General features: G+C 72.0%; 106 protein-coding genes (1 of these 106 cut by a window edge). 40 read left to right on the plus strand and 66 right to left on the minus strand.

The features are described 5' to 3' along the window. Both ACZ56V_RS01285 and ACZ56V_RS01290 read right to left on the minus strand, forming a co-directional pair. Nucleotides 1-155, minus strand: partial view of an FtsK/SpoIIIE domain-containing protein gene (locus tag ACZ56V_RS01285; protein WP_468938303.1) — the start only. The gene continues 1,201 nt to the left of window position 1, outside the view; the window shows 155 of its 1,356 coding nt (coding positions 1-155); the start codon lies at nt 153-155; its stop codon lies off the left edge, out of view. 3 nt (nt 156-158) lie between these two features. Beyond that, entirely contained in the window at nt 159-515 is a 357-nt protein-coding gene (locus tag ACZ56V_RS01290) for an SCO3933 family regulatory protein (protein ID WP_007387638.1), read from the minus strand. A 155-nt stretch (nt 516-670) separates the two neighbouring features. Between ACZ56V_RS01290 and ACZ56V_RS01295 the strand changes: the two genes are divergently transcribed. After that, nucleotides 671-1,402, plus strand: coding sequence for an XRE family transcriptional regulator (locus ACZ56V_RS01295; RefSeq protein WP_359341910.1), 732 nt, complete (start codon nt 671-673; stop codon nt 1,400-1,402). A gap of 46 nt (nt 1,403-1,448) precedes the next feature. Then, nucleotides 1,449-1,919 (plus strand): NUDIX hydrolase, encoded by a 471-nt coding sequence (locus tag ACZ56V_RS01300; protein ID WP_007387631.1) that lies wholly within the window; start codon nt 1,449-1,451, stop codon nt 1,917-1,919. On the opposite strand, the gene ACZ56V_RS01305 is transcribed toward ACZ56V_RS01300, so the two are convergent. The 8 genes from ACZ56V_RS01305 to ACZ56V_RS01340 all read right to left on the minus strand — a co-directional run bounded on the left by ACZ56V_RS01305 (nt 1,907) and on the right by ACZ56V_RS01340 (nt 13,087). Continuing rightward, on the minus strand, nt 1,907-2,467 hold the full coding sequence (locus ACZ56V_RS01305; RefSeq protein ID WP_468938308.1) for an HDIG domain-containing metalloprotein: 561 nt from the start codon (nt 2,465-2,467) through the stop codon (nt 1,907-1,909). The genes ACZ56V_RS01300 and ACZ56V_RS01305 overlap by 13 nt on opposite strands. 1,442 nt (nt 2,468-3,909) lie before the next feature. Next, complete coding sequence (gene moeZ / locus ACZ56V_RS01310; protein ID WP_104635329.1) at nt 3,910-5,088, minus strand: adenylyltransferase/sulfurtransferase MoeZ; 1,179 nt, start codon at nt 5,086-5,088, stop codon at nt 3,910-3,912. A 63-nt stretch (nt 5,089-5,151) separates the two neighbouring features. Then, the gene (locus tag ACZ56V_RS01315) at nt 5,152-5,901 is read right to left on the minus strand and encodes a spherulation-specific family 4 protein (protein WP_468938312.1); all 750 of its coding nucleotides are present in this window, start codon (nt 5,899-5,901) and stop codon (nt 5,152-5,154) included. Then, nucleotides 5,889-6,947, minus strand: coding sequence for an NAD-dependent epimerase/dehydratase family protein (locus ACZ56V_RS01320; RefSeq protein ID WP_398913157.1), 1,059 nt, complete (start codon nt 6,945-6,947; stop codon nt 5,889-5,891). Before ACZ56V_RS01320 ends, ACZ56V_RS01315 begins: the two co-directional genes overlap by 13 nt. Nucleotides 6,948-7,058: 111 nt before the next feature. After that, nucleotides 7,059-8,432: a hypothetical protein gene (locus ACZ56V_RS01325; RefSeq protein WP_468938315.1), complete on the minus strand. Its 1,374-nt coding sequence runs from the start codon at nt 8,430-8,432 to the stop codon at nt 7,059-7,061. Then, complete coding sequence (locus ACZ56V_RS01330; RefSeq protein ID WP_468938318.1) at nt 8,429-10,180, minus strand: DUF3492 domain-containing protein; 1,752 nt, start codon at nt 10,178-10,180, stop codon at nt 8,429-8,431. The genes ACZ56V_RS01325 and ACZ56V_RS01330 overlap by 4 nt, the downstream gene beginning before the upstream one ends. A gap of 205 nt (nt 10,181-10,385) precedes the next feature. Continuing rightward, nucleotides 10,386-12,020 (minus strand): DUF3152 domain-containing protein, encoded by a 1,635-nt coding sequence (locus tag ACZ56V_RS01335; protein ID WP_468938320.1) that lies wholly within the window; start codon nt 12,018-12,020, stop codon nt 10,386-10,388. A gap of 8 nt (nt 12,021-12,028) precedes the next feature. Next, complete coding sequence (locus ACZ56V_RS01340) at nt 12,029-13,087, minus strand: alpha/beta fold hydrolase (RefSeq protein ID WP_468938323.1); 1,059 nt, start codon at nt 13,085-13,087, stop codon at nt 12,029-12,031. Nucleotides 13,088-13,396: 309 nt separating this feature from the next. Here ACZ56V_RS01340 and ACZ56V_RS01345 point away from each other — a divergent pair, with 309 nt between their 5' ends. From ACZ56V_RS01345 to ACZ56V_RS01360, 4 genes are all read left to right on the plus strand, one after another. Continuing rightward, nucleotides 13,397-13,624, plus strand: a complete 228-nt coding sequence (locus ACZ56V_RS01345) for a hypothetical protein (RefSeq protein WP_398913165.1) — start codon at nt 13,397-13,399, stop codon at nt 13,622-13,624. A 218-nt stretch (nt 13,625-13,842) separates the two neighbouring features. Further along, nucleotides 13,843-14,484 (plus strand): TetR/AcrR family transcriptional regulator, encoded by a 642-nt coding sequence (locus ACZ56V_RS01350; RefSeq protein ID WP_030400709.1) that lies wholly within the window; start codon nt 13,843-13,845, stop codon nt 14,482-14,484. Between the two features lie 142 nt (nt 14,485-14,626). After that, nucleotides 14,627-14,854, plus strand: coding sequence for a DUF3107 domain-containing protein (locus ACZ56V_RS01355; protein WP_007444428.1), 228 nt, complete (start codon nt 14,627-14,629; stop codon nt 14,852-14,854). A 189-nt stretch (nt 14,855-15,043) separates the two neighbouring features. Continuing rightward, on the plus strand, nt 15,044-15,313 hold the full coding sequence (locus ACZ56V_RS01360) for a hypothetical protein (protein WP_398913168.1): 270 nt from the start codon (nt 15,044-15,046) through the stop codon (nt 15,311-15,313). A gap of 42 nt (nt 15,314-15,355) precedes the next feature. Here the strand turns inward: ACZ56V_RS01360 and ACZ56V_RS01365 are convergent, their stop codons facing one another. Further along, entirely contained in the window at nt 15,356-16,129 is a 774-nt protein-coding gene (locus ACZ56V_RS01365; protein WP_356371460.1) for a ferritin-like domain-containing protein, read from the minus strand. A gap of 492 nt (nt 16,130-16,621) precedes the next feature. On the opposite strand from ACZ56V_RS01365, the gene ACZ56V_RS01370 reads away from it, so the two are divergent. Next, complete coding sequence (locus ACZ56V_RS01370; protein WP_468938329.1) at nt 16,622-19,180, plus strand: DEAD/DEAH box helicase; 2,559 nt, start codon at nt 16,622-16,624, stop codon at nt 19,178-19,180. A 116-nt stretch (nt 19,181-19,296) separates the two neighbouring features. After that, nucleotides 19,297-20,193 (plus strand): alpha/beta fold hydrolase, encoded by an 897-nt coding sequence (locus ACZ56V_RS01375; protein WP_398913174.1) that lies wholly within the window; start codon nt 19,297-19,299, stop codon nt 20,191-20,193. A 13-nt stretch (nt 20,194-20,206) separates the two neighbouring features. On the opposite strand, the gene ACZ56V_RS01380 is transcribed toward ACZ56V_RS01375, so the two are convergent. Next, nucleotides 20,207-21,103 carry an NYN domain-containing protein gene (locus ACZ56V_RS01380; RefSeq protein ID WP_468938332.1) on the minus strand — a complete coding sequence of 299 codons (897 nt, stop codon included), beginning with the start codon at nt 21,101-21,103 and terminating at the stop codon, nt 20,207-20,209. A gap of 295 nt (nt 21,104-21,398) precedes the next feature. Between ACZ56V_RS01380 and ACZ56V_RS01385 the strand changes: the two genes are divergently transcribed. Next, entirely contained in the window at nt 21,399-21,551 is a 153-nt protein-coding gene (locus ACZ56V_RS01385; RefSeq protein WP_007444413.1) for a hypothetical protein, read from the plus strand. Nucleotides 21,552-21,617: 66 nt separating this feature from the next. On the opposite strand, the gene ACZ56V_RS01390 is transcribed toward ACZ56V_RS01385, so the two are convergent. From ACZ56V_RS01390 to ACZ56V_RS01400, 3 genes are all read right to left on the minus strand, one after another. Beyond that, entirely contained in the window at nt 21,618-22,223 is a 606-nt protein-coding gene (locus ACZ56V_RS01390; protein ID WP_003973815.1) for a MarC family protein, read from the minus strand. Between the two features lie 66 nt (nt 22,224-22,289). Continuing rightward, complete coding sequence (locus ACZ56V_RS01395; RefSeq protein WP_467381764.1) at nt 22,290-23,147, minus strand: PHP domain-containing protein; 858 nt, start codon at nt 23,145-23,147, stop codon at nt 22,290-22,292. 173 nt (nt 23,148-23,320) lie between these two features. After that, the gene (locus ACZ56V_RS01400; protein WP_356371465.1) at nt 23,321-23,971 is read right to left on the minus strand and encodes a DUF6758 family protein; all 651 of its coding nucleotides are present in this window, start codon (nt 23,969-23,971) and stop codon (nt 23,321-23,323) included. 171 nt (nt 23,972-24,142) lie between these two features. Here ACZ56V_RS01400 and ACZ56V_RS01405 point away from each other — a divergent pair, with 171 nt between their 5' ends. Beyond that, nucleotides 24,143-25,366: an MFS transporter gene (locus tag ACZ56V_RS01405; RefSeq protein WP_467381766.1), complete on the plus strand. Its 1,224-nt coding sequence runs from the start codon at nt 24,143-24,145 to the stop codon at nt 25,364-25,366. Between the two features lie 35 nt (nt 25,367-25,401). Here ACZ56V_RS01405 and ACZ56V_RS01410 read toward each other — a convergent pair whose 3' ends face one another. Then, nucleotides 25,402-25,998, minus strand: a complete 597-nt coding sequence (locus ACZ56V_RS01410; protein WP_356371467.1) for a suppressor of fused domain protein — start codon at nt 25,996-25,998, stop codon at nt 25,402-25,404. A 521-nt stretch (nt 25,999-26,519) separates the two neighbouring features. Between ACZ56V_RS01410 and ACZ56V_RS01415 the strand changes: the two genes are divergently transcribed. Further along, nucleotides 26,520-27,635, plus strand: a complete 1,116-nt coding sequence (locus ACZ56V_RS01415) for a magnesium and cobalt transport protein CorA (RefSeq protein WP_467381767.1) — start codon at nt 26,520-26,522, stop codon at nt 27,633-27,635. A 33-nt stretch (nt 27,636-27,668) separates the two neighbouring features. Continuing rightward, nucleotides 27,669-28,181 carry a hypothetical protein gene (locus ACZ56V_RS01420; RefSeq protein ID WP_398913183.1) on the plus strand — a complete coding sequence of 171 codons (513 nt, stop codon included), beginning with the start codon at nt 27,669-27,671 and terminating at the stop codon, nt 28,179-28,181. Nucleotides 28,182-28,196: 15 nt separating this feature from the next. On the opposite strand, the gene ACZ56V_RS01425 is transcribed toward ACZ56V_RS01420, so the two are convergent. Beyond that, nucleotides 28,197-28,934 carry a hypothetical protein gene (locus tag ACZ56V_RS01425; RefSeq protein WP_467381769.1) on the minus strand — a complete coding sequence of 246 codons (738 nt, stop codon included), beginning with the start codon at nt 28,932-28,934 and terminating at the stop codon, nt 28,197-28,199. Nucleotides 28,935-29,217: 283 nt separating this feature from the next. On the opposite strand from ACZ56V_RS01425, the gene ACZ56V_RS01430 reads away from it, so the two are divergent. Genes ACZ56V_RS01430 through ACZ56V_RS01440 form a run of 3 tightly spaced genes read left to right on the plus strand, consistent with a single transcriptional unit; the run spans nt 29,218 to nt 32,280 of the window. Then, entirely contained in the window at nt 29,218-30,513 is a 1,296-nt protein-coding gene (locus tag ACZ56V_RS01430) for a magnesium transporter MgtE N-terminal domain-containing protein (protein ID WP_398913186.1), read from the plus strand. After that, entirely contained in the window at nt 30,503-31,102 is a 600-nt protein-coding gene (locus tag ACZ56V_RS01435) for a DUF1003 domain-containing protein (RefSeq protein ID WP_398913188.1), read from the plus strand. Before ACZ56V_RS01430 ends, ACZ56V_RS01435 begins: the two co-directional genes overlap by 11 nt. Before the next feature lie 44 nt (nt 31,103-31,146). Further along, entirely contained in the window at nt 31,147-32,280 is a 1,134-nt protein-coding gene (locus ACZ56V_RS01440; RefSeq protein WP_467381771.1) for an Mrp/NBP35 family ATP-binding protein, read from the plus strand. A 79-nt stretch (nt 32,281-32,359) separates the two neighbouring features. Here ACZ56V_RS01440 and ACZ56V_RS01445 read toward each other — a convergent pair whose 3' ends face one another. From ACZ56V_RS01445 to sigE, 5 genes are all read right to left on the minus strand, one after another. Beyond that, entirely contained in the window at nt 32,360-33,031 is a 672-nt protein-coding gene (locus ACZ56V_RS01445) for a hypothetical protein (RefSeq protein WP_467381772.1), read from the minus strand. A 227-nt stretch (nt 33,032-33,258) separates the two neighbouring features. After that, entirely contained in the window at nt 33,259-33,705 is a 447-nt protein-coding gene (locus ACZ56V_RS01450) for a sec-independent translocase (protein ID WP_468938343.1), read from the minus strand. 146 nt (nt 33,706-33,851) lie between these two features. After that, nucleotides 33,852-35,963 carry a S1C family serine protease gene (locus ACZ56V_RS01455; RefSeq protein WP_468938345.1) on the minus strand — a complete coding sequence of 704 codons (2,112 nt, stop codon included), beginning with the start codon at nt 35,961-35,963 and terminating at the stop codon, nt 33,852-33,854. A gap of 94 nt (nt 35,964-36,057) precedes the next feature. Continuing rightward, complete coding sequence (locus ACZ56V_RS01460; RefSeq protein ID WP_467381774.1) at nt 36,058-37,047, minus strand: anti-sigma factor family protein; 990 nt, start codon at nt 37,045-37,047, stop codon at nt 36,058-36,060. Next, nucleotides 37,044-37,715, minus strand: coding sequence for an RNA polymerase sigma factor SigE (sigE, locus tag ACZ56V_RS01465; RefSeq protein WP_398913200.1), 672 nt, complete (start codon nt 37,713-37,715; stop codon nt 37,044-37,046). The genes ACZ56V_RS01460 and sigE overlap by 4 nt, the downstream gene beginning before the upstream one ends. Nucleotides 37,716-37,960: 245 nt before the next feature. On the opposite strand from sigE, the gene ACZ56V_RS01470 reads away from it, so the two are divergent. Further along, a complete protein-coding gene (locus ACZ56V_RS01470; RefSeq protein ID WP_398913358.1) occupies nt 37,961-38,659 on the plus strand; it encodes an O-methyltransferase in 699 nt (232 codons plus the stop codon). A gap of 134 nt (nt 38,660-38,793) precedes the next feature. Here the strand turns inward: ACZ56V_RS01470 and ACZ56V_RS01475 are convergent, their stop codons facing one another. Then, nucleotides 38,794-38,961, minus strand: a complete 168-nt coding sequence (locus ACZ56V_RS01475; protein ID WP_003966491.1) for a DUF3117 domain-containing protein — start codon at nt 38,959-38,961, stop codon at nt 38,794-38,796. A 381-nt stretch (nt 38,962-39,342) separates the two neighbouring features. Here ACZ56V_RS01475 and chcB point away from each other — a divergent pair, with 381 nt between their 5' ends. Next, entirely contained in the window at nt 39,343-40,146 is an 804-nt protein-coding gene (gene chcB / locus ACZ56V_RS01480; protein ID WP_356371478.1) for a 2-cyclohexenylcarbonyl CoA isomerase, read from the plus strand. Nucleotides 40,147-40,183: 37 nt separating this feature from the next. Here chcB and ACZ56V_RS01485 read toward each other — a convergent pair whose 3' ends face one another. Then, on the minus strand, nt 40,184-40,768 hold the full coding sequence (locus ACZ56V_RS01485) for a DNA-3-methyladenine glycosylase I (protein WP_468938349.1): 585 nt from the start codon (nt 40,766-40,768) through the stop codon (nt 40,184-40,186). Then, complete coding sequence (locus ACZ56V_RS01490; RefSeq protein WP_356371480.1) at nt 40,765-41,124, minus strand: DivIVA domain-containing protein; 360 nt, start codon at nt 41,122-41,124, stop codon at nt 40,765-40,767. The genes ACZ56V_RS01485 and ACZ56V_RS01490 overlap by 4 nt, the downstream gene beginning before the upstream one ends. A 187-nt stretch (nt 41,125-41,311) precedes the next feature. Between ACZ56V_RS01490 and folP the strand changes: the two genes are divergently transcribed. Next, nucleotides 41,312-42,172, plus strand: coding sequence for a dihydropteroate synthase (gene folP, locus ACZ56V_RS01495; RefSeq protein WP_468938353.1), 861 nt, complete (start codon nt 41,312-41,314; stop codon nt 42,170-42,172). A gap of 93 nt (nt 42,173-42,265) precedes the next feature. On the opposite strand, the gene ACZ56V_RS01500 is transcribed toward folP, so the two are convergent. Together ACZ56V_RS01500 and dapE are read right to left on the minus strand one after the other, a co-directional pair. Beyond that, nucleotides 42,266-43,024, minus strand: a complete 759-nt coding sequence (locus ACZ56V_RS01500) for an LOG family protein (protein ID WP_104636326.1) — start codon at nt 43,022-43,024, stop codon at nt 42,266-42,268. A gap of 108 nt (nt 43,025-43,132) precedes the next feature. Beyond that, nucleotides 43,133-44,212 (minus strand): succinyl-diaminopimelate desuccinylase, encoded by a 1,080-nt coding sequence (gene dapE / locus ACZ56V_RS01505; protein WP_468938356.1) that lies wholly within the window; start codon nt 44,210-44,212, stop codon nt 43,133-43,135. Nucleotides 44,213-44,295: 83 nt separating this feature from the next. Here dapE and ACZ56V_RS01510 point away from each other — a divergent pair, with 83 nt between their 5' ends. Next, entirely contained in the window at nt 44,296-45,261 is a 966-nt protein-coding gene (locus ACZ56V_RS01510; RefSeq protein WP_468938359.1) for a VldE C-terminal domain-containing protein, read from the plus strand. 326 nt (nt 45,262-45,587) lie between these two features. Beyond that, on the plus strand, nt 45,588-46,019 hold the full coding sequence (locus ACZ56V_RS01515) for an ATP-binding protein (RefSeq protein WP_104636323.1): 432 nt from the start codon (nt 45,588-45,590) through the stop codon (nt 46,017-46,019). Nucleotides 46,020-46,211: 192 nt separating this feature from the next. On the opposite strand, the gene ACZ56V_RS01520 is transcribed toward ACZ56V_RS01515, so the two are convergent. Further along, nucleotides 46,212-47,309 (minus strand): bifunctional succinyldiaminopimelate transaminase/glutamate-prephenate aminotransferase, encoded by a 1,098-nt coding sequence (locus ACZ56V_RS01520; RefSeq protein WP_468938363.1) that lies wholly within the window; start codon nt 47,307-47,309, stop codon nt 46,212-46,214. Between the two features lie 119 nt (nt 47,310-47,428). After that, nucleotides 47,429-47,749 (minus strand): ferredoxin, encoded by a 321-nt coding sequence (gene fdxA, locus ACZ56V_RS01525; protein ID WP_003973842.1) that lies wholly within the window; start codon nt 47,747-47,749, stop codon nt 47,429-47,431. A gap of 140 nt (nt 47,750-47,889) precedes the next feature. Here fdxA and ACZ56V_RS01530 point away from each other — a divergent pair, with 140 nt between their 5' ends. Then, entirely contained in the window at nt 47,890-48,906 is a 1,017-nt protein-coding gene (locus tag ACZ56V_RS01530) for a GNAT family N-acetyltransferase (RefSeq protein ID WP_468938366.1), read from the plus strand. Between the two features lie 41 nt (nt 48,907-48,947). Beyond that, complete coding sequence (locus ACZ56V_RS01535) at nt 48,948-49,832, plus strand: transglutaminase-like and tetratricopeptide repeat-containing protein (RefSeq protein WP_468938369.1); 885 nt, start codon at nt 48,948-48,950, stop codon at nt 49,830-49,832. A gap of 67 nt (nt 49,833-49,899) precedes the next feature. Here ACZ56V_RS01535 and ACZ56V_RS01540 read toward each other — a convergent pair whose 3' ends face one another. The 8 genes from ACZ56V_RS01540 to ACZ56V_RS01575 all read right to left on the minus strand — a co-directional run bounded on the left by ACZ56V_RS01540 (nt 49,900) and on the right by ACZ56V_RS01575 (nt 57,504). After that, complete coding sequence (locus ACZ56V_RS01540; RefSeq protein ID WP_356371487.1) at nt 49,900-50,514, minus strand: response regulator transcription factor; 615 nt, start codon at nt 50,512-50,514, stop codon at nt 49,900-49,902. Further along, a complete protein-coding gene (locus ACZ56V_RS01545) occupies nt 50,511-51,677 on the minus strand; it encodes a sensor histidine kinase (protein ID WP_467381783.1) in 1,167 nt (388 codons plus the stop codon). Before ACZ56V_RS01545 ends, ACZ56V_RS01540 begins: the two co-directional genes overlap by 4 nt. Beyond that, a complete protein-coding gene (locus tag ACZ56V_RS01550; protein WP_468938373.1) occupies nt 51,674-52,414 on the minus strand; it encodes an ABC transporter permease in 741 nt (246 codons plus the stop codon). The genes ACZ56V_RS01545 and ACZ56V_RS01550 overlap by 4 nt, the downstream gene beginning before the upstream one ends. Beyond that, a complete protein-coding gene (locus tag ACZ56V_RS01555; RefSeq protein WP_468938375.1) occupies nt 52,411-53,319 on the minus strand; it encodes an ABC transporter ATP-binding protein in 909 nt (302 codons plus the stop codon). Before ACZ56V_RS01555 ends, ACZ56V_RS01550 begins: the two co-directional genes overlap by 4 nt. A 144-nt stretch (nt 53,320-53,463) precedes the next feature. After that, the gene (locus tag ACZ56V_RS01560) at nt 53,464-55,782 is read right to left on the minus strand and encodes a hypothetical protein (RefSeq protein ID WP_468938378.1); all 2,319 of its coding nucleotides are present in this window, start codon (nt 55,780-55,782) and stop codon (nt 53,464-53,466) included. A gap of 155 nt (nt 55,783-55,937) precedes the next feature. After that, complete coding sequence (locus tag ACZ56V_RS01565; protein WP_398913224.1) at nt 55,938-56,360, minus strand: DUF6113 family protein; 423 nt, start codon at nt 56,358-56,360, stop codon at nt 55,938-55,940. Beyond that, nucleotides 56,357-57,268, minus strand: a complete 912-nt coding sequence (gene mshB, locus ACZ56V_RS01570; RefSeq protein WP_467381789.1) for an N-acetyl-1-D-myo-inositol-2-amino-2-deoxy-alpha-D-glucopyranoside deacetylase — start codon at nt 57,266-57,268, stop codon at nt 56,357-56,359. The genes ACZ56V_RS01565 and mshB overlap by 4 nt, the downstream gene beginning before the upstream one ends. A 41-nt stretch (nt 57,269-57,309) precedes the next feature. Beyond that, entirely contained in the window at nt 57,310-57,504 is a 195-nt protein-coding gene (locus ACZ56V_RS01575) for a hypothetical protein (protein WP_356360663.1), read from the minus strand. Between the two features lie 191 nt (nt 57,505-57,695). Here ACZ56V_RS01575 and ACZ56V_RS01580 point away from each other — a divergent pair, with 191 nt between their 5' ends. Beyond that, a complete protein-coding gene (locus tag ACZ56V_RS01580; RefSeq protein ID WP_468938383.1) occupies nt 57,696-59,819 on the plus strand; it encodes a S9 family peptidase in 2,124 nt (707 codons plus the stop codon). Between the two features lie 132 nt (nt 59,820-59,951). On the opposite strand, the gene ACZ56V_RS01585 is transcribed toward ACZ56V_RS01580, so the two are convergent. From ACZ56V_RS01585 to ACZ56V_RS01640, 12 genes are all read right to left on the minus strand, one after another. Then, nucleotides 59,952-61,022 (minus strand): ABC transporter ATP-binding protein, encoded by a 1,071-nt coding sequence (locus ACZ56V_RS01585; RefSeq protein WP_468938386.1) that lies wholly within the window; start codon nt 61,020-61,022, stop codon nt 59,952-59,954. Then, nucleotides 61,015-61,998 carry an ABC transporter ATP-binding protein gene (locus ACZ56V_RS01590; protein WP_398913232.1) on the minus strand — a complete coding sequence of 328 codons (984 nt, stop codon included), beginning with the start codon at nt 61,996-61,998 and terminating at the stop codon, nt 61,015-61,017. The genes ACZ56V_RS01585 and ACZ56V_RS01590 overlap by 8 nt, the downstream gene beginning before the upstream one ends. Nucleotides 61,999-62,006: 8 nt before the next feature. Then, a complete protein-coding gene (locus ACZ56V_RS01595) occupies nt 62,007-62,987 on the minus strand; it encodes an ABC transporter permease (protein ID WP_398913234.1) in 981 nt (326 codons plus the stop codon). Beyond that, entirely contained in the window at nt 62,980-63,903 is a 924-nt protein-coding gene (locus ACZ56V_RS01600; RefSeq protein ID WP_398913235.1) for an ABC transporter permease, read from the minus strand. Before ACZ56V_RS01600 ends, ACZ56V_RS01595 begins: the two co-directional genes overlap by 8 nt. Nucleotides 63,904-63,912: 9 nt before the next feature. Continuing rightward, a complete protein-coding gene (locus ACZ56V_RS01605; RefSeq protein ID WP_468938391.1) occupies nt 63,913-65,547 on the minus strand; it encodes a peptide ABC transporter substrate-binding protein in 1,635 nt (544 codons plus the stop codon). 204 nt (nt 65,548-65,751) lie between these two features. Next, nucleotides 65,752-66,906: an ABC transporter ATP-binding protein gene (locus tag ACZ56V_RS01610; protein ID WP_468938393.1), complete on the minus strand. Its 1,155-nt coding sequence runs from the start codon at nt 66,904-66,906 to the stop codon at nt 65,752-65,754. A 27-nt stretch (nt 66,907-66,933) separates the two neighbouring features. After that, nucleotides 66,934-67,995 carry an ABC transporter ATP-binding protein gene (locus ACZ56V_RS01615; RefSeq protein WP_398913240.1) on the minus strand — a complete coding sequence of 354 codons (1,062 nt, stop codon included), beginning with the start codon at nt 67,993-67,995 and terminating at the stop codon, nt 66,934-66,936. A 10-nt stretch (nt 67,996-68,005) separates the two neighbouring features. Continuing rightward, complete coding sequence (locus ACZ56V_RS01620) at nt 68,006-68,983, minus strand: ABC transporter permease (RefSeq protein WP_052840862.1); 978 nt, start codon at nt 68,981-68,983, stop codon at nt 68,006-68,008. A gap of 112 nt (nt 68,984-69,095) precedes the next feature. After that, nucleotides 69,096-70,898 carry an ABC transporter substrate-binding protein gene (locus tag ACZ56V_RS01625; protein ID WP_468938396.1) on the minus strand — a complete coding sequence of 601 codons (1,803 nt, stop codon included), beginning with the start codon at nt 70,896-70,898 and terminating at the stop codon, nt 69,096-69,098. A 109-nt stretch (nt 70,899-71,007) separates the two neighbouring features. Continuing rightward, nucleotides 71,008-72,039: an ABC transporter permease gene (locus ACZ56V_RS01630; RefSeq protein WP_356360685.1), complete on the minus strand. Its 1,032-nt coding sequence runs from the start codon at nt 72,037-72,039 to the stop codon at nt 71,008-71,010. 906 nt (nt 72,040-72,945) lie between these two features. Further along, nucleotides 72,946-74,862 (minus strand): translational GTPase TypA, encoded by a 1,917-nt coding sequence (gene typA, locus ACZ56V_RS01635; RefSeq protein WP_356360687.1) that lies wholly within the window; start codon nt 74,860-74,862, stop codon nt 72,946-72,948. Between the two features lie 132 nt (nt 74,863-74,994). Next, the gene (locus ACZ56V_RS01640) at nt 74,995-77,256 is read right to left on the minus strand and encodes an ABC transporter family substrate-binding protein (RefSeq protein WP_468938401.1); all 2,262 of its coding nucleotides are present in this window, start codon (nt 77,254-77,256) and stop codon (nt 74,995-74,997) included. Nucleotides 77,257-77,558: 302 nt separating this feature from the next. On the opposite strand from ACZ56V_RS01640, the gene ACZ56V_RS01645 reads away from it, so the two are divergent. From ACZ56V_RS01645 to ACZ56V_RS01660, 4 genes are read left to right on the plus strand one after another with little or no spacing between them, the layout of a single operon-like run. Next, nucleotides 77,559-77,849, plus strand: a complete 291-nt coding sequence (locus tag ACZ56V_RS01645) for a hypothetical protein (protein WP_467380743.1) — start codon at nt 77,559-77,561, stop codon at nt 77,847-77,849. 28 nt (nt 77,850-77,877) lie between these two features. Beyond that, nucleotides 77,878-78,714: a hypothetical protein gene (locus tag ACZ56V_RS01650; RefSeq protein ID WP_468938404.1), complete on the plus strand. Its 837-nt coding sequence runs from the start codon at nt 77,878-77,880 to the stop codon at nt 78,712-78,714. 26 nt (nt 78,715-78,740) lie between these two features. Further along, on the plus strand, nt 78,741-80,690 hold the full coding sequence (locus ACZ56V_RS01655) for a fumarate reductase/succinate dehydrogenase flavoprotein subunit (RefSeq protein ID WP_468938406.1): 1,950 nt from the start codon (nt 78,741-78,743) through the stop codon (nt 80,688-80,690). Then, the gene (locus ACZ56V_RS01660) at nt 80,687-81,466 is read left to right on the plus strand and encodes a succinate dehydrogenase/fumarate reductase iron-sulfur subunit (RefSeq protein ID WP_398913252.1); all 780 of its coding nucleotides are present in this window, start codon (nt 80,687-80,689) and stop codon (nt 81,464-81,466) included. The genes ACZ56V_RS01655 and ACZ56V_RS01660 overlap by 4 nt, the downstream gene beginning before the upstream one ends. On the opposite strand, the gene ACZ56V_RS01665 is transcribed toward ACZ56V_RS01660, so the two are convergent. The 9 genes from ACZ56V_RS01665 to ACZ56V_RS01705 form a co-directional block, all read right to left on the minus strand. Next, nucleotides 81,463-82,566: a glycoside hydrolase family 18 protein gene (locus ACZ56V_RS01665; RefSeq protein WP_468938409.1), complete on the minus strand. Its 1,104-nt coding sequence runs from the start codon at nt 82,564-82,566 to the stop codon at nt 81,463-81,465. The genes ACZ56V_RS01660 and ACZ56V_RS01665 overlap by 4 nt on opposite strands. A gap of 242 nt (nt 82,567-82,808) precedes the next feature. Further along, nucleotides 82,809-85,421: a SpoIIE family protein phosphatase gene (locus ACZ56V_RS01670; protein WP_468938411.1), complete on the minus strand. Its 2,613-nt coding sequence runs from the start codon at nt 85,419-85,421 to the stop codon at nt 82,809-82,811. A gap of 300 nt (nt 85,422-85,721) precedes the next feature. After that, on the minus strand, nt 85,722-86,168 hold the full coding sequence (locus tag ACZ56V_RS01675; protein WP_398913257.1) for an ATP-binding protein: 447 nt from the start codon (nt 86,166-86,168) through the stop codon (nt 85,722-85,724). A 22-nt stretch (nt 86,169-86,190) separates the two neighbouring features. After that, nucleotides 86,191-86,625: a (deoxy)nucleoside triphosphate pyrophosphohydrolase gene (locus ACZ56V_RS01680; protein WP_468938413.1), complete on the minus strand. Its 435-nt coding sequence runs from the start codon at nt 86,623-86,625 to the stop codon at nt 86,191-86,193. A gap of 17 nt (nt 86,626-86,642) precedes the next feature. Beyond that, entirely contained in the window at nt 86,643-86,834 is a 192-nt protein-coding gene (locus ACZ56V_RS01685) for an SPOR domain-containing protein (protein ID WP_104634237.1), read from the minus strand. A 425-nt stretch (nt 86,835-87,259) separates the two neighbouring features. Beyond that, nucleotides 87,260-88,012, minus strand: a complete 753-nt coding sequence (locus ACZ56V_RS01690) for a GntR family transcriptional regulator (RefSeq protein WP_104634236.1) — start codon at nt 88,010-88,012, stop codon at nt 87,260-87,262. 147 nt (nt 88,013-88,159) lie between these two features. After that, nucleotides 88,160-89,293, minus strand: coding sequence for a DUF4190 domain-containing protein (locus ACZ56V_RS01695; protein ID WP_468938415.1), 1,134 nt, complete (start codon nt 89,291-89,293; stop codon nt 88,160-88,162). A 107-nt stretch (nt 89,294-89,400) separates the two neighbouring features. Next, nucleotides 89,401-89,604, minus strand: a complete 204-nt coding sequence (locus ACZ56V_RS01700; RefSeq protein ID WP_468939339.1) for a DUF2568 domain-containing protein — start codon at nt 89,602-89,604, stop codon at nt 89,401-89,403. 68 nt (nt 89,605-89,672) lie between these two features. Continuing rightward, nucleotides 89,673-90,503 (minus strand): oxidoreductase, encoded by an 831-nt coding sequence (locus tag ACZ56V_RS01705; RefSeq protein ID WP_398913264.1) that lies wholly within the window; start codon nt 90,501-90,503, stop codon nt 89,673-89,675. 106 nt (nt 90,504-90,609) lie between these two features. On the opposite strand from ACZ56V_RS01705, the gene ACZ56V_RS01710 reads away from it, so the two are divergent. After that, the gene (locus tag ACZ56V_RS01710; RefSeq protein WP_467380729.1) at nt 90,610-91,533 is read left to right on the plus strand and encodes a LysR family transcriptional regulator; all 924 of its coding nucleotides are present in this window, start codon (nt 90,610-90,612) and stop codon (nt 91,531-91,533) included. A 46-nt stretch (nt 91,534-91,579) separates the two neighbouring features. Here the strand turns inward: ACZ56V_RS01710 and ACZ56V_RS01715 are convergent, their stop codons facing one another. Beyond that, the gene (locus ACZ56V_RS01715) at nt 91,580-92,176 is read right to left on the minus strand and encodes a helix-turn-helix domain-containing protein (RefSeq protein WP_467380728.1); all 597 of its coding nucleotides are present in this window, start codon (nt 92,174-92,176) and stop codon (nt 91,580-91,582) included. A gap of 128 nt (nt 92,177-92,304) precedes the next feature. On the opposite strand from ACZ56V_RS01715, the gene ACZ56V_RS01720 reads away from it, so the two are divergent. The 3 genes from ACZ56V_RS01720 (at nt 92,305) to ACZ56V_RS01730 (ending at nt 95,031) form a co-directional block, all read left to right on the plus strand. Beyond that, on the plus strand, nt 92,305-92,931 hold the full coding sequence (locus ACZ56V_RS01720; RefSeq protein WP_398913271.1) for a class I SAM-dependent methyltransferase: 627 nt from the start codon (nt 92,305-92,307) through the stop codon (nt 92,929-92,931). Between the two features lie 53 nt (nt 92,932-92,984). After that, nucleotides 92,985-93,482 (plus strand): DinB family protein, encoded by a 498-nt coding sequence (locus ACZ56V_RS01725; RefSeq protein ID WP_468938418.1) that lies wholly within the window; start codon nt 92,985-92,987, stop codon nt 93,480-93,482. A 244-nt stretch (nt 93,483-93,726) separates the two neighbouring features. Beyond that, nucleotides 93,727-95,031: a M14 family zinc carboxypeptidase gene (locus ACZ56V_RS01730; protein ID WP_467380725.1), complete on the plus strand. Its 1,305-nt coding sequence runs from the start codon at nt 93,727-93,729 to the stop codon at nt 95,029-95,031. Nucleotides 95,032-95,060: 29 nt separating this feature from the next. Here ACZ56V_RS01730 and ACZ56V_RS01735 read toward each other — a convergent pair whose 3' ends face one another. Then, nucleotides 95,061-96,557 carry a carboxylesterase/lipase family protein gene (locus tag ACZ56V_RS01735; RefSeq protein ID WP_468938421.1) on the minus strand — a complete coding sequence of 499 codons (1,497 nt, stop codon included), beginning with the start codon at nt 96,555-96,557 and terminating at the stop codon, nt 95,061-95,063. 22 nt (nt 96,558-96,579) lie between these two features. Then, nucleotides 96,580-97,494 carry an MBL fold metallo-hydrolase gene (locus ACZ56V_RS01740; RefSeq protein ID WP_468938424.1) on the minus strand — a complete coding sequence of 305 codons (915 nt, stop codon included), beginning with the start codon at nt 97,492-97,494 and terminating at the stop codon, nt 96,580-96,582. Between the two features lie 224 nt (nt 97,495-97,718). Between ACZ56V_RS01740 and ACZ56V_RS01745 the strand changes: the two genes are divergently transcribed. From ACZ56V_RS01745 to ACZ56V_RS01755, 3 genes are all read left to right on the plus strand, one after another. After that, complete coding sequence (locus ACZ56V_RS01745) at nt 97,719-100,559, plus strand: helix-turn-helix transcriptional regulator (RefSeq protein WP_468938427.1); 2,841 nt, start codon at nt 97,719-97,721, stop codon at nt 100,557-100,559. Nucleotides 100,560-100,640: 81 nt separating this feature from the next. Continuing rightward, the gene (locus ACZ56V_RS01750; RefSeq protein ID WP_468938430.1) at nt 100,641-101,828 is read left to right on the plus strand and encodes a phospholipase D-like domain-containing protein; all 1,188 of its coding nucleotides are present in this window, start codon (nt 100,641-100,643) and stop codon (nt 101,826-101,828) included. A 131-nt stretch (nt 101,829-101,959) separates the two neighbouring features. Next, nucleotides 101,960-102,202 (plus strand): DUF6411 family protein, encoded by a 243-nt coding sequence (locus ACZ56V_RS01755; RefSeq protein ID WP_356360729.1) that lies wholly within the window; start codon nt 101,960-101,962, stop codon nt 102,200-102,202. Between the two features lie 89 nt (nt 102,203-102,291). On the opposite strand, the gene ychF is transcribed toward ACZ56V_RS01755, so the two are convergent. Further along, nucleotides 102,292-103,380 carry a redox-regulated ATPase YchF gene (gene ychF, locus ACZ56V_RS01760; protein ID WP_398913284.1) on the minus strand — a complete coding sequence of 363 codons (1,089 nt, stop codon included), beginning with the start codon at nt 103,378-103,380 and terminating at the stop codon, nt 102,292-102,294. Nucleotides 103,381-103,565: 185 nt separating this feature from the next. On the opposite strand from ychF, the gene ACZ56V_RS01765 reads away from it, so the two are divergent. Continuing rightward, a complete protein-coding gene (locus ACZ56V_RS01765) occupies nt 103,566-104,171 on the plus strand; it encodes a DUF6542 domain-containing protein (RefSeq protein WP_468938434.1) in 606 nt (201 codons plus the stop codon). A gap of 54 nt (nt 104,172-104,225) precedes the next feature. On the opposite strand, the gene ppgK is transcribed toward ACZ56V_RS01765, so the two are convergent. Beyond that, a complete protein-coding gene (gene ppgK / locus ACZ56V_RS01770) occupies nt 104,226-104,966 on the minus strand; it encodes a polyphosphate--glucose phosphotransferase (protein WP_356360749.1) in 741 nt (246 codons plus the stop codon). Nucleotides 104,967-104,995: 29 nt separating this feature from the next. Next, entirely contained in the window at nt 104,996-106,030 is a 1,035-nt protein-coding gene (locus ACZ56V_RS01775) for a 4-hydroxy-3-methylbut-2-enyl diphosphate reductase (RefSeq protein WP_468938437.1), read from the minus strand. 127 nt (nt 106,031-106,157) lie between these two features. On the opposite strand from ACZ56V_RS01775, the gene ACZ56V_RS01780 reads away from it, so the two are divergent. The 4 genes from ACZ56V_RS01780 (at nt 106,158) to ACZ56V_RS01795 (ending at nt 109,919) form a co-directional block, all read left to right on the plus strand. Then, the gene (locus tag ACZ56V_RS01780; protein WP_468938440.1) at nt 106,158-107,540 is read left to right on the plus strand and encodes an APC family permease; all 1,383 of its coding nucleotides are present in this window, start codon (nt 106,158-106,160) and stop codon (nt 107,538-107,540) included. A gap of 54 nt (nt 107,541-107,594) precedes the next feature. Continuing rightward, complete coding sequence (gene xseA, locus ACZ56V_RS01785; RefSeq protein WP_398913292.1) at nt 107,595-108,803, plus strand: exodeoxyribonuclease VII large subunit; 1,209 nt, start codon at nt 107,595-107,597, stop codon at nt 108,801-108,803. 9 nt (nt 108,804-108,812) lie between these two features. Next, nucleotides 108,813-109,079: an exodeoxyribonuclease VII small subunit gene (locus ACZ56V_RS01790; RefSeq protein WP_398913294.1), complete on the plus strand. Its 267-nt coding sequence runs from the start codon at nt 108,813-108,815 to the stop codon at nt 109,077-109,079. Nucleotides 109,080-109,328: 249 nt separating this feature from the next. Further along, nucleotides 109,329-109,919, plus strand: a complete 591-nt coding sequence (locus ACZ56V_RS01795) for a malonic semialdehyde reductase (RefSeq protein ID WP_398913297.1) — start codon at nt 109,329-109,331, stop codon at nt 109,917-109,919. 103 nt (nt 109,920-110,022) lie between these two features. Here the strand turns inward: ACZ56V_RS01795 and ACZ56V_RS01800 are convergent, their stop codons facing one another. Further along, nucleotides 110,023-110,547: a DUF4245 domain-containing protein gene (locus tag ACZ56V_RS01800; protein WP_467380762.1), complete on the minus strand. Its 525-nt coding sequence runs from the start codon at nt 110,545-110,547 to the stop codon at nt 110,023-110,025. A 135-nt stretch (nt 110,548-110,682) separates the two neighbouring features. On the opposite strand from ACZ56V_RS01800, the gene glpX reads away from it, so the two are divergent. Continuing rightward, entirely contained in the window at nt 110,683-111,714 is a 1,032-nt protein-coding gene (gene glpX, locus ACZ56V_RS01805) for a class II fructose-bisphosphatase (RefSeq protein WP_104634213.1), read from the plus strand. Between the two features lie 260 nt (nt 111,715-111,974). On the opposite strand, the gene ACZ56V_RS01810 is transcribed toward glpX, so the two are convergent. Beyond that, nucleotides 111,975-112,352 (minus strand): WhiB family transcriptional regulator, encoded by a 378-nt coding sequence (locus ACZ56V_RS01810; RefSeq protein ID WP_052840899.1) that lies wholly within the window; start codon nt 112,350-112,352, stop codon nt 111,975-111,977. Between the last annotated feature and the right edge of the window lie 50 nt (nt 112,353-112,402).

Consider the following 112,402-nt stretch of genomic DNA (forward strand, 5'->3'; position numbering starts at 1 on the left):
AGCCCGCAGGCGTCCATGACCGAGCCGTAGCGGACCAGGACCCGCAGCGCGGCGAGGGTGACCCCGAAGGTCATCCAGTACCAGGCGGGGCGCCGCCACCGCAGGAGACCCGCAGCAGCAGCGACCAGCACCAGGACGACAGTCAGCCACGTCATGGCTCAGGCCGCCTTCGAGGACGAGGCACCCGCGGCGAGGGAGGTCACGGCGACCGCGCGGAAGGCGATGCCGTGGCGCTTCTGGCCGTTGAACTCGTTCTCCCACGGCCGGGCGATCAAGCCGGTGAGCGCGACCGGGGTGCCCATCATCAGGTCACCGGAAATGCCGGTCTCCGGGACGGTCACGGACAGGATCTCCACCTCACCGTTGGCCGCGAACATCACGTCCACGGTCGACAGCGCGGCGCCGGTCTCGGCGTCCATCGCCCGCTCGCCGGTACGGCGGTCCTTCACCTTCGGCTGCGGGGACTGGGCCACCATCACGGTGGCGGTGGACGTGTCGACGGGGATCTGACGCATCGTCTGTCTCCTGATCTAGCGGGAGTTGAGCCGCCATCCGGCGGTGAGATCAGGAGACCGCGAAAGGTAGTGGACGCATCACGGTCCGTATGGACGTTTGGGGACGTCTGAGCTATCGTCAAAACGTCCCTACGGCGTCCATGGAAGGACACGTCATGGCGAACGAGCGTCTGCGTGCGGCGATTTCAGCGAAGGGCGAGACGATCCAGTCCGTGGCACAGCACGTCGGGGTGGACCCCAAGAGCGTGGAACGGTGGATTACAACGGACCGCACGCCGCACCGGGGACACCGCTGGAAGGCCGCGAGCTTCCTGGGCGTCGATGAGGTCTACATCTGGCCCGCCGTACAGAAGCAAGCCGAGTCGGCGAGTACTTCCGAGCTGATCACGTACTACCCGCACCGTGGGGCAGTGCCGGCAACGCTGTGGTCATCCCTGATTGAGAAGGCGAGGGACCACGTAGACATCCTGGTGTACGCGGGGCTGTTCCTCTTCGACAGCCATCCGGATCTTCCGGACCAGTTGGCAGAGAAGGCCAAGGCCGGAGGACAAGTGCGCGTCCTGCTCGGCGACCCCGACTCGGAGATGGTCCGCCAGCGCGGCGAAGAGGAAGGCATCGGTGGCGATCTGGCCGCACGAGCCCGGATCACCCGGCGGTACCTGGCACCGGCCATGACGACGCCAGGTGTCGAAGTCCGGTTGCACGACACGATCCTGTACAACTCGATCTACCGGTTCGATGACGACGTGTTGGTGAACCCGCACGTACTCGGCGCACCCGCGGGGCAGAACCCCGTACTGCACTTCCGCTACATCCCCGGCGCCCGAACGTTCAGGCACTACATGCGGAGCTTCGACTATGCATGGGAGCACGGTCGGCCGGAGTAGCCAGCCGGGAGGTATCGCCACCGGCAGAGCGTGCAAGGCTTGAGGCATGGCCCGAGTCGACTACTTCAACGATCCGAACGCCCCGAAGGCGAACAGCATTGTTCCGTCCGTCACCGCCGTGGCGCTGAACGATGCTGGGGAAGTCCTGCTGATCCACAAGACGGACAACAACTTGTGGGCCCTGCCCGGCGGTGGGGTCGATGTCGGCGAGTCAGCCCCCGACGCCGCCGTGCGCGAGACCAAGGAAGAGACCGGGTTCGACGTCGAGGTGACGAGTCTGGTCGGCATCTACACCAACCCAGCGCACGTCATGGCGTACGACGACGGCGAAGTGCGCCAACAGTTCTCGATCTGCTTCCGGGCCCGCATCGTGGGCGGCGAGCTGCGTACGAGCAGCGAGAGCAAGGAGGTGGCGTTCGTCCACCCCAGCCGACTGGACGACCTGAACATCCACCCGTCGATGCGAATGCGGATCGACCGCGGGCTGAGTGATCGCCCCGATCCCTACGTCGGCTGATCAGCGAGGCGAGAGCGCGTCCGTTCGACGGCGGCCCCGAGGTAGGGACGTGCCTTGCTGATCGCGTTGTGCACCTCGCTGCCCGGCTCGTATCGCACCAGGATCTCGTCAATGCGGTGATCGAAGTCGAAGGACTGTCCGGCCGGGCCAGTCGTCATGTCCGCGTAGATCAGGGCGTCGAGGACGGGAGAGTCCTCCCGCTCGTACACGTCAAGCTCAGCAGAGAGCCCACGCTGTTCAGCCTCGTACACGGCCCCAGAGTGGTGAGCGACGAGGCGGACGAGCCGGGAGGGCGCCCCGAGGCTTTCCAGATGACGCGCGCCGTCGAGCGGGTGAAACCCGGTGTCCCGCAGTTCCGGGGCATAGCCGATGTCATGCAGCCAAGCAGCGGCTACGAGCAGGTCACGGTCCCCTTCGGTCACTGCCGCGGACGCTTCGCTCGCACGAGCCGCCACCGCCTGAGTGTGCAGCCAACGATTCCCGAGCGGAGGCAAGAGCGACTCGGCCAGCTCAGCCGCGCCGTGAGGCGTGTCCAATCCAGAGGGCATAGTCCGCACGGTAGCCGAGACGGACGCGTAGCCGACACCCCGGACCAGCGACCCAAGGCGTGGCGCGGTAAGAGTTTCCCTACATCATCAAGGCTCGCTTCGCTCGCGTCGCTCCCGGCCTCCTGGAACTGCAAGCAGTCCGATCGGGAGATCGGAGGTGCCGCGCACAGCGCGGCGGCGCCGGTCGGTCGCCGCCGCGCTGCCCCTCCTTGCCTTCGTCACCGGGGCCGCGCGGCGTCGCCCGCCCGCGCCCACAAGGGGGCGAAGACCAGGCCGGGGCAGGGGTTAGAGGACGATCCCGAGGCCAGAACCCCGTCGTGGCTGGGGCGGCCGGTTCCACGGCTTTAGGCAGCCACTTTGGGGCGAGCCTCTAAGATCATGGCCCCAACGTCGTGCTTTAACGGGCAGGTCCACAGACTGCCCGACTCGCCGGAAGCTTACGGGGCCATGATCACTCGCCCCAAAGCAGCTCCAGCCCAAAGCCGCTCCGCCGCCCGCTCGACGAAGCGCGCCACTCATTTGGTGCGCTCCAAAAGGTAGCCACCAAGCTTTCAAATCACGCTCAGCAATATGCGAAGCTTTTTCATAGACATATTCGCCAAGCTAATCCGATCCCGTAATGCGCAAACATAATCGACAATCGGTTCGCCAGCTAAGTTCGCAACTTAATTGACAACTAAGTCGCGAACTTGATTGACAACTGATTGACGAGACCCACACGACCCCTGACCTGGGGGTTTGTACTTCTCTCGCCTCATGCTATTGAATTCAGCCGTGCGGCGCCAGCCGCAGCCCAAGAAGGGGGGTGGGGTGATCATGCTCTCGAACGAGAAGGGCTCTCGCGCGGTCCGCAGCCAGCGACCAGGCGGGGCCGACAGTGAAGGCGTCAGACCGTTAACGAGAACCCGAAATGCACCTGCCCGGGCCCTCGAAGCGCCCACCCAGTCGCGCAGGCTTCCCGGCGAGGCGACCGGATGGGCATGAACCAAGGAGGTTCAAGAATGAGTCTGACCCTTCCCCCGTGGGGGCTGTCAAACCCAGGTCTGAAACCGTTGGTGATCACGGTGGTGGTAGTCGTTGTCGTCTCCTGGAGCACCGCGGCTGAGGTGGTGAGTGCGTACGCTGACGTTCTCGCGCTGGCCACCGTGCTCTTCGCGGGGTCAGTACAGCCACGGAGAACAGCAACCAGGCTGACAGTCCGCGAACGCCCCAGTTCCGCATCGGCGGACTGACCGGACACGCAAACCGCGGGGAGCACCGCCCGCGGAGTGCGCATGGCGGTTGCCGGCACTCCTGAAGCGATGCCCCGACGTGGCGTCCCGGGGCCGTCCCTGGGCCGTCCGGGGTCAGCCGACGTTGACCGGCAACGACAGAAGCCCACGGCATCTGAACTGGTCAGAGCCGTGGGCTTCTTCAGCCTCGCTGGTGAGCGGAGCCGGTGATCAGTAGACGGGCTTCTCCGGTTCGATCTGGTTGACCCAGCCGATCACACCGCCGCCGACGTGGACGGCGTCCGAGAAGCCGGCGGACTTGAGGACCGCGAGGACTTCCGCACTGCGGACACCCGTCTTGCAGTTCAAGACGATCTTCTTGTCCTGCGGGAGGCTCTCCAGGGCGGAGCCCATGAGGAACTCGTTCTTCGGGATCAGCCGGGCGCCCGGGATGGAGACGATCTCGAACTCGTTCGGCTCGCGGACGTCGATGAGCTCGATGTTCTCGCCGTCGTCGATCCACTCCTTGAGCTGCTTGGGAGTGATCGTGGAGTCGGCGGCGGCCGCCTGGGCCTCCTCGGACACGACGCCGCAGAAGGCCTCGTAGTCGATGAGCTCGGTGACGGTCGGGTTCTCGCCGCAGACCGCGCAGTCGGGGTCCTTGCGGACCTTGACCTGGCGGTAGGTCATCTCCAGGGCGTCGTAGATCATCAGGCGGCCGACCAGCGGTTCGCCAATGCCCTGGAGGAGCTTGATGGCCTCGTTGGTCTGGATGGAGCCGATGGACGCGCACAGCACGCCCAGCACACCGCCCTCGGCGCAGGAGGGGACCATGCCGGGCGGCGGGGGCTCCGGGTAGAGGCAGCGGTAGCAGGGGCCGTGCTCGGACCAGAAGACGGAGGCCTGGCCGTCGAAGCGGTAGATCGAACCCCAGACGTAGGGCTTGTTCAGCAGCACGCAGGCATCGTTGACCAGGTAACGGGTCGCGAAGTTGTCCGTGCCGTCGACGATCAGGTCGTACTGGCTGAAGATGTCCATCACGTTGTCGGCCTCGAGCCGCTCCTGGTGAAGGATCACGTCCACGTACGGGTTGATGCCCTTGATGGTGTCACGGGCGGACTCGGCCTTGGGCCGGCCGATGTCGGCCTGGCTGTGGATGACCTGCCGCTGCAGGTTCGACTCGTCGACCTCGTCGAACTCGATGATGCCGAGCGTGCCGACACCGGCTGCCGCCAGGTACATCAGGGTCGGCGAACCGAGGCCGCCCGCGCCCACGGCGAGCACCTTGGCGTTCTTCAGCCGCTTCTGCCCGTCCATCCCCACATCGGGGATGATCAGGTGGCGGGAGTACCTGCGGACCTCGTCTACGGTGAGCTCGGCGGCCGGCTCGACCAGGGGTGGCAGCGACACGGGGACTCCGTTGGTCGGTCAGTAATTACGGTTGTTCTCCCAGTAACACTGCCACGGCCTTTTTCATTCCGAGACACCTGTCCCGACCCGCGAGACGATTTCGTCCCAGTAGCCGGGCATCGTCTCCCAGGGGTCGGCCCGGCCGCCGCGGTCCGTGCGGTCGGTGAAGTAGATCGTCGCCGCTCCCTGCCAACGGGCGATGCGCAGCGCTTCCTCCAGGTGCCCGCGCGGCAGGCCGTGCACGAAGTGGCAGAAGCGCTCGGGCGGATAGTCGGCGCTCCATTCGGCCGCCTGGGACCAGCGGTAGTCGGCCCAGGTGCCCGAGAAGGTGACGAGCTGGTCGGCGTTCTCGGCGTAGCCGGGACAGGGGTGGGTGCCGTGACCGAGGACGATGTGGGCACCGTCACGGATCGTCCGGAGAGTGGTGACCGTACGGCGGACCTCGGGGAGGGCGGCCCGGTCGGACGGGCAGTGGGCGAGGAGGAATCCGTCGACCTGGTACCAGTCGAGGTACCGGTGGGCGTCGGAGATCTGTTCGCCGAGGCTGCGGGTTCCGTACGCGGCGTCGAGATGGCCGAGGACGCGGACGCCCGCGTTGCGCAGGCGACCGGCGGCCTCCAGGCACCGCGGGTCGGGGTGGGCCCCGGGCCCGTCGGCGATGTTGAGGACGACCCAGTGCAGCGGGGTGCCGGGGCTGGTGAGGCCGGCCCACTCGTCGGGGGCGACGAGGGGGTGGGCCAGCCCCGGGACACCGAGGCCGGTTCGGACACCGGTGCTCGCGGTGCCGGTTCGGGTACTGGTCAGATACGGCATGCCGCCTCCATCCAGATGTCGGCGAGGGACTCTTCGAGGGCGATCCGGGGCCGCCAGCCGAGCCGGTCGCGTGCGGTGCGCACATCGGCCTGCTGCCAGCTGCCGCAGCCGTCGGGGTACGGGTGGGGGGCCGGTGCCGCGTGCTCGGGGTCCGTGCGCTCGCCGCGGCTTCCGAGGGGGTCCGGGCGGTGATGGCCGAGGGCGTCGGTCCGGTGGTGCCCGAGTCCGTCGACGCGGTGACCGACGGACTCCGTGCGGGGGTGCCCGATGGCGGGCCGCAGCGCGCCCGGGGGGCCGTCGAGTTCGTGCAGGGCGCCGCCGTAGCCGGCGACCCGGGCGAGGGTGGCGGCGGCGTCGCGCAGGCGGACGGCGCGGCCGGAGCCGATGTTGATGACGCCCTGGGCGGCGGAGAGCGAGGCGGCGTGCACCGCGCGGGCGACGTCGCGGACGTCGATGAAGTCCCGCTGGGCGCCGAGGCCACCGAGCCGCAGCTCGCCGTCGCCGGACTGCATCGCGCGGCGCATCGCCTCGGCGAGCCGGCCCAGCGGGGAGCCGGCGGGCGTGCCGGGTCCGGCGGGCGAGAAGACCCGCAGGACGACGGCGTCCAGGCCGGAGCCGAGGACGAGTTCGGTCGCGGCGAGTTTGCTGACGCCGTAGGGGCCGCCGGGGCGGGGCACGGCGTCCTCCGCGGTCGAGGAGCCGGGCTGGCTGGGTCCGTACTCGGCGCTGCAGCCGACCTGTACCAGGCGGGCGCCGCAGCCGCTGCGGCGCAGTGCCTCGCAGACGGTGGCGACGGCGACGGTGTTGTGCCGGGTGAGTTCGCGGGCGCCGCCCCGGGTGGCGCCGGCGCAGTTGACGACCACACCGGGATGGACCGCGTCGAGGAAGCGGGTGAGGGCGCCTGGGCTTCCGGTGGCGAGGTCGAAGCGGACGTCGGCGTCGTCACCCCGGCCGAGCGCGGTGAGCTGGACGGCCGGGTCGGCGAGCAGACGGTCGGCGACGAAGCGGCCGATGTAGCCGTTGGCTCCGATCAGCAGGACTCTCATCGGGCGGCTCCCGGTGCCGAGGCGTCGGGTCGGGAGGTGGTCATCTGGGGGCTCCTTCAAGGGGTGATGCGAGGGTGTCGGGGGCGTGTGAAGGGCTGTTCGTGCGGGCGCTCACCCTGTTCGCTCCGTCGTCGCGTGGGCCGACGCCCGGGTCAGGCGACGGCCCGCGTGCACCAGGAGGGTCAGGGCGCCGAGGCCGCAGACGGCCGTCGGGACACCGGCCGGTCCGCAGGCGGTGACCAGGGTCTCCACGGGGACGGCCAGGAAGCCGCAGCCGGGGAGGCGGCCGGCGAAGAGCGTGGCCAGGGCGACTGCCTCCGCGGCGGCCGCGGCGGTGAGGACGAGCGTGGGGGCGTACGCGTGACCGTGCACGGTGAGCAGCCGGGCGAGCAGCAGCAGGGCCCCCAGGCTGAGGCCCTGGGGAAGACCGGCGGGCTCTCCGAGCACCGCGCCGGTCAGCGCGAGCAGGCCCGTGAGGGCGCCCGTGTACAGGGCGAACGTGCCGAACAGCAGGGGGCGTACGGAGGCGGAGAAGTCGGCCAGGCCCCGGCTGGACGTCAGCTTGCCGCGGGCGCCCGCGGTGAAGAGGCGGGCGCATCCGGCCGCGGGGGCGTAGGACAGCGCGAGCGCCAGGACGGGGGCTACGGTGACGGGCCACGGGCCGTCGGCGGTGCCGTCCGGGAGACCGTCGGGGCCGCCGCTGACCGCGGTCCGCAGGAGTCCGTCGCCGAGGACGGCGTAGCCGACGAGCCAGCAGGTCCAGATGCTGGTGGTGCGCGTGGCGGCGCTCAGCGGCCCGCGGCGCAGCGCGGCCCCCAGGGCCAGGGACACCGCGAGGATGCCGACGACGGCCACGATCATGCGCGGTCGGCCCTCGGCCAGGCGCAGTCCGGCGACGGTGGCGGCGCACAGCACACCGGGCAGCAGGGCGAGAACGACTCCGGCGGTGCGTGGCCCGCGTGGCCGGGGTGTCGGCGCGATCTCGGGACGCGCGGGGCCGTCGCGGTCGCGCGGGACACGGGCGTACATCTCTTCCGCGAGGGAGAACACGTCACGGTGACGGAAGCGGGCGGCGGTCCGGTCGGTGACGCCGTGCGCTTCCAGTCCCGCCGCGATCTCCAGTGGGTCCACGGCGCGTTCGCACAGCTCGCGGTGCCGGTGCAGCAGCCCCTTCACGGGGTCCGCGGCGGCACGGCGTGCGACGGACGCGGACGGCGACTTCCTGCCGCCGTCGCGACCGGCACCGTCACGACCGGCACCCTCACGGCCGGCACCGTCACGAAGCCGCACGCCCTCCTCCGGACTCCAGTCCTCCGCCGGAGCCGGGCCGTCCACCGGGCGCCCACCGTCCCCCGCACCCGTCTGCGCGCCGAGGGCCGGGTCGGCCCCGTCGGGCCCGTGGGCCAGGGAGGTCCGTGAACGTTCGTCCCAGGCGCCCGGGCTGCGCGGGGTCTCGGGCCGGTCCAGTTCGCCGAGGCCGCTCATCGGGCCGCTCCCTCGCTCGCCGAGACCGGCGTGGTCGCCCGGACCGGATCGGCCTCGGTCGCCCAGCCGGGACCGCTCCGGGCCGTACTGGAACCGCCCCTGGCCACGACACGGGCCGTCGGGTCACTCCAGCGACCGGGGACGTGGGCCTCGGCGGGTACGCCGAAGGGCAGGGGCTCGCCGGTGTCGTCGAGGAGGACGCGGCGTGCCGGTGTACGCGAGAGGATCTCCAGGTAAATGCCGTGAAATGCCGCGATGTTCTGCTCGACGGTGAACAGCTCCAGTGCGCGGGCGCGCGCGGCGGCGCCCAACCGGTCCCGGCGCTCGGGGTCGCGCAACAGCGCGACGCACGCCTCGGCGAGCGCCCGCGGATTGCGCGGGGGCACGACGAGCCCGGTGCCGCCGATGGCCTCCACCACCGCGCCGACGTCCGTGGACACCGTCGCGCGGCCGCAGAACATGGCCTCGACCAGCCCGGCCGGGAACCCCTCGACGACGCTGGAGAGCACCACCAGGGCGCCCGAGGCGTACGCGTCGGCTCGGAAGGGCAGTTCGGGCCCGCCGGTCTCCTCGAAGGAGACCGGGTTGCGGCCGACGGCGTGCGGGCCGTCGGCCTCGTCGGGAAACAGCTGCGCGGCCAGCGCCTTGCAGTGGACCAGGTACGCGGCGCCCTCCGGGCCCGAGGGGGCGCCGACGATCCTGAGCCGCGATCCGGGCTCCGCCCTGCGGATCTCCGCGAAGGCGTGCAGCAGCGAGACCAGGTCCTTGGCCGGCTCGACACGGCCGACCCAGACGAGGGTCTGCGGGTCGGCACACTCCGGGGACTCCCCCACCTCCGCGAACGGGGCCGCGTCCATGCCCGGGTGGACCGTGCGTAGCTTGGCGCGGTCGGCGCCGCAGCGCTCCTGCCAGCGCCGGGCGTGCGTGTTGCCGGGCGTGATCACGGCCGCGCGCCGGTAGGTCTCGGCGGCCAGCCGACCGTGGAAGGCGGCGAGCAGCGACCGTATCGCGGGTGAGGAGTCGGGTTCGGTCAGGTAGTGCGTCCGCAACCGCACGCCGTACTCGGTCACCAGCAGGGGCACGTCGCAGAAGTGCCGGACGAGCAGGCCCGGGAGGGCTGCCGTACCGCCGGAGGTCGCGTGGCACAGGTCCACCGAGCCGAGGTCGTCGTCCTCGTACCAGTCCAGGGACAGGGGGCGCAGAACGCGTTCGAGGCGCGCGGCGACGGTCAGCAGGTCGGGAACGCGTGCCTCGCGCGCCGAACGGTGGGCGCCGGGCGCGCGACAGGCGCGTTCCAGGGCGCGTACGGCGTTCTCCGAGCGGAGCGCGGTGGGCAGTCCACCCTCGTCGCGGGCGAGTTCGGCGAGGCCGTACAGCGCGCTGGCGAAACGGTCCGCCTCAAGGGCGGACTGCCCCTCCGGCTCTCCCTCCGGTCCCCCGGACGGGTTCCCGGGACCCGCGGTGCACAGGGCCGTGGCCAACTCGCCGTAGCACTCGGCGAAGCGCCGGCGCGCGCGCCGTCCGTGGACGATTCCGTCGTCCACGGTTTCCCACAGCGGGGCGGTGCGCACCCGGCCGACCTGCGGCGGCAGCGGGACCCAGCCCTCGGCCTCCTCGTGCTCGCTCCGGCTGAGCGCATAGACGTCGAACTCGTGCTGGTCCAGGCCGCGCACGAGCCGGTCGCACCAGAGTCCGGCCTCACCGTTCACATACGGATAGCCACCCTCCGTAAGCAGTCCGATGCGCACGCGCGCACCCCCGATCTCCCGTTTGGGGAACCGCCGTTGGCTCGGCGGCTCGCAGCGGGACGAACGTATGCGGACAAGGAGGTGGCGCGATGGACGGTTGTCCATCGCGCCACCAAAAGGGGTGAACGGTCGTAACTTTCCCGTGCGAGGCGCGTTCGGTCGCGCTAGGAGATCAAGCAGTCACCACACGTGATGCCGTGCCCGGTCAGCTGTTCGGGTACGCCCAGGGGTTGGGACGGCAGTCGATTCCGTCGTGGTCGATGAACTTCGTCTGCTGCTGCATGACCGGGGCGAGTTCGCCGTCCTTGTCGCAGGTGACGTGGTTGTAGCCGATGCGGTGACCGACTTCGTGGTTGATCAGCATCTGCCGGTACGGGTGGATCGCGTCACCGTACGGCGCGGCGCCCTGGGCCCAGCGGTAGGCGTTGATCATCACGCGCTGGGTGGCGGCCGAGTCGCAGGACACGTTGTCCTCGGTGGTGTCCAGGCCGGACTTGGCACACCACTCGGCGGTGGTGCCGGGGCTGGCCAGCGTGATGACGAAGTCGGGCCGGCCCGATTCGATGCGCTCGAAGCTGCGGGCGCCGTTGTGGGCCCAGCTCCGGTCGTCGTTGAGCGTCTTCTGCACGGCGTCGGCGAAGAGCGCGCCGTCGAGACCGAGCCCCTGCTCGATGTCCACGCGGTAGGTGTACTTCTGCCCCCGCCCGGGCCCCTTGGCGATGCCCGGGACCGCGTCGAACTTCCCCGAGGCCTTGAGGGTGGCGCTGAGCGGGTAGGTCTTGCCCATCTTCTGCTCGTACGTCAGCGGCTTCGCGGCCTCGGGCGCGGAGGGCGTCGGGCGCTGGTCGTCCCGTGACGCCGGGTCGTGGGCGCCCCGGGCCTGGTCGGTGGCGGACTGGGCGCGCATGTCGCCCCCGTCCGCCCCGTCGGCGACCTGACCGGCCACGACGACGGCCAGCACGGTGGTGACGGCGGCCGCCGCGATACCGGTGAAGGTCCGGCCCTTGGCACCCTTGACCGGTGCGGGTTCGCCCGTGGGCGGTTGGTCGTCGGCGTCCGCACCCGCGTCGGCGGAGGCGCCGCCACTCCCGGCACCGCCCGCGGCCTCACGCCCGTCGGCGGCGCTCCAGTCGGTGACGGAGGCGTACGGGTCGGCGGGCCGCGACGCACCGGGAGCACGCCGCTGGGGACGGCCCGAGAAGACGTCGTCGTCCTCCCCGAAGGCGTCCAGGTAGTCCTGCCGGGGCCCCTCCCCGGGCGCCTGCCGCTGCCTCGGGAAGGGCGGGCGCGGCGGCCCGGACGGCGACGGCACGAAGGCCCCGGGAACCCCGGCGCCCGGTCCCGCCGCCGATCCGTACCCGGCACCGGTCCGCCCGCCCAAGTCGCCCCAGCCGCCGCCGGGTTCCCGCTGCTCGGGGTGGCCGCCCCGGACCCGCGGCACACCGTGCGCAGGGGTGCCGTCGGGATGCCTGGGCACGCCGTGCGCCGGCGTGCCGTCGGGGAGCCTCGGGACGCCCCGCGCGGGCGTCCCGTCCGTCATCCGGGGGAAGCCGTGGGCCGGTGTTCCGTCCGGGAAACGAGCGCCCGGGCCTCGCCCCGGGCCGGGGCCCGCGTACCCCTGGCGGACGCCCGGGGCGTCGCCCGGCGCCGCCGCCCCACGGGGCGCCCCCTCGGCCCGCCGCGGTCGGTACGGCCCCTGTGGCGCCTGTGGTCCTTGCGGCTCCCGCGACGGTCCGTTCGCCGGACGCGGCTCGGGCCGCCCCGACGGGTTCTCGCGTGTTGCGGCGGTGTCCGCGGCGTCTGCCCTGGGGGCGGGCCCGCGGCGGCTGTGGCGTCCCACGTCGCGCCTCAGCCTCCTGTGGTCTGGTTGGCGGGCTCGCTGTCCGCGGCCCCGTCGGTCCTCTCGCCACCCGTCGGTTTCCCGGTGTCCACCGCGTCCGCGGCGGCAGCCGTGTCCGCGGTGTCCGCGAGGAGTTCGCGGAACGCCGTGGCCACGGCCTCCGGATACTCCATCATCGCCACGTGTCCCGCGTCCGGCAGCGTCAGCAGCCGGGAGTCGCGGAAGGCGCGGGCAGCCCGCTGGGCCATGCGGTAACCGACGAGTTGGTCCCGTCCACCGTAGACCAGGAGCGTGGGTGCGAGAACCCGCTCGGCCTGTCGCCACAGCGCGTGCTGGCCGCCGAGCGTGTACGCGTTGACGATACCCCGCGCGGAACGCGCCATCGCGTCCCAGAAGTACGGCAGTTGCAACCGCCGCTCCATCTCCTCGACGGCGTTGCGGAAGCCCTCCTCGCTCACTCTCCCGGGGTCGCCGTAACAGAGCCCCGTCACGCCACGGACCCGCTGCTCCGCCGTCCACTCCCGGGTGAGCCGGGTGAACAGCCGCACCACCCCCGGCAGCGCCAGCAGCCCCGTCGGTACGGCGGTGCGCTGCACGCGGATCTCCGGCAGCGCGGGCGACACGAGCGTCAGCGTGCGCACCAGGTCGGGCCGTGCCGCGGCCACGCGGGTGACGACGGCGCCGCCGAGCGAGTTCCCGAACAGGTGCACCGGACCGCGCCCGGACGCGTCGAGGTAACGGACGACCGCGCGCGCGTGGCCGGTGATCGAGTAGTCGCCGTCGTCCGGCGGCGGGGAGTCGCCGAAGCCGGGCAGGTCGACGGCCTCGCTGTGGACTACGCCGTCCAGCAGCGGCATGAGCGCCGACCAGTTCTGCGAGGAGCCGCCGAGGCCGTGGACGTAGAGGGCGGGCGGCAGGCCCTCGCGGGCGGGGCGTCTCGACCGCACCGTCAGGCTGATGCCGGGCAGGTGGACCGACCTGAGCCGCTCCCCGTCCGCGGCCTTGACGGCCGCGACCTTCGGCAGCACGTTGGCGGGCGGCACGGACGGCGGCTCGGTCGAAGGCATGCGGCAATATTACGAGATGATCACACAATGGTTCACGTGTTCGCCGTCACAAGCAGTGCTGCGGCGGCGCGTCGGCGGGGTACGGATGCCGTCGGCGCCTGCCGTCGACGCCAGGACCGAACAGACAGGACCGGACATGCAGGACCGGACACACAGAACCAAGCGCGCAGAACCGGACACGCAGGACCGGGCGCCCAAGACCGGCCCGGCGACGCATGGCGTCCGGATCGGGTGTCTCCTAGGCTCGTGAAGTGGGCACCCGCGTGTGACCCCTGCACCCGGGGGCCGTCCGTAGGAAGGGAGCCCAGCATGACCGTCGACCCGACCGACCCCGAGACCTTCGACGACGAGGTCCAGGCACCGGATCCGGAGGACCGCGACGTGGAAGCGCCCGACGCCGACGCCGCCGAGCAGCGGGCGGACCTCGGCCAGGAGCGCGACGAGCCGCTGACCGGCGTCGAGCCGGGCCTCGCCAACGAGGCCGACCTGGCCGAGCAGGCCCGGGTCGTCTCGCACGACGAGGACGACTACCGCTGAACGGCGGGGACGCGACGCGCCACGAGGCGGCGGAGCGGCTCCACCGCCCGGATGGGAGGCCGATCTTTGCCCGCTCTGGACACTTTTGAAACCTGTTGTGCGGCTATCGCCACCGTCCGGTCCGTGAAATTCTGCGCTCGCAGCACACACACCACGGTTACCGAAAAGTACGATGTCGACGCGGCGCACACCGCACGAGGACGACTATGGGAGGCGGCGTGACAGCCATCGAGCAGACAGAGGCGGTACGCCCGCGGGGCACACGCCTTCCCCGCCGAGCCCGACGCAACCAGCTGCTGGGCGCCGCACAGGAAGTGTTCGTCGCCCAGGGCTACCACGCGGCCGCGATGGACGACATCGCCGAGCGCGCCGGCGTCAGCAAGCCGGTGCTCTACCAGCACTTCCCCGGCAAGCTCGACCTCTACCTCGCCCTGCTGGACCAGCACTGCGAGGCGCTGATCCAGTCCGTGCGCAGCGCTCTCGCGTCGACCTCGGACAACAAGCAGCGCGTCCGGGCGACGATGGACGCCTACTTCGCCTACGTCGAGGACGACGGCGGTGCCTTCCGCCTGGTCTTCGAGTCGGACCTGACCAACGAGCCCGCCGTGCGCGAGCGCGTGGACAAGGTGACGAACGAGTGCGCCGAGGCGATCTGCGACGTGATCGCCGAGGACACCGGCCTCTCGCGCGCGGAGTCGATGCTGCTCGCCTCCGGCCTGGGCGGTCTCGCGCAGGTGGTGGCGCGCTCCTGGCTGCACAGCGACCGCAGCGTGCCCCGCGACCAGGCGGTCCAGCTGCTGACCTCGCTGGCCTGGCGGGGCATCGCGGGCTTCCCGCTGCACGGCACCGAGCAGCACTGACCACCGCGGCGCGGGTTCTGTTCCCGTCGGCTGTTCGCTCCTGGCGTTCTCCGACGCAGCGTGTACGTCCCCTCACCGGGCTAATGTGTGCTGGTACGGCGCGGAAGATCGCGCACTTACTGACCGTCGGAGGGACATAGCCGTGGAGGTCAAGATCGGCGTGCAGCACGCGCCTCGCGAGATCGTTCTGGAGAGCGGTCAGAGCGCCGAGGAGGTCGAGCGCGTGGTGGGCGAGGCACTGGCCGGCAAGTCGCAGCTGCTGAGCCTCGTGGACGAACACGGCCGCAAGGTCCTGGTGCCGGCCGACCGGCTCGCCTACGTCGAGATCGGTGAGCCGGCCCCGCGCAAGGTGGGCTTCGGCGCGCTGTAGCCGCCGGACGCGGGACGACGAACGAAGTACGGGTGGGGCCCGGCGGTGACACACCGCTGGGCCCCACCCGTCTTCCCGTTCACGGGCGGAGCACGGTTCACCCACAGGGGGAGGATTGCATTCCGCAGGTCAGGGGTAAGTCGGCTGTGACCGTTTGGGGCAGGCCGGCCATGTGGGAGGGACCCAGACATGATCTTGGAAGCGCTCAGCGCCGCACTCCTCGGCCTCGCCCTGGCATGGGCCGCCGCACACCGTCTGCCCCACCGCCTGCCCGCCCCGCTCCTGGTCCTGCCGACCGGCGTCGCCGGGGCCCTCTTCGGGGCGTTCGTCACGCACACGGCGCTGGGCGCCGGGGGGATCGTGCTGGTGCTGCTCGGCTCGGCGACGCTCTCCGCGGCCTCGCTGTCGCTGCTGCTGCGCCCCGCGGGACGTCTCCGTCGCAGCTCGTCGGCCGCCTGAGCGGCAGTCGCCGTACCGCGCCGGGGCCCGCTCCGGCGCAGGTCAGGCGGCCAGCCCCAGCGCGGCCATCCGCTTGGTGTGCGCCTCGGTGATCCGGGAGAACATCTTGCCGACCTCGGCCAGGTCGAAGCCGTCCGCGACGCCGCCCACGAGCATCGTCGACAGCGCGTCCCGGTCGGCCACCACCCGCTGGGACTGCGAGAGCGCCTCCCCCATCAGCCGCCGCGCCCACAGGGCGAGCCGCCCGCCCACGCGCGGGTCGGCGTCGATCGCCGCGCGCACCTTCTCCACGGCGAAGCCCGCGTGCCCGGTGTCGTCGAGCACGGCGAGGACCAGCTCGCGGGTGTCCGTGTCCAGGCGGGCGGCGACCTCGCGGTAGAAGTCGCTGGCGATGGAGTCGCCGACGTAGGCCTTGACGAGACCTTCCAGCCAGTCCGAAGGGTCCGTCTGCTTGTGGAAGCCGTCGTAGGCCGCCACGAACGGCTCCATGGCGCCCGTCGGCTCCTCGCCGATCTCTGCCAGCCGGTCGCGCAGCCGCTCGAAGTGGTGGAACTCCGCCGACGCCATCTTCGCCAGCTCCGCCTTGTCCGCCAGCGTGGGCGCCAGCTTGGCGTCCTCCGCGAGCCGCTCGAACGCCGCCAGCTCGCCGTACGCGAGCGCGCCGAGCAGGTCCACGACCGCGGCGCGGTACTGCGGGTCGGACGCGGCCGTCGCCCAGTCGCGGGCGGCGACCGGCGTGGCTCCGGCGGTACCCGGGGTCCCGGTGGTCTCGGCGGGGGCGTCTGCGGCGGTGCCAGGCTTGTCAGAGCTCGTCATACAGCGCACAATAGCCCGCTCTTCGGCGGTGGTAAGTCCCTGGTCAGTCAGTGTGACGACGACTACGTGAGCAAATCGGCCATCGCATGTGCGCGAATCCGGGGTATGGTGGTAATGCGCCTGCCGAGTATGTGACGTACGCGTACGTCACATCGTCGCCGGGCCGCACGCATGAGGATGCCCGGTCGGTGGCCCGATCGGCTCCGACCCGACAGCCCTCCCGCCGTACGCCACGCTGCGTACGGAATCCGGAGGGGGACCCTCAGTGGTACGAGCGCTGGAGCGTCGACAGAGGTCCCGTGTCCTACGGCTCACCCGTAAGGGCGGCCGACGTCCCCGACACGGTCCGGCACGACCCGCGCGCTCGCCTCGCACCACGCACACAGAAGAGGCAGCACCCTGACTACGACGTTCCGATCCCTCGGGATCCTCCCCGAGACCGCCGAAGCCCTCGAAGCCGTCGGCATCATCACTCCCTTCCCCATCCAGGAGATGACGCTCCCCGTAGCCCTGTCGGGCAAGGACGTCATCGGCCAGGCCAAGACCGGCACCGGCAAGACGCTGGGCTTCGGCCTCCCGCTCCTCGAGCGCGTCACCGTCCCCGCGGACGTCGAGGCGGGCCGCGCCGCCCCCGAGGCCCTGACCGACGCCCCGCAGGCCCTCGTCGTCGTCCCGACCCGCGAGCTGTGCCAGCAGGTCACCAACGACCTGCTGACCGCCGGGAAGGTCCGCAACGTACGAGTCCTCGCGATCTACGGCGGTCGTGCCTACGAGCCGCAGGTGGAGGCCCTGAAGAAGGGCGTCGACGTGGTCGTCGGCACCCCGGGCCGTCTGCTGGACCTCGCGGGCCAGAAGAAGCTGAGCCTGAAGCACATCAAGAGCCTGGTCCTCGACGAGGCCGACGAGATGCTCGACCTGGGCTTCCTGCCCGACGTCGAGAAGATCATCAACATGCTGCCGGCCAGGCGCCAGACCATGCTGTTCTCGGCGACGATGCCGGGCGCGGTCATCGGACTGGCCCGCCGTTACATGTCGCAGCCCACGCACATCTCCGCCACCTCGCCGGACGACGCGGGCGCGACGGTCGCGAACACCAAGCAGTTCGTCTACCGCGCGCACAACATGGACAAGCCCGAGATGGTGGCCCGCATACTGCAGGCCGACGGCCGCGGTCTCGCCATGGTCTTCTGCCGCACCAAGCGCACCGCGGCCGACCTGGCCGACCAGCTCAAGCAGCGCGGCTTCGCCTCCGGCGCGGTCCACGGCGACCTCGGCCAGGGCGCCCGCGAGCAGGCCCTGCGCGCCTTCCGCAACGGCAAGGTGGACGTGCTCGTCTGCACCGACGTCGCCGCCCGCGGCATCGACGTCGAGGGCGTGACGCACGTCATCAACTACCAGTCGCCGGAAGAGGAGAAGACGTACCTGCACCGCATCGGCCGCACCGGCCGCGCGGGCGCGAAGGGTACGGCGATCACGCTGGTCGACTGGGACGACATCCCGCGCTGGCAGCTGATCAACAAGGCGCTGGACCTGGGCTTCAGCGACCCGGCGGAGACCTACTCCACCTCCCCGCACTTCTACACCGACCTCGGTATCCCCGAGGGCACCAAGGGCGTCCTGCCGCGCTCGGAGCGCACCCGCGCCGGGCTCGACGCGGAGGAGCTCGAGGACCTGGGCGAGCCGGGCGGCCGCGGTGGCCGCGGACGCGGCGACCGTGGTGGTCGTGGTGGCCGCGACGACGCGCGTTCCGGTGACCGTGACCGCGACCGCGACCGTTCGTCCCGTACGACGCCGCGCCGCCGCCGTCGGATGCGCGGTGGTGCGCCGGTGGACGCGGAGAACACCGCCACCACCGGGTCGACCGCCGCCGAGGCCGTGACCGGCGGTGCCGACGGCGCCGACGGCGCCGCCGACGCGGGCACCGACGCCGCGCAGGGTCCCCGCACGCTGCGCCGCCGGCGCCGTACGCGCAATGGTGAGCCGTCGCGCCGCCCGGAGACCGCCGCGACGGTCGACGCCCCGGTGGCGCAGGCCGTCGAGGACAGCGCGCTCGCGCCTCCGCAGACCACGGTCGTCGAATCGGCGGAGGCCACGGAGGTCGTGGAGGCTCCGGCCAAGCCGCGCCGCCGCCGCACCCGCAAGTCCGCCGAGGCCCCTGCCGCCCCGCTGGAGACCGCTCCGACGGTCACCGAGGCGACGGTCGTGGAGACCCCGGCGGCCGTCGAGACCCCCGCTGCCGAGGCGCCCGCCGAGAAGCCGCGCCGCCGCACCCGCAAGGCCACGGCCACGGCCGCCGAGGCCACACTCGACACGGCCGAGGGAGTGACCGAGTCCGCGTCCGAACCGGCCGAGACCAAGCCGCGCCGCCGCACGCGCAAGGCGGCCGTCGCCGACACCGAGGCCGCGCAGGCTCCGGAGGAGGCTGCGGTCGAGGCCAAGCCCCGCCGCACCCGCAAGACGGCCGCCGCCAAGGCAGAGGCCGCCGCCGACACCGCCGAGGCCACGGAGGCGAAGCCCAAGGCCCGCCGCACCCGCAAGGCCGCCGAACCGGCCGTGCAGGCACCGGAGGAGACCGAGGCTGCGGCCGAGGCCAAACCCCGCCGCACCCGCAAGACGGCCGCCGCCAAGGCAGAGGCCGCCGCCGACACCGCCGAGGCCACGGAGGCGAAGCCCAAGGCCCGCCGCACCCGCAAGGCCGCCGAACCGGCCGTGCAGGCACCGGAGGAGACCGAGGCTGCGGCCGAGGCCAAACCCCGCCGCACCCGCAAGACGGCCGCCGCCAAGGCGGAATCCGCCGCCGACACCGCCGAGGCCACGGAGGCGAAGCCCAAGGCCCGCCGCACCCGCAAGACGGCCGCGGCCCCCGAGGCCGCCGCCGAGATCCCGGCCCAGGCCTCGCAGGAGCCGGAGGCCGCGCCGCGGCGCCGGACCCGTAAGGCCGCGGCCGCCGTCGAGGCGCCCGCTGCGGCCGCCGACACGGCGGAGGCGAAGCCCAAGGCCCGCCGCACCCGCAAGACGGCCGCGGCCACCGCGGAGGCCGGCGAGAGCTGATCCGCGCCGCTCCTCCCAGACCGTCGGCCCGGTCCCGCGATCCACGCGGGGCCGGGCCGACGGCGTGGGCACGCCCGTGTCCGCGCCCGGCGGTCCCCGCCCGATAACCTCTGCCCGTGAGCAGGAACGCCGCCTTCAGCCCGCCCCCGGACGCCCGCGCGTACCGGCTGCGTACCGCCCGCGGTGAGTTCGCCGTCGTCGACTCGCCCGTGGCCGACGGGGTCGCGCCGAGGGGCGTGGTGATGCTGCTGCCCGGGTTCACGGGGAGCAAGGAGGACTTCACGCTGCTGCACCGGCCGCTCGGGGCGCGCGGTTACCGCACGGTCGCCGTGGACGGGCGCGGGCAGTACGAGTCGGACGGGCCCGAGCACGACGAGGCCGCGTACGCGCGGTCCGAGCTGGCCCGGGACGTGCTCGCGCAGGCCGCCGCCCTCGGCACCCGCGTGCATCTGGTCGGGCACTCCCTGGGCGGCCAGATCGCCCGGGCCGCCGTCCTGCTCGACCCCGCCCCGTTCCTGTCCCTCACGCTGATGTCCTCGGGCCCGGCGCGGATCTCCGAGTCGCAGCGGCAGCGGGTGAAGCTGCTGCGGGACGCGCTGGACACGATGACGATGTCGGAGGTCTGGAAGGTGATGCAGGCCATGGGGCCGCCTGAGGAGGCCGGCGCCCCGGCCCCCGCCCACGGCCCGGAGGACCCGGAACGGCTGCGCGAGCGCTGGCTGGGCACCAGACCGGCGCAACTGCTCGCCACGGGACGCCAGTTGTGCACCGAGCCGGACCGGGTCGCCGAGCTGGCCGCCGTGCCACTGCCCTTCCACGTGCTGTCGGGCGCCTACGACGACACCTGGCCGGTACCCCTCCTGGACGAGATGGCTCTACGGCTGAACGCGCGCCGTACGGTCGTCGCGGGCGCCGAGCACTCCCCCAACACCGACCAGCCCCTGCCGACGGCCCGCGCCCTCGCCGACTTCTGGGACGACCACCCCGTACCGCCCCGACCGTACGTGCGCTGAGGCCGGCCGAGCCCTAGTACTGCGCCCGCAGGTGCTCCCAGAAGCCGTCCCGCAGCGCGCGTCGCAGGTCGGGCTGGCCGCGCAGCGAGTACTGGAGCAGTCCCTCGGCCTCCACCAGCAGGTCCTGGTCCACGGAGCCGGGGAGGTAGGGGTGGCCGGGGAGCAGCTCCACCAGTGACTCGCGTCCCCGGGACGCCAGCCACTTCGCCGCGATCTGCGCGCCCACGAAGCGGACGTCCTCGCGGCCGGGGCGTAGCGCGCCCGGGGCCTCTCCGGTGTGGGTCGTGCGCCGGGAGACGTACGGCTTGAAGAAGTCGAGGTCGAGGGTGCGCTGGCTGTCGACCTCCCAGAGCAGCGGCTCGGCCTGGTTGCGGCCGTCGGGGGCCTCGATGCCCCACAGGTGGACGCGGGCGCCGTACCCCTGGGCGGCCTCGACCGCGGACACGAGGTCCTCGTCGCCGCCGAGCAGGGCCGCGTCGCTGATGGCGCGGTGCCGGGCGAGGGACTCCAGGTCGGAGCGGATGAGGGAGTCGACGCCCTTCTGCTGGTTGTTGGCGTTGAGGTTGCCCAGGCGGACCTTGACGTCCGGGAGCTCGGCGATGGACTGCTGCTCGGCGGTGTGGATGCGGCGGCGGGCGCCGTCGTACCAGTAGACGCGCAGCAGGCGGCTGTCCGCGAAGACGGTGCGGGCCTTGTCGATGAGCGCCTCGATGAGGGCGTCGGCGTCCAGGTCGAAGGCCCTGCGGTCCTCGGTCCCGGCCACCAGCCGCCCCGCCGCCGCGTACAGATAACCGGCGTCGACGAAGATCGCGTGGGTCGAGGGGGTCTTCGCCACCTCGGCGAGCATGCGCTGGAGCAGCTCGTTCGTGCGATCGATACGAGCGTTCAGGGGCGCGAGGTCGTCGTTCATCGCGTCCATTGTCCCGGCGGTCACGCTACGAACACAACTGGTCCCGGTCAGTCTTGTACCGGACATCTGCCCTTCGCGCCGCGAACAGCGCCGCGAACCGGGCGACTCTCGCCGTCCCCGCCACCCCGTAACAAGCGGCTTACTTGTCAGTAATTAGTCGTGCGAAAATTTTCCTTAGCGTAGGGAATGTTTGCAGAGGGCATCCCGTTGACCACTACGGAAGCCCGGGCACCGACGACCCAGGAGCCACACCAGTAGTTCTCCGCAGGAGGATGACCAGATCAAGGGAGAGGCCATGCGCTTTGAAGTCATGCGACTCGACGACGTCGACGGGACCCCCGTGGACACGACTGTCGTGGACGCAGCCTCCGTGAACCGCATCGTTCAGCAGGCCGCCGCCATCGGGCAGCGCCTGTGGATCCGCCCAGCCGACACCTCGGCCTTGTAGCGCGGACCCTTCACACACGAGAACAGGGCCCCGCACGGAACTCCGTGCGGGGCCCTGTTCTCGTGCTCACGCGCCCTGGATCACCTGGGTGACCCCGTTGATGATCTGCTGCACGGCGATCGCGGAGAGCATCATGCCGGCGAGGCGGGTCACCAGGACCACACCGCCGTCCTTGATCACCCGGATGATCAGCAGCGAGTACCGCATCACCAGCCACAGCACCACGTGGATGGCGAGGATCGCCGCCCACACCGAGACCTGCGTGGTCACGCTGTCCGCCTTCTGCACGGCCAGGATGACCGACACGATCGCCCCGGGCCCGGCGAGCAGCGGCATGCCCAGCGGTACGAGGGCGACGTTGACGTCCTTGGTCTGCTTCGGCTCGTCCGTCTTGCCGGTGAGCAGGTCGAGGGCGATCAGCAGGAGGAGCAACCCGCCCGCGATCATCAGGGCGGGCACCGACACGTGCAGGTAGTCGAGGATCTGGTGCCCGAGCAGACCGAACACCGTGATCACGCCACCGGCGACGCAGACGGCCTGGAGGGCCATCCGCTTCTGCACCTTGCCGGGGCGGCCGGAGGTCAGCGCGAGGAAGATCGGGGTGATCCCGGGGGGATCCATGATGACAAAAAGGGTCAGGAAGAGGGAGCCGAAGACGGCGACGTCGAACATGGGTGAGCTACTGGCCTTGCGGAGGAGGGGGAAGAGTGGAAGGAGGTCGCGCGGGGGGGGTGAGGCTCAGGCCCCGCCGGCCCCGGGCACGGGGAACGCCCCGAACGCCCGTCGCGTGATCTCCCCGTACACCTCGGGGTCGGTCGTGTACTCGCCGAGCACACAGGTCTTCCGGCTGCCGTGGTAGTCGCTCGAGCCGGTCACCAGGAGCCCCAGCTCCTTCGCGGTCCCGCGCAGCCGGGTCCGGGTGTCCGCGTCGTGGTCCATGTGGTCGACCTCGATGCCGTCGAGCCCGGCGGCCGCCAGGTCGGCGATCGCGGCCTCGGACACCGTACGGCCCCGCTTGGCGGCGGCCGGGTGCGCGAAGACGGCGACCCCGCCCGCACCCTTGATCAGCCGGAGCGCCTCGAAGGGGTCGGTCTCGTGCTTCCCCACGTGGGCGCGGCCGCCGTCGGCCAGCCAGTCCTGGGTGAAGGCGTCGTTCACGGTCGGGACGACGCCCAGTTCCACGAGGGCGGAGGCCACGTGCGGGCGGCCGACCGAGCCGTCCCCGGCGATCCTGGCGACCTGCTCCCAGGTCACGGGCACACCCAGTTCGTTGAGCTTGGTGATCATGCCCCGGGCCCGCGGTACCCGGTCGTCCCGGACCAGCTCGCGCTCGGCGAGCAGGGCGGGCTCCTCGGGGTCGAAGAGGTAGGCCAGCATGTGCATGCTGACGCCGTCGAGGCGGCAGGAGAGCTCGGCGCCGGTGACGAGGGTGAGCCCCTCGGGCAGCGCGGCGACGGCCTCGGCGTGGCCGCGGGTGGTGTCGTGGTCGGTCAGCGCGACGACGTCGAGACCGGCCGCCGCGGCCTTGCGTACCAGCTGGGCCGGGGTGTCCGTGCCGTCGGACGCGGTGGAGTGGGTGTGCAGATCGATGCGCACGACGCAGACTCCAAGCGGTGACGGGACGGAGGGGAACGCTCAAGGATAACCGGAACTCGACCCCTCACCGTCACACCCGCAGCGCCCCTGCGCCCCCTACTCGCCCCGCATCTGCCGCGCCCGTCCACCCACGCGGCGCGGCACGGTACGGCGGTGTACGGCACGGTACGGCGCTACGGCACCGTCGGCTCGATCAGCCGCGGCGACAGCGCCCCGCACGGCACCAGGTCCACCTCGGCACCCGCGTCCCGCAGGTCGGTCAGGACCAGCTCCTCGTACATCAGCAGCCCCGACCGCTCGGGCCACACGACGGCCCACAGCCACATGCCGAGGGCCTCCCCGGCGAAGACGGCACGGTCGACCGGGCCGCCGGAGACGTGCCAGAGGGGGGTGGGGCGGCCGGCGGCCAGAACCTTGGCCTGGGGCGGCTTCTCGACGTCCAGGTACGGGCCGGGGTCGGGGGCGTCGAGCCCCGCGTACCGCGCGCCGAGGCCGACGCCGAGTTCCTCGGCGACCAGGATCAGCTCACCGATGCCCCCGAGCGGACCGGGGCCGGAACAGGCTACGGCGGTCGCCCTGCCCCCGCTGCGGTCGTCGCCCGCACAGGCCACGCCGGTGAACAGCCAGCCGACCGGCAGCGGCCAGGGCATCCACACCGGCACCTGCGTGCGGTGCACCACGACGCCGAGCGCCTCGACGCTGGGCGGGAGTACGGGCTGGACCGGGTGCACGGTGCCGTGCAGGTCGCACTGCCAGGAATCGGCGAAGAGGCCGGGAGCCCTGACCCGGCCACCACACTTCGGGCAACTGGGTTCGCCCCTCATAGAGCCCCACGGTCCTACCCTCGCTCCCCCACGTCAAGGACGATCACCCATCCGGACGGAAGGGCGCCGAACGGGCCGGCACCCGGACGACTAGATGTATGTTGCATTAATTAGCAGACCTAACTTACTATGTGTATACACCAACCAATTCCTCGGCATTGGAGAGCAAGCATGGACCCCTTCGACGCGGGTGCGGGCGGCATCCTGCGGCAGCCCAAGGCCGTGTGGGCGACCGCGGGCGCGTCCGTGGTGGCCTTCATGGGCATCGGGCTCGTCGACCCGATCCTCCCGTCCATCGCCAAGGGCCTGGACGCGAGCGCCGGCCAGGTCTCCCTCCTGTTCACCTCGTACTTCCTCATCACCGCCCTGGCGATGCTGGTCACCGGCTTCGTCTCCAGCCGCATCGGCGGCCGCAGGACCCTGCTGCTCGGCCTGGCCTTCGTCGTGGTCTTCGCGGGCCTCGCCGGCACCTCCGACACCGTCGGCCAGCTCGTCGGCTACCGGGCAGGCTGGGGCCTGGGCAACGCGCTCTTCGTCTCAACGGCCCTCGCCGTGATCGTCGGCGCGGCGGCCGGCGGGAGCGCCGCCGCGATCCTGCTCTACGAGTCCGCCCTCGGCCTCGGCATGGCCTGCGGCCCGCTGCTGGGCGCGCTGCTCGGCGACGCCAGCTGGCGCTACCCGTTCTTCGGCACGGCCTTCCTGATGGCGATCGGCTTCCTGTGCATCACGGTGTTCCTGAAGGAGCAGCCGAAGCCGGCCCGCAAGACCTCGCTGCTCGACCCGATCAAGGCGCTCGGCCACGGCGGACTCGCCTCGGCCGCGGTCTCGGCGTTCTTCTACAACTACACGTTCTTCACCGTGCTGGCCTTCACCCCGTTCGTGCTGAACATGACGCCGTACAAGTCGGGTGCCGTGTTCTTCGCCTGGGGCGTGCTGCTCGCCGTCTTCTCGGTGCTGGTGGCGCCGCGCATGCAGCGGCGCTTCGGCTCGCTCAAGGTGCTCGGCGGCTCGCTGGTGCTGCTCGCGGCCGACGTCCTGGTCCTCGGCTACGGCAACCACACCGCGGCGATCGTCTGCACGATCCTGTCCGGCGCGTTCATCGGCGTGAACAACACCGTCTACACCGAGCTGGCCCTCGGCGTCTCGGACGCGCCGCGTCCGGTGGCCAGCGCGGGCTACAACTTCGTGCGCTGGTTCGCCGCGGCCGCCGCCCCCTATTTCGCGCCGAAGATCGAGGAGTGGACCGACGTCCGCATCCCGTTCGTGGTGGCCGCGGTGACCGCCCTGCTCGGCGCGGTCGTGGTCGTCGTACGCCGCCGCGCGCTCACCCACGAGGCCGAGGAGCTGGAGCCGCAGCACGCCAGTGAGGACTCGGTCACCGTCTTCGCCAACTGACGAGGGAATCCGGTGAGTTGCGTCACCCTGCCACGTCAGTCCAGCGGTACGGACCTGCGCGATGGATCGCGCAGGTCCGTACCGTGGTTCAGCCAGCGCTCCTGGAGCGCGGGCGCGCCGTGCACGCGCTTCCAGGCGGCCTCGTTCGGCGTCATCGGCAGCAGCGGCAGGAACCGTACGGGGTCCAGCGGGGCGTCCAGCTCCAAGTCCTCGACCAGGCCGCCCGGCTCGGCGACCAGCACCGAGGTGAAAGGGGCCCCGGGCCACAGCGGCTCGCCGACGTCGAGTGACGCGCCGGGCGCCACGATCACACCCTCGACCTGCGGGGAGGCGGCCAGCACGGCGAGCGGGCGGAGCACCTTGTCGGTGTCGGCCGCCCCGGCCCGCACGGAGAGCACCAGCTCGGCGCGGGGACCCTTGACCGGGTCGGCGAGCGCGGCCGTCGGGTCCGCCATGGGCTGGGCCGACATGCCGAGGGTGGCGTAGCGGACGACGTCGCCCTCCTGGCCGGAGGCGGGGAAACGCAGCACCTCGATGCGGTCGGTGCCGAGGAAGGTGACCGCCGCGCGCGCGTCCGGCTCGCCCAGCGCGCTGTGCAACCGGGCCTCGACCAGAGGAAGAACATCAGCCATGCGGCGAGCATAGAACTCGTCGTGAAGAGGCAAAGCGGCGCCTTGACACGTCGCGCGGCTGGTACTGTGGGCCAGCGGTTCGGGGCAGCACGCAGCGCGTCGCGATCAAGCCCCCGACGCTGTGAACTCTCCCCTACGGGGAACCCCTCCAAACAAGGGGAATGGATCGTCCCTCACGAGGGACCGGCCGGAGGAGGTGGGCGGCATGGACCGAAGTCGACCGTGCAGTACCACCCGCTCTTCCAGCCGCTGACGCAGCCGCTTCGGCCTTCCTGCCGCGGCTTCCTGTGCGCGCCTTCTCACGGAAGAGCACTTCGTCTCGTTTTGCCTGATCCGATCCGTCGACGCGATGTCCGTCGATCCGTATCAGCAGCTGAATCAGCAGCGAAGCCGGCCACCGCGACGGTGCGGTGCCCCCCGCTTTGTGGACGCGCCGAACACGCGTAGCCAGGACGTCCTCATTCCGGGCGGTTCCACCCGTCACCGGCCTCGTTCGCTGCCCCGCCGCGAAGGAGCCTGCCATGTCGATGATCCGTGACCTGCGCGCCGCGGTCCGCCCGTCCCGCGTCTCCCTGCGCAAGGACAGCGGTCCCTATGACACCACCCGCGATCCGGCGACCGCCTCCGCCGTCGTCGACTGCGCCGTCTACCGCGACGGCACCCGCGTCGAGACCGATGTGCCGCTGACCCCGCACACGGCGATGCGCCAGGTGCGCCGCGACGGCGGGTTCGTGTGGATCGGCCTGCACGAGCCCACCGAGGACGAGTTCGCCGGTATCGCCCGGGAGTTCGGACTGCACCCGCTGGCCGTGGAGGACGCGGTCCAGGCCCACCAGCGGCCCAAGCTGGAGCGCTACGACGACTCCCTGTTCACGGTCTTCAAGACCGTCCACTACGTCGACCACGACCAGCTCACCGCCAACAGCGAGGTCGTCGAGACCGGCGAGGTCATGTGCTTCACCGGGCGGGACTTCTTCATCACCGTCCGGCACGGCGGGCAGGGCTCGCTGCGTGCGCTGCGCCGCCGCCTCCAGGAGGACCCCGAGCTGCTGATCAAGGGCCCCTCCGCGGTGCTGCACACCATCGCCGACCACGTCGTCGACGGCTACATCGCGGTCGCCGACGCGGTGCAGGACGACATCGACGAGGTCGAGACGGAGGTGTTCTCGCCGGGCCGCAAGGGCACCCCGCGCGGCACCGACGCCGGACGGATCTACCAACTCAAGCGCGAGGTGCTGGAGTTCAAGCGGGCGGTGGCGCCGCTGCTGCGCCCCATGCAGCTGCTCAGCGAGCGGCCGATGCGGCTGATCGACCCGGAGATCCAGAAGTACTTCCGGGACGTCGCCGACCACGTGGCGCGGGTGCAGGAGCAGGTCATCGGCTTCGACGAACTGCTGAACTCCATCCTCCAGGCCAACCTGGCCCAGGCGTCCGTCGCGCAGAACGAGGACATGCGCAAGATCACCTCGTGGGCCGCGATCATCGCCGTGCCGACGATGGTGTGCGGCGTGTACGGCATGAACTTCGACTACATGCCGGAGACCCACTGGAAGTTCGGCTACCCGCTGGTCCTGTCCGTCACGGTCGCGCTCTGTCTGGGCATCCACCGCACGCTCAAGCGCAACGGCTGGCTCTGAACCCGCCCCCGGACCCCTGGATAGGCTGACCGCATGACAAGCGAGCTGCTCGACCAGGCCCTCGTCGAGGAGGCCACCAAGAAGTCCGGCCTCATCTGGGTCAAGGGCCCCGGGGTGCCCGCCCGGGCGCTGTGGCACGTCTGGCACGAGGGCGCGGCCTGCGTCGTCGGCGACGGGCCGGGCGAGCAGCCGCTGCCGGGGCTGGCCGACGGAACCGCGGCCGAGGTGACGGTGCGCAGCAAGGACAAGGGCGGCCGGCTGGTCTCCTGGGCCGCGCGGGTCGTGGAGCTGCCGTCCGGTTCCGAGGCGTGGCAGGCGGCGGTCGGCGACCTCAAGGGCAAGCGGCTGAACGCCCCGGACGGCGAGGCCATGACCGACCGCTGGGCCCGTGAGTGCCGGGTGCTGCGCCTGGAGCCGACGGGGAGCACGGCGCCGCTGCCCGACGCCTCGCTGGCCGAGGCACCGCTGCCGAGCCCGGCGACGACCCGGCAGCCGGCGCCGGCGGGGCTGCCGCGCCTGCTGCTGAAGCGCCGCAAACGGCGCTGACGCCCCAGGAACGCCTCAGGACGTCGGCAGCTGCTTGCCGTAGTCCAGGGTGTCGTCCTTCGCGGGCTGCTCCAGCGCGAAGTCCTTGTTCCAGTCCGAGAAGCCGATCGTGCCCGCGCTGCCCGCCCGCACCAGCCGCAGCGGGTACGGCGTGCCCTCCAGGGAGACGTCCAGCGCGCCGCCGGCACCGTCGTCGCCGGTGATCCGGATGGTGCGCACGCCCGCCTGCTCGTGGCGGCCGTCCGTCTTCACCGTGCCGTGCAGGGTCAGCAGACCGCCGAGGAGGACGTCCTTGTCCGTGAAGCCGCTGAACTTCTTGTACACGGGGTCGCTCTGCGGCACCTTCACGTACTTGCCGGCGAGCTTGTCGGCCGCCTTGGCGTCGCCGCCGTCGTGGCTCCAGAACCCGGCGTCGGCCTTGAGGAACAGCTGCTCGCCGACGCGCAGCAGTCCGAACGTCGTCCCCTCGGCGGCGACCGACCCGGTCCCGCCGTCGGCCTTCAGCCGCATGTCGAGGGTGTACCTGTTGCCGCCGGCGTCCACCGTGCCGTGCAGGCGGACCGTGTCGGCGGCCTGTGCGGCCGTGCTCGCCTTCGCCTGGATCTTGTCCGCCGGGAGCTTCCCGAGGCCGTTGGTGCCCGCGTCGGGGTCCTCGCCGCTGCATCCCGTCAGCCCGGCTCCCGTCACGGCCAGGACGCACACCGCGCCCAGCCAGGCGGCCCTGCGGATTCGGCGCCGGGGAGTCACAGACACGGGGGAAACTGCCTTTCTGACAGGGCGGACAGGAGGCCGACGGGCGTCGGCGGCGAACCGACCGGGCCAGGGCGCAGCGTACCGGGGCTGTACGGGGCGATCGGAGCCGGTCCGTCCGGACCGGCCACCAGGGCGAGGCCGATGGGGACGGGCTAGCCTGAAGCGCGTCCGAGCGGGCAATTCGGAAAAGAGACACCGTACGAATCAGCCTTCACTCACTCCCACTCGACTTTCACGCACTCTCACTCGACTCCGCGCAGCGTGAGGAAAGGAGGCCGCGGCCATGGCAGCGGGCGCCCCCCGGATCTTCGTCTCCCATCTCTCCGGCATCGCCGTCTTCGACCCGGCCGGCGACCAGGTGGGACGCGTGCGCGATCTGGTCGTCATGCTCCGCGTGGCCCGCAAACCCCCGCGGGTGCTCGGCCTGGTCGTCGAACTCACCACCCGCCGCCGGATCTTCCTGCCCATGACCCGGGTCACCGGAATCGAGTCCGGCCAGGTCATCACCACCGGCGTGGTCAACGTCCGGCGTTTCGAGCAGCGGCCCACCGAGCGCCTCGTCTTCGGCGAGCTGCTCGACCGGCGGGTCACGCTCGCCGAGACGGGTGAGGAGGTCACGGTGCTCGACCTGTCGGTGCAGCAGCTGCCCGCCCGCCGGGACTGGGAGATCGACAAGGTCTTCGTCCGCAAGGGCCGCAAGGGCGGCGCCTTCCGCCGCAACAAGGGCGAGACGCTGACCGTGGAGTGGTCCGGCGTCACCGGCTTCTCCGTCGAGGAGCAGGGACAGGGCGCCGAGAACCTGCTGGCCACCTTCGAGCAGCTGCGCCCCGCCGACCTCGCCAACGTCCTGCACCACCTGTCCGCCAAGCGCCGTGCCGAGGTCGCCGCCGCACTCGACGACGACCGCCTGGCCGACGTGCTGGAGGAGCTGCCCGAGGACGACCAGATCGAGATCCTCGGCAAGCTGAAGGAGGAGCGCGCCGCGGACGTCCTGGAGGCGATGGACCCCGACGACGCGGCCGACCTGCTCGGCGAGCTGCCCGAGGCGGACAAGGAACGGCTGCTGAGCCTGATGCAGCCCGCCGACGCGGCCGACATGCGGCGCCTGATGGCGTACGAGGAGCACACGGCCGGCGGTCTGATGACGACCGAGCCGATCGTGCTGCGGCCCGACGCGACCGTCGCCGACGCCCTGGCCCGCATCCGCAACCCCGACCTGTCGCCGGCGCACGCCGCGCAGATCTACGTCTGCCGGCCGCCCGAGGAGACGCCGACCGGCAAGTACCTGGGCACGGTCCACTTCCAGCGCCTGCTGCGCGACCCCCCGTACACGCTGGTCGGCTCGATCCTCGACGACGACCTGCAGCCCCTGGAGCCGGAGGCCGCGCTGCCCGTGGTCGCCGGGTTCTTCGCCGCGTACGACATGGTCGCGGCGCCCGTCGTCGACGACTCGGGGGCACTGCTCGGCGCGGTCACCGTGGACGACGTACTGGATCACATGCTGCCCGACGACTGGCGGGAGACCGAGTACCACCTGGACGAGGCGACGACGGGGGAGGTGGGCGCCGATGGTGCCTGAGCGCGAGACGACGACCCGGGAGCGCGCCACGTCGGGGGCCACCGCGTCCTCCCGCGCCCGGACCCGCCTCGACCAGCCCCGCCCGCCGCGCCGCAGGCTGCTGCCCGAGTGGGACCCGGAGTCCTTCGGCCGGCTGTCGGAGCGCGTCGCGCGCTTCCTGGGCACCGGGCGGTTCATCGTCTGGATGACGGTCGTCATCATCCTGTGGGTGGTGTGGAACGTGTCGGCGCCGAGCGGGCTGCGCTTCGACGAGTACCCGTTCATCTTCCTGACGCTGATGCTGTCGCTCCAGGCCTCCTACGCCGCGCCGCTGATCCTGCTCGCGCAGAACCGGCAGGACGACCGGGACCGGGTCAACCTGGAGCAGGACCGCAAGCAGAACGAGCGGTCGATCGCGGACACCGAGTACCTGACCCGGGAGATCGCCGCCCTGCGCATCGGGCTCGGCGAGGTCGCGACGCGGGACTGGATCCGCTCCGAGCTGCAGGACCTCGTCAGGGACCTGGAGGAGCGGCAGAACGGTCACCACCCCGACCGCGGGGTATTCCCGGCAGATCGGTCCGCGGGGCGTGACGTACACGACCGCTGACGGGGCTTTCCGCGCCCCGTGGGCGGCGCCGTACCATCGTGTCTATGGCTACGGAAGACGCGGTGCGCGAAGCACTGGCGACGGTGAACGACCCCGAGATCAACCGGCCCATCACCGAGCTGGGGATGGTCAAGTCGGTGGAGATCGGCGCGGACGGAGCGGTCGCGGTCGCCGTGTACCTGACGGTCTCCGGCTGCCCCATGCGGGACACCATCACGCAGCGCGTGACGGACGCGGTCTCGCGGGTCGAGGGCGTCACGCGCGTCGACGTCGAGCTGGACGTGATGAGCGACGAGCAGCGCAAGGAGCTGGCCAGCGCACTGCGCGGCGGCCAGACCGAGCGCGAGGTGCCCTTCGCCAAGCCGGGCAGCCTGACCCGGGTGTACGCGGTGGCGTCCGGCAAGGGCGGCGTCGGCAAGTCCTCGGTGACGGTGAACCTGGCGGCCTCGATGGCGGCCGACGGACTGAAGGTCGGTGTCGTCGACGCCGACATCTACGGCCACTCCGTGCCGCGCATGCTGGGCGCCGACGGACGTCCCACCCAGGTCGAGAACATGATCATGCCGCCTTCGGCCCACGGGGTGAAGGTCATCTCGATCGGCATGTTCACCCCGGGCAACGCGCCGGTGGTCTGGCGCGGCCCGATGCTGCACCGCGCGCTCCAGCAGTTCCTGGCGGACGTGTACTGGGGCGACCTGGACGTCCTGCTGCTCGACCTGCCGCCCGGCACCGGCGACATCGCGATCTCGGTGGCGCAGCTGGTGCCGAACGCCGAGATCCTGGTCGTGACGACCCCTCAGCAGGCCGCCGCCGAGGTGGCGGAGCGGGCCGGCGCCATCGCCGTGCAGACCCACCAGAAGATCGTCGGCGTGGTCGAGAACATGTCCGGGCTGCCCTGCCCGCACTGCGGCGAGATGGTCGACGTCTTCGGCACCGGCGGCGGTCAGACGGTCGCCGACGGCCTGACCCGCACGACCGGTGCGTCGGTGCCGGTCCTCGGCGCCATCCCGATCGACGTCCGGCTGCGCGAGGGCGGCGACGAGGGCAAGCCCGTCGTCCTGTCCGACCCGGACTCCCCGGCGGGCGCGGCCCTGCGCTCGATCGCGGGCAAGCTCGGCGGCCGGCAGCGCGGCCTCTCGGGGCTGTCGCTGGGGATCACGCCGAAGAACAAGTTCTGACGTCCCGTACGGGACACGGGTACGGCAAGCAGGGGCGCTGTCCGCCGGGACGGCGCCCCTGCGTCGTACGGGCGGCCGGCTAGGCGTAAGCGGCGATGTCCTTGACCACGGCGAAGGCCAGCCCGTACGCGCTCATGCCCCGCCCGTACGCGCCGAGGTGCACGCCCTGCTCGGTCGAGCCGGCCAGCACCCAGCCGAACTCGGACTCCCGGTAGTGGAAGGGCGTCGGCACGCCGTCCACCGGCAGGGACAGCGTCGTCCAGTCCTCGCCGTCGAGATCGTCCGCGAGGACCCACGCGGTCTCGGTCTGCTGCTCCAGCCAGTCGTCGCGCAGCGAGTGGTCCATCTGGCCCGGCCAGGTGAAGGACAGCAGTCCCACTCCGGCGAGCCAGGCCGCCGAGGACACCGAGGTGGCCTCCAGCAGGCCGGTGCCGTCGGCGCTGCGCCGGTCGGGGTTGGCCGCGACGGTCACGACGACCGCGAACTTCTCCTTGGCGTCCTGCTCGTCGCCCGCCACGTGCTCGTTGCGCACCGACGGTTCGTCGCCGTGCCCGATCGAGCCGTGCTCCACGGCCCCGTCGGCCGCCGTACCGACCTGCATCAGCCAGCGCCGTCCCGTGAAGGCCTCGTCGAGGCCGTACCACGGGAAGGGCGCCCGCAGGTAGCCGTCGACCGTACGCCGGCCGGAGGGGGACTGTGGTCCGCCCTCCGCGGCCGGCGCCTGCGCGACTGCCCGACTCGTCGTCTCCATGTGCCCGGACGCCTCCTCGCTCTCGTCGGGCCGGAACGGCCCGCCCCCCTTCGGGCGCACTCGTCCGGTCCGCACAACAACTCGGGCAGCATAGCCATCCCACTGGCGGCAGCCGGGAAATCGCCCGGCGCGTGGGCCGCGCGGGCGTCGCCTTCAGGGTCTGTGCGCCCCGTCCGGAGTATGAGACACGTCACGTTCGCGGTCCGCGGGCCGGGCGCGGGCTGGGATCAGGTGGCGTCCATGTCGAAGGGCGGACGGCCGTCGGCGGGCTTGTCGGTCTTCCCGGGCGTCTCGGGCTTCTTCGACATGTCGACACGGCCGCTGCTCGAGCCGGAGGACGAGGGCTCCGTGTCGCGGCCGTGGACCGCGTCGGTGACCTCGGCCATCTCCTTCTTCAGGTCGAAGCCGTTGCGGATCTCCTTGAGCCCCAGCTCGTCGTTGTCCAGCTGCTTGCGGAGGAACGTCTTGGGGTTGAGGTCCTCGAACTCGAAGTCCTTGAACTCGGGGCCCAGCTCCTGGCGGATGTCCTGCTTGGCGCTGTCCGAGAACTCCCGGATCTTCCGGATGGTGCGCGTCACGTCCTGGATGACCTTGGGGAGCTTGTCCGGACCGAAGACGAGCACGGCGAGGACGACGAGCGTCACCAGCTCTAGTGCGCCTATGTCATTGAACACCTGAAGCTCCTTGGGATGTCCGGGCCGCCACCACGGTACCCGTCGATCCCGTCCGACCGGTACCGTCCCGTGAGCCCCGAGTGGGTGTACGTGAGCGCTTTCCGAATTGTTTGCCTTCCTGGCGCCTTGTCGGGACCTCCCCGGGGTCAGTCGCCGCCGGAGGAGCCGAGCACCAGGGAAACCTCGGTCTCCTTGCCGTCGCGTTCCAGGGTCAGCTCCAGGCGGTCGCCGGGGCGGTGGGCGCGGGTCTTGACGATGAGTTCCTCGCCGGAGTGCACACGCTGTCCGTCGACCGCGGTGATCACGTCCCCCGGCTTGATGCCGGCCTTGGCGCCGGGGCCGCCGGTGGTGACCGCGGGTCCGCCGTCGCCGTCCTTGGCGCTCACGCGGGCGCCGTCGCCCGTGTAGTTCAGGTCGAGGGTGATGCCGATGACGGGGTGGGCGGCCTTGCCGGTGTTGATCAGTTCCTCGGCGACGCGCTTGCCCTGGTTGATGGGGATGGCGAAGCCGAGCCCTATGGAACCGGCCTGGCCGCCGTCCGACTCGGCGCTGCCGCTGTCGGCGGAGCGGATGGCGGAGTTGATGCCGATGGCCCGGCCCCGCGCGTCCAGGAGGGGGCCGCCGGAGTTGCCGGGGTTGATGGGCGCGTCGGTCTGCAGGGCGTCGACGTACGAGACGTCGCTGCCGTCGCCCTCCTCGCCGCCCGCGGTGATGGGCCGTTCCTTGGCGCTGATGATGCCGGAGGTGACCGTGCCGGCCAGGTCGAAGGGGGCGCCGATGGCGACGACGGGGTCGCCGACGCGCACGCCGTCGGAGTTGCCGAGGGGCATCGGGGTGAGGCCGCTGACGCCCTTGACCTTCACCACGGCGAGGTCGTACCCGCTGTCGCGGCCGACGACGGCGGCCTCGGCGGTGTCGCCGCTGTTGAAGGTCACGGTGATCTCGCCGCCGGAGCCCGCGGGCTCCACGACGTGGTTGTTGGTCAGGATGTGGCCGCGGTCGTCGAGTACGAACCCGGTGCCGGTGCCGGCCGCCTCGCTGCCGCTCACGTGCAGGGTCACCACGCTGGGCAGGGCGCGCGCGGCGATGCCGGCGACGCTGTCCGGGTCCCGCCCGGCCGCCTCGGGTCCGGCCTGGGGCAGCTCCACGGTGCCCACGCCGCCGTTCCGTTCCAGGTGGGCGCCGACGGCGCCGCCGATGCCGCCGGAGACCAGGGCGATGAGCAGCGCCCCGCCGACGAGTATCTTCGCGGCCGGCCGGCGTCGCCGCTCCGGCGCGCGCTCGGCCGCGTCGTGGAGCTGGGCGGAGGCGGCCCAGGGGTCGTAACGCCCCCACGGATCGGCGGCGGGTTCGGAACCGGCCGCCGGTGCGGCCGGCCCTGCCCACGGGTCGGGAGCCGTGTCATACGCCGGGGCCGCCGCCGGGTGCTGATCCTGCTCGGCCCGCGGCGCCGGCGGCGGGGCCTCCGCGAATGCCGGGTCCGGCACCGCACCCGGAGGCGGGGACACCGACGACGCGCTCGCGGGCGGCACCGGGGCGAGCGGGGCCCCCGGTGCGGGCGTGAGAGGCGCGTGCGGGGCCGCCGGTGCGGGCGTGAGAGGCGCGTGCGGGGCCCCCGGTGCGGGCGTGAGAGGCGCGTGCGGGGCCGCCGGTGCGGGCGTGAGAGGCGCGTGCGGGGCCCCCGGTGCGGGCGTGAGGGGTGCGTGCGGGGCCGCCGTCGTCGCCGTGCCGTGCGCGGGTGTGGCCGCCGGGTGCTGGACCGGCGGAGCGGGGGCCCAGGGGCCCGGCTCACCGTAGGGCGGGGTGCTGTACGGGTCGGGTTCGTGCAGCGGCTTGGGACGCTCGGTGGCGGGCGCGGCATCGGCGGGCGGGGCCGAGCCGGTCCCCGCGTGGGACCGCGACCTCACGCCCCCGGCCGGAACGGCGTCCTCCGCCGGGACGGCGCGACGGTCCCCCTGCCGGGGCGGACCGGCGTCGGCCGGCTCGGGGGCGTCGGCGCGCGGCTGACCGTCCCGCCGAAGCCCACCGGCGTCCGCCGGTTCGGCGGGCTCGGGGCGGGGGAGGTCCAGCTCGTAGTCGCCCTCGCCGGTCGCGCGGGACGTCGCCGGGCGTTCCAGCTCGAAGTCGCCCCCGTCGGTGCCCGTGCCCGTGGTGGGGACCGGGCGGGGGCGTTCCAGTTCGAAGTCGCCGTCGGGCGCGTCTTCGGACGAGCGGGGACGACTCCACCACTTCGCCTTCGTGGGCTTCCCCTCGTTCATGTTCTCCCCCGCAGCTGGCCGCAGATCGTCGGCTCCAAGGGCTCTGGCGCCACCCCGGATTCAATCAGGTTCGCGGACCGGCGCGCAGAGCCCGTCAGCGAACCGGAGGGTAGGAGGCGGCCGGGGAAGCCACGGGGTAGGGGGACGGCGCCGGGTCGGGGGCGGTGAGCAGGCCGGGCGGCCTGACCTCGGTGGCCGTCGACCAGGAACTCAGGGAGAGCGGCGGAACGGCCTCCAGCGGACGTATCAGCGGGGACATGGCGGCGGCACCGGCCGTCACCGGGGCGGTCAGCGCCCGGACGGCCTGCTGCCGTGCGTCGCCCCCGGCGGGGGCCGGCATCCCGGGCAGCAACGGCGCGGAGGCTGTGGTGGGCGCGACGGGGGTGTCACCCAGTGCGCGCTGGCCCTGCCCGAGCAGCGGACCGCCCGTGCGGCGGCGCTGGCTCTCGGAGCCGGTGGCCGCGGCCGCGCCGGGGGTGCGCAGCGGCGTCACGTTGCTGCCGCTGCCCGAGCCGCGGGCCTCGGTGGTGGTGTCCGGGGTGCCGAGGGTGACACCGCCCAGCGCGATCGCGGCCAGCGACACCGCTCCGGCGGCGACGAAGGCGAACCGCAGGCCGCGCGAGGCCGAACGGTCGGACTCCTGCCGGTGCACGTCGTGGATGCGGAAGCCGCGCCCCGACGAGGAGGGCGGCAGCACCGAGGCGTGCGGCCGGGCGGGGACGTAGTCGAACTCGAACCGCTCGCCCCGCCTCGGGCCGAGGACGCCGGAGCTCGCGGACGTGCGGAAGCCTCCGGCCAGTCCGGCGAGCGGCGGGCCGCCACCGTCCGTGTCGCCGCCGCCTGGGAGTCCCTGGAGGCGGGCCAGGAAGCTCTCGGAGGGGGCCGGCGGGGCGGCTTCGGCGAACACGTTCTTCAACCGGCGCTGGGCGTCGACCTCCGCCTTGCACTTCGGGCAGGTCGCCACGTGCGCCAGCACGCGCTCACGCGCGTCATGACCGAGCTCGCCGTCCACCAGGGCGGAGAGTCGGTCTCCCAGGTGCTGCTCTGCGAGGTGTCCCTCGCACTCAGGCCGTGATCCACTCACGCGCTCGTGCCCCCTCCTCCCAGTGCGGGGACGCCGGCCGCGAACGAGCGGCGGTCGGCCCGCGCCTTGGGTGAACGGTGCGCGAGCGCCTTGCGCAGCTGGGAACGGCCGCGGTGGATGCGGGAGCGGACCGTGCCGAGCTTGACGCCGAGGGTCGCGGCGATCTCCTCGTACGACAGCCCCTCGATGTCGCACAGGACGACGGCGGCACGGAACTCGGGCGCGAGGGTGTCCAGCGCCTGCTGGACGTCCGCGTCGAAGTGGGCGTCGTGGAAGAGCTGCTGCGGGTTGGGCTCCCTGCTGGGCAGGCGCTCGGCCGCGTCGTCGCCGAGCGCGTCGAACCGGATGCGCTGCTTGCGGCGGACCATGTCCAGGAAGAGATTGGTGGTGATGCGGTGGAGCCAGCCCTCGAAGGTGCCCGGCGTGTAGGTCGACAGGGACCGGAAGACGCGGACGAAGACCTCCTGGGTGAGGTCCTCGGCGTCGTGCTGGTTGCCCGTGAGGCGGTAGGCGAGGCGGTAGACCCGGCCGCTGTGGGTGCTGACGATCTCCTCCCAGGTGGGCGGAGTCCACGCCTGCCCGTCCGCGTCGCTGGAGAAGGTCGCGGTCTGGGCGGATCCCCTGGCGGGACCGTCGGAGTGGCTGTGGTCAGCAGCGGTGTCGTTCACGGATTTCGGCCTGCCTGCCGATCCGAGGAAGCGCCGCAGCACTCCGCCCCGATCCGCGGGAGCGGCCGCACCTCCCCTGTCGGCTCTGGTGGTGTCCAGTGGAGCCCCTACCATAGCCACCTCGCCCGTTAGCTCCGGATAAGCGGTTTTACGAGAATTTGATCTGCGCCCGTACGGCTCGTCCCCGGGCCGCTCGGTCGCCTCTTCGGTTCCGCCTCTTGCTTCCCCTTTTAACGACTGGTCCCATCTGCGGGTTCCCGACGCCAACGGATACAGTCACGCCGAGGCAACGACGGGGACAGGAGAGGGTCATTACCGGCAACCGGCAGACGAGCTGGGCGTTCGCCGACGCCTATGTCGCCGAGGACGACGCGCTGCTCTGGGCACGCGACCGGGCCCGCGAGGCGGGTCTGCGCTCGGTGACCCCGGGCACCGGCTCCGCCCTGGGGTTGCTCGCCGCCGCCGTGGACGCCAAGGCGGTCGCGGAGATCGGCACCGGCTGCGGCGTCTCCGGGATCCATCTGCTGCACGGCATGCGGCCGGACGGGGTACTGACGACGGTCGACCCGGAGCCGGAGCACCAGCAGTTCGCCCGCCAGGCCTTCCGGGCCGCGGGCTTCGCCAGCAACCGCGCCCGCTTCATTCCCGGGCGCGCCCTCGACGTGCTGCCCCGGCTCGCGGACGCCGGCTACGACCTCGTCTTCTGCGACGGCGACCGTCTGGAGTACCTGGACTACCTCGCCGAATCGTTGCGTCTGCTGCGCCCCGGAGGCCTCGTCGCCTTCGAGGGCGTCTTCGGCGCCGGCCGCACGATCGACTCGGGACCGCAGCCCACCGAGGTGCTGCGGGTGCGGGAACTGCTGCGCGCGGTGCGGGAGAGCCAGGAGCTGATTCCCTCGCTGCTCCCGGTGGGCGACGGACTGCTGTGCGCCGTGAAGCGCTGAACCGGAGTCGCACGGACAGCGCTCACCCGAATGCCGAAGGAAAAAGCCGGGCGCCGGGAAAGGCCGTCACACGACAACCACCCCGGCACCATGTGCGGTACCGGGGTGATTGCACGGTTGTGGTCGCTCGCGCGTCAGCCGACGACCTTCTTGAGGGCGTCGCCGAGCGCGTCGGCCTCGTCGGGGGTCAGCTCGACGACGAGCCGCCCGCCGCCTTCGAGCGGAACGCGCATGACGATGCCCCGCCCCTCCTTGGTCACCTCGAGCGGGCCATCACCCGTCCGCGGCTTCATGGCCGCCATGCTCGTTCCCCTTCCTGATACCAGCTCACCGTCACCGGCGACGGCCCGTGAGGGCACGCGCATTCCGGCAAGGACGCGCGACACCGGCATCGAACACATTGCTTCCCAGCCATTATCCCGCATCCCAGGACCCGATGACCAACATCGGTCGGCATCGCTTGGGCAACGCGCGCGAGCAAAACCACTCAATTCGGCGATGTGACTGCGATACTGCGCGCCCTCACGCACTTCCACCGAATGGATACGGACCGGATTTCTTTGACGCAGGTCACACCTCATGAGCGATCCGTTCCCGGTGATCTCCGTCATGCTGTCTCCCGGACGCATGCCACCGCATGCCGCCGTACGACAGTGCATGACACGACGCGGAGGGGATTTCCCATGGCCGACACCGTGCTCCACGAAGTGAGCGACGGGCTCGCGACGATCACGCTGAACCGCCCCGAGGCGATGAACGCGCTGAACATCGAGACCAAGGTCGCGCTCCGGGACGCGGTTCGCTCCGCGGCGGCGGACGACACCGTACGGGCGGTGCTGCTGACCGCGGCCGGGGAGCGCGCGTTCTGCGTCGGCCAGGACCTCAAGGAGCACATCGGGCTGCTGGCCGCCGACCGGGAGACCGGCTCGGGGCAGACGATGAGCACGGTGCGCGAGCACTACAACCCGATCGTGCGCGCGCTCGCCGAGGCGAAGAAGCCGGTGGTCGCCGCGGTGAACGGCGTGGCGGCCGGGGCGGGCCTCGGTTTCGCGCTCGCCGCGGACTACCGGATCGTCGCGGACACGGCGGCGTTCAACACCTCCTTCGCGGGCGTGGCGCTCACCGCGGACTCCGGCATCTCCTGGACGCTGCCGCGCGTCGTCGGCCCCGGCCGCGCCGCCGACCTGCTGCTCTTCCCGCGCAGCATCGGCGCGCAGGAGGCGTACGAGCTGGGCATCGCCACCCGGGTCGTCCCCGCGGCCGACCTGCGCGCCGAGGCCGAGAAGACGGCCCGCGCGCTGGCCGAGGGGCCGACGGTGGCGTACGCGGCGCTGAAGGAGGCGATGGCGTACGGGCTGACGCACTCGCTCTCCGAGACGCTGGACAAGGAGGACGAGCTGCAGTCGCGGGCGGGTTCCTCCGAGGACCACGCGATCGCGGTGCGGGCGTTCGTCGAGAAGGAGAAGCCCAAGTACCTCGGCCGGTAGACGGCCCCGGGCCCCCTCGCGGGCGGCGCCCGGCGGCTCAGGAGCGGCGGGCCACGCAGGTCGCCAGGTGGTCGTCGACCAGTCCGCACGCCTGCATCAGCGCGTACGCCGTCGTCGGGCCGACGAAGCGCAGGCCCCGCTTCTTCAGGGCCTTGGACAGCGCCGTGGACTCCGGTGTGACGGCCGGGACGTCGGCGAGGGTCTTCGGGGCCGGTCGTCCGGCCGGGTCCGGGGCGTGCGACCAGATCAGCTCGTCCAGCTCGCCGGGGGCCCACTCGGCCAGCACGCGCGCGTTGGCCAGGGTCGCGTCGATCTTGGCGCGGTTGCGGATGATGCCGGCGTCGGCGAGGAGGCGCTTCCGGTCGGCCTCGGTGAAGGCCGCGACCTCGGCGATCTCGAAGCCGGCGAAAGCGCTGCGGAAGCCGGTGCGGCGGCGCAGGATGGTGATCCAGGACAGGCCGGACTGGAAGGCCTCCAGGCTGAGCCGCTCGTACAGGGCGTCGTCGCCGCGGACCGGGCGGCCCCACTCGTCGTCGTGGTACGTGACGTAGTCCGCGGTGGAGAGCGCCCAGGGGCAGCGCAGCGCGCCGTCCGGGCCCGCGAGGGCCTCCCCGGCGCTCACTGCTGCTCCTCCTGGGCCGGCTTGTCCATGACGACGTGGCGGTGGGCGGCCGCGGCCCGGGCGCCCGCCAGCGCGGACTCCAGGTCGGCGATCCGGGCGTCCCGCTCGGCCAGCTCGGCGCCGAGGCGGCCGAGGGCGTCGTCGACGTCCGCCATGCGGTAGCCGCGGACCACCAGCGGGAAGCGCAGCCGCTCCACGTCGCCGCGGTCCACCGGACGGTCCGGGGGCAGCGCGTCCCGTACCCGCTCGGGTGCGGCGTCGGGCAGCGGCCCGCTCTCGCCACCGCCCACCACGGCGAGCGTCACCGCGGCCACGACGACGGCCAGCGCGATGACGAGGAACAGGAACATGACCATCGCTGGGGCCCCCATGGTCGGGTCGGAGTCCGGCAGGAGTCCGAGTCGGTCGTGCCGGAGTCGGTTGTGTCGGGTCCGATCGTGCCATGCGAGTCTGACAGCCGGGACCGCGGTCGTCGAAGGACCGTGGACCCGGGGTCGAGAGCGGCACGAGAGAAACGGTGTGGTCGAGGAGATGTCACAGGGGATGCTCAGGCTGGGCAGGCGTGAATTCACGGCGCACGAGCCGGTGATCATGGCGATCGTGAACCGTACCCCGGACTCCTTCTACGACCAGGGTGCGACCTTCCGCGACGAGCCCGCCCTCGCGCGCGTGGAGCAGGCGGTGGCCGAGGGGGCCGCGATCATCGACGTCGGCGGGGTGAAGGCGGGCCCCGGGGACGAGGTGTCGGCCGCGGAGGAGGCGCGGCGGACGGTGGGCTTCGTCGCGGAGGTCCGGCGGCGGTTCCCGGACGTCGTGATCAGCGTGGACACCTGGCGGCACGAGGTCGGCGAGGCCGTGTGCGAGGCCGGCGCGGACCTGCTGAACGACGCGTGGGGCGGCGTCGACCCGAAGCTCGCCCAGGTCGCGGCCCGGTACGGGGTGGGGCTGGTGTGCACGCACGCGGGCGGCGCCGAGCCGCGCACGCGGCCGCACCGGGTGACGTACGACGACGTCATGGCGGACATCCTGCGGGTGACGCTGGGACTGGCCGAGCGGGCGGTGGAGCTGGGGGTGCCGCGGGAGTCGGTGCTGATCGACCCCGGGCACGACTTCGGGAAGAACACCCGGCACAGCCTGGAGGCGACGCGGCGGCTCGGGGAGATGGTGGAGACGGGATGGCCGGTGCTGGTCTCCCTGTCGAACAAGGACTTCGTCGGGGAGACGCTGGACCGGCCCGTGAAGGAACGGCTGGTCGGCACGCTGGCGACGACGGCGGTCTCGGCGTGGCTGGGGTCCAGGGTGTACCGGGTGCACGAGGTGGCGGAGACCCGGCAGGTGCTGGACATGGTGGCGACGATCGCCGGGCACCGGGAGCCGGCGGTGGCCCGGCGGGGCTTGGCCTAGGACTCGGGCGGGGTCGGCCCAGGCTTCGGCGGGCGTCGGTCCAGGCTTCGGCGGGGGTCGGCCCAGGGCCTCGCCCCCGCCCGTGACCTGCCGCTACCGGCCCGCTTCCTTGGAGACCAGGGCCACGGCCTCGTCCACGTCGTCCGTGACGTGGAAGAGCATGAGGTCCTTCTCCGCGGCCTTGCCCTGGGCCACCAGGGTGCCGCGGAGCCAGTCCACCAGGCCGCCCCAGTACTCGGAGCCGAACAGGACGATGGGGAAGCGGGTCACCTTCTGGGTCTGCACCAGGGTGAGGGCCTCGAAGAGCTCGTCCAGGGTGCCGAGGCCCCCGGGCAGGACGACGAAGCCCTGCGCGTACTTCACGAACATCATCTTGCGGACGAAGAAGTAACGGAAGTTCAGGCCGATGTCGACGTAGGGGTTGAGCCCCTGTTCGAAGGGCAGTTCGATGCCCAGGCCGACCGAGGTGCCCTTCGCCTCCAGGGCGCCCTTGTTGGCCGCCTCCATGGCGCCGGGCCCACCGCCGGTGATGACGGCGAAGCCCGCCTCCACCAGGCCGCGGCCCAGTCGCACGCCCGCCTCGTACTCCGGTGAGTCCACGGCCGTACGGGCGGAGCCGAAGACGCTGATGGCGGGCGGCAGTTCGGCCAGCGTGCCGAAGCCCTCGATGAACTCCGACTGGATGCGCAGGACGCGCCAGGGGTCGGTGTGCACCCAGTCCGTCGGGGCGCGTTCGTCCAGCAGGCGCTGGTCCGTGGTGCTCTCCTGCACCTTGTCCCGCCGCCGGAGGACGGGGCCCAGGCGCTGCTCCTCCGGTGGCCGCTTCTTGCCCTCGGGGTTGCCGGTAGCCATGCGCGCTCCCTCCAGTCGCAGGTTCTTCCACCTCAGCGTAGATCTACGCGGGTTACGTACGAGGGACCTCAGCATGTCCGCCACGCAGCGACATAAACCCGCGGTGGATCAAGCCGTCAGCCACGACCGCAGGCGTTCCTCACCGGCGAGGATCTTCGCCACCTCGACCCGCTCGTCGCGCTTGTGCGCCAGGTGCGGGTTGCCCGGGCCGTAGTTGACCGCCGGGACGCCGAGGGCGGAGAAACGGGACACGTCCGTCCAGCCGTACTTGGGCTGCGGGGTGCCGCCCACCGCCTCGATGAAGGCCGCCGCGGCGGGGTGGGACAGTCCCGGCAGGGCCGCGCCGCTGTGGTCGTCGACCACGAACTCCGTCACCCCGCAGTCCGCGAAGACCTCCCGGACGTGGGCGAGGGCGTCCACGGGGCTGCGGTCCGGGGCGTAGCGGAAGTTCACCGTGACCACGCACTCGTCGGGGATGACGTTGCCCGCGACCCCGCCCGTGATGCCGACCGCGTTCAGGCCCTCGCGGTACTCCAGGCCGTCGATGACCGGGTAGCGCGGCTCGTACGCGGCCAGGCGCGCGAGGATCGGGGCGGCGGCGTGGATCGCGTTGGAGCCCATCCAGGAGCGCGCGGAGTGCGCCCGCTCCCCCGCCGTCTTCAGCAGCACCCGCAGGGTGCCCTGGCAGCCGCCCTCCACCTGCCCGTCGGAGGGTTCGAGGAGCACCGCGAAGTCGCCCTCCAGCCAATCGGGGTGGGCCTCGGCGACGTGCTTCAGGCCGTTCAGCTCGGCGGCGACCTCCTCGTTGTCGTAGAAGACGAAGGTCAGGTCGCGGTTGGGGGCGGGGACGGTGGCCGCGATGCGCAGCTGGACGGCGACGCCCGCCTTCATGTCGCAGGTGCCGCAGCCCCACAGCACCCCGTCCTCGTCCAGCCGGGACGGGACGTTGCCGGCGATCGGCACGGTGTCGATGTGGCCGGCCAGGATGACGCGCTCCGCGCGGCCCAGGCCGGTGCGGGCGACGACGTTGTTGCCGTACCGCTCGACCGACAGGTGGGGCAGGGCCCGCAGAGCACTCTCGATCGCGTCCGCCAGGGGCTCCTCGGTGCCGCTCTCGGACGGGAAGTCGACGAGCCGCGCGGTAAGCTCCGCGGCGTCCAGCGTGAGGTCAAGCGGGGTATCGGCCATGGCCCCGACCCTAACGCCCTGCCCTTTCGGGCAGAGTCCGTACCCGGCGGACACCGGACCCTACCCTCCAGTACCTTGTACGCGTGCTCCAGCCGTCCCCACCCCGCAAACGCCGTGGCCGCCTCGCCCGTTCGGGCGCCGCCTCCATGGCCCTGCTCGCGGTCGCCGGTTATCTGGCGGTGCAGTACGTCACCGGGGGCGGGGGCGCCCCGGGGTGCCGGGTGGCCGGCGGCAAGGGCGACGGGGCGTACGAGTTCACGCCGGAGCAGGCGGTGAACGCGGCGACGATCACCGCCGTGGGCACCGCGCGCAAGCTGCCCGAGCGGGCCGTGACGATCGCGCTGGCGACCGCGCTGCAGGAGTCGTCGCTGCGCAATCTGGACCACGGGGACAAGGACTCGCTCGGCCTGTTCCAGCAGCGGCCCTCGCAGGGCTGGGGCAAGCCCGCGGAGATCATGGACCCGGCGTACTCGGCGGGCCTGTTCTACGACCACCTGGTCGAGATCCCGGGCTACCTGGACCTCCCGCTGACCGACGCCGCCCAGCGCGTGCAGCGCAGCGCCTTCCCGTACGCCTACGCCAAGCACGAACCGGGCGCCGCACTGCTCTCCGCCGCGCTCACCGGACGGTCCGCGGCGACGCTGACCTGCGACGGGCTCCCCGGCACGGCCCGGGAGACGGGCCCGGACGCGGTACGCGCGGCGCTGGTACGGGACTTCGGGCACGACGTGCTCCGCCCGGCCGGCGCCGAAGTGGGCGGCGACGCCACCTCCGCCCGGCCCGCGGCCGGCTCCGACGAGCGGACCGTGACCCTGCCGGTGACCGGCGGCACCGGTTCCGGCGCGGCCGAGGAGCGCGGGCGGCGCGGCTGGCAGCTGGCGCACTGGGCGGTGGCCAACGCCTCCTCGCTGCACATCCAGCGGGTCACCTACGCGGGCCGGGAGTGGACCGCGGGCAACACGGACAGCAAGTGGAACCCGACGGGCGGCGGAGGCGCCAAGGGCGCGGAGCGGACGGCGGGGCCGGTGCGGATCACGTCCGCGCGGTAGGGCGCGCGTACGAAGCGTCATCTGTGCGAGTGACCCGCGTCGGCGCGGAGCACGGGTTTTCGCACCCTCACTCCCGAAGGCGTCGGGACCCGGGAAAATCAAGGGCCGTAAGGATTCAGCAGACTTTCCGACCGGCGCCCTTTTGCCCGTTTTTCTGTGCACCTGATAATGCGACGCATTACCAACTCTTTACGTTGGGCCGCCGCAACCTTCGTGGCTCTCGAGCGGTAGTCACTGCGTCCGAGCCCGGTCGACCACTCTCCGGTCGCCCTCCGGGCCCGGTCGGATTACCCATCGTTGTCGTCGACTTACGTCGAAGGAGCATCATGTCCCTCCCCCTGACCCGTCGGATCGCCCGTGCCGCGCTGCTCGTCGCTGCGGGAGCGGCTGCCGGGGTCGGTGCGGCCGGCTCCGCCAGCGCGGCGCCCGAACTGCCGGCCACCCCGAACCTCGGGGGACTGACCGCCCTGGACGGGGCGAACGTCGGCAACACCGCCGCCTCCGCGGCCGAGAACGTCACCGAGACCGCGGGCGACACCGGCGGCAAGGCCGTCAAGAAGACCGTGCCGACCGCCGGCAAGACCGGTGGATCGGTCGTCAAGAAGGCCACGCCGGCGGCGCAGAACGCGGCCGGGGAAGCGGCGGGCTCCGCCGGGGACATCGTGGGTGACACGGCTTCGACCGCCACGAAGGGCGGGCTGCCGACGGAGGCGCTGGGCAAGGGCGGGCTGCCGGTGCAGGGGCTGCCCATCGGCTAGCGCCGGGCTTGTACGGCGCCGGGGCCCGGGTTTCTTTCCTGGGCCCCGGCGCTTTTTGGTGCCTTGCGTGGGTGCAGTGAGCGTGTCTTGGCCGTGGCCCGGCGTCGGGGGCTGTGCCCACCCTCCCCCATTGCCTCACGGGCATGGGAGGTACCCCCGTCGCCTTGCGGAACGACTGCCCACAGCGGGGCCTCAGGCCTTCAGGCGCTCGACGGCTGCCTGGACGCGTTCGTCCGTTGCCGTCAGGGCTACGCGGACGAAGTTCTCGCCCGCCGGGCCGTAGAAGTCGCCCGGGGCCACCAGGATGCCCCGGTCGGCCAGGTGGGCGACCGTGGCCCAGCAGGACTCGTCGCGGGTGGCCCAGAGGTAGAGGCTGGCCTCGCTGTGCTCGATGCGGAAGCCGTGGCCGAGCAGGGCCTCGCGCAGGGCGGTGCGGCGGGCCGCGTAGCGCTCGCGCTGGACGCGGACGTGCTCGTCGTCGCCGAGGGCCGCCACCACGGCGGCCTGGGTCGGCGCCGAGGTCATCATGCCGCCGTGCTTGCGGATCTCCAGGAGCGGACCCAGGACTGCCGGGTCGCCGGCCAGGAAGGCCGCGCGGTAGCCGGCGAGGTTGGAGCGCTTGGAGAGGGAGTGGACGGCGACCAGGCCGTCGCAGGAGCCGCCGTTGACGTCCGGGTGGAGGACCGAGACCGGGGCCGCCTCCCAGCCCAGCTCCAGGTAGCACTCGTCGGAGACGACGAGGACGCCGTGCTCGCGGGCCCAGGCCACGATGCGGGTCAGGTCGCCCTTGGAGAGCACCTGGCCGGTCGGGTTCGACGGGGAGTTGAGCCAGAGGAGCTTGAGGCCCGCCGGGTCCAGCTCGGTCGGGTCGTCGTACGCCTCGTACTCCGCGCGGGCCAGGCGCGCGCCGACCTCGTACGTCGGGTAGGCCAGGCGCGGGAAGGCCACCTTGTCGCCGGGGCCGAGGCCCAGCTGGGTCGGGAGCCAGGCGACCAGTTCCTTGGAGCCGACGATGGGAAGCACGTGCCGGTGGGTGACGTCACGGGCGCCGAGGCGGCGTTCCACCCAGCCGGTGATCGCGTCGCGCAGCGCCGGGGTGCCCCAGACGGTCGGGTAGCCCGGGGAGTCCGCCGCGTCGCCCAGGGCCTTCTGGATCAGCTCGGGGACCGGGTCGACCGGGGTGCCGACCGAGAGGTCGACGATGCCGCCGGGGTGGGCCGCGGCCGTCTTCTTGTACGGCTCCAGCTTGTCCCAGGGGAAGGTGGGAAGTCGGTCGGAGACTGCGGACACGGTGGGTGGCTCCCTTTCCTCGTGAGCGCCCGGCACGGCAAACGCCTCGGTCCCGTGCGGCGCCGATCGGGGTGATCAGGCCGTACGGGACCGAGGCGGCGCGTGTGTGCGGGCCGCTCTTACTGGTTCTGCGGCGGCAGCGCGGCGACGAAGGGGTGGTCGCGCTCGATCAGCCCCAGCTTGCTGGCGCCGCCCGGCGAACCGAGCTCGTCGAAGAACTCGACGTTCGCCTTGTAGTAGTCCTTCCACTCCTCGGGAGTGTCGTCCTCGTAGAAGATCGCCTCGACCGGGCAGACCGGCTCACAGGCACCACAGTCGACGCATTCGTCCGGGTGGATGTACAAGGACCGCTGGCCCTCGTAGATGCAGTCGACCGGGCACTCCTCGATGCACGCCTTGTCCTTCACGTCGACACAAGGCTGCGCGATGACGTAGGTCACGCTGTCGTTCCTCCTCGATAGGGCGCTGGCGGGCCTCCTCAGGCTCCGCCGCCTGGCGCGCGGGAGCGCGGCGTCGTCGATGCCCGCCCCTAGTATCTCCGTTCTTGGGCATGATCCGAACAGGAGGGGTGGACAGACCCGTGGAAATCTCTGCCGCAGGGCGACTTGAGGTCCGTATCACCGCTGCTGACGTGGGCAAACGAGTCTCCGTACGGCGCTTGAGCGAAGCGGGTGTCGCGGGTGAGAAGTTCACCGACACGGTCGGTGTTCTCACATCATGGACCGACGGTGTGCTGCTGATCACACGAAAGGGTGGCGAAACCGTGCGTGTCGCGGAGTCCGCCCTGGTCGCCGGAAAGGTCGTACCGGCCGCGCCCGCCCGCCGTCGCGGTCCCGCCGCGTCCTACGAGGAACTGGCGCGGGTCGCCGCGCGGGCCTGGCCCCCGGTGGAGAGCGAGCGGCTCGGCGGGTGGGAGCTGCGGGCGGCCGGGGGCTTCACCCGGCGGGCCAACTCCGTGCTGCCGCTCGGCGATCCGGGGCTGCCCCTCGACGAGGCGCTGAACGCAGTACGCCGCTGGTACGGCGAGCGCGGGCTGCCCGCGTACGTCCAGACCGCCACCGGCGCCGACGGCACGCAGGAGCCGCTGTGCGCGGAGCTGGAGCGGCGGGGCTGGGTCCGGGAGGTGACGGCCGAGGTGTGGACGGGCGGACTCGCGCCGGTCGCCGATCTGGCCGAGGGCACCGGTGTGGTCCTGTCCCGGGAGGCGGACGAGGCGTGGCTGGCCCGGTACCGGCGCAAGAGCGTGAGCGACGTGGCCCTGCGGGTACTGCGCGGAGGACCGTCGGTGTGGTTCGCCACGGTGCCCGGTGCGGACGCGACGGGTACCCCGGCGGCGATCGGGCGGTGTGTCGTGGACGGGCGCTGGGCCTCCTTCGCGGCCGTCGAGGTCGACCCCGCACAGCGGCGCCGGGGGCTCGCGAGCGCCGTCATGGCCGCGCTGGCCCGGCGGGCGCTCGACGAGGGCGCGTCGGCGGCGTGGCTCCAGGTGGAGACGGACAACACCGGCGCCCGGGCGCTGTACGCCGGGATGGGCTTCGCCGCGCACCACGCCTACCACCACTACCGGGAGCCCGGGGACGCCGGGACGGACCGGTGATCCGTCGCCGTGACATCGCTGTGAAAGGGCACGAGCCGGCCATGCGTCATCCTCATCCACCCCAGCCCCCGTCGCCGGAACGTTCGGCCGAACTGCGGCGGCGGTTCGCCGAAGAGGCGCGGTCCGAGCGGCCCGACCTGGCCACGCTGTGCCTGCTGGTGGGCGCGGAGGCGGACGGGATGCTCGACGAGGCCGGGCTGGACGCCGCGTCGGTGGAACTGGACCGGCTGGCGGGGCAGTTGCCGTTCCGGCCGGGTACGCCGCGGGCCTGGGCGGTGGCGCTGCGGGACCTGCTCGGCGAGCGGTACGGGTTCCACGGGTCCGCGGCCGACTACCAGCGGCTGGAGTCGTCGCTGCTGCACGAGGTGCTGCGGCGCCGGCGCGGGCTGCCGATCCTGCTGTCGGTGGTGTGGATCGAGGTGGCCAGGCGGGCGGGGGCGCCGGTGTACGGGGTCGCCCTGCCGGGGCATTTCGTGGTCGGGTTCGGGGCGGAGCCGGGGCCGGGGTCCGGGTCGCTGGAGGAGCGGGTGCTCGTCGACCCGTTCGACGGAGGGCGCCTGCTGAGCGGGCAGGACGCGGAGGTGCTGGTCGCCGGGGCGACGGGGGCGGAGCTGCGGCCGTCGATGCTGGAGCCCGCGGCGCCGTTGGACGTCGTGTCCCGGGTGCTGAACAACATCCGGGCGTGGGCGGCCAGGCGGCCTGAGCAGTCGGCGGTGGGCCTGTGGGCGGTCGACCTGGCGCTGCTTTTGCCGGCGCATGCGGCGCGGTTGCGGTACGAGCGGGCGCGGTTGCTGGTGCAGCGGGGGGACTTCCTGGCGGGGGCCGGGGAGTTGGAGGCGTACGCGGAGGTGGTGGAGGCGGTGGACGGCGATGCCGCCGAGGCGGTGCGCGGGGAGGCCCGGGCGGCTCGGGCGATGTTGAACTGAGCGTCGGTGAGGGTGCCGGGAGGGGTGGGTCGCCTGCCCGCGCTGGCGGGCGCAGCCCGGGCGACTTCTACAGCCAGCCCTTGTTCCTTGCGACCTGGACTGCCTCCGCGCGGTTCCTGACCGCCAGTTTCTGGATGGCCGTGGAGAGGTAGTTGCGGACCGTGCCCTGGGAGAGGTGGAGGGCGGTGGCGAGTTCGGCGTTGGTGGAGCCGTCGGCGGCGGCCCGGAGGATCTCGCGTTCGCGGTCGGTGAGGGGGTTGGCGCCCTCCGCGAGGGCGGCCGCCGCCAGGGTCGGGTCGATGACCCGCTCGCCCGCGAGCACCTTGCGTACCGCTGCGGCGAGCTGGGCGGCCGGGGCGTCCTTGACCAGGAAGGCGTCGGCGCCGGATTCCATGGCGCTGCGCAGGTAGCCGGGGCGGCCGAAGGTGGTGAGGACGACCAGCTTCACGGCCGGGAGTTCCCGGTGGAGCAGGGCAGCCGCCTCGATGCCGGTCGCACCGGGCATCTCGATGTCCAGCAGGGCCACGTCCACGCCGTGGGCGCGGGCGGCGTCCAGCACCTCGTCGCCGCGCGCCACCTGGGCGACGACCTCGATGTCCTCCTCCAGGCCGAGCAGGGCGGCCAGTGCCTCGCGGACCATCGCCTGGTCCTCGGCCAGCAGGACCTTGATCGTGCGGCTCATGCCCCGGATCCTACGTCGGCCGCCGCGGCCGCCGGGACGCGGGCGACCAGCCTGAATCCCCGGTGGGCCGCGCCCGCTTCGAGTGTGCCGCCCGCCTTCGCCAGGCGTTCGGTGAGGCCGGTGAGGCCGTTGCCGGGGGTGTGCGCGGAGGCGGGGCGGCCGGAGCCGTCGTCCTCCACCGACAGTTCCAGCACCGCGCCGTCCAGCGTCTGGCGCTCCAGCAGTTCCACCACGCAGCGCCGGGCGCCGCTGTGCCGTACGACGTTGGTGACCGCCTCGCGCAGCGCCCAGGCGAGGGCCGTCTCGGACTCCTCGGGGACGCCTGCCAGGTCCGGTTCGCCGGGCAGCTCGGCGGCCACTCCGGCGGCCGTCAACGCGACCTTGGCGCCTGCCAGTTCGGTCGCGAGGCGGGCCCGGCGGTAGCCGGTGACGGCCTCGCGGACGTCGACGAGGGCCTGGCGGCTGACCTGTTCGATGTCGGCGACCTGCTGGGCGGCCTTGTCGGGGTGGGCGGGGAGCATACGACCCGCCAGCTCGCTCTTCAGGGTGATCAGGGAGAGCGAGTGGCCGAGCAGGTCGTGCAGGTCGCGGGCGAGGCGCAGCCGTTCCTCGTTGGCGGCGAGCTGCGCGACGGTGGCTCGGGCCTCGCGCAGCGCGAGGGTGGTCCGCACCAGCTCGCGCACGCCGGTCATGGCGAAGCCGCCCAGCAGCGCCGGGAGCAGCAGTCCGGCGATGAAGGAGGTCCCGCCCGGCACCGCGAGCGCCACGGCGGTGAGCAGCGCCGAGGCGCCCGGGATCGTCCAGCGGGCCAGGCGCAGCGGCAGGGCGGCGCCGGACGCGATCGCGACGTACACGAAGAGGACCAGCCACTCGCGGCCCAGGGTGAGGGCGAGGAGTGTGGACTGGGCCGCGAGGACGGCGAGGGAGCCGAGGACCAGCTTGGTCCTCTCGCGGCGGCCGGTGCGGAAGAGCAGCAGCATGTACCAGGTCACGAAGGCCGCGAGGCCGGCCCAGCCGAGGATCCGGACGCCGACGGCGTGACCGCCGTGCAGCAGGTCGCTGACGGGGGCGCTCAGGTAGGCCAGCCAGATGGCGGTCCACATGACCTTGACGGTCTTCTGCCTGCGGTTCTCCGGGCGTTGCCCGATGCCGACGCCGCTCACGCCTTCAGCGTGTCCTTCCGGTACAGCCAGGCCGCGCCGCCCGCGAAGAGCACGAAGTAGACGGCGAGGACGGCGAGGTCCTGTGCGTGCGGGGCGTGACTCTGTTCGATCGACTGCCCGAGGGCAGCGTACGCGTGCGTGGGCAGCCACTCGGCGATGTCCCTGAGCCACTGCGGGAAGGTGGTGGTGGGCATCCACAGGCCGCCGAGCATGGACAGGCCGAAGTACACGATCATCGTGATCGGGCGGACCGCGTCCCCGGTCGCCAGGTAGCCGATGGCGACGCCGAGCGCGGCGAAGACCAGGCTGCCGGCCCAGATCACGCCGGTGAGGGCGAGCCACTGCCAGGCGTCCAGGCGCACGTCCTTCACGGCCGCGGCGACGACGAAGACGACGACGATGGCGGGCAGGCTGACGACGGCGGCGCTCGCGGTCTTGGCGAGGACGTAGCCGCGGCCCGGGAGGGTGGTCAGCCGCAGCTGCCGCACCCAGCCGCTCTCGCGTTCCTTGGCGATGCGCTCGCTGTTGCCCATCAGTACGGCGGTCAGGGCGCCGAAGGAGGCCATGGAGACCATGAAGAAGGTCGGCAGGGTCAGTCCGGTGCCGTCGACCTCGCCGGTGCCGTCGGCGTTGCCCGCGATCAGCAGGAACAGGGCCGAGGGGTAGATCACCGAGAAGAACAGGAATTTGCGGTTGCGCAGGGCTCGGGTGAGTTCGAGCCTGATCAGGCTGGTCACGGCTGCTTGGCCTCCTCGGCGGCGGTGAGGGCGACGAAGGCCTGCTCGAGTCCGAGTCCGGCGACTTCGAGGTTGCGGGGGTAGAGGCCGAGGCCGTACAGCGCGTGCACGGTGGCGTCGGCGTCGGAGGACTGGAGGCGGACGGTCCGGCCGGACACGGTGAGGGAGGTCAGGAAGGGCAGGGCGCGCAGCGCCTGTTCGTCGATCGCGCCCTCCAGGTCGAAGGAGATCCGGCGGGACCCGGCCCTGGCCTTGATCTCGGCGGCCGTACCGTCGGCCAGCAGCCGGCCCCGGTGCAGGACGAGCACCCGGTCGGCGACGGCGTCGGCCTCCTCCAGGTAGTGCGTGGCGAACAGCACGGTGCGGCCCTGGTCGGCCTGTTCGCGCATGGTGGCCCAGAAGGCCTGGCGGGCGGTCACGTCCATACCGGTGGTGGGCTCGTCCAGGACGATCAGGTCGCTGTCACCGGCGGTTGCGAGCGCGAAGCGTACCCGCTGGGCCTGGCCCCCCGAGAGCTTGTCGACCCTACGGTCGGCGATCTTGGTGAGTCCGGCGCGGGCCAGCACGTCGGCGACCGGGTGGGCCCTGGGGTGCAGTGCGCAGGCCAGCCGGACGAGTTCGGCGACCGTGACCTCGTCCATCAGGCCGCCGCTCTGCAGCATGGCACCCACCCGTCCGGCGACGATGGCCTCGCGCGGTTCGGTGCCGAAGACCCGGACGGTGCCGGTGTCGGGGCGCCTGAGGCCGAGCAGCAGGTCGAGCGTGGTCGACTTGCCCGCCCCGTTCGGGCCCAGCAGGGCCACGGTCTGTCCCGGGTGCAGGGCGAGTGTCAGCCCGTCGACGGCCCGGACGTCGCCGTACCCCTTGGTCACCTGGTCGAAGCCGACCGCCGTTGTCCTCGTCATGCTCCCATCGTGGCCGCGGCGGCCGGGCGCCCGGCAGTGTCGGCGGTCCCGGGTGCCGGATGACAGATGTCATGCGGCACCCGGCGGCGTAGGACGAGAGGGGCGCCCGGCGAGTGCCGGGCGCCCCTCTCTCCTGCGGCCGCGTCAGCTGGGGTTGGTGTCGATGACGGCCACCCGGTCGGTCTTGCTCTTCAGGGCCTGGCGCATGGCGCCGTAGACGTCCTGGGGGGTGACGGCGGTCTTCTCACCGTTGGCCCGGGTGATGAGCACACCGTCGAAGGTCTGGCCGTAGAGCTCCTTGAGGGCGTTCAGGTCGGGCTTGTCGACGAGCTTGCCGTCGACGGCCGTGACCCTGAGGAACTTCCACAGCGACTTCTCGGGGCTCATCGGGATGGAGTGCGCGGCGTCCGTCTGCACGGTCACCCTGGCCGACATGGCCGGCTCGGCGAACTCCTTCAGCATCCGGTCGACCTCGGCCTTGGAGACCGTGGGCTCCTTGGTGGTCGTCGGCACGTTCACCCCGGTGGCGGTGCCCGTCTCCACCTGGGCGCGGTACGCGGCCTGCACGGCCTCGGTCGACTTGGCGACGTCTATGCCCTTGCCGGCCTTGCCGTACACGGGCACGGCCTTGCCCGACTCGAACTTGATCGTGCCCTCGGTCACCGACCCGGCCCCGCTCGCGGCGTTCTGCAGGGCGGCGTGCAGCTTCTCCTCGTCGACGGGCATGACCGGTTCGACGACCCGCTTCTGGCCGAAGAGCGAGCCGATCACGGACATCGGGTTGTAGTCGCTCGTCGCCGCGTCGCTGGCCGTGGCCTGGGTGTCGAGCTGGAGTCCCGCCTGGTCCGGCTTCAGGGAGACGGTGTCGCCGCCCACGGTGAGCTTGAGCGGCTTGGCCGCGCGGACCCCGAGGGCCGCGTCCAGCTTCTCGACGGCGTCGTCGCGGGTGCCGCCGCCGATGTCGACGCCGAGCACGGTGGTGCCCTTGGGCACGTCGGAACGGTTCATCAGCAGGCCGGCGCCGTAGGCGACACCGGCGACGACGACCAGTGCGCCGACGAGCAGCGGGAGCTTCTTGCGTCCCTTCTTCTTGGCCGGCTTGGCGGAGTTCGCCGGCGGCGCGGAGACCGGCTCGGGCAGCTTGGGCGGCGTGTGCGGCAGCGGCCCGTCGCCGGACGCGGCCCGGAACGGCTCGTTGCGCTCGCCCGGTACGACGGGGATGCCGCTGGTGACGGTGTTGCCGGAGATGTTGTCCGGGTTGCCCATGCCGGGAGGAACCGGCCGCTGCGGGGTGAGGATCGCGGTGTCGTCGCTGAGCCCGCCGCCGGGGCCGGGGCGGGCGGGGTCCGGGCCCGTGCCGGGACCGGAGCCCGCGGGCCCGCCCAGGCTGCCCGGGCCACGCAGACCGTTCGGTGCGGGCTCGCGCTGACCGGCCGGCGCTCCGGGGCCGCCGGACATTCCCAGGTCGCCGAGGTCGCCGACCGGGGGCGGGGACAGCCGGCTGTCGCCGGTGACCGGACCGCTCGTCGGGCCCGCGGGGCCCTGGGGTCCGTTGCCGTACGGGGACTGTCCGTTCAGGCCGTTCTGCTGCTCGCCGGGGGCTCCGGGGCCCGGGGCGGCCTGCCCGTCCCCCGCGAAGTACGGCAGGCCGTCGCGGCGCGGCTCGCCACCGGCGTCGCCGCCCGGCCGGGTGCCGTTGCCATTGCCGTTGCCGTTGCCGTTGCCGCCCAGTGGACCGGCCGCCAGCGCCTCGGTCACGTCGAAGGAGCCGGTGCCGCCACCGTGGCCGGGCGCCACGGGCCCGCCGGTCGCACCGGAGCGCGGGGCACCGCCCGCGGACCCGGGCCGGGAGCCGCCGGGTGCGCTCATGGAGCCGACGACGCCACCGGGGCGGCCACTCCCGCCGCCCGGCCGCGCACCGGCGCCCGACGCACCCGCGCCCGCGGTACCAGCCCCGCGCGGGCCCTGCGCACCCGGTCCCCCGGCGGCCGCCGCCGAACCGCCGGGCAGACCGGCGCCGTTGGTGGAGCCGCCACCGGAGGCGCCCTTGGCCGGACCCGACTTGCGGGGCGCGAACCAGTCGCTCGTCGGCCTCTCCTCGGCGGACTGGCCGGTCTCGGCGGGAGCCTCGGGAGCGGCGGCCGGGGGCGCGGGGGCACTCGGCGCCGGCGCGGGCCGCTCGCCCGTCGTCTCCGTGTCGTCGGCGGCGGCGTCGGCGGCGGCGTCCGCGACGGGCTTGCGCACGACGACCGGCGGAATGGGCCGCGACCCGGGGATGTTGATCCGGATCCGGGTCGTCAGCGTCGTCTCGGTCTTGCGCTCCTCCGGTCGCGCGGCCGAACGGCCCGCGTCGGCACCGGCGTCGGAAGCCGTGGGTGTCCCGTAGGGCGGGGTGCCCGACGGGTATGCGGCTCCGCCGCGCCCGTGGGGCCCGGAGGACGAACTGTCAGTTTCACGACTCAAGGCAGGTTCTCCCGGTTGGCTCCGCCGCCCGTCACGCCTTCAGCGGGCGGCTCGGCGGCGCGCACCACCATACTGGCCACTTCTCACGCGTATCCCGTGACCGCCGGGGAAACCCACACGGGACTCGCACGCCCGCGGCACGGCGAAGCGGTACGTCACTTGCGAAGTCGGGCGGAGCCGCCGTCCGGTTGCCGCACCGGCGCGAGGGTGGCGCAGATCACAGCAACGGCGATGCCGCCGAGCAGGAAGAGATAGGAGCCCGCACCGGCGGCGAAGAGGAAGTCGCCCTCCGGTCGGCTGGTGGTGAGCAGCACCACGGCCAGCGCCCAGCCGAGGGCGGGCGCGACGGCTCCGCCCCGGCGCCCCACGGCACGGCCCGCCCCGACGCACAGCCCCGCCTCGGCGGCCAGCGCGAGCAGCAGTCCGCCCGGGAACCAGGCCGGCTGCACCAGCGCGCCCGCCACTCCGAGGACGGCGCCGAGCACGAAGAGCCCCACGTACAGGGCGGCCCGCCCGGCCGAGGGCGGGCGCAGCGGCTGGGCGAGCGCGGAGCTCGCCGGCTCGTTGCGGCCGCTCACGAGGCCGCCCCGGTCGCGGGGACCGCGGAGGGCTCTGCGTTCCCGGTGAGCCCGGTGATCCCGGCGAACAGGTCGCTCTCGCGCCCGTCGCCGCCCCGCTCGCCGCGCACCAGTTCGTAGTGCTCGGTGGCGAGGAGCGGCTGGGCCAGGTCGTTGGAGAGGACGAAGTACGGTCCGGCGACCGTGATCTGGGTGGCGTGCGCGCGCATCGCGGCGGCCTTGGCGGCGGCGTACGCGGTGCCCTCGCCGCGGATCTCGGTGGTGATCCGCTCGTCGTCGACGACGCCCGGTACGTCCTCGACGGCGGCCGCCTTGTCGAACGGCAGGCCGGGCAGGTCGTCCCGGAGCCGGGCGAAGGCGTCCTCCACGGAGGAGCGCGGCACGCGGTTCCAGTAGACCTTGGCGACGGGGCACCCGGCCTCGTCCGCCAGCTCCACCGCCCGCATGGCGATGCGGTGGGCCTGGATGTGGTCGGGGTGGCCGTAGCCGCCGTTCGGGTCGTAGGTGACGAGCACCTGGGGGCGCACCTCACGGATCACGTCGACGAGCAGGGCCGCGGCCGCGTCGACGTCCGCCTGCCACAGGCAGCCGGGGTCGTCGTTGTCGGGCAGTCCCATCATCCCGGAGTCGGCGAACCGGCCCGGCCCGCCCAGCAGCCGGAAGTCCTCGACGCCGAGCGCGCGCATCGCGTCCGCCAGCTCACCCCTGCGGTGCCCGCCGAGAGCGGCTCCCGACAGGTGGGCGAGCGCGGGCGGAATGACCTCGCCCCGCTCGCCGAGGGTGCAGGTCACCAGCGTCACGTGCGCGCCCTCGGCCGCGTACCGGGCCATGGTGACGCCGTTGTTGATCGACTCGTCGTCCGGGTGCGCGTGCACGAGCAGCAGACGCCGGGCGGGTGGTTCCGTCATGCCCCCACCTTATGAGGCCCGCGCCGGCGTCGGCACCGACGTCAGAAGTTGATGTCGCTGATCATCCCCGCGATGTTGGTCGTGAGGTCGTTGATCGTGGGAGCGATCGTCGAGGAGGCCAGGTAGAAGCCGAGGAGCATGCACACGATCGCATGGCCCGCCTTCAAGCCTGACTTCTTGACCAGCAGGAAGACGATGATCGCCAGCAGCACAACCGCCGAAATCGAGAGTGCCACGGCGGCTCACCTCCAATGGGCCCAGGGACACGGGGGGGGGGTCGGTCGCAGTCAAAGCTCGGGGCAGATAAATCCACGCAGCGGGGCACCTGGTTGATACCCACTATGCGCTAGTGATCATAACTGTCCGTGCGCGCGCATCTCTCGGCGCACGGCCGCACAAGGGGGCGCATGGCCAATATGGTCAAGGCATGACGACCGAGTCCGACTCCTTCCCCAAACGGCACGCCCGCACCCAGCGGTTCACGCTCGGCGCGCCGCGTTCGTTCACCGTGGCACCCGATGGTTCACGGGTCGCCTTCCTGCGCTCCGGTACCGGTACGGACCGGGCGAACTCCCTGTGGGTCCTGGACGTCGAGGAGGGCGGGGAGCGCGTCGCCGCCGACCCGCGCGCCCTGCTGGGCGGCACCGAGGAACGCCTGTCGCCCGAGGAACGGGCCCGACGTGAGCGCAGCCGCGAGGGCGGCGCCGGGATCGTCGGCTACGCCACCGACTCGGCGGTCGAGCTGGCCTCCTTCGCGCTGTCGGGGCGGCTCTTCGCGGCCGAGCTGCGGGTCGGCACGGCGCGCGAACTGCCCACCCCCGGGCCGGTGATCGACCCGCGCCCCTCCCCCGACGGCCGGCACGTCGCGTACGTCGCCCGGGGCGCCCTGCGGGTCGTGGGCGCCGAGGGCGACGGGGACAGGGCGCTGGCCGAGGCGGACGGCGAGGGCGTCACGTACGGGCTCGCCGAGTTCGTGGCGGCCGAGGAGATGGCGCGCAGCCGGGGCTTCTGGTGGAGCCCCGAGTCGGACCGGCTGCTGGTGGCGCGCGTGGACGACACGCCGGTCCAGCGCTGGTGGATCTCCGACCCGGCGCACCCCGGACGTGATCCACAACACGTGCCGTACCCGGCGGCGGGCACCCCCAACGCGGACGTACGGCTGTTCGTCGTCGGTCTCGACGGGGGGCGCACGGAGGTCCTCTGGGACCGGGCCCGGTATCCGTATCTGGCGCGAGTGCACTGGTCAGCGGCGGGTGCGCCACTGCTTCTCGTACAGGCGCGCGACCAGCGCAGCCAGCTGTACCTGGCGGTGGACACCGCGTCGGGGACGACCCGGATGGTGCACGCCGACGAAGATCCAATTTGGCTGGAACTCTTCCCCGGGGTGCCCTGCTGGAGCCCGTCGGGTCAGCTCGTGCGGATCGCCGACGAGGGTGGGGCGCGGGTGCTCGCGGTGGGTGAACGGCCGCTTACGGGCGCCCAGTTGCACCTGCGGGCGGTGCTGGACGTCGGGGCCGACGACGTGCTGGTCTCCGCCTCGGCGGGCGAGGAGGCGGACGGGGCGGAGACCGGCGAGGTGCACGTGTACCGGGTGAACGAACTCGGTGTGGAGCGCCTCTCGCAGGAGCCCGGCGTGCACTCGGCGGTGCGCGCGGGGGACGTGACCGTGCTCGTCTCCGCCACTCTGGACCGGCCGGGCGCCCGGGTGCGGGTGCTGCGGGACGGAAAGCTCGCGGCGACCATCGCCTCGTATGCGGAAGACCCCGGTTTGTCCCCGCGCGTGACCCTCACCCAAGGGGGCGCACGGCGTGTCCCGTGCGCCGTGCTTATGCCAACGGACTACCACGGTGACACCCCCCTCCCCGTCCTCCTGGACCCCTACGGCGGCCCGCACGGCCAGCGCGTCGTGGCCGCGCACAACGCCCACCTCACCTCGCAGTGGTTCGCCGACCAGGGGTTCGCGGTGGTCGTCGCCGACGGGCGGGGCACTCCGGGGCGCTCCCCCGCCTGGGAGAAGGCCGTCAAGGACGACCTGGCCGCCGTCGTGCTCCAGGACCAGGTGGACACGCTGCACGCCCTCGCCGCCGACTTCCCGCTGGACCTGGACCGCGTCGCCATCCGGGGGTGGTCCTTCGGCGGCTATCTGGCCGCCCTCGCGGCGCTGCGCCGGCCGGACGTCTTCCACGCCGCCGTGGTGGGCGCCCCGGTCACCGATCTGCGGCTCTACGACACCCACTACCAGGAGCGCTACCTCGGCGACCCCGGTGAGCAACCGGACGTCTACCGCCGCAACTCGCTGATCGACGACGCCGGACTGGTCGACGCCGCCGAGCCGCACCGGCCCATGATGGTCATCCACGGGCTTGCGGACGACAACGTGGTGGTCGCCCACTCGCTGCGGCTGTCCTCGGCCCTGCTGGCGGCCGGCCGGCCGCACGAGGTGCTGCCCCTGTCCGGCGTCACGCACATGACCCCGCAGGAGTCGGTCGCCGAGAACCTGCTGCGGCTCCAGGTGGACTTCCTCAAGCGGTCGCTGCCCGCCCCGGCGTGACGTCTGCCGCGTCACCCGTACGCCGACGTCTTTGACACGCGGGTAACTTCACCGAAGCGGCCTCGACACACGGCCGCGCCACGCTGATCGGCGTACGGCCGTGCGGGTGCCGTAAGCGGGCCGGGGACCATGTCACCCCGGCCCGCTGCCCCCGCCCTCCCCCTCGCCGTCGGGCGGCACCACCTGCTTCTCCTCCGCGAAGTGGCAGGCGGAGTCGTGCGCCGCGGGACCGGAGACCGAACGGAACTCGGCGGGCACGGCGAGCGCCGGCACCTCCAGCGCGCAGCGCTCCCGTGCCTTCCAGCAGCGGGTGCGGAAGCGGCAGCCGGAGGGGATGTTGGTCGGGGACGGGACGTCGCCGGCCAGGATGATCCGCTCGCGGTGCTCCCGGGCCTCCGGGTCGGGCACCGGCACCGCGGACAGCAGCGCCTGGGTGTACGGGTGCGTGGGGTGGTCGTAGATCTCCGCGTCCCGGCCCGTCTCCACGATGCGGCCCAGGTACATCACGCCGACCCGGTCGGAGATGTGCCGGACGATCGACAGGTCGTGGGCGATGAAGATGTAGGAGAGGTCGAACTCGTCCTGGAGGCGGCCCATCAGGTTGATCACCTGGGCCTGCACGGACACGTCGAGGGCCGAGACCGGCTCGTCGGCGACGATGATCTCCGGGCGCAGCGCCAGGCCCCGCGCGATGCCGATGCGCTGGCGCTGGCCGCCGGAGAACTGGTGGGGGTAGCGGTTGATGTACTCCGGGTTCAGGCCGACCACGTCCAGCAGGTCCTGGACCCGCTTCCGGCGGTCGCCCTTCGGGGCCACTTCCGGGTGGATGTCGTATGCCTCGCCGATGATGTCGCCCACCGTCATACGGGGGTTGAGGGAGGTGTACGGGTCCTGGAAGACCATCTGGATGTTGCGGCGGACGGACTTCAGGGCCTTCCCCGACAGGCGCGTGATGTCCTCGCCCTTGTAGCGGATCTCCCCCGCCGTCGGCTTCTCCAGGTTGACCAGCATCTTGGCGACCGTGGACTTGCCGCAGCCGGACTCGCCGACGATGCCGAGGGTCTCGCCGCGGGCCAGTTCGAAGTCCACGCCGTCGACGGCCTTGACCGCGCCGACCTGCTTCTTGAAGAGGATGCCGGAGGTCAGCGGATAGTGCTTGACCAGGCCGCGGACTGCGAGGATCGGCTCCGTGGTCTCAGCCATGCAGGCACTCCCTCCAGAAGTGGCAGGCGCTGCCCCGCTCGGCGTCGGACTCCGTGACGTCGTAGAGGGGAGGGACGTCGGTGCGGCAGACGTCCTGGGCCATCGGGCAGCGGGGGTGGAAGGCGCAGCCGGGCGGGATGCGCGTCAAGTTGGGCGGCAGGCCCTTGATGGCGTAGAGCTCCTGGCCCTTCTGGTCCAGGCGCGGGATCGACTCCAGCAGGCCGCGGGTGTACGGGTGGGCCGGGGCCTTGTAGATGTCGTGGACGGGTGCCGTCTCGACGATCCGGCCCGCGTACATGACGGCGATCTTGTCGGCGACGTCGGCGACCACGCCGAGGTCGTGGGTGATGAGGATCAGGCCCATGTGCAGCTCACGCTGGAGTTCCGCGAGCAGGTCCATGACCTGGGCCTGGACGGTGACGTCGAGGGCGGTGGTGGGTTCGTCGGCGATGATCAGCTTGGGCTCCAGGGCCATCGCCATCGCGATCATGATGCGCTGGCGCATGCCGCCGGAGAACTGGTGCGGGTACTGCCGCACCCGTTCCCTGGCGGCCGGGATGCGGACCCGGTCCATCAGCTCGATGGCCTTGGCGTGGGCGTCCTTGCGGGACATGCCGCGGTGCACGGTGAACATCTCGGCGAGCTGGGCGCCGACGGTCAGGACCGGGTTCAGCGAGGACAGGGCGTCCTGGAAGATCATCGCCATCTCGGCGCCGCGGACCTTCCGGCGTTCCTGCTCCTTCAGTTTCAGCAGGTCCCGGCCCTCGAAGAGGACCTCCCCCGCGGTGATCCGGCCCGGCGGGACGTCGAGGATGCCCATGACGGTCTGGGCGGTGACGGACTTGCCGGAGCCGGACTCGCCGAGAACCGCGAGGGTCTCGCCCGCGTCCACGCCGTAGCTGACGCCGTTGACGGCTTTGGCGACGCCGTCCCGGGTGTGGAACTCCACGTGCAGGTCGCGCACTTCGAGCAGCATGCGGCGGCTCACCTCAGCTTCGGGTCGAGGGCGTCGCGCACCGCGTCGCCGAGCATGATGAACGCGAGGACGGTGATGGCGAGGGCTCCGGAGGGCCACAGCAGCGCGTGCGGGGCGTTGCGTACGTAGGGGGCGGCGGAGGAGATGTCGATGCCCCAGGAGACGCTGGGCGGCTTGAGGCCGACGCCGAGGAAGGACAGGGTCGCCTCCAGGGAGATGTAGGTGCCGAGCGCGATGGTCGCCACGACGATGACCGGGGCGACGGCGTTGGGCGCGATGTGCCGCAGCAGGAGCCGGGAGTTGGAGGCGCCCAGCGCCCGCGCCGCCTGCACGTAGTCGTTCTGCTTGGCGGTGATGACGGAGCCGCGGGCGATGCGGGAGATCTGCGGCCAGCCGAGCAGCACGATGAAGCCGATGACCGGCCAGATGGTGTTGCTGGTGATGACGGAGAGGAGGACGAGTCCGCCGAGGACGACCGGGATCGCGAAGAAGATGTCGGTGATCCGGGACAGCACCGCGTCCCCGCCGCCGCCGAAGAACCCGGCGAGGCCGCCGAGGACGCTGCCGAGGACGGCGACGCCGAGCGTGGCGAGGATGCCGACCGCCACCGAGGTGCGGGCGCCGTAGACGGTACGGGTGTAGACGTCGCAGCCCTGGCCGTTGAAGCCGAAGGGGTGGCCGGGCTGGGAGCCCTCCTGGGCCTTGGCCAGGTCGCACTTGAGGGGGCTGCCGGAGGCGATCAGCGAGGGCCAGATGGAGATGACGATCAGGAACAGGATCACCAGCGCCGAGATGATGAAGACGGGGTTGCGGCGCAGGTCGTGCCAGGCGTCGGACCACAGGCTGCGGGGCTTGTCCCGCGGGTCCGCCCCGTCCGGGCCCGGCGGCTGCTCCAGCGTGACCGCCTCGCTGGTGCCGAGGTCCATCGTGCCGCCCATGCCGGTGCCGGCGACGGCGCGTTCGGGCTCGTAGGGCTCCTGGTCAGACATAGCGGATCCTCGGGTCGAGTACGGCGTACAGGAGGTCGACGACGAGGTTGGCGACGAGGAAGACGAGGACCAGGACGGTGACGAAGCCGACGACGGTCTGGGTGTTCTGGCGCAGGATGCCCTGGTAGAGCTGGTAGCCGACGCCGTGGATGTTGAAGATCCGCTCGGTGACGATGGCTCCGCCCATCAGGGCGCCGATGTCGGTGCCGATGAAGGTGACGACGGGGATCAGGGAGTTGCGCAGCAGGTGCCGGGTGATGACCCGGTGGCGGGGCAGGCCCTTGGCGATGGCGGTGCGGACGTAGTCGGAGCGCCGGTTCTCGGCGATGGAGGTGCGGGTCAGCCGGGTGACGTAGGCCAGCGAGACCGAGGCGAGGACCAGGCCGGGGACGATCAGCTCGCCGAAGAGCGCCTCGGAGGAGACGGCCGGGTCGATCCACCCCCACTTGACGCCGAGCAGCAGCTGGAGCAGCAGGCCGGTGACGAAGGTGGGGACGGAGATGACGACGAGGGTCAGGAGCAGCACACCGGTGTCGACCGGGCGGCCGCGGCGCAGACCGGTGACGACGCCGAGGATGATCCCCACGATGATCTCGAAGAGGATCGCGACGATGGTGAGCCGGATGGTGACCGGGAACGCCGTGCCCATCAGCTCGGTGACCGGCTGGCCGTTGAAGGCGGTGCCGAAGTCGCCGGTGAAGACGTTGCCCATGTAGGTGACGTACTGCCGCCACACGGGCTGGTCGAGGCCGAACTCGTGCCGCAGCTGCGCGGCCGTCGCCGGGTCGCACTCCCGGTCGCCGCACAGGCCCGCGATGGGGTCGCCCATCACGTTGACCATCAGGAAGATCAGCAGCGTGGCCCCGATGAAGACCGGGATCATCTGGAGCAGCCGCCGGACGACATAGCGTCCCATGGCGCCCCCTCAGCCGACCTTGATCTCGTTGTAGACCGGGACGCTGAACGGGTTGAGCGCCACGTCGGAGAGCCGGTCCGAGTAGCCCGCGCTGCCGTTCTGGTACCAGAGCGGAATGGCGGCCATGTTGTCGCGGACGACCCCCTCGGCCTGCTGGAAGGTCTTGACGGCCTCGGCGGTGTCGGTCTGGCCGTTGGCCTTGTCGACGAGCCCGTCGAACTCCTTGTTGGACCACTTGCCGTCGTTGGAGGAGGCGTTGGTGTAGTAGAGCGGCTGGAGGAAGTTCTGGATGAGCGGGTAGTCCATCTGCCAGCCCGCGCGGAAGGGACCGCTCATCTTCTTGCCGGTGATCTGGTTGCGGAAGTCGGCGAAGGTGCCGACCGGGTTGCCGGCGCAGGCGCGGTCGTTGTCCAGGGCGTTGTTGATGGAGTTGCAGACCGCGTCGACCCACTGCTTGTGGGACCCGGTGTCGGCGTTGTACGTGATCTTGACCTGGCCGCCGGGGAGGCCGCCGCCCTCCTTGATCAGCTTCTTGGCCTGGTCGGCGTTGTACTCGCAGGCGTCCCCGCACAGGCCCGGTTTGTAGCCGCCGTCCTCGCCGAGGACCGGTGAGGTCCAGTCGGTGGCCGGGGTGCGGGTCTTCTGGAAGATGGTGTCGGTGATCTGCTTGCGGTCGATCGCCATGGACAGGCCGGTGCGGACCTTGTCGGAGCCGGACTTGTTCCAGGCGTCGTCGTAGAACGGGAAGGCGAGGGTCTGGATGATCCCGGCCGGGGTGTTGATGTACCGGTCGCCGAGGTCGTTCTTGACGTTCTTGAGCTGGGAGGCCGGGACGTCGTCGACGAGGTCGAGGTTGCCCGCGATCAGGTCGGTGTAGGCGGTGTTGTTGTCGGTGTAGACCTTCAGGTCCACGCCGCCGTTCTGCGCCTTGTCGGGCCCGGGGTAGTCGTCCCACTTGCGCAGGGACATCTGGGAGCCGCGGGTGTAGTTGTCGACCTGGTAGGGGCCGTTGCCGACCGGCTTCTTCAGCCAGGCGTCGTGGTCGTCGAAGAACGCCTTGGGCAGCGGCGCGAAGGCGTTGTAGCCGAGGGTGTCGGGGAAGCTGGAGAACTTCTGGCCGAGCTTGACGGTGAAGGTGCGCGGCCCCGTCACCTTCAGTCCGGAGAGCGTGTCGGCGCTCTGCGAGCCGCTCTCGGGGTGCACCTTGTCGTAGCCGTCGATGTACGCGAAGAAGTACGCGTTGCGCTGGTTGTTCTTCAGGCTCGCGCCGTAGTTCCAGGCGTCCACGAAGGACTGGGCGGTGACCTTCTCACCGTTGCTGAAGGTCCAGCCGTCCTTGACGGTGACGGTGTAGTTCTGCGAGTCGGAGGTGTCGATCTTCTCGGCGAGCATGTCCTTCGCCTCGCCGGTCTTCGGGTCGTACTTCTTCAGCCCCCGGAAGATCATGTCGAGGACCTTGCCGCCCTGCACCTCGTTGGTGTTGGCCGGCTCCAGCGGGTTCTGGGGGTCGCCCCAGGAGGAGCTGAGCACACCGCCGCCGTTCCCGCCGCCGCCCCCGTCCCCGCCCCCGCCGCCGCAGGCCGTCGCCGCGAGGGCTGCCGCCGCCGCGCAAGCGGCCCATTTGGCGTGCCTGGCTCCGCGCATGGAGTGCCTCCTCGTGCCCTGACTCGTCCGCTGGTCCGTTCCGGTCCAGCCTTGAGGGGCGTACTCGGGGGCGCACACCCGTCCGGTCCATACGGGTTGCCGGTGTCCTCCGGACGGGTGCAGGAGGTCCGGCGGCATGCGGAAGGGCGGCGGCGGGAGTCCTCCTCCCGCCGCCGCCCTTCCCCGACTGCCTCTGTGTGCCGGTCAGGCCTTGGAGACCGCCGCGCCGCCGTCGGCGTCGCCCTCCAACGCCTTCAGGCCCGGGTCCAGGACGATGTCCTCGGCCCTGGCCTCCGTCGAGCCCGCCTCCGGGAAGTGGCAGGCCGTCAGGTGGCCCTCACGGCTGCCGGAGAGCTGCACGAGCGGCGGCTCCTCGGTGGCGCACTTGTCCTGCGCCTTCCAGCACCGGGTGCGGAACCGGCAGCCGGAGGGCGGCGAGATCGGCGAGGGAACGTCGCCTTCGAGCCGGATGCGCTCCTTCTTCTCGGCGTCGAGGTCGACCTCCGGCACCGCGGACAGCAGGGCGTGCGTGTACGGGTGGCGGGGGCGGTTGTAGAGCGAGTCGCGGTCCGCGATCTCCACGACCTTGCCCAGGTACATCACCGCGATGCGCTGCGAGAAGTGCCGCACGATCGCCAGGTCGTGGGCGATGAAGACGAACGCGATCCCCATCTCCCGCTGCACCTCCTGCAGCAGGTTCACCACCTGGGCCTGGATCGACACGTCGAGGGCCGAGACGGGCTCGTCGGCGACGATCAGCTTCGGCTCCAGGGCGACGGCGCGCGCGACACCGATGCGCTGGCGCTGGCCGCCGGAGAACTCGTGCGGGAAGCGGTTGTAGTGCTCCGGGTTGAGACCGACGATCTCCAGGAGTTCCCGGACGCGCTTCTCGCGGCCGCCGGGCGGGTTGATCCCGTTGATCTCCATCGGGCCCGAGATGATCGTGCCGACGGTCTGCCTCGGGTTCAGCGACGCGTACGGGTCCTGGAAGATCATCTGGATCTCGGACCTGATCGGCGCCAGCTGTCGCCGGTTGGCGCGGCTGATGTCCTGGCCCTTGTACTCGATGGTCCCCTGGGTGGGCTCGTACAGGCGGGTCAGCAGCCGGCCGGTGGTCGACTTGCCGCAGCCGGACTCGCCGACGAGGCCGAGGCTCTCGCCCGGGTAGACCTCCAGGTCGACGCCGTCGACGGCCTTGACATGGCCGACGGTGCGCTTGATCGGGAAGCCGCCCTTGATCGGGAAGTGCTTCGCCAGATTGCGGACCTTGAGGAGCGGGCCGGTGTCACCGTCCCGCTGCTGCGGGAAGGTGTCGGCCACCGCTGTCTTCGTCTTGCTGGTCTTGCTGTTGTCGCTCATGGTGATGCCCCAGTCGCCGGTTTCCGCTCAGCCCAGCCGGGGCTGAATCTTGTCGATGAAGACCTGTTGCCGCTGGTCCCCCGTCAAGTGACAGGCGGCGGCGCGTCCCTGGCCGAGCAGCGGGCGCTCGCCCGAGCAACGGCTGCCGGAGACCAGGTCGGTGAAGCCGCACCGCGGGTGGAACGCGCATCCCGAGGGCGGGTTCATCAGCGAGGGCGGCGATCCCGGGATCGGTATCAGCGGCTCGTCGACGTCTGAGGTGAGGTTCGGCATCGAGCTCAGCAGGCCCCAGGTGTACGGGTGCTGCGGCGTCTTGAGCACCTCGCGCACCGTGCCGCGCTCGACGGCCCGGCCCGCGTACATGACCAGGATGTCGTCGGCCATGTTGCCGACCACGCCCAGGTCGTGGGTGATCATGATGATCGCGGAGCCGAACTCCTGCTGGAGGTCCTTGAGCAGGTCGAGGATCTGCGCCTGGACGGTCACGTCGAGCGCCGTGGTGGGCTCGTCCGCGATGAGCAGGTCGGGGTTGCACGAGAGGGCCATCGCGATCATGGCGCGCTGACGCATACCGCCGGAGAACTGGTGCGGGTAGTCGTCGACCCGCTGCTGCGGGTGCGGGATGCCGACCTTCTGCAGCAGGTCGATGGCGCGCACCCGGGCGTCCTTCTTGGACGCGCCGTTGTGCTTCATGAACGGCTCCGCGATCTGCCGGCCGACCGTGTAGTACGGCGACAGCGCGGTCAGCGCGTCCTGGAAGATCATCGCCATCTTCTTGCCGCGCAGCCTCTCCAGCTGCTTCTCACTGGCGTCGGTCAGCTCCTGGCCGTCCAGCGTGATCGATCCGTCGATCGCGGTCTTGCGGCGGTCGTGCAGCCCGAGGACGGCCAGGTTGGTCACCGACTTGCCGGAGCCGGACTCGCCCACGATGCCGAGGGTCTTGCCCCGCTCCAGGTCGAAGGAGAGCCCGTCCACCGCCTTGACGACGCCGCCCTCGGTGGAGAAGTGGACCTTGAGGTCGCGCACCGAGAGGAACGGGTCTCCCGCGGCGGCGGCCGGGGCCTCTTCGGGCTTGGTCTGAGTGGTCACGGTGGTTCTCCTAGGACAGGCGCACGCGCGGGTCGATGACGGCGTACAGGGCGTCCACGATCAGGTTGAAGACGATGATGAGTGCGGCACTGACCAGCATGACGCCCATCAGCATCGGCAGGTCCTTGTCAGTGACGGACTTCAGTGCGAGCCGGCCGATCCCGGCCAGGCCGAACGTCATCTCGGTCACCATGCCGCCGCCCATGAGGGCGGACAGGTCGATGCCGAGGATGGTCACGATGGGGACGAGGGAGCCGCGCCAGGCGTAGCGGAAGAAGGTGTAGTTGCCCGACATGCCCTTGGCGCGGGCCGCCCTCACATGTTCTTCCTGGAGCTGCTCGATCATCGAGGAGCGGCTCATCCGGGTGTAGTTGGCGGTGAAGATGGTCGCCATCACGACCCAGGGGATCAGCAGGCCCATGAACCAGCCGCCGAGGTCCTCGGAGAAGGGCACGTACTTCGGCTTGTCCAGCCAGCCCGTCGAGTACACCAGCGGGATCATCACCAGCGGGCCGAGGAAGTAGATCTGCAGCGAGCTGATGACCAGCGAACCGGAGCTGAACGTCTTGTCGATCCAGGTGCCGCGGAACTTGGCGGCCAGCAGACCGGCGCCGAGGCCGAGGGTGAGGAAGACCAGCAGGCTGCCGAGGGTCAGCGAGATGGTCACCGGGAAGCGGTCGAGGATCGTGTCCCAGACGTTCTGGTTGTTGGCGAAGGAGACGCCGAAGCAGGGAGCGCTGCAGTGGCCGACGGCGAAGTCACGGCCGGCGAAGATGCCGATCAGGAAGTTCCAGTACTGCACCGGGACCGGCTTGTCGAGGCCCAGGTTCTGGTGAATGATCGCCAGCGCGTCCGGAGTGCAGTTCTTGCCACAGGCCAGCATGGCCGGGTCCTGCGGGATCGCGAAGAACATGAAGAAGGTGAAGGCACTGATCAACACCAGGATCAGCGCTGCGCCGAAGGTCCGGCGAATCAGGAATTGAAGCATGGCAGACAGCTGCTCTCAGGACTGCGGCAGTCGGATGGGGAGGTCTGGAGGGGATCAGGGCCCGGTGGGGGCGCTCCGCCGCGCGCCCCCACCGGTTTCCCGACCGAGCGGACTACTTCTTGAGGAAGATCCGGGTCACGTCCACGTAGCTCGAGTCCGAGCTGTAGCGGATGCCGCCGATGTTCGAACCGAAGATCTGGAAGACCTTGGTGTAGTAGATCGGGGCGGCCGGGTTGACTTCCTTGGAGATGTACTCGCTCAGCTCGGCCCAGGCCTTGGTGGCCTCCGCCGTGTCCGTGATCGTCTCGATGCGCTTGATCTCGGAGTTCACGTGCTCGTCGTTGATGTGCGAGTAGTTCGACGCGCCGTCCTGGATCTGCGTGCCGTCGTACGACGGCGGGATGACCGTGGAGGCGGACGGCCAGTCCTGGCCCCAGCCGGTCATGTACAGGTCGTAGCCGTTCTTGACCTTGCCGACCTGCTCGTACCAGGTGGCGGAGTCGATCTCCTTCTTCTGGATGTCCAGACCGATCTTCTCCAGGGCGTCGGCGATCAGGACGGCCTGCTTCTGGCGGGTCGGCGTGTTGCCGTAGGCGTAGACGAGGCTCTTGCCCTCGAAGCCACCCTCCTTGATCAGCTTCTTGGCGGCCGCGATGTCACCGTTCGGCTTCTTGAGCCGGTTGAACGGGTCGAACTTGTCGTTGTAGCCCGGGGTCGTGGGCGACATCAGCGAGTTGGCGACCTCACCGCCGTAGGCACCACCGTCGGCCTTGAAGACCGAGTCGGAGGGCAGCGCCAGGGTGATCGCGTCACGGAGCTTCTTGTCCTTGATGCGGTCCATGTTGAAGTTCAGCTGCCACACGTACGGGGCGTAGCCCTGGATCGTGCGGTTCTTCATCGCGTTCTTGTCGCCCACCACCTTCTGCAGCTGCGTGGTGGCGACCTGACCCGTGAACATCATGGCGTTCTTGGCCTCGCCCTGGTCGGCGAGGAGGGTCTTGGTCTGGTCCTCGTCGTCGTGGTTCATCGAGATGTTGAACCCGTCGACGTACTGGTGGCGCACCGAGTCGGACTTCGGGTCCCACTGGGTGTTCTTCACCAGCTTCATGGACTTGCCCGGCTTGAAGTCGGCGATCTTGTACGGGCCGACGGCGACGGGGGCGTTGTCGTACTTCTCCTTGGTGTCCGTCTCCTCCGGCACGACGCTGTAACCGGGCATGGTCAGCATCTGCGGGACGTCGGGACGCGCCTTCTTGAAGTGCATGACGATCGTCTTGTCGTCCGGCGTCTCCAGGACGGAGTCGGGCAGGTGCTTGCCCTTGTCCGGGCCCGCGTAGGCGTCGCGGTAGGTGGTGCCGTCACCGGACAGCCACTGCTGCAGGTAGGTCGGGCCGTCGGTGATGTAGTTGGCGTACAGGCGCTCGATCGTGTGGCGGATGTCCGCCGAGTTGATCGGGTTGCCGTTCGCGTCCTTCAGGTTGTCCTTGAGGGTGTACGTCCAGGTCTTGCCGCCGTCGGACGCCTTGCCCGCGTCGGTGGCGAGGTCGCCCACGACGGTCAGGTTGCCGTTCTCGTCCTCGTCGTACTGGGTCAGACCGCGGAAGATGAGGCGGCTGAGCAGCTTGCCGTCCGAGACGTAGATCTGGCCCGGGTCCAGGTGGGAGAAGTCCGCCTCCTGGTACACGGTCGCGATGCCGCCCGGCTTGGCACCGGGGACCTCGGGGGCCGGGCCGGTGGACGCCTGCGCGTCACCGATCTGCACCGGCTTCGACTGCGACTTGGCGTCTTCCTTCTTCTTGCTGTTGTCCTTGGCGGAGCTGCCGCCGTCGCCGCCGCCGCAGGCGGTGAGGGTCAGGGCGCCGGCTGCGACCGCGACTATGGCGGCCGTGGCGGTGCGGTTGCGGAGAATGCTCATAGGGACGAATCCACCTGCCTGTGAGTAGTGAGCACTGCTGGTACGTGGCCGGGGCCGGGCTGAGCGGCACCGAACCGGCCGGGCGAGGATGTGGGGGGTCCCCCTGGCCTCAGCGGTTTCCCTTGGGGTCGAAGGCGTCCCGGATCGAGTCACCGAGGAGGTTGAAGGCCACCATGAAGACGACCATGGCGACGCCGGGGAAGAGCATGTAGTAGGGGTCCTGCTCGACGATGTCCGCGCCGATGGCGAACATCCGCCCCCAGTCCGGCGTGGGCTCGACGTACCCCACGCCCACGAAGGACAGGAACGCGATGCTGAGGATCGTGCTCGGCAGCGTGAGCGTCGCCTGTACCAGCGTCGGAGTGACGATGTTGGGCAGCAGTTCCTTGCGGAGGATGCGCCAGGGCGAGGCTCCGGAGATGCGGGCCGCCTCGATGAACTCCCGGTCGCGCAGGGACATCGTGGCGCCCCGGACGATCCGGGCCATGCTCATCCAGCCCAGGAAGGACAGCACGATGATGATCGCGGAGGCGCGCACATAGGTGGGCGTCTCCTTGTCCGGGGCGACGAACACCGTGGTGATGACGGGCATCGCGGCGACGAAGAAGAGCTGGCTGGGCAGCGCCATGAAGAAGTCGGTGATCCGGCCGAGCCAGTAGTCGATCTTCCCGCCGAAGTAGCCGCCGGCCAGGCCGATCAGGACGCCCAGCACCGTCATGATGAGGGTCGCCGCGAGCGCGGTGGCCATCGAGTTGCGCATGCCGTACAGCAGCTGGGTGAACACGTCGCGGCCCAGGCCCGGTTCGATGCCGAACCAGAAGTCGCCGTCGATGCCGCCGAAGGGCGCGGCGGGCATGGTGAACATGTCCAGGAGGTCGGGGTTCTCCTGCCCGTACAGGGTATACGGGTCCTTGCCGTAGACCTTCGAGATCAGTGGCGCCGCCGCCGCGACCACGAAGAAGAACAGGACGATGCAGGCAGAGATCACACCGGCCCGGTCGCGCTTGAAGCGCGCCCACATCAACTGGCCGGGCTTGCGCCCTTCCGGCTCCTTGGGCTTCGGGGCGTCGCCCTGCGGCGCGCTCTCTTTGTCCAAGACGGAAGAGGCTTCAGCACCCTCAATCTCGATTGGACTCGTCATGATTCGTCCATTTCACAGGTAGGAGGTCGTCGGGAGTGCACGCGGCCGACGGCCTTCGCACGGCGTACGTCTTTCGCAGCGCGCGAGGGGAACAAAGACGGAGGGGCGGCACGGTCCCGGGAGAACCCTGGCTCGCGGTCGGCGACTACCGACCGACGGCGCACTACGTCAAGGAAGTTCGCGACGCCGGGCCGCTGCCGCGTCAACCGTGACGGCACTGAACGCACCCGCGGGGCCTACACCTGCCATCGGGGACGACGCGACCCATATGGCGCTTGTGGCACCTCGCATGGGTTCCTCCTCATGAATCCGCTGGTTCACCGCAAAGAGGAGCACACGACACATTCCGGCCATCGGCCGGTGATGAGATCGCCTGGCACCCTCACGCTCGCGAGCCTGCGCCCCGTCAGCGCGTGACCCGTTTATCCGAGCTCTACGCGCCTAACTATCTGCCATCCTCCGGGGAACGAACCACAGGTTCGAGGTCTCGGTTCGATCACAGATAGGGGCCAGATCTTTCAAAATCCGGACAAAGGGTTTGGTGCGAGATCGCTGCGAAACGGACTTGTTACACATCTAACGGTGGTGACCGTCCGTATAACGGACGTCCGCGCGACAGAAATTGATTGCGCGTAACGTGCGGTGGGTGCAAGCTGACCCGCAGGTATGTCCCGCGCCCGGCACGTCCGTCGGCGCCGGCCCCCGGACCCCCGGACGGGACCGCCCGTCGGCACTCCGGGCGGAGTGCTTCCGCGCAGGTTAGTGCGGGCCTGCCCACTCTGCCCCGCCCCGCCGGGAAATCGAGGGTTTTCCCTACCCCCGCGCCCCACCCGCGTCGGCATCACGCCAAACGGCACCGGACACCACGTGAGCCGTGGTGTCCGGTGCCGTCCGTCGTGCGGTGGGTCAGCCGTGCTTGGCGCGGCTGGCGGCGCGGGCGCGCTCGCGGGCGTCCAGGTTCACCTTGCGGATCCGGACGGCCTCCGGGGTCACCTCGACGCACTCGTCGTCGCGGCAGAACTCCAGGGACTGCTCCAGCGACAGCTTGCGCGGCGGGACGATCGCCTCGAAGGAGTCGGCCGAGGAGGAGCGCATGTTGGTGAGCTTCTTCTCCTTGGTGATGTTCACGTCCATGTCGTCGGCGCGGGAGTTCTCGCCGACGATCATGCCCTCGTACACCTCGGTGCCGGGGTCCGTGAAGAGCACGCCGCGCTCCTGGAGGTTGGTCATCGCGAACGCGGTGACGGCACCGGAGCGGTCGGCGACCAGCGAGCCGTTGTTGCGGGTCGTCAGGGTGCCGAACCAGGGCTCGTGGCCCTCGTGGATGGAGTGGGCGATGCCGGTGCCGCGGGTCTGGGTGAGGAACTCCGTCCGGAATCCGATCAGGCCGCGCGAGGGGACCACGAACTCCATGCGGACCCAGCCCGAGCCGTGGTTGGACATGTTGTCCATCCGGCCCTTGCGCACGCCCATCAGCTGCGTGACCGCGCCCATGTGCTCCTCGGGCACGTCGATCGTCATGCGCTCGACGGGCTCGTACGTCTTGCCGTCGACCTCCTTGGTGACGACCTGCGGCTTGCCGATGGTCAGCTCGAAGCCCTCGCGGCGCATCTGCTCGACCAGGATGGCCAGCGCCAGCTCACCGCGGCCCTGCACCTCCCAGGCGTCCGGGCGCTCAGTGTCCAGGACGCGCAGCGAGACGTTGCCGATCAGCTCGCGGTCCAGGCGGTCCTTGACCTGGCGGGCGGTGACCTTGCGGTCCTTGACGACCGCCTTGTTGTCCGCGCCCTTGCCGGTGGCGCCGCGGCCGACCAGCGGGGAGGTGTTGGTGCCGATGGTCATGGAGATCGCGGGCTCGTCCACCGTGATCAGCGGCAGCGGGACCGGGTTCTCCACGTCGGCCAGAGTCTCGCCGATCATGATGTCCGGGATGCCGGCGACGGCGCAGATGTCACCGGGGCCGGCCTTCTCGGCGGGCTTGCGAGTGAGCGCCTCGGTCATCATCAGCTCGGAGATCCGCACGTTCTGCACGGACCCGTCGCGCTTCATCCAGGCGACGGTCTGGCCCTTCTTCAGCTCGCCCTGGTGCACGCGGAGCAGCGCGATACGGCCGAGGAAGTTGTCGGCGTCCAGGTTGGTCACGTGCGCCTGGAGCGGGGCGTCCTCGTCGTAGGTCGGCGCCGGGATGTAGTCCAGGATCGTCGAGAAGAACGGCTCCAGGCTGGTGGAGTCGGAGGGGACCGTGCCGTCCTCGGGCTTGGTGAGGGAGGCGACGCCGTCCCGGCCGCAGGCGTAGACGATCGGGAACTCGATCTGCTCCTCGTCGGCGTCCAGGTCGAGGAAGAGGTCGTACGTCTCGTTGACGACCTCGTCGATCCGGGCGTCCGGGCGGTCCGTCTTGTTGATGCACAGGATGATCGGCAGCCGCTGGCTGAGCGCCTTGCGCAGCACGAAGCGGGTCTGCGGCAGCGGGCCCTCGGAGGCGTCCACGAGCAGCACGACACCGTCGACCATCGACAGACCGCGCTCGACCTCGCCGCCGAAGTCGGCGTGGCCGGGGGTGTCGATGATGTTGATGGTGATGACGTCGCCGCCATCCTTCGGGTGGTACTTCACCGCCGTGTTCTTCGCCAGGATCGTGATGCCCTTCTCACGCTCCAGGTCGTTCGAGTCCATCATGCGGTCGTCGACGCCTTCGAGCTGGTGCGCGGCGAAGGCGCCGGCCTGCTTGAGCATTCCGTCGACGATGGTGGTCTTGCCGTGGTCGACGTGGGCGACGATGGCGACGTTGCGGATGTCGTGACGCGTTGTAGACGCGGCCATAAGTGGCTTACTCCCGGAGGGTGTGAGGACGGCCGTCGCGGACGTCCGTGTCACGCGGGCCTGCCGGGCGGTACATGCCACGGCCTCACCCAATGGTACGGGGCCCCGGGGACTGCGGCTTGCCAGGAGGGTTCAGGACGAGGGCGACGCCGAGGACGGGGCGGAGGGCCGGGAGCCCTGGGCGCCCTTCTTGAGGAAGCCCATGTCCTCGTAGACCGGCGTCTCGAAGCCGAAGGCTCCCGCGTTGGCGAGGTTCTCGCGGGCCGCCACCAGCTGGGGGCGCTGGTAGAGGGGGACGGAGCCGGCCGCCGCCCAGATCCGCGAGTCGGCCTTGCGCAGCAGGTCCCGGGCCTCTTTCTGGTCCAGGGTGCCCATGGCCCGGTCGAAGAGCTGGTCGACCTGGTCGGTGCCGACCCGGGTGTAGTTCTGCGCGACGTTCAGGGAACCGTCGGCGGCCGGGACGGGCTTGGCGTAGATGGGGCGGGCGTCGGTGGCCGGGAAGGCGGAGGCGGGCCAGGAGTAGAGCGCCAGGTCGTACTCGCCGGCGGCGATGTGGTCCTTGAAGTAGCTCTCGTCCGGCACCTTGGTGACCTCGGTGCCGATGCCGATCTCCTTCAGCATGTCCGTGATGCGGTCGGCCACGGTGCGCAGGGTCTCGGAGCCGGGGCCGGAGGGGAGCACGAAGCGGAGGGTGAGCGCCTTGCCGTCCTTGGCGAGCGGGGCCGCCGCCGAGCCGGCCGGGGCCGCGGTGCCCTTGGGGGCGTAGGCGCCGGGCGCGCCGCCCTGCGCGGTGTTCTTGCCGCTGCTGTGCTTCTCGCCGCTCTCCTGGTCGGCGCCGTCCTTGGCGTCGTCGCCGCCGTTCTTGTCGTCCTCGCCGACGATGTAGGTGCCGTCGTCGTCGCCCTCGGACTGCTGCTCGTCCTTCTCGTCCTTGCCGTCCTCGTCCTTCTCGTCTTTCTCGTCCTTCGTTTCCTTCTCGGCGCCGGCCGCCTCCTCGCCGCCCTTCTTCTTCACGGGGCCGCCGGGGACCCATCCGGCGTCCGCGAGCAGGGCCCGGGCCTCCTTGGCGTTCTGCTCGCCGAGCGCGCCGCTGCCGTCGGCGTAGGCGGGCTGGCCGGACAGGGCGAGGTGGCTGCCCACGGGCTCGGCGGGCAGGCCGAGCGGCTTGAGCACCGCCTTGGCCAGCTTCCCGCGGTCCAGGGCACGGGCCACGGCCCTGCGGACGCGCTCGTCGGCGAGGGGGCCGTCGGAGCCGTTGAGGGCGAGCTGGGTGTAGGCGGGTTCCAGCGACTTGCGGACCTCGAAGCCGCTCAGGGCCTGCTGACGGCGCCGGGCCTTCGCCTCGGCCTCGCTCCGCTCCTCGCGGGCGAGGACCTCCTCCTCGGCGGCCTCCTCGTCGGAGCCGTTGGCGACGGCCCAGGAGCGCAGCGCCTCGGCGGCGGACCTGCCCTGCGGGCCGGGGGCCGGGGTGCCGCCGGGGCCCATGAGCGGGGTGCCGGTGGCGGGATCCCGGGGCCCGGCGGCCAGGCTGACCTCGTCGGCGGTCTCCGGGTCGATCTCGGCGAGGTCGAGCTTGCCGGCGACCAGTGCGGAGACCCGCTCGTCGCGGGGGACGGCGCGCAGCACGATCTGGTCCAGTTTCGCCGGCTCGCCCCACCAGCGCGGGTTGCCGGTGAGGACGACCCGGTCGCCCTTGGTGTCGACCTTCTTGACCGCGAAGGGCCCGGCGCTGACCTTGAGCGTCCGCCGCGCGCCGTCGTTGAAGGCGTCGGGGGTGCCCGTGACGTCCTTCGGGTACAGGGGCGTGAACAGGGCCTTCCAGTCGGCGTAGGGCCGGCTGAAGGTGACCTTGACCTCCAGGTCGTTCGCGCCGCGCTCGATCTTCTCGATGCGGTCGTAGCCGGCGTTGCGGGCGGTCCAGTAGGCGCTGTCCTTCCCGGACAGGGCGCGCCACTGGGCGGCGAAGTCCGCGGCGCCGATCTCCCGGCCGTCGCTCCAGACCGCCTGCTGGTTCAGCTTGTACAGGACGACCTGCTTGGGCTCGGTGTCGACGACCTCGGCCGACTCCAGGTAGTCGGGGTTGCGCACCGGGCTGCCGGTCTCGTCCATGCGGTACATGGAGGGCAGTACGGCCTGCGCGACGCGGGTCGTGGTGGCGTCGGCGTCCGACTGGAAGGCGTTCAGTGTGTCCGGCACGGAGTCCACGGCCCAGCGCAGGGTGCCGCCGTCGGAGATGCGGGCGCGGGCCGCGGCGGCGACGTCCTGCCCGGCGAGCGGCTTGCCCGACGGGTCCTCGGAGGTGCAGCCGGCCAGCGCGGGAACCGCGAGGACACCCGCGGTGAGGAAAGCGACCGAACGCATGACCGCGCGCGGTCCGACGCCGACGTGGGACATCTCTGCTACCTCCGGAAGGCCGCGTTTGCGAGATTTGCGGTATTCAGGTTGATCATTTGTATCCGGACGGGGATGCGGCAACTGAAGGGGAAACGGTTCCGCCACGCTGGGAGACACGGCGACGACGGTGCGTAAGCTCACCCGTGCGGCTCAACGCCACCCGCGGTGCACCCACACGCCCCGGCCAATCGCTGCACATCCCTTCCCAGCGACTGGTGTGACGCGCGACACTCTCAGGCGCACCAGCGTCGCTCCCCAGCCCGGCCGCCCCTTGCCGTGTCCGACGGAAGTGAGGTCACGTCTTGTCCGTGCACGACGATCTGTCATCGGTGCAGCGCAGCCTCGACGAGCTGTCCCGGACGGTGACCCGGCTGGAACAGCAGCTGGGCAGCGGTGGCCTGGAGGTCCGCCGGGTCCGTACCGACGCCGACCATCTGCGCGAGAGCCTCGCGCTGCTGCGGGCGGCGGCTGCCGCGCCGGACGCCCCCACGCGCCCGGACCTCGTCCCGATCCCCGACACGCCGTACGACGGCTCGCTGTGGACGGACTCGGACGACGAGGGCCTCGGCGCCCGCGACCGCCGCGCTCCCTGAACCCGACCCGACCGACCGGAGTCGCCCAGTGGCAACTGGTACCGAACCTCCAGCCACCGAAGACCGTCCCCCGGGCGGTGGCGTCCACACCCCGACGCGCGCCGCCATCCGCGCCCCGCACCTGCGCACCGACCGCTGGTGGCTGGCACCGGCCGCCACCGCGGCGGGCCTGCTGGCCTTCATCGCCTACTCGAGCTGGCGGGCCTTCGCGAACGCCGACTACTACGCGGCCCCGTACGTCTCGCCCTTCTACTCCCCCTGTCTGGCGGAGAACTGCGAGCCGATGCGCTCGGGGCCCAACTGGGAACTCTTCGGCACCTGGTGGGGCGTCTCCCCCGCGATCATCATCCTGATCTTCCCGCTCGGCTTCCGCCTGACCTGCTACTACTACCGCAAGGCCTACTACCGGGGATTCTGGGCGTCCCCGCCGGCCTGCGCGGTGGCCGAGCCGCACAAGAAGTACACCGGCGAGACCCGCTTCCCGCTGATCCTGCAGAACGTCCACCGGTACTTCTTCTACGCGGCGCTGCTGGTCGCGGGCATCCTCACCTACGACACCGTGCTCGCCTTCCGCGACGAGCACTACGCGTGGGGCCACATGGGGCTCGGCACCCTGGTGTTCCTCGCCAACATCGCGCTGATCTGGGCGTACACCCTCTCCTGCCACTCCTGCCGGCACATCGTCGGCGGCAAGCTCAGGCACTTCTCGCGGCATCCCGTGCGCTACCGGATGTGGCAGCTGGTGGGCAGGCTCAACGCCCGGCACATGCAGCTCGCCTGGGCGTCGCTGGTGAGCGTGGCGCTCGCCGACTTCTACGTCTACCTGGTCGCGTCCGGGGTCTTCGACGATCCGCGCTTCTTCTGACGACTTCCGATGAGTGAGGCCTTTTGATGTCCGTGGTCGACCGGCAGGAATGGGACGTCGTCGTGGTGGGCGCGGGCGGCGCCGGGCTGCGCGCCGCGATCGAGGCCCGCGAACGGGGCGCCCGTACGGCCGTGATCTGCAAGTCGCTGTTCGGCAAGGCGCACACCGTGATGGCCGAGGGCGGCATCGCCGCCTCCATGGGCAACGTCAACTCCGGCGACAACTGGCAGGTCCACTTCCGCGACACGCTGCGCGGCGGCAAGTTCCTCAACCAGTGGCGGATGGCCGAACTGCACGCCCAGGAGGCACCGCAGCGGGTGTGGGAACTGGAGACCTGGGGCGCGCTGTTCGACCGTACGAAGGACGGCCGGATCTCGCAGCGCAACTTCGGCGGCCACGAGTACCCGCGCCTCGCCCACGTCGGCGACCGCACGGGTCTGGAGCTGATCCGCACCCTCCAGCAGAAGATCGTCTCGCTCCAGCAGGAGGACTTCCGCGAGACCGGGGACCACGAGTCCCGGCTGAAGGTCTTCCAGGAGTGCACGGTCACCCGCGTGCTCAAGGAGGGCCGCGAGGTCTCGGGCGTCTTCGGCTACGAGCGCGAGAGCGGCCGCTTCTTCGTCCTTCAGGCGCCCTCGGTGGTGATCGCCACCGGCGGCATCGGCAAGTCGTTCAAGGTGACGTCGAACTCGTGGGAGTACACGGGCGACGGTCACGCCCTGGCGCTGCTGGCCGGGGCTCCGCTGCTGAACATGGAGTTCGTGCAGTTCCACCCGACGGGCATGGTCTGGCCGCCCTCGGTGAAGGGCATCCTGGTCACCGAGTCGGTGCGCGGCGACGGCGGGGTGCTGCGCAACTCCGAGGGCAAGCGGTTCATGTTCGACTACGTCCCGGACGTCTTCAAGGAGAAGTACGCCGAGTCGGAGGCGGAGGGCGACCGCTGGTACGACGACCCGGACCACAACCGCCGCCCGCCCGAGCTGCTCCCCCGCGACGAGGTCGCCCGCGCGATCAACGCCGAGGTGAAGGAGGGCCGGGGCTCACCGCACGGCGGGGTCTTCCTCGACGTGTCCACCCGGATGTCCGCCGAGGTGATCCGGCGCCGGCTGCCGTCCATGTACCACCAGTTCAAGGAGCTGGCGGACGTGGACATCACGGCGGAGGCGATGGAGGTCGGGCCCACCTGCCACTACGTCATGGGCGGCGTCGCCGTCGACTCCGACACCGCCGCCGCGCGCGGGGTGCCGGGGCTGTTCGCCGCCGGTGAGGTGGCCGGCGGCATGCACGGCTCCAACCGGCTGGGCGGCAACTCGCTGTCCGACCTGCTGGTGTTCGGACGCCGGGCGGGGCGGTACGCGGCCGAGTACGCGGCGGGGCGGCCGGACGGGGACGGGCGCGCCCGGGTCGACGACGCGCAGGTGGACGCCGCGGCCGCGGAGGCGCTGCGGCCGTTCTCCGCCGAGACGCAGGAGCCCGGTGCCGGGCCGCCGGAGAACCCGTACACCCTCCACCAGGAACTCCAGCAGACCATGAACGACCTGGTGGGGATCATCCGTCGCGAGGCGGAGATGAAGCAGGCCCTGGAGAAGCTGGCGGAGCTGCGGGTGCGTGCCCGCCGGGCCGGGGTGGAGGGGCACCGGCAGTTCAACCCGGGCTGGCACCTCGCCCTGGACCTGCGCAACATGCTGCTGGTCAGCGAGTGCGTGGCGCGGGCCGCGCTGGAGCGCACCGAGTCGCGCGGCGGGCACACCCGGGAGGACCATCCGTCGATGGACCGGCGCTGGCGCCCGGCCAACCTGCTCTGCTCGCTGGCCGATCCGGCCGGCGACCTCGCGGCGACGGACCCGGAGCGCGGCCGGATCGCCCTGGAGCGGCAGACCACCGAGCCGATCCGGCCCGACCTGCTCGCCCTCTTCGACAAGGAGGAGCTGGTGAAGTACCTCGCCGACGACGAGCTGGAGGGCCTGTCCGAATGAGCGGCTACGAGGCCCGCTTCAAGGTGTGGCGCGGTGACGTGGAGGGCGGTGGCCTCGCCGACTTCACGGTCGAGGTGAACGAGGGCGAGGTGGTGCTCGACATCATCCACCGCCTCCAGGCCACCCAGGCCCCCGACCTCGCGGTGCGCTGGAACTGCAAGGCGGGCAAGTGTGGTTCGTGCTCGGCCGAGGTCAACGGGCGGCCCCGGCTGCTGTGCATGACCCGCATGTCCGTGTTCACCCGTGAGGAGACGATCACCGTCACGCCGCTGCGCGCCTTCCCGGTGATCCGGGACCTGGTGACGGACGTCGGCTTCAACTACACCAAGGCCCGCGAGGTCCCGGCCTTCGTCCCGCCCGCCGACCTAGGGCCGGGCGAGTACCGGATGATGCAGGAGGACGTGGAACGTTCGCAGGAGTTCCGCAAGTGCATCGAGTGCTTCCTGTGCCAGGACACCTGCCATGTCGTGCGGGACCACGAGGAGAACAAGCCCGCCTTCGCGGGCCCGCGCTTCCTCATGCGCGTCGCCGAACTGGACATGCACCCGCTGGACGCCGCCGGTGACACCGGCCTGGACCGGTCACGCACCGCCCAGGACGAACACGGCCTGGGCTACTGCAACATCACCAAGTGCTGCACAGAGGTGTGCCCCGAGGGCATCAGGATCACGGACAACGCGCTGATCCCCCTGAAGGAACGGGCCGTGGACCGCAAGTACGACCCGCTGGTGTGGCTGGGCTCGAAGATCGGGCGCCGCTCCCGGGACCGGTCCTAGCGGACCCAGCCGTCCCGGTACTCCTCCCAGTTCGTGTCCGTCGCCGCGAAGTCGATGTACGGGGCGACGCCGAAGAGCTCGCGGTCGGCGTCCGTCCGGGACAGGCCGAGGCGGACGCCGCGCACGGCGGCGGCGACGGTCTCGGCGTGACCCCAGTGGTCGAAGTTGCTCTCGTGGTAGAAGGGCAGGCCCATCAGCAGGTGGGTCGTGGGCGGGGTGACCTCCAGGGCGAGGGAGGTCTGCTGGGCCACGTAGCCGCCGTAGGTGCTCTCCAGCGGCTGCGCGGTGTCGTAGGACATCACGGCGATCTGGTCGACGCGGCGGGCGACCTGGCCGAAGAAATCCTGCGACCACCACTTGGGGTGCTGGGTGAACAGGCCGAAGACGGAGTGCAGGGCCGGCAGCGGGTCGATCTGGTGGGCGGCGACGGAGAGTTGCGCGTCCCGGGCGCGGGTGACGGCGCGTACGCCGTCCAGGAGCGAGAGGTAGTTCCGGTCGCCCGAGTGCAGCGGTTCCAGGTCCAGGTGGACTCCGTCGTAGCCCGCGTCCAGGACCTGGCGGGCGGAGTCGACGACGGCGGCGCGGGTGTCGGCCTGCTCCAGGCGCATGCCGTCGGGGCCCTCGGTGGCGAGGACGTCGCCGAGGAAGGCCTGGACGCGGACGCCGGGGAGTTGCCGGTGCACGCCGTCGATCAGCCAGCGGGCCTTGGGGTAGAGCGCCTCGGGCAGCGTGCCGTCGTGCTCCATCGGGCCGGTGTGCACGTACAGGTCCCGGATGCCGGTGGTCCTGAGGCCGCGGGCCAGCGCGGTGAGGTCCGCGTCCTTCTTGCGGCCGTCGACCCAGGCGTGGCCGAGCCAGATCGCGTCGCGGTCGCGGGTGTGGGTGCCGTCCGCGGGGTCGCCCATGTAGGTGATGCGGAGGGCGGCCTCGGCGGTGAGGAGGGGGAGGAGCAGGACGAGGAGGACGGCGAGGGTGATGCGGCGGGTGCGGCGGAGCCGCTTCTTCCTGGGCCCCGGTGGAGGCTGGGCGCCGTCGGCGGCTGTCGGTTCGGCTGCCGGTACGGCCGTCGGTTCGGTGTTTCTTGGCTCCGTGTCCTCCACGGGTGTCCCCTCCCTGTGGCCCGGCCCCGGTCGCGGTGACCGGTCGCCGCGCGTACGCTCCGAGCGTGGTGCCAGCGGGGACGACTCGAACCGGTGTTCCGGTTGCGGTCAGGGGTGCGTGACGATGATCTCCGCGGATCTGGTGCCGCCCCTGGTCGCGGCCGGGGCGGCCCTGCTGCTGGCCGGGTACGGGCATGTGCGCCGCACCCGGCGGGCCCGGACGCGTACGACTCCGGGGCGGGTCAGAACAGGCTCAGCAGGGCCTCCGCCGGATCGGTGAGCTGGGTGTCGGCGCCCGGCAGGGGCAGCTCGAACCAGACCGTCTTGCCGCGCGGCGTACGGCGTGAGCCCCAGGCCGCGCTGAGCAGGCCGACCAGTTGCAGGCCGCGGCCGCCCTCGTCGGTGTCGCGGGCGCGGCGTCGGCGCGGCTGGACCAGGCCGGAGTCCCAGACCTCGCAGACCAGCGTGCGGTCGAGCAGGAGGCGGAGCCTGATCTCGCCCTCGCCGTAGCGGAGCGCGTTGGTGACGAGTTCGCTGACGAGCAGTTCGGTGGTGTCGACCAGCGGCTCCATGTCCCAGGCGAGCAGCTGGGCGCGGGCGTACTCGCGGGCCCGGCCGACGCTGCGGGGCTCCCGCGGGAGGGTCCAGTCGCCGACCGAGTCGCTGGGCAGGCCCTGGACTCGGGCCATCAGCAGGGCGATGTCGTCCTCGCCGTGGTGGCTGTCGAGGGTGTTGAGGACCTGGTCGCAGACGTCCTCCAGGGGCTGGGTGGGGTCGGTGAGGGCGCCCACGAAGGCCTGGAGGCCCTCGTCGAGGGGGTGATCGCGGCTCTCGACCAGGCCGTCGGTGTAGAGGGCGAGCAGGGCGCCCTCGGGCAGTTCGACCTCCACCTCCTCGAAGGGCTCCCCGCCCACGCCGAGCGGCAGGCCCGGCGGCACGTCCAGCATCAGCGCGGTCTCACCGGGCTCGACCAGGACGGGCGGCAGGTGGCCCGCGTTGGCGAAGGTGCAGCGCCGGGTCACCGAGTCGTAGACGGCGTACACGCAGGTCGCCAGGTAGACCTCGGACAGGTCGGCCTCGCGGGGGCGGCGGGCGGCCCGGGTGGCCTGCTGGACGCCTCCGGGAGCGCCGAGGCCGCGGGCGATCTCGTCCAGCTGGGAAAGCACCTCGGCCGGTTCGATGTCGAGCTGGGCCAGGGTGCGTACGGCGGTGCGCAGTTCGCCCATGGCGACGGCGGCGCGCAGACCGCGGCCCATGACGTCGCCGACGACCAGCGCGGTGCGGTGCCCGGGGAGTTCGATGACGTCGAACCAGTCGCCGCCGACCTCGCTGGCCCGGCCGGTGGCCGCGTTGCCGGGCAGGTAGCGGCAGGCGATGTCGAGTCCCGATGCCTCCGGGTCGCCGGGCGGGAGCAGCGAGCGTTGCAGTATCAGCGCGCGTTCGTGTTCGCGCCGGTAGAGGCGGGCGTTGTCGATGCAGACGGCGGCGCGCGCGGCCAGTTCCACGGCGAGGTCGCGGTCGCGGTCGCCGAACGGCTCGCTGCCCTTGGTGCGGGCGAACTGGACGAGTCCGACGACCGTGTCGTGGGCGACCATCGGCACGGCGAGCGTGGACTGCACCAGACCGCCGTCCTCGGCGGGGACGGCGCGCGGCCGGGCGGTGCGCAGAGCGTCCGCGCAGGGCGAGTTGAACGGGTAGTGGTGGACGGCGCCGAGCTCGACCTGCTCGCCGGTGCCGAGGAAGGGCGCGTCCGAGACGGCGCTGGAGAAGGCGACACGGCGCAGTTCCGCGCTGCCGTCGGCGAGTCCTGGCGGGCTCTGGTCGCCGACCAGCAGGCCCTGGTAGAGGTCGACGGTGGCCAGGTCGCAGAAGCCGGGGACGACGACGTCGAGGAGTTCGCGGGCGGTGGTCTCCAGGTCGAGGGAGTTGCCGATGCGGGCGCCGGCCTCGTTGAGGAGGGCGAGGTTGCGCCGGGCGGCGGCGGCCTCGCGGGCGGCCTGGCGGCGGGCGGTGATGTCGGTGCCGAGCCAGGCGACGCCGATGGGCCGGCCGGAACCGCTGTGCACGCGGTAGAGGTTGACGGACCAGTGGCGGCGTTCCTCGGTGCCCGGCACGAAGCCCGTGACGTGCATGTCCGTGATGGAGTCGCCGGTCTCCAGGACCCGGCGCAGGGTCGCGGAGACCCGGTCGGCCTCGGCGCGCGGCAGGTAGTCGTGGACGCCCTTGCCCCGGTGGTCGTCGGGGGTGCCGCCGAAGGTGGCGGCGAACCGCTGGTTGGCACGGCGCACCCGCAGGTCGGGGTCGATCAGCAGGAACCCGAACGGAGACTGGCCGAATATGGCCTGCGACGCGGCGAGGTCGGTCTCGATGCTGCGCAGGACGCGGACGTCGACGACGATGCAGACGGCGGCCTTCTCCCCGTCCTCCGTGCGCGTCGGCATGACGTACACCTCGGCGAGCCCGCGCCGCCCGCTTCGGCCGCCCGCGTGCTGACCGGTCCCCTCGGCCTCGTCCGGTGCCCGGAAGGGGACCACGCCGGTCCACTCCCGCCCGTCGAGGATCTCGGTCATCTTGCGCTGGCCGCGTTCGCGCAGGTCGGGATCGATGAAGGCCTCGATGGGATCGGTGCCCACGGCGTCCTCGGCCCGGATGCCGAGCAGTTGCTCCGCACGCAGGCTCCACTGGTCGACGAGTCCGTCGGGGCCGATGGAGAAGGAGGCGACCTTGATGTAGTCGTAGATGGAGCCGGGCGGGCTGCTCTGCCACACCGCGTCACCGAGTGGCGCGTCTGCCGACGGGCCCTCGGACTCCGTGGACTCCGTGGGCTCCTCGGCCCTCGCTGGTATCTCGCTCACGCGAACCGTCCCCTCCAGCTCACCGCGTCCGGCACCGGTCACCGGAGGCGGCTGCCCGCAGTATCCAGCACTACGGCGCCGCACGACACGGTGTTCACGATCACAGCACGGTCCCGATGGTTTTCGGTCCGGACCGTGACAACACTTCCAGTCTTCTAACCAGCGGACACGGCATCGAATCACGCAGTTCCACAACTGCCACTGGCCTGAACCGGTTGACGGCCGGGAGCAGGGGTGATGTGGGGACATTCCGGACGCCGGACCGGCGCGACGGCGACGGTGCGTCACGAGGACGTCGCGCTAACGCGGCAGGGCGAGTTCGAACCACACGGTCTTGCCCGCCTCGCCGGGGCGGGTGCCCCAGCGCCGCGCGGCGGACGCCACCAACTGCAGACCCCGGCCGTCCTCGTCGTCGGGACGGGCGGCGCGCTCGCGCGGCGGGTCCGGCAGGGGGTCGGAGACCTCCACCAGCAGGACGCCTGCCGCTCCGTCCGGGTCGCGCACCACGCGGACGCCGATGGGTCCGGTGGCGTGCCGCAGGGCGTTGGTGACCAGCTCGCTGACGAGCAGGGCGGTGATGTCCCCGACACTGTCGAGCCGCCATTCGTCCAGGGTGCGGCGGACCAGGGAGCGGGCGGTGCGCACGGCGTCCGGCGCCGCGGGAAAGACCCACTCGGCACAGTCACTCTCGCCGTCCCTCACGCCGATCACTTCCCCGGCCGACGACCCATCGCTGCCCGTTTTCATGGGGTTAATGGGCACATACCCTTTATCCGGGCTCGGTACCGTTCGCCGGGGTCCCCGCCTGGAGTCCCAGGTGGGCGAGCGCCTGCTCGACGGCGGGTACGTCCTGGTCGAGCCAGGGCACGTCCCAGACCCGGGCGGGGGTCAGCCAGCGCAGTTCGTCGTGGTCCTCGAGGGGTTCGGGGGCGGCGGAACCGGGGAGCAGGCGGGCGGTCCACACCTGGAGGACGAAGGGCTCCCTCAGGGGCCACTGACCCGGGACGCGCTCACCGGGCTCTGCCGCCACCCCGAGTTCCTCGCGCAGCTCGCGCACGAGCGCCGCCTCGGGCGTCTCGCCCGCCTCGACCTTGCCGCCGGGCAGCTCCCACCGTCCGGCCAGTTCGGCGGGTGCGCTGCGGCGCGCGGCGAGCAGGCGCCCGCCGTCGACCAGGGCGGCGCCCACCACGATCCGTTCCGTCATGCGCCGGAGCCTACGGCTCAGTCCGCCGCGCCCGGTCCCGAGGTGCCGAGCTTCTCCACCCAGTAGAGCTGCTTGTGTCCGCGGCCGTCGAGGGTGTCCGCGATCTGCTGGGCCTCCGCCCGGGTCGCGTATCTGCCCACACGGTAGCGATTGCCGTTGTCGTCCTGCCGGAAGACCAGCCAGGGAAGAGTGACCGTGCTGTCGTTCATCGCGCCCCTCCGCCTCCCGTTCCCGCCGCCCACGGCACCCGCCGCGCCCCGCCCGCCAAGGAAACCGCAATCCGCATATGCCCGAGCCTACGCCCAACCTTCACGGAGCGAATACGGCTTTGCACAAAGAGGTACGCAACCAGCCAGAACGCAGGGGGCGCACGATGCGGAACGCGCCGCCTCCGCACACCGATGCCTCCGGTCACGGGCATGCCGGGGCAGGGCGAGGCGACCTGGGGGAACGGCCGGATCGCGGCGCAGGCGCGCAGGGCGCCGCGACCCCGGACAGGTGTGCGGGCGGGGCAGCGGAGCGCGGGAGGCGCACGACAGGCGTGCGCCATCTCACACCGCGCCGCACCGCCCCACGCCGCGAAAGGGTGCGTCAGGGCGCGTGAACTCCCCGGGCCGGGGCCTTGCTTGACGGGCTACCTGACCGGCAGGTGGTACGCCACCCGGTAACGGTCGGCCGGGACGACCACGTCGGCCGTCTCCACCGCGCGCCCCGAGGCGTAGAACGTGCGCTGGACCACCAGCACCACGTGCCCCGGCACCCCTCCCAGGGCGAGCAGCTCCTCGGCGAGGCCGGGTCGGGCGCCGACCTCCTCGGTGACGTTGTCGACGACGACGTCGATGGCGGCCATCCGCTCGACGACGCCCATGCCGCCGAGCGGCCCCTCCTCGGGCAGCATCACGGGGGTGCGGCCGGTCAGGTCCAGCGGCTCCCAGGAGGTGGAGAGCATGACGGCCTCACCGGCCTCCCGGAAGACGTACCGCGTGCACATCACCCGGTCACCGGGCTTGATCCCCAGCCGCTCGGCGACGGCACCGCTCGCCTCGGCCTGTTCGCTGCGCGACTCCCAGGTGCCGTGCGCGTGGGCGTCGGCCTGCTCCTGGCGGAAGGGCGTGGCCCCGCCGGCCGGCCGGTACCCGGAGCGGGCGACGCGTCGCGGGACGGGCCGCTCGCGCACATAGGTGCCGGAACCGGAGCGGCCCTCGACGAGCCCCTCGGCCATCAGCACCTTGCGGGCCTCCAGCGCGACGGTGTCCGAGACGCCGTACTCCTCGCGGATCCGCGCCTGGGACGGCAGGCGGGTATGGGGCGGCAGCAGGCCGTCGGCGATCTTCTTGCGGAGATCACCCGCGACACGCAGATACGCCGGCTGCTCACCGAATGTCACTGGCCGCTCCCATCAGGTTGTACAGACAGCAACAGCGTGGCAACCGTAGGTTGGACCAGGCAAGTAAAGGCCAAAGAATCACTCGATGTGATGACTTGTGTGGCCGGAGGGCTTTACGCAGGCACTTTCTCCCCACTGGGGCCGCTCTCACACCTCCACGCCGGGGTCGTCTCCCCCGCGCTCGCCACCGCCCTCGTGGTCCGGCGGTGTGGTGGCCAGGCCGAGGGTCTTGCGGGCGGTGACCGTGCTGTCGGCCACGACGAGGTCGTAGCCCTTGCCGTAGTGCTCGAAGTACGCGTCGAGGTCGGCGGCCTTCGCCGCCCGGCTCCACTCCTGCTGCGCCGCCCGCAGGTCCTCGGTCAACTCGGCGACCGGGCGCTCGGCGCCGGCGGGCCAGTCGTGGCCGTCCAGCATCGCGATCTCGCCCCTGAGCGCCTCCGAGACCTGCCCGGCCCAGACCCGGTAGCCCGCGAAGTCGTCCTCGACGGCCTCCGCCGCGGGCACCTCGTCCATGGCCCGGTTCAGGTAGCCCTCCGCGAGCAGGTAGGTGTGCTGGTCCGGGTCGAGCCGCGCGCCGTCGTTGCGCAGCGAGCCCGTCAGCGTGTCCCGCTCGTCCGTGTTCCCGAACAGGCAGGTGATCTCGCGGTCACCGGTCCGCCAGCTCCCGGAGGTCGGGGTCAGGTAGTACACGTCGACGTCGGTCGGCAGCGCCCACCGGTCCATCGCGTAGCCGTCCTGGAGGGCGTAGCACCGGTCGTCGGCGGCGCGCGTGATCTCCGCGTCGCCCGGGTAGGAACCGTCCGGCAGGTCGAAGGCGGCGAACACCTCGCCGTCGTGCTCCCGCGTGCAGGGCACCTCGTCGACGTCGTACGTCACCCCCTGGAGGGAGCCGCCCGGGGTGGTGAAGCACTGGCCCTTCTCGAGGGAGTAGGCGGTGTCCTCGCCGCGCGCGGCGTCCCGGAAGCCGTCCCAGAAGTCGCCGGCGGCGCCCGTGGAGAGCGTCAGCACCCACAGGGCCAGCCCCACCGAGGACAGCACGCACCCGGCCACCGCGAACCCCTTGCCGCGCTCGCCCCGCTTCCGGATCCGGGCCAGCGCGACCAGCCCCAGGACGAGCCCGACCGCGGGCACGAAGCACAGGACCCCGAGCACGAACGCGGCGATGGCGAGCCCGCTGACGGGAGCCTGCCGGGGGTACGGGGTGAGGGGTCGGCCCCACTGCGGAGCGTACGGCCCCTGGGTGTACGGCCCTTGGGGGCCCGGCGGAGGCGGCATGGACACGGGTACCGTGCTCCTGTTCGAGAGGGGTGCGGCGACGGGTGCGGCCTCGCGCATCGTAAGCACGGTCCGCGCCGCGCGCGGGTCGCGGGTCGCGGGCGCGCAGGGCGTCACTGCCTCCACAGCCGTCCGAGCGCCGCGTCGGCCAGGTGGACACCGGCGGAGACGGCCGCCAGGCCCGGTCTGCCGGAGGCGGCCAGGGCGGCGGCACCGGCGCCGAACCACGGCTCTTCCAGGACGACCCGTCCGCCCCCGTGCGCCGGATACCGGGCGCGGGGCGCGGGGCGCACCGAACAGCACCCACGCCGCATCATCACCACCGGCGCGCCCACCCCCAGGGCCACCTCGACCGGCCACGTGCCCCCGTGGCCCGTGCCGGGGCTCAGTCGTCGAAGGACGTGGCCCGGGTGTGCTTCTCCCACGCCTCGACGTCCTCGCGGACCTGGTCGAGGTGGCCGAGGACCGCGCTGACGCCGTCGTCGCCCAGCGGCAGGCGCAGCGGGGTGTGCTCGGCCGCGAGGGCGGCCCGGATGACCGCCGCCGCCTTGGCGGGGTCGCCGGGCTGGCTGCCGTCGCCCGCGGCGACCGTCCCGCGGGTCTCGCCGACCTTGGCGTACACGCCGCTGTCCGCGCTGATCCCGGCGTTCCCCGCCTCGAACAGGCCGGTGCGGAAGGATCCCGGCTCGACGATCAGCACCTTGATGCCGAAGTCCCGGACCTCGTCCGCGAGCCCCTCGGACATGCCCTCCAGCGCGAACTTCGTGCCGCTGTACGCCGAGAAGCCCGCGAAGGACATCTGCCCGCCCATGCTGCTCATCTGCACGATGGCGCCCGAGCGCCGCTCCCGCATGGACGGCAGCACCGCCCGCGTCAGCGCGGCCGGACCGAAGACGTGCACGTCGAACAGCGCGCGCAGCTCCTCCTCGCCGGTCTCCTCGAGGGCGCCGACGTGCGTGCGGCCCGCGTTGTTGACGAGTACGTCGATCCGCCCGTGCCGTGCCAGCACGTCCCGTACGGCGTCCCCGGCGGCGGCCGTGTCGGCGACGTCCAGGCGCAGCGCCTCCATCTGGTCCGGGTACGCGGCCACGAGGTCGTCGAGCGCCTCGGGGCGCCGTGCCGCGCCGACCACGACGTCGCCGTCGGCGAGGGCCGCCTCGGCGATCGCCCGCCCGAAGCCGCTGCTCGCCCCGGTGATCAGCCACACCTTGTTCATTCCGACTCCCTCGTGTCCCTCGTCCGGGCATCCGTTGCTCCGACACCAACCACGCTCGTCCACGGGCGGGTTGCCCGTCCAAGACACACGGTGATAACCAACGGTTATGACGACGGACGTACATGTGCGGGAGCTGCGCTACTTCGCGACGGTGGCCGAGGAACTGCACTTCACGCGGGCGGCCGAGCGCCTGTACGTGTCCCAGCCCGCGCTGAGCAAACAGATCCGCGCGCTGGAACGGCAGTTGGGGACCGAGCTGTTCCGCCGTGAGCGTCAGGGCGTGACTCTTACCGAGGCGGGTACGGCGCTGCTGCCGCACGCCCGGCGGGTGCTGGCCGACTGGGCCGAGGGCGCGGCGGCGGTGGAGGCGACCCGGGCCGCGCGGCGCGGCACCCTGCTCGTCGGCATGAGCACCAGCCCCGGCCGTGGCGGTCTGCTGCCGGCGATCCGCTCCCGCTTCACCGCGGCCCACCCGGAGGCGGTGCTGCGGCTGCGGCAGACGAGTTGGGAGGACCCGACCGCGGGCCTGGCCGACGGCACGGCCGACGTCGCGTACGTGTGGCTGCCGCTGCCCGACGCCGAGCGCTACGCCTGGACGGTGGTCGCCGAGGAACCCCGCCTGGTCGCCCTCCCCGACACCCACCCCCTCGCCTCCCGGCGGGAAGTCGACTTCGCCGACCTGGCCGACGAGCCGTTCCTCGCCCTGCCCCCGGAGGCGGGGGTGCTGCGCGACTTCTGGCTGGCACTGGACGAACGGCGGGCACTCGACGGGCCCGCCGCCCGCCCACCGCGCGTCGGCGCCGAGATCTCCGGCACGGAGGAGACGTACGAGGCGCTGGTCGCGGGTCTCGGCATCTGCCTCGTGGCCACGGGCAACGCCCCGCTGATCACCCTGGGCGGCGTCACCACCCGCCCGGTCCGCGGCCTGACCCCCAGCCGCTACGCCCTGGCCTGGCGCCGCGAGGACGAGGGGCGGACGCTGGTGCGCGGGTACGTGGAGGCGTGCCGCCGGGTGACGGACCGCGCCTGAGGGCACCCCGGCACCCCTCGCGGCCACCGCCGGGACGGGACGGCGCTCAGTCGCCCCCGCCGCCATCGGCACCGCCGCCGCTCACATGGGCCCGCACTCCCTGCAGCCCGAACAGCACGAGCAGTTCGACCGCGCCGCCGTCGGCGCTGCCCAGCCAGTGCGGCAGGGAGGTGTCGAACTCGGCGGCCTCCCCGGGCGCCAGCGTCAGGTCGCGCTCCCCGACCAGCAACCGCAGCCGGCCGCCGAGCACGTACAGCCACTCGAAGCCCTCGTGGGTCTGCGGGGTCGGATCGAGCGGGGCCGGGCGGCTCGGGATGATCATCTTGAAGGCCTGGGTGCCGCCCGGCCGCCGGGACAACGGCACGAAGACCATCCCGTAGCGCCGGATCGGCTTCAGGTGGATGCGGGGGTCGCCCGTGCGCGGGGCGCCGACGAGGTCGTCCAGGGGGACGTCGTAGATCCGGGCGAGCGGCAGCAGCAGTTCCAGGGTGGCGCGACGCTGTCCGCTCTCCAGCCGGGACAGGGTGCTCTCCGACACGCCCGTCGCCGCCGAGAGGTGGGCGAGGGTGATGCCCCGCTCGCGGCGCAGCGCGCGCAGTCGCGGGCCCACCGCGTCGAGTACGTCGTCCGTGCCGGCGTCCATCGGGCCACCTTGTCATAACGGCAAGTTTTCGTGCCGGATCGCGCGGTCGCTGTCGACACTGGCCACGTCCGTCGCTCGCACCCGGCCCTGCCGGACCGAGCCGGCCGACAGCCGACGAAGGAGTTCCGATGAGCGCCACCGATGCGGTCACGTTCTGGGACGGCGTGTACGCCGCCCGACCGGCGCCCGACACCCCGCGACCGAACGTCCGCCTCGTCGAGACGGTCACCGCGCTGCCGCCCGGTGACGCCCTGGACCTCGGGTGCGGCAGCGGCGGCGACGCGCTGTGGCTGGCCCGGCGGGGCTGGCGGGTCAGGGCCGTGGACATCTCCGGCGTGGCGGCCGAGCGGCTCGCGGGGCAGGCCCGCGCGCACGGCCTCGGCGACCTGGTGGACGCCGTACAACACGACCTGCGCGCGTCCTTCCCCGAGGGCCGGTTCGACCTGGTCTGCGCCCACTACCTCCACACTCCCTTCGACCTGGACCGCGCGTCGGTCCTGCGTACGGCCGCGCACGCGCTGCGCGCGGGCGGGCGGCTGCTGGTCGTCGACCACGGTTCGACCGCGCCGTGGTCGTGGGACCAGGACCCCGACGCGCGGTACCCCTCCCCGGAGGAGGTCGCGGCGGACCTCGCCCTGGACCCGGCGACCTGGCGGGTCGAGCGGGCCGAGGCCCCGCGCCGGACCGCGACCGGACCGGACGGGCGCACCGCCGAAGTCGTCGACCACGTCCTGCTCGTCCGTCGCGCGGGCTGACGGGCCGTATGCCCGCGGCCCGCCCGCCCTGCGCCCCCTGGAGGCCCGTCACCATGCCCACCACCCCCCGCACCCACCGCCGGGACACCCCGCCGCCCCGGACCGGCGGCAGCGAGGCCGAGACCCTGCGCGGCTTCCTCGACTACCTGCGGACCTCGATCGCCGGCAAGGTCGAGGGCGCCCCGGAACCGCGGGTCCGCACGGCCGCGGTGCCGTCCGGCACCAACCTGCTCGGGCTGCTCAACCACCTGACCCACGTCGAGCGCGCGCTCTTCCTCGGGGCACAGGTGCGGAGCTGGCCGGCCACCTTCCGGGCCGCGCCCGAGGACGGCGTGACCGAGGTCGTCGCCCGCTACCGCGAGGCCGTCGAACGGGCGAACCGCGTGCTCGACGGCTGCGCCGACCTCGGCGAGCCGCTCCCCCGGTCCCGCCCGGGCCGCCCCGCGCCCAGCGTCCGCTGGGCCCTGACCCACATGATCGAGGAGACCGGCCGCCACGCCGGCCACGCGGACATCCTGCGCGAGCTGATCGACGGGACGACGGGGCGCTGACCGGGCCGGCCCCTCGCCCTCCCCAACCACGCGGATGGCAAGGGACGTTGACAACGGACACGGGGTGGGCGAACGCTGACAGGAGCACAACGTGCCCCGCGCACCCAAGGCACCCCATGCACCGCAGGCACCCTCGGGAGGAGACGGCACGCCATGGCGAACACGATCGAGATCCGTCCACTGGACAAGACGGAGACCACCGGCGACAGCGGTGGCAATGGCGGCGCCTGACCGGACACGCCCGATGCACCGCTGTCCCACGGTCGCGGAAGTCACCGGGTCGGCGCGGCGGCTGGTCGCCCGGTTCCCCGGAGTTTGCCGCCTGCGCCGCATCGGCACGTCCCGGGCCGGCCGGCCGATCCTGATGCTGTCCGTGGGCCACGGGCCGCGCCACGTCCTGGTGGTGGCCCGGCCGCACTCGGACGAGCCGGTGGGCGGCGCGACCGCGCTGGCGCTGGCCGAGCGGGTGGCCGACGGCGACCGGCGGTCCGCGGCGACCGATCCCGATGCCGTCACCTGGGACCTCGTCCTGTGTCTCGACCCGGACGGCGCGGCCCTGAGCGAGGGTCTGGAGGCGGCGACGGCCGGTCCCGGACACGCCCTGGACCGCTACTACCGTGCCGCCTTCCGCCCGGTCGCGGCGGAGCAGCCGGAGTGGGCGCCCATCGAGGGGCGGCAACTTCCGGAGAGCCGTGCCCTGTTCGACGCGGTCGACGAGCTGCGGCCCGTTCTCCAGTGCTCGCTGCACAGCGTCGACGCCGGCGGCACCTGGGTCCAGCTCACCCGCGGCCTCCCCGGCCTCGCGGCACCCTTCCACGCCTTCGCCGCCGCAGTCGGCGTCCCGGTCCAGCACGGCACGTACGACGCCCTGTACTGGGAGAACCCGGCCCCCGGCATCCACGTCCTGCCCCCGCCGGACAGCACCGCCCGGCTGGCGGCCGGCTCCGAGAACATCGGCCTGTCCACCTGGTGCGCGCCCCAGCGGTACGGCGGTGTCACGGCGATCGTCGAAGTCCCCCTGTGGGCGACCGGTACGGCCGACGACCTGTCCCCGCACCCCGACCCGGCCGGGGCCCTGCGCGAGCTGGCCGGGCTGGTGCGGGAGGGCGGCCGGCAGGTGACCGCCGTCTTCGACAAGGCCCGGGGCTTCCTGCCGCCGGCCGAGGACAGCCCGCCCAGACGCGTACTGGAGTGGATGGCCGACGACCTGTACGACCTGGTGGCCGGCTCCTGGGCACCCCTGCTCCGGCAGGCGGACGACGAGCCCCGCACCGGGACCTCACCCCGGCTGACGACGGCCGCGATCAGCGCCCTGGAGGTCGTCGCACGCCGCCAGCCCCTGCGCGCGGCGGGGCTCCTGCTGCGGCTCCTCCAGGCGGCCGACGACCCCGCGGCAGCCGGACTCCGCCAGGAGCTGGACGGGCTCTTCACCACCTGGTGCGCGGAGTTCGCGTCGTCCCTGCGGCTGCGCCGAGTGCCGGTGCCCGACCAGGTGGAACTCCAGGCCCGCACGGTGGTGGCGGCGGCGGAGTGCGCCCTGGAGCGCTGACGCGCCGGAGCGGTCCTGGACCGGCGGCGTCAGGTCCTCCATGCCCGCCGTTCCCCGCCGCGGGGGTCGTCGACCTGGGTCCACTCGGTGTCGATGCGCATGGTGGCCCGGCGGCCGGTTTCGTACGGGTCCCAGCCGGGGTCGCCGGTCCGGGCGAACCGGATCCAGGTCTCGTGGACGCGGGTGGCGAGGTCCGCGGGGGCCTTGTCGGGGCCGAGCAGGGCGTCGGGGCCGTTGAGTTCGGGCCGGTCGGCGAGGTCGAAGACGAAGGGCAGCTCGACGGCGTGGGCGGCGCCGAGTTCCCCGCCCAGGGCGTGCGAGCGCCAGGCGAACTCGTAGGCGTAGGTGGCGGACCGCGGGTGGTGGGCGGCATGTGCTTCCGCCAGGGCGCGGCTGCCCGCGCCGAACAGGGCGTCGGCCATGACGGCGGAGCGCAGTTCCGCGAAGGACGCCCCGGGGCGGGACGCGCGGTAGGTCTCGACGAGCCGCGCCGGATCGGGGTGCGAGCGGGCGGCGGTCTCGTCGACGTCGGCGGCGGTCGAGGTGGCGTACTTGCCCACCGGGACCAGGTAGAGGTTGCCCTCTTCGGTGTTGGTGCCGACGAGCAGGTCGACGTCGGCGGCGCGGCCGGCGGCGACGGATGCGGCGGGCTGGGTGTCCAGGACCAGGCTGAAGGGGCTGAGACCGATCAGCGGATCGCCGTGGGTCCCGGTCCGCAGGTCGATGCCGGCGAGCCCGCCGGCCGCCTCGACGAGCCGCTCGTCGGGGATGCCTGCGAAGGTGGCGACGGAGGGCTCGATGCCCAGGGCCTCGCCCGCGGCCCTGGTGACGCGGGCGGCCTGCTCGGGCGTGAACGCGCCCAGGCCGCTGCCGCTCTGCACGATCGCGCGGCGGAACAGGCCGGCGGCCTCGGGGGTGGCGAGGACGCCGCCGACGGTGGTCGCCCCGGCCGACTGGCCGAAGAGGGTGACGTTGTGCGGGTCGCCGCCGAAGGCGGAGACGTTCTCCCGCACCCAGCGCAGCGCGGCGACGACGTCGAGCAGGCCGCGGTTGGCGGGCGCCCCGGGGAGGTCGAGGAACCCGGCGATCCCGAGCCGGTAGTTGAGGGTGACCAGGACGACGCCGTCACGGGCGAACGCGGAGCCGTCGTACAGGGTGGCCCGCGTCGATCCGGCGACGAAACCGCCGCCGTGGACGAACACCATGACCGGCAGTCCGCCCCCTCCGGCGGCGGGCGCGAAGACGTTGACGGTGAGGTAGTCCTCGCCGCGGCTCCAGCCGGTGCCGAAGTAGGGGGTCATGTCGATGTCGCCGAGCCGGCGTGCGGACTGCGGGGCGGTGGGTCCCGGCACGGTGGCGTCCCGCACGCCCGCCCACCGCTCGTGCGGCCGCGGCGGGGCGAACCGGCCGGCGCCGCGGGGCGGGGCGGCGTACGGGATGTTCAGGAAGGTGAGGGTGCCGCCCCGGTGCAGGCCGCGTACGGTTCCCTGCGCGGTGGTCACCACGGGGTCGGGGTGGTGGTTCATGTCGCGTGTCCTTCCGCGGACCTCAGGCCTGCTCGGTGTACTTGGAGAAGGGCGCCCAGCCCTTGACGGCGAACTTGCTTCCCTCACGGACCACTTCGGCGGCGCCGTGGCCGCCGAGGTGCGCGGGGAAGACGAGGGCGTTGCCGTCGGCCGCCGAGCCCAGGAGCTTGTGGCGGGTGGCGCGGGCTTCGGCGGGGTCCTCGCAGAAGCAGCTGTTGGCGTCGGGCTCGTGGATCTGGATCGGGCTGTGCATCAGGTCGCCGACGAACAGGGCCCGGTCGGAGCCTGACTCCAGCCGCAGCACCGATGAGCCGGGGGTGTGGCCGGGCGCGAGGTCGAGGCGCAGGTTGGCGTCGATCCGGTGGCTGCCCTCCCACAGCCGGGTGAGGCCGGCCGCGTGCACGGGGGCGACGCTGTCCTCGAAGACGTTCTGGTTGCCGCGGCCGAGCCGGGTCCTGATCTCGTTGGCGGGGTTCCAGTAGTCGAAGTCCGCCTTCGCCATGAGGTAGGTGGCATTGGGGAACGTCGGTACCCAGGTCCGGCCGTCGAGGTAGGTGTTCCAACCGACGTGGTCGACGTGCAGGTGCGTGTTGATCACGATGTCGACGTCCTCGGGGCGGACCCCGGCGCGGGCGAGATTGCCCAGGAAGTCGGTGTCCAGACGGCTCCACACCGGCGCGTACGGCCGGTCCTTGTGGTTGCCGACGCCGGTGTCGACCAGGATGGTCCGGCCCTCGCTGCGCAGGACCCAGGTCTGGATCGCTGTGTTGACGCTCCGGGTCCCGGCGTCCAGGAAGTCGGGCACCAGCCAGGAACGGTGCGTGTCCCACGCCTGGGCCGGGCTCTCCGGGACGAACTCCTCGGGTGTCAGGCCGACGGGACCGTAGTACTCCCGGACCCGGGTCACGGTGACATCGCCGAGGGCGAGGGTGTCCATGGTGGTCTCTCCAGTTCGATCGCTTCCGCGTGCTCGGCGCTCCCCCGTGAACGCGCCTGTTCCGCAAGGGTGCGCCGCGCTGCCGGGAGGCGGTATGCGTCACGTGACTGCACCTGGCCTGCGCCATCGGGAATGCCGCGGGAGAGGTGCGCGTTGAAGCGGTCTCCGGGATACGGCCCACGGCATACGGCGGGCTGTGCGAAATCTCAGTTTCTGGAGCGACCGTGGAGAATGGTGGACGCGCTCGGGCGGGCCGCAGCCCGGCTGGAGATCCCGCTCCGAGGGTGCTGGGCCGGGAAACCGAGACCGCGGCCCTCATGAGGCGCGTCGCCGCCGACCGGTCGCACAGCGCGGTGCTGGTCGTCGAGGGCGAACCGGGGGTCGGCAAGAGTGTCCTGCTGGACCTCGCCGTGCGCCGAACGCGCGACGCCGGCCACCGGGTGCTGCGAGCGGTCGGCAGCGAGTCCGAGGCCCGTCTCGCCTTCGCCGGTCTGCACCAGCTGCTCCGCCCGGTGCTCGGCGACCTGGACGGCCTGCCGGCCCGGCAGCGTTCCGCGCTCCGGATCGCGCTGGGACTGTCCGACGCCACCCCTCACCCCGATCACCCCGATCACGCCGAGGCCCCCGACACCCTGCTCGTCGGCCTGGCGGTGCTGACCCTGGTGTCGGAGCTGGCGGAACCGGCACCGCTGCTCGTGGTGGTCGACGACGCCCAGTGGATCGACCTCGCGTCGCTGGACGTTCTCTCCTTCGTGGCCCGGCGGATGGACAGCGAGCCCGTGACGCTGCTGATGGGCGTGCGTGCCGCGGCCGTGCTGCCCGGCTTCGACCAGGGCTACGAGCGCCTGGAGATCGGGCCCTTGAGCGGTGACGCGGCGAACCGGCTCCTGGATGAGCAGCCGATCCGGCCCACCGGCCGTATCCGGGTCCGGATCCTGCGGGAGGCGGCTGGCAATCCGCTGGCCCTGGTCGAACTCGCCCGTGCCTCCGCCGTCGCGGGCCGACAGCCGCAGGGCAGCGGAGTGGAGGGCCCGCTGCCCGTCACCGACCGGCTGGAAGCGATCTTCGCCCGGCACATGCGGCATCTGCCGGAAGCCACCCGCCGCGCCCTGCTGCTGCTCGCCGCCGCGGACGCGTCGGACGCGCCGGTGGCCGCGCGGGGCCTGCCCGAGGCGGACGACACGACATGGGTGCCCGCCGAACGGGCCGGTCTCGTACGACGGCACAGCACCGGAATCTCCTTCCGGCACCCGCTCGTCCGCTCGGCGGTCTACCACGCCGCGCCCTTCGAGGAGCGCAGGCGGGCCCATCTCGCTCTCGCCCGGCTGCTGGGCGAGGAGCCCGACCGCCGCGCCTGGCACCTCGCCGCCGCTACCGAGCGGCCCGACGAGCAGGTGTCGGCGCTCCTCCTGGAGACAGCGGGCCGGGCCAGGCGCCGGGGCGGCCACGCGGCCGCAGCCGCCGCCCTGGAGCGCGCCGCGGAACTCAGCCCGCGCCGCGCGGACCAGGCACGGCTACTGGCCGACGCCGCGGACATGGCCGTCTACACCGGTCAGCTCGGCTGGGTGGAACACCTGGCCGACGAGGTCCGTAAGCGCAGTGACGACCCGGCGCCGACCAGCCGGGCCGCGCTGGCGAGGGGGCAGCTCATGACCATGGGTCCGCACCACACGGCCGCCTTCGCGCTGCTGTCGCGCATCGCCGAGGAGGCCGCGGACGCCCGGTCGCCCCGCCTGCTGGACGCGCTCGCGGCGGCAGCGGTGGTCCGCTACTACTCGGGCGAGGAGTCCCAGCGGCAGCGCATCGAGGACCTCCTCTCCGAGGTGCCGGACTCCCCCGCGGGCGGTGCGCTGCGCGCCTGGACACGGGCCGTCTCCGATCCCGACGGTGCGGGAGCCTCCCTCGCCCCGGCGCTGCCCCGGCTGATCGCCGAGGCCAAGGACGACGCCGGATCCCTGACCGCGCTCGCCGTCGTTGCCTGGCTCCTCGGCCAGACCCCGCTCGCCGCCCGGACCTTCGACGAGGCGTTCGGCCGTTGGCAGGCCCACGGCCCGCTGCCGGCCGGTCTGGCCTGCGCCGCCGGCTGGGCCTATCTGGAGCAGGGCCGCTGGGCCGAGGCCCGCTCGGTGGCCGCCGAGATCGCGGAGGTGGCCGCGCAGGCCGGGCTGGCCCACGCCGAGGCGTGCGCACGAGCGCTCGACGCGACCGTGCTGGCGCTGCTCGGTGAGCCGGCCGAGGCACGCGGCAACGCCGAGCGGGCGCTGGCCCTCGTCGATCCCCTGGAAAGCCGTTCCGTCGCCGTCTTCGCCCGCCGCGCCCTGGGGCTGGCGGCGGTGGCCGAGGGCGACTACGACACCGCGTACGCGCAGTTCCGCGCCGCCTTCACCGAGGACGGCGACCCGGTCCACTACCACGTCTCCCCCACCGTCCTGGCGGACCTGGCCGCGGCGGCCGTCCGCCGGGGACAGCGCGCATCCGCCGCGGAACTGCTGGAGCGGTCGGTGCGGCGCCCGGGCACCGGCCCGTCGGCACGTGTCTCCGCCCTGGCCGAGCGGGGCCGCGCCCTGCTCGCCGAACCGGAGCACGCCGAACGGCACTACCGGGCGGCGCTGGCGGACGAGGCGGGCGAGCACCGGCCCTTCGAGCGGGCACAGATCCGGCTGGACTACGGCGAGTGGCTGCGCCGGCAGCGTCGTATCGCGGCGGCCCGACCGCTGCTGACCGGCGCACTCGACACCTTCCGGCGGCTCGGCGCCCGACCGTGGATCGAACGCGCCAAGGCGGAACTGCGAGCCGCCGGCATCGAGCCGAACGGCGCCGCCCCCCGCGCGCTCACCGAACTCACCCCTCAACAGCAACAGATCGTGCAGCTCGCGGCCCGCGGCCTGACCAACCGTGAGATCGGGGAGAAGCTGTTCCTCTCCCCCCGCACGGTCGGCTCACACCTCTACCGCGTCTTCCCCAAACTGGGCATCACCGCCCGCTCCCAACTGCGCGACGTGACCGACGGCACCGGGACGGGCGCCGCCTCGGCACAGCGGCGTCAGCTCACCGGCCAGGGCTGAGGCCGGGATAGACTCCCGGCGCCCGACGGCGCCCGGCAGGACGCTTCGGGGCAGGCCCGCTCTCCCCGGTAAGGACCAGGCATGACCGTCGCTGAACAGCACCCCGGCACCGACGGGGTCAGCATCCAACGGCTGCGCCGCCGTCTGGAACGGCTGATCGGCGTCGCCGCCACCGAAGGGAACGAACTGGTCGCGCTGCGCAACGGCGACGAGATCTTCCCCGCCATGCTGGGCGCGATCCGGGCGGCCGAGCACACGATCGACATGATGACGTTCGTGTACTGGCGCGGGCAGATAGCCCGCGACTTCGCCGCCGCCCTCGCCGACCGGGCCCGGGCCGGGGTACGGGTCCGGCTGCTGCTGGACGGCTTCGGCGCCAAGGAGATCGAGCAGGACCTGCTGGATGTCATGGAGGCCGCGGGCGTACAGATCGCCTGGTTCCGCAAACCGCTCTGGCTGTCGCCGTTCAAGCAGAACCACCGCTGCCACCGCAAGGCCCTCGTCGTCGACGAGCACACCGCCTTCACCGGAGGAGTCGGCATCGCCGAGGAGTGGTGCGGCGACGCCCGCGGCCCCGGTGAGTGGCGCGACACCCACGTCCAGGTGCGCGGCCCGGCCGTGGACGGCGTCGCCGCCGCCTTCGCCCAGAACTGGGCCGAGTGCCACGACGAGTTGTACGACGACCGGGACCGGTTCTCCGAACACACCCAGCCCGGCACATCCATCGTCCAGGTGGTGCGCGGCTCGGCCAGCTTCGGCTGGCAGGACATGCAGACCCTCATCCGCGTCATGCTCACCTCCGCCGAGCACCGATTCCGCCTGGCCACCGCCTACTTCGCCCCGGACAGCTACTTCGTCGACCTGCTCTGCGCCACCGCCCGGCGCGGCGTGACGGTGGAGATCCTGCTCCCCGGCCGGCACACCGACCAGCGGGCCTGCCAACTGGCCGGCCAGTACCACTACGCCCGTCTGCTGGACGCCGGGGTGTCGATTCGCCAGTACCAGCCGACCATGCTGCACGCGAAGATCATCACCGTGGACGGGCTGGCCGCCCTGATCGGGTCCACCAACTTCAACCGGCGCTCCATGGACCACGACGAGGAGATCATGCTCGCCGTCCTGGACCAGGAGTTCACCACCGGCCTGGACCGGGACTTCGACGCCGACCTGGAACGCAGCACCGCCATCGAACCGACCCGCTGGAAGCGCCGCGCCGCCCTGCAACGCCTCCGGGAGACGGCCGTCCTGCCCCTGCGCCGGTTCCTGTGAACTGACAGAGCGACCCACGCGGAAGCGCACCGCGAGTGAGGCGCTCGGCCTCGCGGACAGGCGTGGCTCGGCGCATGGCCTCCCTCATCCAGGGCAATCGACAGACACGTCGGAGATTCTGGAGTCGCATCATGATGATCGTAGGAATTGTCGCCGTGTGCGTCGTTCTCGCCGTCCTCGCTTTCCTCGTACCGCGCCTCTCCCGCCACCCGCAGCGCGGGACGCAGCGCACGCTCGGCGCCGGATCCCGAGCCGGGGGGAAGGCCCCCGGCATCCTCGGTCGCGCCTTCAGCAAGCCCTTCCGGAGCAGTTCCAAGGCCGTCGGCCGCAGCGGTTCGGCCGGCCGACGGGCCCGTGGCCACATGCCGTTCTAAGCAGCATCACCACTTCGGCAAGGCCCCCGCACCGCATGGCGGCGCGGGGGCCTCACCGCGTCCAGCGCGAACAGGCGTGCCTCACTCCGCTAGACGTTGAAGCGGAACTCCACCACGTCCCCGTCCTGCATCACGTAGTCCTTGCCCTCCATGCGCGCCTTGCCCTTGGCGCGGGCCTCGGTCACCGAGCCGGTGGTGACCAGGTCGTCGAAGGAGATGACCTCCGCCTTGATGAAGCCCTTCTGGAAGTCGGTGTGGATGACACCGGCGGCCTCGGGCGCGGTGGCGCCCTTCTTGATGGTCCAGGCGCGGGATTCCTTGGGGCCGGCCGTCAGGTAGGTCTGCAGGCCGAGGGTGCGGAAGCCGACGTGGGCGAGGGTGGCGAGGCCGGGCTCCTCCTGGCCGACGGACTGGAGGAGTTCGAGGGCCTCGTCCTCGTCCAGCTCGGCGAGGTCCGCCTCCAGCTTGGCGTTGAGGAAGATCGCCTCGGCGGGGGCGACCAGGGCGCGCTGCTCGTCCTTGAAGTCGTCGTCGGTCAGCTCGTCCTCGTCGACGTTGAAGACGTAGAGGAAGGGCTTCGTCGTGAGGAGGTGGAGGTCGTGGAGGAGTTCCGCGCGCTCGGTGCCCTGGAGGATGCCCTGGGAGAAGAGGGTGTCGCCCTTCTCCAGGATCTCCTTGGCCTCCTCGACGGCCTTGACCTTGGGAGCGATGTCCTTCTTGATGCGCGACTCCTTCTGGAGGCGCGGGAGGACCTTCTCGATGGTCTGGAGGTCGGCGAGGATCAGCTCGGTGTTGATCGTCTCGATGTCGTCCTTCGGCGAGACCTTGCCGTCGACGTGCACGACGTTCTCGTCCTTGAAGGCGCGGATGACCTGGCAGATCGCGTCGGACTCGCGGATGTTGGCAAGGAACTTGTTGCCCAGGCCCTCGCCCTCGCTCGCGCCGCGCACGATGCCCGCGATGTCGACGAAGTCGACCGTCGCCGGGAGGATCTTCTCGGAGGAGAAGATCTCGGCCAGCTTCGCCAGGCGGGGGTCGGGGACGCCGACCACGCCGACGTTGGGCTCGATCGTGGCGAACGGGTAGTTGGCCGCGAGCACGTCGTTCTTGGTCAGGGCGTTGAACAGGGTCGACTTGCCGACATTCGGCAGACCGACGATTCCGATCGTGAGCGACACGTTGCGACTTCCCGTACGTGAGATGCGGAGGGGCGGGTGGGATGGGGCAGGCCGGACAGGGGCCGATCCACCAGTCTACGGGGTGTGCCGTACCGGACCCGCTCGGAGTCGAACGCTTGGCCAAGGCGCGCCCCACGGCGTGTCTGTCGGGCTATTCGGCACATAAACAGACCTAAGTTGGTGCAGTGGAGCAACACAGGACGCGACCTGCGCAGTACGGACCGCGACGAAGCCGGGCGCCGCTGCCCGCACAGGGCCGGGGCGGTGCCGCTGCCGCACGGCCGCCCGCGGGCCGGGTGGTCGGGCGGCCGGCGGGTCGGCCCGTGGACCCGGCGCGCCCCGCTCCGGGAGCGGGTTCACCGGTGGCCAGGGCCGTGCGGGCCGTGCGCGGGATGCCCAATCCGCGGTTGACGGGGCTCGGCAGCGGTCTGTTCTGCGCGGCCGTGATGACTCTGCTGGGCTTCCTGGACGAGCTGCTGTTCGGCGCGTCCCTGACCGTGTACGGGGTGTTGTTCGTGCCGGTGAGCCTGCTCACCGCGCTCTGGGTGCGCCGGGGCGACCTGCTGACCGCCCCCGTCGTGGTGCCGATCGCCTTCGCCGTGGGCCTGGTGCCCGTGGCGGAGAGCGGGGACGGTCCCGCCGGACGGCTGATGGGACTCGTCACCGCGCTGGCCACCGAGGCCGGGTGGCTGTACGGCGGGACGCTGGTCGCCGGGGCGGCCGTGATCGTCCGCCGGATCCGGCTGGTGCGGCGCCGGGCGGCCGCCCGGAACCGGATCCCGGCCGCGTGACGGCGCCTTCGCAGCCGGCCCTCACTCGCCCACGCCCCTCGCAACCGCCCCCGCTCAGCCCGCCGCGCGCATCGCCGCGCCCACGATCCCCGCGTTGTTCTGGAGCTGGGCGGGGACGATCTCCGCCCGGACGCCCTCGATGTGGGGCAGGAACTTCTGGGACTTGCGGCTGACGCCGCCGCCGATGATGAACAGCTCCGGCGAGAACAGCATCTCGACGTGGGCGAGGTACTTCTGGACCCGGTGGGCCCAGTGCTCCCACGACATGTCGTGATCGTCCTTGACCTTGCTGGAGGCCCGCTTCTCCGCGTCGTGACCGTCCAGCTCCAGATGGCCCAGCTCGGTGTTGGGGACCAGGACCCCGTCGGTGAAGACCGCGCTGCCGATGCCGGTGCCGAAGGTGAGCAGGATGACCGTGCCCTTGCGGCCGCGCCCGGCGCCGAAGTGCATCTCGGCGACGCCCGCCGCGTCCGCGTCGTTGACCACCGTCACGTCCAGCCCGCCCAGCCGCTCGCTGAACAGGGCGCGCGCGTCGGTGTCGATCCAGCCCTTGTCGACGTTGGCCGCGGTGCGTACCGTCGCGCCGCCCGTCACCACACCCGGGAAGGTGAGGCCGACCGGGCCGGTCCAGCCGAAGTGCTCGACGACCTGCCTGACCCCGTCGGCCACGCCGTCGGGGGTCGCCGGGTGCGGGGTCAGCACCTTGCAGCGCTCCTGGGCCAGGTCGCCCCTGTCGAGGTCCACAGGGGCGCCCTTGATCCCGGATCCGCCGATGTCCACGCCGAAGATCTGCATGGCCCTACGTTACGACGGACGACTGACGGTCACGCCCCGGGTGTACCCGCGGTACCGGCGGTCCCCGAGCCGCCCCGCTCCGCCACCAGGGATGCCGCCTCCTCGCGCAGGTCGCGGCGCAGCTCCTTGGGCAGCGAGAAGGTGATCGACTCCTCGGCGGCCTTGACGATCTCCACGTCCTCGAAGCCGCGCCGCGCGAGCCACTCCAGGACCTGCTCGACCAGGACGTCGGGGACGGAGGCGCCGGAGGTGACGCCGACCGTGCTGACGCCCTCCAGCCAGGACTCCTCGATCTCGTCGGCGAAGTCCACCAGGTACGCCTCGCGGGAGCCGGCCTGCTTGGCGACCTCGACGAGGCGCTTGGAGTTGGAGGAGTTCCGCGAGCCGACGACGATCACCAGCTCTGCCTCGGCGCCCATCTGCTTCACCGCGAGCTGGCGGTTCTGCGTGGCGTAGCAGATGTCGTCGCTCGGCGGGGAGATGAGCTGCGGGAACTTGTCCTGGAGCGCGTCGACGGTCTCCATCGTCTCGTCGACGGAGAGGGTGGTCTGGGAGAGCCAGACCACCTTCGACGGGTCGCGGACCTCGACCTTCGCGACGTCCTCGGGTCCGTCGACGAGCTGGATGTGGTCGGGGGCCTCGCCGGAGGTGCCGATGACCTCCTCGTGGCCCTCGTGGCCGATCAGCAGGATGTCGTAGTCGTCGTTCGCGAAGCGGACGGCTTCCTTGTGGACCTTGGTGACGAGCGGGCAGGTGGCGTCGATGGTGGCGAGGCGGCCGCGCTCGGCCTCCTCGTGGACGACGGGAGCCACGCCGTGCGCGGAGAACATCACGATGTTCCCCGGGGGGACCTCCTCCGTCCGCTCGACGAAGATCGCGCCCTTCTTCTCCAGGGTCTGGACGACGTACTTGTTGTGAACGATCTCGTGCCGGACGTACACCGGAGCCCCGTACTGCTCCAGGGCTTTCTCGACGGCGATCACGGCGCGGTCCACACCCGCGCAGTAGCCACGGGGGGCGGCGAGCAGGACACGGCGGCCAGGCGAAGCAGTCATGGCACCCATCGTAAGGCCGCGTTCGGCGGGTCAAAGATCGCGTGGGTGTGGCGTTGCCGGGGAGACTGGCGGGAACGTTCCGAGGCAGAGTCCGAAGGAGAACCGGGGCGGGAACCGAGGCACTGGCGGAGGCACGATGGCGCAGACCGGTACGACGGCCCCGGGGGCCGGTGAGGAACACCAGCTGAGGCGAAGTCTGGGCTTCAGGGACCTGGTCGTCTACGGCCTGCTCTTCATCGCGCCGATGGCGCCGGTCGGCGTGTTCGGCACGCTGGACGCCAAGTCGCACGGCGCGGTGGCCCTCGTCTACGTCGTCGCCACGATCGCGATGGCGTTCACCGCGTTCAGCTACGCGCAGATGGTGCGGGTGGTCCCCCAGGCCGGGTCGGTGTTCGCCTACGCGCGCGCGGGGCTCGGCAACGGGGCCGGGTTCATCGCCGGGTGGATGGCGATGCTGGACTACGTCCTCATCCCGGCGGTGGCGTACCTCTTCTCCGGCATCGCGATGGAGGCGCTGGTCCCCGAGGTGTCGCGGTGGGTGTGGACGGCGATCGCGGTGGTCGTCACGACGCTGCTGAACGTGTGGGGGGTGCGGACGGCGGCCCGGGTGGGCTTCCTGGTGCTCGCCATGGAGATCGTCGTACTGATCGTCTTCGTGGCCACGGCGATCGTGGTCCTGGCTCAGGACGGGGCCGAGCGCGACTGGCTGTCGCCGCTGTCGGGGGACGGCACCCAGGGGGCGTTCGCGCTGTCGGCGGTGGTTGGCGCGGTGTCGGTGGCGGTGCTGTCGTACCTGGGCTTCGACGCGATCGCCACTTTCGCGGAGGAGGTCACCGGCGGCTCGGCGAAGGTCGCGCGGGCGCTGCTTTTCTGCCTGGCGCTGGCGGGTGTGCTGTTCGTGGCGCAGACGTACCTGGTGGCGCTCCTGGAGCCGGTGTCGTCGGCCCAGCTGGCGGCGGAGCCGGAGCGGCAGGGGTCGGCGTTCTACGACGCCGTGGACGCGTCGGTGGGCACGTGGCTGCACGACCTGGTGGCGGTGAGCAAGGCGATCGGCGCGGCGTTCGCGGCGCTGGCCGGGCAGGCGGCGGCCGGGCGGCTGCTGTTCGCGATGGGCCGGGACCGGCGGCTGCCGGGCGTGCTGTCGCGGACGGACGCCGGGGTGCCGCGCGTGGCTCTGCTCGTGTCGGCGGTGATCACGATGGCGGCCGCGGTGTGGGCGGCGCGCCGGGACGACGGTCTCGACCACCTGGTCTCGGTGGTCGACGTCGGCGCGCTGACCGCGTTCACGCTGCTCCACGCGAGCGTGGTGGGCTGGTTCGTCGTCCGGCGCGGCGCGGGCCGGGTGAGCTGGTGGCGGCATCTGCTGGTGCCGGTGCTCGGCGCGGCGATCACCGTCGCGGTGATCGTGGAGGCGTCGTCGACCGCGCAGGTGGTCGGGGCGATCTGGCTGGCGGTGGGGCTGGTGGTGCTGGCGGTGCAGTGGAGGGGGCGACGGGACACGGACCGGACGGGCGTGTGACGGGGGCGGTCTCGAGGGGCCCCGTTGTCGGACCCGGCCGTTACGCTCGGGCGCATGGCTGCCAACTCCTCCCCCGAAAGCCCGCTGCCCGTGGGCGAGGTCTCACGGCTGATCGGGGGCTGGATCGACCGGCTCGGCGCGGTCTGGGTCGAGGGGCAGATCACCCAGTTGTCGCGCAGGCCGGGCGCCGGCGTGGTGTTCCTGACGCTGCGCGACCCGTCGTACGACATCTCCGTGAGCGTGACCTGTTACCGGCAGGTGTTCGACGCCGTGGCGGACGTGGTCGGCGAGGGCGCGCGGGTGGTCGTGCACGCCAAGCCGGAGTGGTACGCGCCACGGGGGCAGCTCTCGCTGCGGGCCGCCGAGATCAAGCCGGTGGGCGTCGGTGAGCTGCTCGCCCGTCTGGAGCAGCTGAAGAAGGCCCTCGCGCGCGAGGGGCTGTTCGCGGCCGAGCGCAAGAAGCCGCTGCCGTTCCTGCCGCAGCTGGTGGGCCTGGTGTGCGGACGGGCGTCGGCGGCCGAGCGGGACGTCCTGGAGAACGCCCGGCACCGCTGGCCCGCCGTCCGCTTCGAGGTGCGCAACGTCCCGGTGCAGGGCGTGCACGCGGTACCGCAGGTGGTGCAGGCGGTGAAGGAGCTGGACGCGCTGGACGACGTGGACGTGATCGTCGTCGCGCGCGGCGGGGGCAGCGTGGAGGACCTGCTGCCGTTCTCCGACGAGCAGCTGGTGCGGGCGGTGGCCGCCTGCCGTACGCCGGTCGTCTCGGCGATCGGCCACGAACCGGACAGTCCCCTGCTCGACCTGGTCGCCGACCTGCGCGCGTCCACACCGACCGACGCCGCGAAGAAGGTCGTGCCGGACGTCGGCGAGGAGTACGAGCGGGTACGGCTGCTGCGGGACCGCGCGCGGCGGTGTGTGGCGGCGTTCGTCGACCGCGAGGAGCGGGGCCTGGCCCACGCGCTGGCCCGGCCGTCGATACAGGATCCGCACCGGATGATCGAGGAGCGGGCCGAACAGGTGACGGCCCTGCTGGACCGGGGCCGCCGTTCGCTGCGGCACCACCTCGACCGGGCCGACTCCGAGCTGACGCACACGCACGCGCGCGTGGTGGCCCTCTCCCCCGCCGCGACCCTCAAGCGCGGGTATGCGGTGCTCCAGCGGTCCGACGGCCACGCGGTCCGCGACCCCGGCGAGGTGGAGCCGGGCGAGACGCTGCGGGCCCGGGTCGCCGAGGGCGATTTCTCCGTACGAGTCGACGCATAGGGTGGGTGGATGACCAGCGAGGTGCAGCAGCCGACGGCGATGTCCGAGGCGCTCGGGTACGAGCAGGCGCGGGACGAGCTGATCGAGGTCGTCCGGCGGCTGGAGGCCGGCGGTACGACGCTGGAGGAGTCCCTAGCCCTGTGGGAGCGGGGCGAGGAGCTGGCGAAGGTGTGCCGCCGCCGGCTGGACGGCGCCCGGGCCCGCCTGGACGCGGCGCTGGCCGAGGAGGAGGCGGGCACGGAGGACGCGGCCGCCGGGAGCGACGGCACGCTCTAGCTCGGGCCTGGCCGGGCGGTGAGCCCGAGGCAGTCCATCAGGAGGCCCAGCAGGCGACCGGCCTTGGCCCGGCGTGCGGGCCGGTCGACGGCTCGGTACGAGTGCCGGTGTACCGCCGCCCCTGTGAAGCGGATCACCACGCTCCCTTTTTGATTGAAACTTGAACTTCTTCGGCGTACTGTCATCACCGTCAACGGCTCCCGGCTCCACGCCGCGCGGAGCCGACGCACCCCCGGAGAAAGATCACGCATGTCTCTCGTTCTTGACCCCGCCGCCCAGGACCTGCTGTTCCGCGAGGCCCGCACGGCGAACACCTTCACCGACGAGCCGGTGACCGACGAGCAGGTGCAGGCGATCTACGACCTGGTCAAGTACGGCCCGACCGCCTTCAACCAGTCGCCGCTGCGCATCACGCTGGTCCGCTCTCCCGAGGCCCGCGAGCGCCTGGTCACGCACATGGCGGAAGGCAACCGGCCCAAGACGGCCGCCGCCCCGCTGGTCGCGATCCTGTCCGCGGACAACGAGTTCCACGAGGAGCTGCCGGAGCTCTTCCCGCACTTCCCGCAGGCCAAGGACGCCTTCTTCAGCGAGCGTCCGGTCCGCGAGGGCGCGGCCACCCTGAACGCCGCCCTCCAGGCCGCCTACTTCATCGTCGGCGTCCGCGCCGCGGGGCTGGCCGCCGGACCGATGACCGGTCTCGACTTCGAGGGCGTGCGCAAGGAGTTCCTGGACGACGACCACACCCCGCTGATGGTCGTCAACATCGGCCGCCCGGGCCCGGACGCCTGGTTCCCGCGCTCCCCGCGCCTCGCCTACGACCAGGTCGTCACCACGGTCTGAGGCACGCGGCACCGCACGCGCGACGAAGCCCCCGGCACCTCGCCGGGGGCTTCGTCATGGCTCGTGGGCGGCCGGGCCACGGGGCCGGGTGGCCGGTGGCCTGTCAGGTCAGCTTCAGCGCCGCCGCCATCTTGCCGAGCTGCTCGAACGACCCGGTGCCGGCCACGACCGTCGTCGCGCCCTTCATGTCGTCGGTGCCGTGCAGGACCAGCGCGTCGTACCGGCCACCCGTGTACCGGGTCCAGGTCCGGCCGCCGATCTCCTCGGTCCGCTCGGTCGCCCGCGCGCCCCGGCTGGCGTCCTGGATGAAGGTGGACGCCTTCTGCGTGGACTGCTCGATCGTCACGTACTCGCCGTCCGGAGCCCGGAAGCCCAGGTGCCAGGCGTCGGAGTCGTCACCGCGGAAGCGGACGGAGGTCGGCTTCCACTCCTCGGACAGCCCCTCGGGCGCGGCCACCGGGTACGACGCGGCGCGCTGCGCGGTCAGCAACTCGACCCGGTAGTCGACCCGCTTGACGTCCGGTTCGCCGTCGTCGTGCGGAATGAACATCCAGATCACGCCCGCCGCCAACACGATGACCCCCAGGGAGAGGATCATGTCCCGGGCCGACTTCTGCTTGCCTTTCATACCTGCCACGCCCCCTATCGTCGCAGGTGCCTGATCCGCTCATACGTGGGGTCCCCTGCTCATTTTGTCGGACTGACGATAGAGTCATGGCCACACCCTCATCCGGCCGTCGTCGTATCAGAAAGGTGCGTTCCGATGACCGAGCATCATCTCCCGTCCGAGCTGGACGTCCCCTCAGAGGCCCCCGACCGCAACCTCGCCATGGAGCTGGTGCGGGTCACCGAGGCCGCGGCGATGGCCGCCGGCCGCTGGGTCGGGCGCGGTGACAAGAACGGCGCCGACGGTGCCGCGGTGCGCGCCATGCGGACCCTCGTCCACACCGTCTCGATGAACGGCGTCGTCGTCATCGGCGAGGGCGAGAAGGACGAGGCCCCGATGCTCTTCAACGGGGAGCGGGTCGGCGACGGGACCGGGGCCGAGGTCGACATCGCCGTCGACCCGATCGACGGCACCACGCTGACCGCCAACGGCATGACCAACGCGATCGCGGTGCTGGCCGCCGCCGAGCGCGGTTCCATGTTCGACCCGTCCGCGGTCTTCTACATGGACAAGCTGGTCACGGGCCCCGAGGCCGCCGACTTCGTCGACATCAACGCGCCCGTCGCCGTGAACATCCGCCGGATCGCCAAGGCCAAGCGGCGCACGCCGGAGGACGTCACCGTCGTCATCCTCGACCGGCCGCGGCACCAGGGCCTCATCAAGGAGGTCCGGGAGACCGGCGCCCGGATCAAGCTGATCTCCGACGGTGACGTGGCCGGCTCCATCCTGGCGCTGCGCGAGGGCACAGGCATCGACCTGCTGCTCGGCATCGGCGGCACGCCGGAGGGCATCATCTCGGCCTGCGCCGTGAAGTGCCTGGGCGGCACCATCCAGGGCAAGCTGTGGCCCAAGGACGACGAGGAGCGGCAGCGGGCGGTCGCCGCGGGGCACGACCTGGACCGGGTGCTGACCACCGACGACCTGGTCTCCGGGGACAACGTCTTCTTCGTCGCGACCGGCATCACCGACGGCGAGCTGCTGCGGGGGGTGCGGTACCGGTCGGAGACGGCGACGACCGACTCGATCGTGATGCGGTCGAAGTCGGGGACGGTGCGGCGGATCGACTCCGAGCACCGGCTGAGCAAGCTGCGGGCGTACAGCGCGGTTGATTTCGACCGGGCGAAGTAGACTCCGTCGGTTTCGCGGGGCGCCCACGGGGGGGGTAGGGGCGGGTGCGATGTGGCGGCTGCGGCGCCGTCGTGGCTGGTCGCGCAGTTCCCCGCGCCCCTCGGTTGGCTGACTTCCCCGGCGTCGCTACGTGCGCGGGGTCGCGCTCGCGCGGCAGAGCCGCAGATCGGGCACAGCCCCGCGCCCCTTGGTCGGCTGACTTCCCCGGCGTTGAAAGGGCACCCTCTGTGTGGAGAGGGTGCCCTTTGGGGTTGCTGGTTTTAGCCGGCCGCGGCTATGCGGCCTGTGGTGCGGGCGGCCTTCTTGAGTTCGACGTCGCGGCGGCGGCGCCGGGCCAGGACCACGCGGCGTTCGGCGGCGGTGAGGCCGCCCCAGACGCCGTAGGGCTCGGGCTGCAGCAGGGCGTGCTCGCGGCACTCGACCATGACCGGACAGCGCGCGCAGACGCGCTTGGCGGCCTCCTCGCGGGAGAGGCGGGCGGCGGTCGGTTCCTTGGAGGGGGCGAAGAACAGTCCGGCCTCGTCGCGCCGGCACACCGCCTCGGTGTGCCAGGGAGCGTCTTGGTCCCTGTCCCGCACGGGCACCCGCTGGGCCGGAACGGCAGCTACCTGCAGGGACGAATGCGGCGGTTGCAGCACGGGTCTACTCCTGACGACGGCTTCGCTAGCGAGAGACGATGCGTCAAGGC

The organism is Streptomyces sp. NPDC034099, from assembly GCF_055575415.1.

Coding starts and splice junctions, on each gene's coding strand:
- ACZ56V_RS01370 (WP_468938329.1), top strand. CDS start 16,622: ATGACGCTCCCCGTAGCCCTGTCGGGCAAGGACGTCATCGGCCAGGCC.
- ACZ56V_RS01435 (WP_398913188.1), top strand. CDS start 30,503: ATGGTGCCTGAGCGCGAGACGACGACCCGGGAGCGCGCCACGTCGGGG.
- ACZ56V_RS01455 (WP_468938345.1), bottom strand. CDS start 35,963: ATGAACGAGGGGAAGCCCACGAAGGCGAAGTGGTGGAGTCGTCCCCGC.
- ACZ56V_RS01475 (WP_003966491.1), bottom strand. CDS start 38,961: ATGGCGGCCATGAAGCCGCGGACGGGTGATGGCCCGCTCGAGGTGACC.
- ACZ56V_RS01725 (WP_468938418.1), top strand. CDS start 92,985: ATGCCCACCACCCCCCGCACCCACCGCCGGGACACCCCGCCGCCCCGG.
- ACZ56V_RS01710 (WP_467380729.1), top strand. CDS start 90,610: ATGACGACGGACGTACATGTGCGGGAGCTGCGCTACTTCGCGACGGTG.
- ACZ56V_RS01555 (WP_468938375.1), bottom strand. CDS start 53,319: ATGACGAGGACAACGGCGGTCGGCTTCGACCAGGTGACCAAGGGGTAC.
- ACZ56V_RS01400 (WP_356371465.1), bottom strand. CDS start 23,971: ATGAGGGGCGAACCCAGTTGCCCGAAGTGTGGTGGCCGGGTCAGGGCT.
- ACZ56V_RS01390 (WP_003973815.1), bottom strand. CDS start 22,223: ATGTTCGACGTCGCCGTCTTCGGCTCCCTCTTCCTGACCCTTTTTGTC.
- ACZ56V_RS01440 (WP_467381771.1), top strand. CDS start 31,147: ATGGCTACGGAAGACGCGGTGCGCGAAGCACTGGCGACGGTGAACGAC.
- xseA (WP_398913292.1), top strand. CDS start 107,595: ATGGCTGCCAACTCCTCCCCCGAAAGCCCGCTGCCCGTGGGCGAGGTC.
- ACZ56V_RS01660 (WP_398913252.1), top strand. CDS start 80,687: ATGAGCGGCTACGAGGCCCGCTTCAAGGTGTGGCGCGGTGACGTGGAG.
- ACZ56V_RS01295 (WP_359341910.1), top strand. CDS start 671: ATGGCGAACGAGCGTCTGCGTGCGGCGATTTCAGCGAAGGGCGAGACG.
- ACZ56V_RS01340 (WP_468938323.1), bottom strand. CDS start 13,087: ATGCCTTCGACCGAGCCGCCGTCCGTGCCGCCCGCCAACGTGCTGCCG.
- ACZ56V_RS01675 (WP_398913257.1), bottom strand. CDS start 86,168: ATGAAAACGGGCAGCGATGGGTCGTCGGCCGGGGAAGTGATCGGCGTG.
- ACZ56V_RS01325 (WP_468938315.1), bottom strand. CDS start 8,432: ATGAGCGGCCTCGGCGAACTGGACCGGCCCGAGACCCCGCGCAGCCCG.
- ACZ56V_RS01735 (WP_468938421.1), bottom strand. CDS start 96,557: ATGAACCACCACCCCGACCCCGTGGTGACCACCGCGCAGGGAACCGTA.
- typA (WP_356360687.1), bottom strand. CDS start 74,862: ATGGCCGCGTCTACAACGCGTCACGACATCCGCAACGTCGCCATCGTC.
- ACZ56V_RS01655 (WP_468938406.1), top strand. CDS start 78,741: ATGTCCGTGGTCGACCGGCAGGAATGGGACGTCGTCGTGGTGGGCGCG.
- ACZ56V_RS01500 (WP_104636326.1), bottom strand. CDS start 43,024: ATGGCTACCGGCAACCCCGAGGGCAAGAAGCGGCCACCGGAGGAGCAG.
- ACZ56V_RS01430 (WP_398913186.1), top strand. CDS start 29,218: ATGGCAGCGGGCGCCCCCCGGATCTTCGTCTCCCATCTCTCCGGCATC.
- ACZ56V_RS01315 (WP_468938312.1), bottom strand. CDS start 5,901: ATGCCGTATCTGACCAGTACCCGAACCGGCACCGCGAGCACCGGTGTC.
- ACZ56V_RS01405 (WP_467381766.1), top strand. CDS start 24,143: ATGGACCCCTTCGACGCGGGTGCGGGCGGCATCCTGCGGCAGCCCAAG.
- dapE (WP_468938356.1), bottom strand. CDS start 44,212: ATGGCCGATACCCCGCTTGACCTCACGCTGGACGCCGCGGAGCTTACC.
- ACZ56V_RS01730 (WP_467380725.1), top strand. CDS start 93,727: ATGCACCGCTGTCCCACGGTCGCGGAAGTCACCGGGTCGGCGCGGCGG.
- ACZ56V_RS01790 (WP_398913294.1), top strand. CDS start 108,813: ATGACCAGCGAGGTGCAGCAGCCGACGGCGATGTCCGAGGCGCTCGGG.
- ACZ56V_RS01305 (WP_468938308.1), bottom strand. CDS start 2,467: ATGCCCTCTGGATTGGACACGCCTCACGGCGCGGCTGAGCTGGCCGAG.
- ACZ56V_RS01740 (WP_468938424.1), bottom strand. CDS start 97,494: ATGGACACCCTCGCCCTCGGCGATGTCACCGTGACCCGGGTCCGGGAG.
- ACZ56V_RS01705 (WP_398913264.1), bottom strand. CDS start 90,503: ATGAACAAGGTGTGGCTGATCACCGGGGCGAGCAGCGGCTTCGGGCGG.
- ACZ56V_RS01715 (WP_467380728.1), bottom strand. CDS start 92,176: ATGGACGCCGGCACGGACGACGTACTCGACGCGGTGGGCCCGCGACTG.
- chcB (WP_356371478.1), top strand. CDS start 39,343: ATGGCCGACACCGTGCTCCACGAAGTGAGCGACGGGCTCGCGACGATC.
- ACZ56V_RS01700 (WP_468939339.1), bottom strand. CDS start 89,604: ATGATGCGGCGTGGGTGCTGTTCGGTGCGCCCCGCGCCCCGCGCCCGG.
- ACZ56V_RS01795 (WP_398913297.1), top strand. CDS start 109,329: ATGTCTCTCGTTCTTGACCCCGCCGCCCAGGACCTGCTGTTCCGCGAG.
- ACZ56V_RS01620 (WP_052840862.1), bottom strand. CDS start 68,983: ATGCTTCAATTCCTGATTCGCCGGACCTTCGGCGCAGCGCTGATCCTG.
- ACZ56V_RS01680 (WP_468938413.1), bottom strand. CDS start 86,625: ATGACGGAACGGATCGTGGTGGGCGCCGCCCTGGTCGACGGCGGGCGC.
- ACZ56V_RS01580 (WP_468938383.1), top strand. CDS start 57,696: ATGACGACCGAGTCCGACTCCTTCCCCAAACGGCACGCCCGCACCCAG.
- ACZ56V_RS01345 (WP_398913165.1), top strand. CDS start 13,397: ATGACCGTCGACCCGACCGACCCCGAGACCTTCGACGACGAGGTCCAG.
- ACZ56V_RS01630 (WP_356360685.1), bottom strand. CDS start 72,039: ATGACGAGTCCAATCGAGATTGAGGGTGCTGAAGCCTCTTCCGTCTTG.
- ACZ56V_RS01300 (WP_007387631.1), top strand. CDS start 1,449: ATGGCCCGAGTCGACTACTTCAACGATCCGAACGCCCCGAAGGCGAAC.
- ACZ56V_RS01780 (WP_468938440.1), top strand. CDS start 106,158: ATGGCGCAGACCGGTACGACGGCCCCGGGGGCCGGTGAGGAACACCAG.
- ppgK (WP_356360749.1), bottom strand. CDS start 104,966: ATGCAGATCTTCGGCGTGGACATCGGCGGATCCGGGATCAAGGGCGCC.
- ACZ56V_RS01385 (WP_007444413.1), top strand. CDS start 21,399: ATGCGCTTTGAAGTCATGCGACTCGACGACGTCGACGGGACCCCCGTG.
- ACZ56V_RS01515 (WP_104636323.1), top strand. CDS start 45,588: ATGTCCCTCCCCCTGACCCGTCGGATCGCCCGTGCCGCGCTGCTCGTC.
- ACZ56V_RS01490 (WP_356371480.1), bottom strand. CDS start 41,124: ATGGTCATGTTCCTGTTCCTCGTCATCGCGCTGGCCGTCGTCGTGGCC.
- ACZ56V_RS01775 (WP_468938437.1), bottom strand. CDS start 106,030: ATGGGTGCCATGACTGCTTCGCCTGGCCGCCGTGTCCTGCTCGCCGCC.
- ACZ56V_RS01755 (WP_356360729.1), top strand. CDS start 101,960: ATGATGATCGTAGGAATTGTCGCCGTGTGCGTCGTTCTCGCCGTCCTC.
- ACZ56V_RS01420 (WP_398913183.1), top strand. CDS start 27,669: ATGACAAGCGAGCTGCTCGACCAGGCCCTCGTCGAGGAGGCCACCAAG.
- ACZ56V_RS01610 (WP_468938393.1), bottom strand. CDS start 66,906: ATGAGCGACAACAGCAAGACCAGCAAGACGAAGACAGCGGTGGCCGAC.
- ACZ56V_RS01410 (WP_356371467.1), bottom strand. CDS start 25,998: ATGGCTGATGTTCTTCCTCTGGTCGAGGCCCGGTTGCACAGCGCGCTG.
- ACZ56V_RS01365 (WP_356371460.1), bottom strand. CDS start 16,129: ATGACGAGCTCTGACAAGCCTGGCACCGCCGCAGACGCCCCCGCCGAG.
- ACZ56V_RS01720 (WP_398913271.1), top strand. CDS start 92,305: ATGAGCGCCACCGATGCGGTCACGTTCTGGGACGGCGTGTACGCCGCC.
- ACZ56V_RS01800 (WP_467380762.1), bottom strand. CDS start 110,547: ATGAAAGGCAAGCAGAAGTCGGCCCGGGACATGATCCTCTCCCTGGGG.
- ACZ56V_RS01380 (WP_468938332.1), bottom strand. CDS start 21,103: ATGAACGACGACCTCGCGCCCCTGAACGCTCGTATCGATCGCACGAAC.
- ACZ56V_RS01415 (WP_467381767.1), top strand. CDS start 26,520: ATGTCGATGATCCGTGACCTGCGCGCCGCGGTCCGCCCGTCCCGCGTC.
- ACZ56V_RS01625 (WP_468938396.1), bottom strand. CDS start 70,898: ATGAGCATTCTCCGCAACCGCACCGCCACGGCCGCCATAGTCGCGGTC.
- ACZ56V_RS01600 (WP_398913235.1), bottom strand. CDS start 63,903: ATGGGACGCTATGTCGTCCGGCGGCTGCTCCAGATGATCCCGGTCTTC.
- ACZ56V_RS01585 (WP_468938386.1), bottom strand. CDS start 61,022: ATGGCTGAGACCACGGAGCCGATCCTCGCAGTCCGCGGCCTGGTCAAG.
- ACZ56V_RS01360 (WP_398913168.1), top strand. CDS start 15,044: ATGATCTTGGAAGCGCTCAGCGCCGCACTCCTCGGCCTCGCCCTGGCA.
- mshB (WP_467381789.1), bottom strand. CDS start 57,268: ATGACGGAACCACCCGCCCGGCGTCTGCTGCTCGTGCACGCGCACCCG.
- ACZ56V_RS01750 (WP_468938430.1), top strand. CDS start 100,641: ATGACCGTCGCTGAACAGCACCCCGGCACCGACGGGGTCAGCATCCAA.
- ACZ56V_RS01595 (WP_398913234.1), bottom strand. CDS start 62,987: ATGTCTGACCAGGAGCCCTACGAGCCCGAACGCGCCGTCGCCGGCACC.
- ACZ56V_RS01320 (WP_398913157.1), bottom strand. CDS start 6,947: ATGAGAGTCCTGCTGATCGGAGCCAACGGCTACATCGGCCGCTTCGTC.
- folP (WP_468938353.1), top strand. CDS start 41,312: ATGCTCAGGCTGGGCAGGCGTGAATTCACGGCGCACGAGCCGGTGATC.
- ACZ56V_RS01590 (WP_398913232.1), bottom strand. CDS start 61,998: ATGCTGCTCGAAGTGCGCGACCTGCACGTGGAGTTCCACACCCGGGAC.
- ACZ56V_RS01290 (WP_007387638.1), bottom strand. CDS start 515: ATGCGTCAGATCCCCGTCGACACGTCCACCGCCACCGTGATGGTGGCC.
- ACZ56V_RS01685 (WP_104634237.1), bottom strand. CDS start 86,834: ATGAACGACAGCACGGTCACTCTTCCCTGGCTGGTCTTCCGGCAGGAC.
- ACZ56V_RS01605 (WP_468938391.1), bottom strand. CDS start 65,547: ATGCGCGGAGCCAGGCACGCCAAATGGGCCGCTTGCGCGGCGGCGGCA.
- ACZ56V_RS01640 (WP_468938401.1), bottom strand. CDS start 77,256: ATGTCCCACGTCGGCGTCGGACCGCGCGCGGTCATGCGTTCGGTCGCT.
- glpX (WP_104634213.1), top strand. CDS start 110,683: ATGACCGAGCATCATCTCCCGTCCGAGCTGGACGTCCCCTCAGAGGCC.
- ACZ56V_RS01535 (WP_468938369.1), top strand. CDS start 48,948: ATGCGTCATCCTCATCCACCCCAGCCCCCGTCGCCGGAACGTTCGGCC.
- ACZ56V_RS01445 (WP_467381772.1), bottom strand. CDS start 33,031: ATGGAGACGACGAGTCGGGCAGTCGCGCAGGCGCCGGCCGCGGAGGGC.
- ACZ56V_RS01540 (WP_356371487.1), bottom strand. CDS start 50,514: ATGAGCCGCACGATCAAGGTCCTGCTGGCCGAGGACCAGGCGATGGTC.